Genomic DNA, 115343 nt, shown 5'->3' with positions numbered 1-115343 from the left:
CATTCTCTCCTTCGTCTCTCTCTCTTGAGCAGACAAAACCTCCAGGTTTGTTCAGAGCTATGTAGACCATTCCAAAGGCCTTTATGTGCTCTCCGTCCAGAAGTACTTCATCGTTCGCGCTAACACTTGCAGACGGGGTATCGACGACTCTTCCATTAACGACTACTCTTTGACTTCTTATCATCTTTCTGCTCTGGCTTCTGCTGAAGCCAGAGAACTTAGAAACATAGCCATCCAATCTCATAAACAGATTGTACAATACACCTTCTTGAGGTACCAGTATCACGCACCTCCAAGCTATTGTGCATGATGTTATAATCTTTTAAAAGAAAAAGAGAGGGTGGATCTATATGAGAAAGGAGTGGCTTCTCCTAAAGCCTGATGATGAGGCCGTAAACAGATTGGTCGAATTCATGGGAATCGATGTGTTTTTGGCAAGATTACTGGTAACGCGAGGAATTGATGACGAAGTTGAAGCAATGAGGTTTCTGAATCCAGATAAGACGATTCTTCATGATCCCTTCATTCTTGAAGGTATGCAGCTTGCAGTTCGTACAATAATAGAGACTAGAGAGAGAAACGAGAGCATCGTTGTCTTCGGTGATTATGATGTCGATGGTGTAACCAGTACAGCGCTCCTGTATCTTGCAATGAAAAGAATGGGGTTCAATGTTAGTTATTACATTCCCTTAAGGCTTGAGGAAGGGTACGGTTTGAGCAAGGACGCAATAAAGGATCTAAGAGAACAGGGCCATAAACTACTGATTACCGTTGACTGTGGAGTCACTTCGTTTGAGGAGATCAAGTATGCAAAGGAAATAGGATTCAATGTTGTCGTAACCGATCATCACGAGGTGAAGGATATTCTTCCGCCCGCCGACGCCATAGTCAATCCCAAAAGACCTGACGACAACTATCCCTTTAAGGGACTTGCTGGAGTTGGCGTAGCTTTCAAATTGCTTGTTGCGCTTAATGAGACTCTACACTGTCCTATCGATCCGGAGGAATATCTGGATATCGTGGCGCTAGGTACTATAGCGGATATTGTACCCTTGAGAGATGAAAACCGCTACATAGTCAGGCAAGGTACCGCAAAGATCCAGAGCAGCCCGCTTCTTGGACTAAAGGCACTTTTGTCGTATCTTAGAATCCCGTCTGAAAACCTTACTGCGCAGGATATTGCCTTCAAGATTGCGCCCAAACTTAACGCGGCAGGGAGAATGGATTCAGCTATTGTTGCCCTCGAACTATTAATAAGTGAAGACATGGATTCAGCAATGAACACTGCTAGCCGGCTTCTGAAGCACAATCAGAATAGACAGACAATAGAGGCGAAGATCTTCGACCAGACTGAAAGAGATATCGACAGCACGTCCAGTTTCAAAGATGACTATGCGCTTGTTGTTGACGGCGATAACTGGCACCTTGGAGTTCTGGGGATTGTTGCCTCCAGACTTGTATCAATTCACAACAAGCCGGTTTTCTTGATATCTACCAACGGTTCCGACGGTAAGGGTTCCGCAAGAAGTCCTGCCGGTGTAAGCATAATCAGTCTCCTTAACGAAGTCTCTCACCTTTTGAGGGAGTTTGGCGGGCATGAGATGGCTGCAGGATTCAGCATAGACAAGGAGAACATCACTGAATTCCGAACGGCAATAAACGATGCTTACATAAGACTTTATGGGAAAAAGCAGCCGGTATTCAAGATAGACATCGACGATGTCCTCTCTATAGATTCTATTACATCCGCTATTCTTGATAAACTGGAGCTCTTGAGACCCTTTGGCCACTCAAATCCCGAACCGAGATTCCTTATAAAGGGACTTAACATAGAGAAAGCGAAGATGTTTGGCAGCGGCAGCGATCACGTGAAGTTGATTCTACGTTCTGGAGATAGAAAGACGCTTGCGATAGGTTACAACATGGGTTCAATGTTTGATGACTTCAAATATGTGAAGCCAAATCTCCTAAAGGTGGATGCGGTTGCTTCAATTAAGAGCGAGAACCTTTATGGACTGCAGAGTGTCAAACTCTCTCTTTCGGATGCAAAGCTTTACATTGATCCAGTCTTTGAAGAGGAAGTAAGGGACAAGAATTTCGTTTTTGAGTTTATAAGAGATTGGAAGAATCAGCAGCCCGGTTCGCAGGTAAAAACTGATGTATCCGCTCTGATAAGCGAGCTTGAGAAGAAGCTCTCTCATAAGTGTCCGGAGTTCATGGAAGTAAGCATCAAGAATCCATGGGGAGTGTTTGGCAACATCAGACTGAAGAACCCTTTTCTCGCTCTCAAAATACTTAAAAACTATCAGCAAGGCAAGAAGACTTTCGTTGTGTCTGCAATAAACGGCACGCTTGCACATACCTATTATTCTCTGCAGCACTATCTGGATTCTATAAAACCAGTCTTTGCCAACTCTCTGTACAGAGGAAGGTTGGATGAACCCGTTGTTTTCACCACTCTGCCCTTCTTCGTTGAAAGGTTTAACGAGATTGCTGAAATAGCCGGAGAGATTATTTTCGACGAACCTACTTATATTCTCTCGGGCATTTTCAAGGACCATCCAGATCTTGAAGGTTTTTTCTCAAACATCGATAAGGTCCTAGGAATATCTGGATTTGCAGGAAGTGTCTACTATGATGATTTGAAGGATTTTCTATCGGATAGAAGGATATCTCACGTATATAAGCCAAGTCCAATCAAAAGGGTGGGCATAATCGACAACCGAGGCTCCAGAAAGAAGGTCGAGCAGGTGATGTCGATCGTCGGTCATGGTGAGAATGTCGCTGTGATTGTTGATTCCCCACATAAGACGGTCACTCTTGCCAAATCTATGGGATCAAGATTATCCCATGCTCTTCAGAATGGGGAACTGATTTTCTACAATTATCTGCTGAAGGACTTTCAGAGGTCGGTAATATACTCACTTGTTGAGAGACAGAAGATCAGGGTCCTGATTACTACTCCATCTAGCGACGGACTTGGTGTCACTTTAGGTAACTCGAATATTGTATTCTACAGTGCGCCAAGGAACTTCCTGGAGATTATTGATTCTGTTTCGACCAGACCCGGTGAAGATTCGGAGTTGTTCTTGAATCTATCTTTCAACAAGGCCGACTTGATTTCTAATACCGGTGAAATGGACAGGCTTTTTCCGACAGTTGAAGAGCTTGAAGCCGTTTATCAGGACCTTAAGGATGTTCTGCCAGCGTCTGAGAGGGATATCAGAAAGGCCCTTAGCTTTGAAGACGGAATCTCGAAGGTCTTTCTTTCTATGTTGGAGGAGATGAAGCTTGTAAGTGCTGACGAAGGAATCTGGTACAGCAGTTCGAGCTCGGAACTCGACTCAGTTGAGGTGAAAAAGACATTGCGGTACAGAGAGGGAGTCGCTGAAAAGAGAATGACCAGATGGTTCGCCACCAAGCTTTCGACGATGACGACAAGAGGACTGCTTCGGAGTCTTACAAATGCAGAAGAGGTGCTTAAGGTTGGTTGACACCATGGTGCTGGATTCTCTGATAACAGTCTCGCGGCAAGAAATTATGAAGGCGCTGTCGCTGATTAGGGACGGAGGTTTGAATGCGAAGATCTTCCCTACTCCACCAGATTTATTCTTGGGTTGCTCGCTTTCAATTGCGGTCTCATCTGGAGATCTTTGCGCGAGCGTCAGCCTCCTAAAAGAGGCAGACATCGAGATTCTCCTTACTAACCATTGTGACGAAAACCCGGTAAGGTCCTTCTATGGTAAAACTTGGCATTGACTTTGGCACATCAAGAATCGGCCTTGCTTTACAGATAGAGGGTGTAGAAATCCCTCTAAGAACCATTGATCACTCAGGTTATCGCAAAACACTCTCAAGAATACTAGAGGAGAAGAAAGTCGAGATAGTTGTTATTGGATTACCAATCTCAATGTCTGGCAGATTCAGCGAATCTACTATGAGAGCAGTCTCATTTGCTGAAAAGGTGAAGAACATCTATTCTGGCCCAGTCTTTCTGGTGGATGAATCTCTAACTACAGAGACGGCGATGAGAATGTCTCAAGAAGTTGGACAGGATTTCTCGAAAGTAAAGGATGTTTTCAGTGCAATGCAGATTCTTAGAAATGAGTCTTCTATTACGGCCAGAAGGTGGGAGGTACGTGAGAGAAGAGTCGTCTGCCGTGATCTTCGTGAAATCCCTTCAAATAGCAGGGTATTGCTGTACAAACCAGAATCTGCTCGAATAGAAGGTATTGACTCTCTGGAGACAGACCCAGGAGTTTTTGTCGAAGATCCTCAGATCTTTCTGGCATTCAAGAGAAAAGGAATGAACCCGGTAAACCTTATTGATGACATAGACTTTTCAACTTACGATATAATAGTAATCGCTTGTGGAGAAGAGCTTGATGGGAAGTTAGATCTGAACTCAGAAGGTCCGCAGGTTATTGAGTGCTCGTGGCTCAACGGATAGAGCGCTGGACTCCGGATCCAGAGACTGTGGGTTCAAATCCCACCGAGCACACCATGTTTGCAACGCGGGAGGTTTTGTATGAAAAAGGGTGATCTTGGCATCGATTTGGGAACCGCTTCTCTCTTGGTCTTTCAGAAGGGCAAGGATATAGTGATTGATGAGCCTTCGGTCATCGCTGTTGAAACGAAGACGGGAAAGATAATCTCAATTGGTTCTGAAGCTAAGGAAATGATCGGTAAGACACCAAAGGACATAAAGGCTGTAAGGCCAATTCGAGATGGGGTTATTGCAGACTATCAGATTTTAGAACAGGCTCTCAAGGAACTTGTGAAGCGAACTCGCACGAAATTCTCCCTGTCCAGACCGGCGGTTGTTGTCGGTGTTCCAGCCAAGGTTACAAGTGTTGAGAGAAGAGCAGTTATCGAAGCCACAACGGCTGCAGGAGCAAGCAGAGTTTACCTGGTTCTTGAACCTGTGGTCGCTGCAGTCGGAGCAGGCCTTCACATATTTGATTCAGTGGGTAATATGGTTGTGGATATTGGAGGAGGGACTTCCGACATTGCCGTAATCAGCCTTGGCGGGATAGTAGTCTCGCGTTCTCTGAGAACTGCCGGAGATGCAATGGACGACGCGATAATCAAGTTTGTCAAGCGCAAGTACAAGTTTCTTATTGGCAGCTCGACTGCAGAGGACGTCAAAATTAAGATCGGGAAGGCTTTTCCCACTCTGGAAAGCTACGAGCTTGAGGTAAGAGGAAGAGATGCCCTGAACGGTCTTCCGGGTAATATTAGAATCACCTCTGACGATATTCATGAGGCGATATCTCAGATCTTGCAGGATATTGTTCTTAATCTTAGACAGATTCTGGAAGAGACACCTCCGGAAATCGCTGCCGACATAATGGATACAGGCGTTGTGCTCACAGGAGGTGGTTCTTTGATCCGAGGATTACCGGATTTGATAATTCAGGAGACCGGTATCAAAACCATAGTCTCCGAGGATCCAAGAACTTGCGTTGTCAAGGGAATAGGAGAGCTCCTTGAAAGCGATAAGCATCTTCAGAGAGTAGTGATAAATCACAGCAAATAGCTAGGTTCTTACTCTATTTCTCTTTTCGAGTATTACTATAAGGTATGAGAATGCTAGTCCCGAGAGAATTCCCACCGCTATTTGTATCAGATTGAAGTTGATCCCCGGTCTGGAGAGTAGATCGGGTATTGAGCCTAGCATAAGGCCAAGAAGGAAGGAGAAAGTCGCACAGCGGCACCTCTTCATCAAGAACTTCAGAAGTCTGCTTACGAAGACCACGCCAAGAATAACACCGACTCCGATGGAGGCAATGATTACTAAGTCTAGGTTCTTGAGAGCAGATATTGCCCTAGTGTATTCACCGAGCAGTAGAAGTATGAAGGCACCGCTAAGTCCGGGAAGGACCATAGCCGCCGCTCCAAAAAAACCTGCTACCACATCAAAAACGAGATTAAGAGCACCGCGATCAGAAATACTACCTTCTACCGACCTTGAACCAAGCAGAGATATTATGACAACGAGTACTACCCCGGCAGCGAAAGAGATAATCGAAGTCGCGCCGATTTTTTCAATGCGCCTGAATACAACTGGAATTCCTCCAGCAACGAGTCCGGAGAACATCCCATACATTAGCGAAGGGACGACTGAAAGAGAGAGATCTATTAGAGCTGCGAAAGCGAAGATCCCTATTCCTATGCCCGCGATAAGCTGAATCAGGAATACGAACTCTTTCTTCTTGATCCTCAAAGCTGTCAGCGATGAGACTGAATCCACAAATCGCTCATATATGCCTCCTAGAAGAGCGATTGTACCACCACTTACACCTGGAATGAGATTGGCTAGACCCATTAGTACACCTACAAAGATCACATAGAGCATTAGACACCCCCAGATCGCCATATCTCTAATTATATATCCTGTGACTTGTTTTCCTCACTTTGTGTACTCTTCTTTAATCTCGTCTATAATAGTCGGTATATGTTATAATTCAGATAATAAATAACGGATTTGGAGGGATTGACTTGACTCTTCTGGAAGTGAGGAATCTTCACGCTGTTCTTGCTGAGAATAATGAAGAGATATTGAAGGGAGTGAACCTAACCGTTAGGAGCGGAGAGATTCATGCCATTATGGGGCCTAACGGAAGCGGGAAATCCACCTTTGCAAATGTGCTGATGGGCAACCCAAAATACACAGTGACCGAAGGCACCATGAGGTTCATGAACAAGAACATATCAAGATTGTCTGTTGACGAGAGGGCTAGGCTAGGCATCTTTCTCTCTTTCCAACAGCCGCAGGAAATATCCGGAGTCAAGCTCAGAAGTTTTCTCATGGCTGCCTCTCAGAGCTTTGGGAACAAAACGCCTTTGCTTAAAATGAGTCAGGAAGTTGACAGATTGGCTTATAATATAGGTTTGGAGATGGAACTCATAGATAGGTATCTTAACGTAGGTTTCTCTGGTGGAGAGAAGAAAAAGGCCGAAATAGTTCAAATGTGTTTTTTGAAGCCTAAGTTGGCTATCCTTGACGAAATCGATTCCGGGTTGGATATAGATGCACTCAAGAGCATCGCTCGATCCATCAATGAATTCAGATACTCGGAGAACGCGATTATTCTGATCACACATTACAAAAGGTTGCTTGAACATGTGGAGCCGGATTATGTGCATATCTATGTAAATGGAACGATGGCAATAACTGGAGGTAAGGAGCTTTCAGTAGAAGTTGAAGAGAATGGCTACGAGGGGATCTTTGGGTCAGCAAAGGGGGCCTGAGGATGCGAAAAGAAGGATTAATCGACAGTACAAGGTTCGATTTTAGTTCAGATTCCAGGTACAGGTTTGTTAGCGAAAGAGGATTCAGGGAAGACCTAATAATCGATGTCTCGAAAAGGAAGAGCGAGCCTGAATGGATGCTTCATAAACGCCTTGAATCTCTGAGAATCTTCAACTCTTCGAGAGATCCTGAGTTTGGAGTTGATACAGAAAGTCTAGACCTAAGCAGGATAATCTCTTATCTAAGTCCCGATGCAGACAAGAAGAGATCATGGGATGATGTGCCTGAGGAGATCAGAGAGACATTCGACAGATTAGGTATTCCAGAGGCAGAGCGGGAATCGTTTGCAGGGGTAGGAGCTCAATATGATTCTGAGATAGTGTATCAGAATATCAGAAGGGAGCTTGAGGGTCTAGGCATAGTCTTTTTGGATATGGAGACGGCTGTTAAAGAGCATTCGGAATTGGTTAGGAGATATTTTATGAAGGCGGTTCCACCTGGCGATCACAAATACGCTGCGCTCCACGGGGCCGTCTGGAGTGGAGGTTCTTTCGTATATGTTCCCAAAGGGGTGAAGGTACCGCTCCCGCTTCAGGCATATTTCAGAATGAATGTGGGGGGCAGCGGACAGTTTGAACACACGCTTATCATTGCTGATGAGGGATCTGATCTTCAGTTCATTGAGGGCTGTTCTGCACCGAGATTCAACGATCTGAACCTCCACGTAGGAATGGTAGAGATATTCGTTCTGAACAAAGCCAGGGTCAAGTACTCGACTATTCAGAACTGGTCGAAGAACACATTCAACCTCAACACCAAGAGAGCGATCGTTGAGGAAGATGGAACAATCGAATGGATATCGGGCTCTCTTGGAAGTCTGAAAACAATGTTGTATCCTACATCCGTTTTGAAGGGAAGAGGTGCAAGAGCCGAGCATCTTGGAATAACTTACGCCGGTCCCGGTCAGCATATGGACATTGGATCCAAAGTGATCCATCTTGCTCCTGAAACCAGTTCACTTGTAGATGCTAGAAGCATAAGTGCGGGTGGAGGCTGGGCCTTCTATAGAGGTCTACTAGAAATATCTTCAAGAGCGAAAAACAGCAGGTCTTCAGTTCGATGTACGGCGCTGATGATAGATAACGATTCGAGATCCGACACAGTTCCGATCATTGAGGTAATGAATGACTCAGCAGAAATCGGCCACGAGGCGCGAATAGGAAGATTAGGGGAGGATGAAATATATTATCTCATGAGCCGTGGTCTGAGCGAATCGGAGGCCAAGGCAATGATTGTCAGGGGATTTATGGAACCCGTATCGCGCCAGTTCCCTGTGGAGTATGCGGTGGAACTCAATAGATTGATAGATATGGAGATTGAAAGCAGTATTGGTTGAGGTGACTACGATGGAAGTAACAACTGATTTCGTTCACAATAATTACAAAATGGTTAGACCACCCAGAAGAGAAGAGGTTTCAGTTGGGGATTTTGCCGATAGAGACTTTCTTCTCGCCGCAGATTTGGCTTCGCCTGCGATGTCTGCTTTCATTAGCAACAGGTATTCCGAATACAAGAAACTGTCATTTCCTTTATGGAAGCGGTTTAAGTTAACTGGAATGACCTTGCCTGACATCTCTCTCAGGCATCGCACGAAGTATACAGATCCAAATGCAAAACCCATGATCTCTCTTAGCAGTGACGAAGTAGAACTTCTTGACAGGCTGGATTTTGAAGGTTCTGACAGAAAACTTCTCTTGCTTGGAGACATTTGCTTCTCTGAAGGTACAATGATCTCCGTCCCGCCTCGAAAGAGAGTAAGCAAACCATATGTGATTCCGTTTAGTAGGGACTCAAGAATTATGAACAACCTATTTGTTTCTGGGAAGGGCTCGTCCATAAAGTTAGTCATAGATAGCACGTCTTCAGGTAACTGGCTTCTCCAGAACAACAGGTTTCTTATCAAGGAGGATTCCACTGTGGAGGTCCTTTACATAAATAGAATGACTGAAAGAGGTTATGGATTTTCGAACAACCTGTACTTTCTGGAGAAGAACGCTAAGCTAAGAGTAGTTGAGGCGAGTACGGGAAATGCCTCAATGGCGGTTTTCCATATGGTTCTCCTCGAAGGTGAAGGTGCGCAAGCATCTGTAAAACCTCTATTCGTTGCTCGCGGAGATACTGTTCTCGATATGCATTATGTGGTGAAAGCAATTTCGCGTAACTCGGAAGGCATGATTTCCGGATCAGGTGTTCTCCTTGACAACGGGAGAAGTGTCTTCAGAGGAACATTGGACATGAGGAAAGGCGCAAAGGGATCAAAGGCAAGTGAACACAGCAGCGTCTTGATGCTCTCTCAAAAAGCTAGAGCAGATACGATACCATCGCTGCTTGTGGGAGAAAGTGAAGTAGAAGCTTCTCATGCAGCGACCGTAGGATCTGTAGATGAACAAAGAGTCTTCTATCTAATGTCAAGAGGGTTTTCCAGAGAACGGGCGATCCGATTCATTGTTCAGGGAACTTTTGAGCCAGTACTCAAAGAGATCGACAAGATCTTTCCTACCTTCACGGAGGTGGTAAGAAATGAATTCGCAAAAGAAGTCTGAACCCAGGGTGAAAGACCTTAGAAGAGATTTTCCGATCTTCCGTAACCATCCGTCTCTAGTGTATCTGGACAATGCAGCCACAACCCATAAACCCGCGTCCATAATAGATCTTGTAAAAAGTTTCTACGAAGCCGAGAACGCTAACGTTCACAGGGCGGTATATCCTCTTGCGGAAAGGGCTACCAGTCTTTATGAGTACAGCAGACAAGAAATAGCACATTTTGTCGGGGCTGACCAAGATGAAGTAGTCTTCACAAAAGGTGCCACCGAGAGCCTCAGTCTTCTGGCTGCTTCGCTTGCCTCCTCAGGTGAGTACGGGACCTTCGTAGTTCCAATAATCGAACATCACAGCAATTTCCTCCCATGGCAGTATTACGCCCGGAGAAACGGGTTAGACTTTGTGGCTCTGCCCGCCGTTGGCGCAGAGTTATCGGTTGAAGATTTACGTAGGTCGCTTCGGGATATCGAAGGACCTTTCGTTTTTTCCATCGGTGGCTTGATGAATTCTACAGGTTACAGGACTCCCTTTGAGGAGATTACGGAGATTGTCCATTCTCTCGGTGGGATTATTGTCATCGACGGAGCTCAACTAATTCCTCACGAGAGTTTCGATTTCAGAGAATCGAAAACGGACTTTCTTGTCTTTTCCGGGCACAAGATGCTTGCCGAAACCGGTATCGGTTGCCTTGTTGGTCGATCGAGCCTAATAGAGGAGCTTTCACCTTTAGTTCTTGGAGGAGGAATGGTCAACCGTGTTGATGTTGAAGATTCCTCTTTCTCGGAGGGGGTCTCTAAACTCGAAGGGGGGACTCAGAACATAGCGGGCGCGGTCTCCCTTGCCGGAGCAACAAAGTATCTCAAAGGGATTGGCATGAAGTGGATAAATGATCACGTCTCCTATCTTACGAATATCGCAAGAGAGAGATTGGCGGAAATACCTGACTTAACTATTCATAGCCCATCATCGAGCCATGCCATACTGCTGTTTTCTCACAGGAGAATACACTCTCATGATCTCGCCGAGTTCCTTGGTAGAACCCAGAACGTTGCCGTAAGAAGCGGCCATCACTGTGCACAGTTGCAGATGGGTGCTCTTGGAGTATCTTCGGCATGCAGAGCGTCTCTATATCTGTATAATACCCTTGAAGATATCGATAGGCTTTTTGAGGGAATAACTAAAGCGGAGAGGTGGTTCTCGTGAACTTCGAGCAGCTTTATGCCGACTTCGTAATGCATCACTATAAGAACAGCATGTACAGAGGACTTCTGCCGGCCTCTACATGCAGTGTAGAAGGATCGAATACGTCTTGCGGTGACTCGATCATTATTCATCTCGAAGAAGGCGAATCCACGATTCAGGCAGTGAGATTTGAGGGCGAGGGCTGTGCGATCAGCCAGGCATCAGCTTCAGTCATGGCTGAGATTCTCGAAGGCAAGACTTATGACGAGGCCCGGGAGATAGTAGAGAGTTTTGAAAAGATGTTGCGAGGGGAGAGCTTTAACGAATCGCTGATTGGTGATGCGTTATTCTTTCAGGGACTGAAGGATCACCCGATGAGAGTCAAATGTGTGAATCTGCCCTGGAAGACGGTAGCCAAAGCTCTGGCTTTGAACGAGCAAAAAAAGACCGGTGCATAACACCGGCTATACTCTGCGCTGAAGTAACCCTACAGTTTGATTATACACTTATTGGTCTGTAGAATCAACTTTTTTGTCTCTCTCCGCCAGATACTTGTCCAGTTTCTCTTGCTCGTTGCTGAAAAAGTAATTCTTAGGGTTTTCTGCCATTTTCGTAACTTCGCCAAAGAGAGAATCTAATACGCCCATAAGCGTCTCTCGCTCATTTTCACTGAATTCAGTCTTCAGCGCTTGCTTAACCTTTTCTTCATCTGTTCTATCACTAGTGTCGCTTTCAAGTGCTTCAAAAAGCCTCTCTAATAACTCGTCAATATTATTCACTGTTCTCCTCCTGATCGAGAAAGCCTCATTATGTACTTACCTAGCGAATCATTGTTAGTCTTAATCTCACTGACCGTGCCCTTCTCTAACGCACAGAGAATTGCCAGGGTTACTTCTTCGGGGTTCTCGTTCGCTTCTTCTTCAAGTGTATCAACGTCGGTTCCGCCATACTCAGAAAGCTTCGCGATCCTAAGCGCAAAATCGAAGCTCAAATCCTTTAGCTCTTCAAGGTACTCATCTATAAAGGAGTCGGTTCTGAAGGGCAAGCCCGAGAGTACCCATCTCTGAACGTACAATAACGTCCTGAATATCCCGGTAGTCTTGCCACTTCCAGATATAAGGAAGGCCATAAGGTATGAAAGATATTCTTGCTGAGAAGGATAAGCTTCCAGTTGAGAGATAAGTTCTGTGAAGAAACCCATTTCAGCCAAAGTAATCTCCCTGATTTCCTTTGGGATAGCTCCTTCAGAGAACGCAGAGATCCTTTTGGTTACTTCGGCATTGTCAAGTTCAGAGAGCAACCCATTAAGAGATTCAACGTTAATCTTTCCCGATTCGATCAAGTTACAAGTCGAAAAGTCTTTGCTGAGAAACCGTCCTCTCAAGTACCTGTAATAAGACTCATTCAGTGTGTTTTCGAAGACAAGCTCTCTCTCAATAACTCCCTCTGACAAATACTTATGAAGGAGCAGAAGCGTCTTGAGCTCGAGGTAAGTATCATCGAGCAACTCGAGTGCAACGTCGTACTCGCCCATCATGTCAAGCACACGTGATTCAAACATCAGAGCTTTTTGATCGGCGGTGTTGTTATAGTAACTTCGGCAATGCGAAAGAGAGTCCTCGAGCATTCCCATATTCTTCTCATTGATCGCGAGTTCGTATAGGACATCAGGGTTCCCGCTTATGGCATAGGCTGTCTTTAGGTCTTCGTAGGCTTCATATAGCTTGCCCTGTCTAGCCTTCGAAAAGGAGCGATTGTAGAAGCTCCTCCAGTCTTCATTACTACCGATGCTTTCAGTGAACGTCTCTTCTGCCAAGGCAAACTTTTGAACTTCGTTTAGGATAACACCCTTTCTCAGCAGGATATCCGAATAAAGGGGGAATCCCTTTCCTATCTTTCCGGCTATCTCCAACGCCTCATTGTACTCTCCCTTAGAGATAAAGCAATCAATTACTGCGACAAAAGGAAGGGCAAACTGCCCTCCAGACTCTTCTATTGATTTCAGGTAGGAAACAATTGCATCATCAAATTCCTCTTGAGACTGGAGCAGCCTTCCGAGTTCAAAGTAACCGATGTAGAATTCATCGTTCATCTCAATAGACCTTCTCAGTTCGATTTCGGCAAGTTCAGTTCTTGCCTCTTCCCTAAACATCAATCCTCGATAGAAGTGATATCTGTAATCCTTCTTTATCTTGCCTGCCTTATCTAAATACTCCGTTGATTCCCCGATAGCCCCAGAGTTCAAAGCTCTTTTGAAGGCCTCGAAGTAGTAGTAGAGCAGATAGGACTCGTAGTAGTCATCTCGTTCGATCTTACATTGGGCTTCAAGTCCCCTGATTATTATGTCTAGTTCTATCCTGTCCCTGTCTGCGATTTTCTCCAGATCTTCTGCAAGGACGGGAAGCTTCACCGGAAGATTGTTCGCCTTTGCCATTTCTGGCTTTATTGGAAGATAGATTAAGACAGTTTTGTCCTTCAAAAAAAATCACCAACCGCTTTCTGCTCTCATTTGCTACAAACTCGCACATATTGTATAATACCAGAAGAGCGATAGAAGATACAGGAGGTTTTCTTGATGGTTGTTCTTGCTTATGCACTTATTTCCCTGCACATTGCAATAAGTGTAGGACTTGGAATTGCTGTGATGCTGCAGATGTCTAAGTCTGCAGAGCTCGGTGGAGCTTTCGGAGGTGGTGCTTCCCACACTATGTTTGGAAGAAAGAAAGGTCTGGATACCATGGGAAAGATAACACTTGGCCTTGCCATAGGATTTATGGCAAACAGTATTTTGATTGCATTTGTGGTTTCCAGAGCATTTGGCGCTTAGGTGGTAGAGTTGTTGAACCCTGAAGAACAGTTTAAGGAGCTTTCGAAGAATCATGTTTCACTAATTTCTGAAGAAGAGCTTCTTGGAAAACTTAAGAATAAGCGGTCGTTGAGGGTTAAACTGGGAGTTGATCCATCTAGACCGGACTTACATCTTGGTCATGCGGTGGTCCTGAGGAAGCTTCGTCTCTTTCAGGATTTCGGGCATCAAGTGGTGTTGATCATCGGAGACTTCACTGCGAGGATCGGCGATCCTTCGGGGAGATCAAAGACCAGACCCATGCTTTCAAGGGAAGAAGCGAGACTGAACGCTGAATCCTACAGCAAGCAGGCGTTCAGGATTTTGGACAGAGATCGCACCGAGATTAGGTTCAACTCGGAATGGCTTGACCCAATGAGTTTTGAGGATGTGATTCGTCTTTCTGCAAAGTATACTGTGGCCAGAATGATGGAAAGGCATGATTTCGCCAGGAGATACGCTGATAACGAACCAATTGCTGTCTCGGAATTTCTCTATCCTCTTGCGCAAGCTTACGATTCTGTCGTTGTTAAAGCCGATGTAGAGATCGGCGGCGATGATCAATTTTTCAACCTTGTTGTTGGCAGAAAGATACAGGAAGAGTACGGACTTGAGGCTCAGGCAATTCTCACCGTTCCTTTGATCGAAGGGACAGATGGAAAGCTGAAGATGTCGAAGAGCTACGATAATTACATAGCTTTTGATGATTCTCCGAGGAACATGTTTGGCAAGGTTATGTCAATTCCAGACTCGCTGATGTCAAAGTATTTCAGACTGTTAACCGATAAAAGCGATCAGGAGCTTGAGGAGATAGATAAGAAACTCCAAGATAAAACAGTGAATCCAAGAGATCTGAAACTAGAATTGGCTGTGGAGATCACTTCTCAGTTCTTTGATAGAGAGACTGCCGAAAGCTCAAAAGAGGAGTTTATAAACATTTTCCGAAATAAGGAGCTTCCTGAGGAGATGCCGGAAATAAAACTTGTGGAAGACAGTATTTCAATTGTCGATCTTCTCGTTTCTCGTGCTAAGATTCAATCAAGAAGCGAAGCAAGAAGATTGATAGATCAGGGTGGAGTGAGAATAAATGATCAAGTACTAGAAGATATCCATTCAGTTCTTGAGATTTCCGATGGTGATGTTCTTAGAATCGGAAAGAAGCGTTTCTATCGCCTTGTTAAGTGCTGAATACTCTTGAATATAGACGCATTTTTACTGTATAATTAATACGTAGTTTGCTGTAGAAAATGACAACATTTTGAAAGGGGGTAGGATCCATGAAGAAGCTTTCTATACTGGCACTTGTCGTTGTTGCTTTTGCAGCCCTAACTCTGGGTGTAGAGTACAGCGATTTGTCAGAGAATCACTGGGCCTACGATAGCGTTATTAAGACGACATCCGGTGGATTGTTCATTGGTTTCCCTGATGGCACATTCAGAGGTACTGAATTTGCTACGCGTTACCAGCTTGCCATGACTCTTGCCAGGTTCATGGATTATTCTGATGCCGGGGATGCTAAACTTCAGGAAGTGGTATTTTCCCTCACTAAGAAAGTTGCGGGACTCTCCCTGGAGATCTCTGACAACAAGAAGAATTTGGTTGACTTAACGGCGGAACTGAGGGCTCTTGAAGCAACTGTCGCATCTCTGAAACAGAGTTCAGTAACAGGGGATTTCGTGTCGCTTAAGACTTTTGACGACACAGTTGCATTTCTCTATGATGAGATCGACAGACTCTCTGAGGAAGCAGTAAGCGCAAATGAGGGTATTGAACTCATTAATGAGAAGCTGAAAGCGTTGACAGGCGTTCCCTCGGACATTGAGGCTCTAAAGAATAGGGCCACCGACCTTGAAGTAACGGTTAAACTCCTCGGACAGGCGATTGCCAACATGAAGAAGAATGAAACTGCTCAAGAAGCTGATTTCGCTGCGCTTGCCTCAAGGGTCGATGTTTCCGAAAATGTTATCAATAGCTTGACTTCTGACCTATTTGCACTAAGGAGAGGGATGGCTACGAAGGCTGATCTTGCCGATTTGGAAGCGAGACTGACGGGCGAAATGCCTGATCTCGAGCCTTTCGTGACCAATGAGGAGTTAAATGACAAGCTTTCAGTAATGTACACGCGGATCCTCATGATTCAGGACAGCATTGCCAAGATGCCCGAAGTCAAGTACTACGACTCAGAGATAGTTAAACTGGAGTCGGCTATCTTTGATGCGGAAGAAATGCTAGAAGTTGCTTTCGATCAGGTTGACTTGAACATTGCAAGACTTGACGACTTGGACGGAAAGCTTGCTGAAATTAAAGCTGATCTCTCAACGAAAGCAATGGCGAGCGATGTCGATCCGATTAAGGCAAGAGTAACGGATCTCGAAGTAACAGCTAAGATGCTTAGCAATGCTGTGATGGCTGCGAATAAGCGGATTGCAGAGTTGAACTATGTGACTCCTGATCAGCTGACAGCAAAAATGAATTTCCTTTACAAGAAACTTGGACTCACAGAAGAGAGACTGAAGGCAGAGATCGGAATTCTCGGTAATGAGCTATCCTCGCTGAGAAGTGACGTTTCCGACAACTACGAGATGTTAGAAGTCGCCTTCGATCAGATTGATGCCAACATCGCAGTTCTTGACGAACACGCCGATATGATCGCTTCTATCGAAGGTATAACAACTTCTCTTGAGGGAAAAGTTGGAGTTCTCGAGGAAGAAGTCGACAGTCTGAAGAGCATTACCAACACAATGGCCATTCAAATGTTTAAGCTCGACAGGAGCAAGGCAGACAAGACTGCTCTTGCAGCTGCAGAAACGAGGATCTCTGCGCTCGAAGAGAACGACGTGGCCTTGGAAAGCAAGATATCGGCTCTGGAAGAGATACAGAAGCAGAATGTGATCAATACAAATGCAGCTATTATTCTTTCTTTTGTGGCACTTGCATTTGGAGCGGTAGGTTTAATCCTGAAATGATCTCTCTGTGCAACTTAGCAACACGTGTGTTTGCTTTTGTTACATGAAATGTGGTATATTTACGTTATGCGCATCACCAAAAACCAAAAACACTCTTATAAAGGGGGTAAGTGTGCATGAAGAAGCTTGTTGGAATCTTAGTGGTACTTCTGGCCATCTCGGTCGCTTTCTCGGCTACCATAACTTTGAGCCCTACAATCAAAGGTACGCTCTGGGGCCATGCGGAACTTAACAAGGATGGGCTAAATACCGCACTCGGAATCAAGGACTTATCAGTTAGTTTCGGTGCCAAGGCAGACGTTTCGGACATCACTCTCAGTTTGACCATTACACTTCCATCTGACAAGACCACAGTTGTCCTGAATTCTTTCACTGCGGAGAATGATGCGGCGTCTTTAAGCTGGTACGCTGCGAAGTCTTTTGCTGGTGGAACAAATGCAAATCCAGGTTTGAAGTGGTTCAAGTGGTATGATGACAACGCGGCAAATGTCACAATGGCTTTGGTGCTCAAAGACCTCGGGTTGAGCATTGGTACCCAAGAAGCTGCTACGGACAAGATTGCATTGTTCGGTTCATGGGATATATTCTCTTTTGCCGCTCAGACAGGTCTTGATGCTCTTAAGTGGGGCGGAGATGTAATTGCCGAGGCGACTCTAAAGCCATTGGCAGGACTAGTTATTTCTGGCGGCGTGAAGGCGACGGATCTTCTAGGTGCAGCTACATTCAATTATGTAGTAGATGCAAGTTATGAGTTCAGCATTGGTCTGCTTTCACTCAATCCTTACGCAAGATATTCAGACACACTAGGCCAGTACGCTGGACTCGGAGTCGCGTATGAAATAGGGGTTCTCGAGATCACAGGTGACGTGATGTATGATATCGAGGCAAATGCAGTTGAGACCTGGATTCAGCCCGTTATTTCCAAGGATGGAATCGGTTGGGCAGGCGTGAAGTTTGGTTACGACTATGATTTCGGAGCCACAACCCAGACTATGACTTTAGGATTCTTAGTGAAGTCAAACGGTTGGGCAGCTGGACCTGTCAGTGTTGACCTTTATGTGGGATCCGGCTATTACAATACGTTCTACGCAAATGGAGCAAGGAAATTCGGTGCAGAGATCATTGGCGATGTTCTTGCCGATGTTAAGGACATATCAGTCTATGGAAAGGCAGCTCTCGATCTTGCGATGGGCGATTTTAAACCTTCTATCACAGGAGCTGCTGGATACTATTTCCTCGACGGCTCGAAGGAACTTGTTCTAGGTTTGAGTTTCCCTGTCCTTATTGATGGGTTCAACTTTGAAGCAGGGGTCGATGTGTTTGATCCAGCAGACACCTGGTTCGCCGGTCTCTATTACAATTACAAGTTCTGATCTACGTTTTATACAACCGGCCCAACACGGGCCGGTTTTTTTTAGGTGAGAGCATGAGAGGAATATATATATTTCTGGGAAATCTTTTGATGATAGTTGCGGTAGTCATAGCACTCTTGTTTGGAGGTGGGCAGGTTGTCAATGCTTTGCTGGATGGAAAGAGCATTGATATAGACATTATGGACTTTCTCTTTCCATTTGCTCTGTTTATTACCGGTTTCTTCCTTCAGTATTGTTCTCTTGCTAAGAGAATTGCTCTGCCGATCTTTGAAGAGCTGCTGCTTGCCGCCACTCTGTTTCTATATATCAGAGATAGCCTTGCAGGCGGCTTCACCTGGTGGCTGACTCCTCTGAGAGACTACATCCCCTCTTCTCTTGCCTTTACGATTATTGGCTACCTGTTGCCGGGAGTAATCGTCTTTGTCATGGCGACGCTAATAGTACTTATGATCATAGTCTCTGGAGAAAAGGAAGAGGAGTAGAGAGGCTAACTTTCAAGAAGAGTATCGCTTTGGCCTGTGAACTGGTGGAAAACAGGAAATAATCAGACTTGACTTGTTCGAGGAGTGATTGTGAGAAACATCTATCACTCAATGATCGACTTCATCGGGAAGTCTGAGAAGTCTAGAGTTGATGCTCAATCGATTTTGAACGCTTACTTGTTAGGGCTTATAGAATTAGCAACTTTCAATAATGTGATTACAAGTATTGTCAGACTATGTTGGTGTGTTTTACTTCCGATAAGACTCCCCCGGCTGCTATGATCTCACTTAATATTGAAAAAGGGTCGAAGTAACATTTCAACTAGCTTCAATACTTCTTAGAAGACCGATAGAGCTTTCAGAAAAAGTACTTTCTGAACCAGTATAGGTTTGTGGATAAGGATCAGCCCTTTCTGTCTGTTGAAAGAGAGGTGATTATCTTCATCATTAGGCAGGTCAATAAGATGACTGAGATCGTTTATGTATATGAAGCCAGATCTTATTGGGACAAGTATAAGAAACAGCCAAGGAATTAGCAGGTGTTATTGGAAAGATAGACCCCAAGACAGGTGAATTCATTCTACCTAAATTGGATCCCAAGCAAGCAGCTGTGAGAGATCCGAGCTTGACTGCAACTGCTAGGATACTCGGTCGCTCACTTATACTGGACAGTATAATTGATGATGCTCACTTTATCAAGATTCTTAGCAGCAAGCTATCGACTGGACTGGACTGCAATATGCTTTCTAGATAAAGGTAATCTCTCCGATTATGTCAGGGATTCCCGAAAGAAAGCCGAAAAATACTTCACGGAGGATGGCCTACTCCGTGTCTGTGTCTTTAGACTACCTCTTTTTCATTCGGAATCTGCATAACTAGATTTCGCCCCAAGCTTGAGGTGCATCTCTTATGAGAACAAACATTGTTTTTGACTGCTGGGAAGAGAGAAGGAGCGGCTAGAATTTACAGAGTGGAGTTACTGTTATTGTTTTCGCGAACCTGAAAGACCTGGTTACACAAACCCGTTGCTTCTGACGAGAATGTCTTATCTTCTGAAAACGAGTCCGTGGGGGATAAAATATCGCTTAAAGAAAGCGGGTCATTCGACCCGCTTAAAATCAATCTATTAGCTTCTTATAGGTTTAGTACCCTAGAGATCTGGGATCGAGAGCATCTCTCAGTGCATCTCCGAGGAGGTTGAAGCCCATAACAACTATGAATATGAATATCCCCGGTATTAGTAACCAGGGAGCTTCTGTCATTGCCTTTATACTTTGTGCCTGCGACAACATCAATCCCCAGCTTGCCGAAGGTTCAGTTATTCCCAGCCCAAGGAAACTTAAGCCTGCTTCTCCAAGAATATATCCGGGTATCGACAGAGTTGCTGCAACGATAATGTACGTTGCCGTGTTCGGGATTATGTGCCGTAAAATAACTCGTGATGATGGATAACCCATAGCAACGGCCGCTTGAACGAACTCTGTCTCTTTCAGTCCCAGAACCATGCCTCGGATTACCCTTGACATCCCGGGCCAACCAATAAAACTCAGAATTACAACTATCAAGAGATAAGTCATATGCGAAGGTATGCTTGTAGGTAGAATCGCACGCAGCGAGATCAAGAGATAGAAACTGGGTATCGACATCAGAACCTCGGTGACCCTCATGAGAATTTCATCGGTAATACCACCAAAGTATCCGGCGGCACCTCCAATCGAAAGTCCAAGAGAGAAAGTGATAAGTATGGCAAGAAGTCCAATACTCATAGAGATTCTAGACCCAGCAAGAATCCTCGAGAATACGTCCCTTCCGTATCTGTCTGCCCCAAACAACAAGAGTTTCGATGGCTGGTCTGTTCCAAATAAGTGAATGTTAGTTGGAAATAACCATAAGAGCTTGTAATCCCAGGACTTGGCGAAGAACTTGATCGGGTACTTAACAGTTTCGTACTCTGTAATTTCGGGTTCGACGACTACTCCAAGAAGATTAGGTGAGATTTCAAGCTCGGCTAGAAACTCCTTTGCTAGCTCAACGTCTTCTCCATCAATGTCGATAACTTCATTGTAAATACTTATAGCCTCGAGAACAATGTCCTTGATTTCTGCTTCCTTTTGAGCAAACACTCTGTGAAGAGAACGCTCAGTTACGACTTTTACTGGCGACCCAATCCTTTGAAGTTCTCTGAACCTGCTTGGGCTAAGGGAATCTATGGTGGTTCTATTAGAAGTCTCACTGACCATCATCTTTTCGAAGAGCTCCAGTTCGCTCAGCTTGATGTTCTGGATAACCGAGTAGTCGGGTTGTCCCAAATTAGCCCTATTGCCTTCTGCGTCAAGAGCATATCTGACCGTTTTTATGGTAAGAAATATATCTATTACCCCGTCTTCACCCTTTGTGAAAGTGGTTTCTGTGCCAGTTGACCTATCCAACGCAGTGATCGAACCTATAGAAACACCTTCAACAAATGTTGTTCTGTACGTTTCGGGGTCTCTTTCCATTACCCAGGCGTAAATGTAAGGAGCAGTAAGCTTACCGCTCTCGTCGGTCCAATGAACTCTTGAAGGTGGCGCAAAAGAAAGTCCCTGTGTCTGTTCATAAGGGTTGGTAGGGGACAAGAAGTCGGCCAGCAATGCTATGACGTACATGATTATCAGGATCCATAAAGAAATCATCCCCAACTTGTGTTTTCTCAAAGCTCTCCACACAAGCTGCCATCTACTCATGTACTTTACTTCAAAGAGGTCTTCTTTACTGACTTCAGCACTTTTCAATGTATTGTTATCATTGGTTTTTTTCTTCTTCATTTTACACCCCTCAGCTCAGTCTATAACGAATTCTGGGATCGACCCATGCAAGCAGAAGATCGGCCAGCAGATTGCCGACTACCAGAAGGACAGCAGAAAGGAGCAACGTGGCCATGACAAGGAACAAATCCTGAGCATTCAGGGCTTCAATGACTAGTCTTCCCATTCCTGGCCAACCGAAAACCGTCTCTGTAAGAACTGCACCGCCGAGCAAACCAGAAAGTGCATATCCAAACATTGTGACTATAGGATTGATAGCATTTCGAACTGCGTGCTTGTAGATAACGTTCTTCTCAGGCATTCCCTTTGCCCTAGCAAAAAGAACATAGTCTTGCCTCAGCTGATCGAGCAACTGACCTCTCATTTGCCTCATCAGACCGGCAAGTCCAGAAGTACCCAAGGTGACCATTGGTCCGACCACGTGCCAGAGATAATCACCGATCTTGCCGATAATACTCAGTTCGTTGAAGTTTTGCGAGATCAATCCTCCTATTGGGAACCACCCTGTCTTCGCCGCCATAAAGAGCCATAGCAAAGCAAAGAAGAAGTTTGGAATAGAAATACCAATGAATGCAAGGAAGGCAAAAGCCTGATCACTGGGCGAGTATTGATGAAGGGCTGAATATATGCCAAGAGGAATGCCGATTCCCCAGGTAAAAATCAGTGTGGTGATGCTAAGCAGAAGAGTTGCTCCCAGTCTCCTGAAAACCAGTTCGAAGACAGGAATCCTGTAACTAAATGAATAACCGAAATTCCCTGTAAGAACGTTGCCCAACCACTTGAAATACTGCACGAAGACATTCTGATCAAGGCCAAACTGATTCTCAAGAACCTTTATCTGATCTCTCGAAATAGAAGGGTTTAACCTGTATGCATCCAAGAAATCACCGGGGGCAGCGGATATAATCATGAAGGCCAGTATAGAGACTCCGAGCAGAACCGGAATTGCTAGAATCAGCCTTCTAACTATATATTTCAGCACCTTATTCCCTCCTCAAAACTCACACTAAGTCTCTCGATGATACGAAAAGCGGGAGGGAAACCCTCCCGCAACGAGAATCAAGATATTACTCTTTCCACCAGCCTTCTAACTGGAATAGCAGGCCTGTTGCAGGTGTTAGTTTTTCGACCGGCATCTTAATATTGTTCTTGTAGACATAAAGGAAGTTCTGTGCAATTGTGAACACAATTGGCTGATACTCAGCAAAGAGCATCTGGAATTCAGCAAATAGGTCATATCTGTCTTGTGGATCAACCGCTGACGTCTGGAGTCTGTAGATTTCATCGACTCTCTTCTCCCAGTCGGGGAGAATGTACATGTCCTCAGTTATGTGATCGTCAGGATTGTAGTCCGGAGGATAGTTCCAGAAGTGCAGTCCGCCGTCAAGCCTGTAAACGTTCCAGCCTGTTCCGGGGTCAACACTACCGGTGAGTCCAATGACGACAGCGTCGTAAGTTGCGTCGTTAAGTCTTGAAACAACGGTATTGAAGTCAATAGGTCTGAAATTGACCTTAATTCCAAGTTTTGCAGCCCCATCGACGATGATGTTGCTTATTGCCTCTCTGACTATGTTTCCAGCATTTGTAGTGAGCTCAAACTCAACCGGGTTTCCATTTGCATCAACACAGGTTCCATTTGGAAGCCAGTCGAAGCCGCCTCTTCTGAGTTCGAGTCTGGCTCTTGTTATCGAGTACTTGTAATCGAATTTCTCGATTTCAGGGTAGTAGAAACCGCTTGACGGAGAGACCGGACCGTATAGAGGAGTGCCAAGCCCATTGTATAGAGATTCAATTATAGCGTCTCTATCCATCGCGTAGACGAAAGCTCTTCTGAACCCATCGTTTCTGAACCATTCTCGCTTAACGGGATCTGGGTTGTTGAAGTTGAAGGTAATAAACTGCGAGCCGAGAGCGGGACCACCGACACCGGTTATCCAGCCCTTATCTGCGGCCATTTCTGCTAGCCTTGGGAACTGCTCGGCAGTCGGTCCGTAGAGATCGATCTGTCCTGCTTCAAATCTGAGCAGAGAGGTATTCTGGTCGGCGAGAAGCTCGTAATTCAGCTTATCGAAGTAGGGCAATCTTACACCGTTGCCATCGACTTTCCAGTAATATGGATTTCTCTCGAAAACGATTCTGACGCCTTCGACGTAATCCGTAATCACAAAGGGCCCCATTCCAACAAGCTTGTCAAAGTCAGCGATCGTCCAGAATTCCGGATAGGTACCGTTGGCGACAACTTCCTCGAGCACATGTTTTGGCATGATGGGGCGGAAGCCGATCTGCCTAAGGGCCGTTACCTGGGGAACTGTCCAGGTGAAGGAAATTGTGGTGTCATCTACAATTTCTACAACCGGTAGCTGGTCGTTAGAATCCAGATAGGACCCGTTGCCGTTTGCCGTGTTTTCCGGGACAAAGGAAACATTTACGAATGTCCAGTAAACATCGTCAAGTGTGAATGGTGCTCCATCGGACCACTGAATGCCCTCCCTTATCTGCACGAAGAAAGTCAATCCGTCATCAGAGAACCACCAGTCTTTTGCAAGACCGGGAAGCGACGGCATACCACCCTCATCGGCTTCAATAAGAGTTGCCAGTATGAATCCTAGAGGATCTGTTGAACTAGTTTCCTGTGCCCAGTCATAGTTAAATGTCTTTGGATCTCCCAAGCCCCAGTAATAGAAAGTACCTCCGGGCTTGCCGTTCCATGTCTCTTCTACGTGATACTCGGGAGCTGCGAAAAGGATTCCAACAGCAATGAGTACTACGAGAAGCACTAAGAGTTTCTTCATTTACTTTCCCCTCCTTGTTCATGAGATGTGGAATAAAGATGGCACGCAACATAATGGTTTTCATCCGCCTTGAACATGGGCGGATATTCCTTGGTACAAATATCCATTCTGTACTTGCATCTCGGATTGAAGAAACAGCCAGACGGTCTGTTTATTGGACTGGGAACCTGTCCGCCAACCAGGTCTTTCCGGTTACGTTTCTTCTTTGGATCGGGTATTGGAGCAGCCGCCAGGAGCGCCTTTGTGTAAGGATGCAATGGGCTGCTGAAGATCGACTCACTATTGCCCTGCTCTACGATCCTACCAAGATACATGACAGAGACTTCTTGAGAAATAAACCTTACCAGAGAAAGATTATGAGAGATAAATACATAACCTGCATTGAGCTGCTCCTGCAGTTTCTCAAAGAGATTGACTATCTGAGCTTGAACCGAAACATCCAAGGCAGAAGTCGGCTCATCGAGAACGATGAGATCGGGGTTTACACTGATAGCCCTTGCAACGGCTATTCTCTGCCTCTGACCACCGCTGAACTGGTGCGGATATCTGTCCACGTGATATTGCTTAAGACCGACTTTTACAAGCAGTTCCTTCACCATTTCAACTGCTTCGTCAAGGTCTTTAGCAAGTTTGTGAAAAAGAAGTGGTTCAGTTAACATCTGCCCAACTGTCATCCTTGGATTCAGAGAAGACATTGGGTCCTGAAATACTATCTGTGCCTTTTGCCTGAGAAGCTTCTTCTTGTGATCTGACTTATCAAATAGAATATCGATTGCCTTGGAAGAGTCCTTATTGACACTATTGTAGATCTCGTACATCTTCTTTTCGAAAGGCTCAAAACCAACTCCGTCACCATTATTAAATTTCTCCGTATCGAAATACTTCTCTTTCAGATACTGTTTTGCCCTTCGCTTCTTCATGAAGTAGAAAGTGGTGTCTTCTTCATCAATAAGCATTTCTCCATCAGTCACTTCATGAAGGCGGATAATCGACTTACCGATTGTAGTCTTGCCACAACCTGATTCTCCAACTATACCGATTGTCTTTCCTCTATCTACCGAGAAAGACACATCATCAACTGCCTTGACGAATCCTACGACTCTCTCGATGAGGAAACCTTGCTTGACTGGAAAGTATTTTTTCAGATTTCTAACTTCAAGAAGCTTCATTCTTGAGCCTCCTTGACCAGCAATACTTTGTTAGTAATTGGGTTCCAGCATCTGACGAAATGATTATCCTTCATTTGCTCAAGCTGTGGCATCTCCTTGTAGCATCTATCAACCGCTCTTGAACACCTTGGAAGGAAGGGACAGAGATTCGGAGGATTCAACATTACTGGCGGCTGGCCAGGGATAGGTAATAGCTTATCTTGCTTTATGTCGAGTCTAGGAATGCACTCAAGAAGTGCAAATGTATATGGATTCATTGGGTTTTCGAAAACCTCAAGAGAATCAGCCATTTCCATTTGATAGCTTCCATACATAACGCTGATTCTCGTAGCAATTTCAGCGATTACTGCGAGATCATGGGTAATGAAAATCATGCTGCTGTTGAACTGCTCCTGAAGATCCTTCATCAGTTCTAGAATCTGAGCTTGAACTGTCACGTCTAGAGCTGTTGAAGGCTCATCGGCAACCAGGATTTCAGGATCGCACGACAGCGCTATCGCTATTACTACCCTCTGGCGCTGTCCCCCGGAGAGTTGAAAGGGATAATCATCGATTCGTTCGGAAGGCTTAGGAATTCCTACCTGTTCGAGAAGCTTTATCGATCGTTCTCTTGCTTCCTCTTCGGTAACTTTCTTGTGATGAACAATGGTCTCTATCATCTGGTTACCAACTGTGTACATCGGGTCAAGGGAGGTCATAGGGTCTTGAAAGATCATCCCTATGTGTTTGCCCCTGACTCTGGAGAAACTATCTTTCGGAAGCTTTGCCAAGTCAATATAATCCTTTTCACCGCTCTTACTGAATTCGTCGGTTAAAAAGAGAATCTCGCCACCAGCAATGAAGCCTGGGTTATCAACCATTCCGGCTATTGTTTTGACTGTTACGCTCTTTCCAGAACCGGTCTCTCCAACTATTCCTAAGACATCATCTCTATAAAGATCAAAAGAGACATCTTGAACGGCCTTAACAACTCCTTCTGCCATACTGAAATGAGTAGATAGATTCCTTATCGAAAGGATTGGCCTTTCCTGCAACCAAATCACCCCATATTCATTTTTCACGAATTATACCCACGGAGTTTAAGTAAAAGCTTACTGTATAATTATTACATATATTTGCACTTAATATCAAGTGGCTGGGGGCGATGTATGTTAGAAGTAGTAAGGGAAATATGGTTTGGAGAAGGTACTACCTACGTCAAGATATGTTACGGTAATGTGTATGCTGATGGAGAAGCAGGACAACTTGGAGATCGTGGAAAAGTGGACGAACTGGATATCTTGTCAGTAAATGAGTCGAATAATGAGATTCTTATCAAAGTAGATGGAATAATAGATAAGGATAGAGGTGAATCGGTGGACATCAGGATCGATGAGACGAGGAGACGGGACATCTCGCAGCAGCACACTGCGCAGCACCTGTTATCGGCAGTGTTTCTTCGAGAATTGGATGCCGAAACCGTTGGGTTTCAGATGGGGGAAGAACACACGACAATCGACCTTTCGCTTGGTGTTCTCACAGATGATATGATTTTTCATGTTGAGAGAATCTGCAACGATTTGATCGGTGAGAATCTTCCAGTAAAAAGCTTCAGTGTCAAAAGATCTCAGCTTCAGAAGTTGGGATTGAGGAAAGAGATAGATCAGAGAATCAGCGAAAGTGACAAGGACATCAGAGTGATTGAGATTGAAGGGATAGATGTAAGCGCCTGCTCGGGTCTTCATGTTGAGAGGACGGGGCAAATTAGGCTCGTGAAAATCCTGAAACGCGAGAAAGTCAAGGGTTCTCTCACCAGAGTCTTCTTCGCCGCGGGAAATAGAGCCCTAGATGACTATGTCGCAAAACACAATCTCACAACCAAGTCGGCTTTATTTCTCACCTGCAAATACTCCGATCTGCCGAATCGGATCGAATCCTTAATAGGCGAGCTCAAAGCAAGCAATTCGATAATAAGAAGCCTCTCTGAAAGACTAGGTCATTATATAGCGGAAGATATTGATAGATCGCGATCGAGGATTACTTTTCTTGAAGAAGAGGAGAGTGTTCTAGCTGCAATTACCAAATTCGTCACACTGGAAGAGTATCTTATTATTGGAAAGGCAAATGATAGATTCCTGCTTTTTGGTAAAGGCTTTGACTGTCAGGAGGTCCTTACAAGAGTCAAGGAAGAACTGGAAGTTAGAGGTGGTTCTGGTAAGGATAGAGGGCAGTTTCTTTTCGAAGGAGATTTTTCAGCGGTAAAGGAGCTTATTCTAAAGAACTTCTCATAATTGGAAGAGTTGGTGAATGAATTGAAGACGAGAATTCCTCCGAATAGTATTGAATCTGAAGAGGCTGTTATAGGGAGCATCTTGATTGATCCAGATGTGGTCCCGGATGTGATGGAGCTTCTCACAAGTAGGGATTTCTACTCTCGAAAGAACCAGTTGATCTTCTCCGCAATGGAGAAGTTGTTTGATGAGGGGAGTCCGGTGGATATTGTGTCAGTTACTGAAAGACTAAGAACCGGCGGAGTGCTCGAAGAAATGGGAGGCGAAATCGAGCTTGCCAAACTCGCGGATGTCGTTCCAACTTCTGCCAACTTCTTTTACTACGGCAAGACTGTAAAGGAGAAGGCTCTTCTGCGATCGCTGATAACTGCGGCCAGCTCGATAGTTGAAAACGCATATGAGGGAGAAGAAACAGACGAGATCCTTGACAATGCAGAGAAAGCGATATTCCAGATTACAGAGGCGCAGATTTCGAAGACGTATCAGCATATTGGTAAGATAATGCATGAGCTATTCCAGAATCTTGAAAGGCTGAAAGAGAATGCGGTGACCGGTAGGATCACGGGTATCGCATCTGGTTACAGGAAATTGGATGAAGTTACCACAGGATTTAGACCGTCGGATTTAGTTATTGTTGCTGCACGCCCATCGATGGGAAAGACTGCTTTTGCTCTTAGTCTGGCAACCAATATGTCTCTGAGATTTCAGTTGCCAGTAGCTGTCTTCTGTCTTGAGATGTCGAAGGAACAGCTTGCACAGCGACTTCTGTGTAATGTCACTAATTTTGAACTATCTCGCCTCAGGGCAGGAGATATTGGCACTGAAGATTGGAAACGTTTGACAAATGGTGCCAGTACCCTGCAGACGGCTCCTATAATTATAGACGATGAACCATCCCTTGATCCCAGAACGCTCAGAGCAAAGGCGAGGAGAATCAAGATGGAGCACAACGTTCAGGTCATATTTGTCGATTACCTCCAACTGATGCATACGAAAGGCAGATCCGACAACCGTCAGCAGGAGATCTCGGAGATCTCGAGATCTATGAAGCTCCTGGCAAGGGAATTGAACATCACCGTTGTTGCACTTTCACAGCTTTCCAGAGCGGTGGAGCAAAGAGAAGACAAGATGCCGCGTCTTAGTGATCTCCGTGAGTCTGGAGCTATTGAACAAGATGCTGACACAGTGATGTTCCTTTATCGTGATGATTATTACAAAGATAAGAGCGATGTAAGCAATTTTCCACAGGTTACCAAAGTGATAATCGGAAAGCAAAGAAATGGTCCGGTAGGTACCATAGAACTGATGTTCCATCCAAAAACGGCAACTTTCTACGACAAGGCGTTTGAAGAAGAATGATGATAGAAGCAGTTGATTTGACAAGGCGTTTCGGGGATCTAACAGCCGTTGATAATCTGAATCTGAGAGTATCGTCAGGAGAGATATACGGTTTTCTTGGGCCAAACGGCGCGGGCAAGACAACTACAATAAAGATGCTGACCGGAGTAATTGCTCCTAGCTCGGGAAGTATACGAATTGCGGGGCTCGATATTGAAAGAGACCTCATGGAGATCAAACAGATAATATCTGTTGTTCCAGATGAACCTAAGATGTACGAAAATCTAAAGGGAATAGAATTTGTGAAGTTCATAATCGACATATACAAGCTTCAACCCGAAGAGACCATATCAAGGCTTAGAAACCTGGCAGACGCGTTCAAGATCGATTACCTTGGAAAGTACATAGGAGATTACTCTCATGGGATGAAGCAGAAACTCATGGTTGCCATTGCTCTCATGAGAGAATCATCTGTGATATTCCTCGATGAACCTACCGTTGGTCTTGATGCCTCAAGCGCAGGGAAGCTGAAAGCATGGCTTAGAAACATTGCAAATAGGGGAGCAACTGTATTCATGACAACTCACGTGCTCGAAGTAGCGGAAAAGATGTGCGACAGAATTGGAATTATCGATAGAGGTAGGATGATCGCCGAAGGCACGCTTTCTGATCTGAAAGAAAGCTTCGGCAGTGTGGAGTCAAGTCTTGAGGATCTCTTCCTGGACATTACCGGTGATAACGGTGTGAAGGCCGTGATAGAGAGTCTGGAGGAGGAAGAGTGAGGGTTTTTCTGACATTTCTGCACGAGATTCTTGTTGGATCGATAGCAATCTCTCAGCTCTTCTTCTGGGAAGCCTCACTTTCAGCCGGATTGATGCCTTTATCGATTCTTATGGGAATAGTCGTCTACAGACAGGAGTTTGAAAAGAACATATGTTCAAAAGATATGCTTACTGATAGTGCAAAGGGAGTCTTAAAGAAGCCATCTGTCCTGATACTCTTGATTTCGTTGTTGATCTGCTGGAGCAGGAGTCTCTTTTCGATTCTTGGTTTTGTTTCATCTATGGCCTTAGTGATCTCACTCGCTTCGTTTTCCTTTCTTCCATTTAGAAAGCTGAGGAGAATAGAGGAGAAATCTGTAGCGGTCTTCATTGCAGCTACCACGCTTATAACAGGTTGGGTATTTCCGTCAATTCTGAAATCTTCGCTGTTTACCAGCGGATATCTTCCTTCTTTCTGGCTTCTCCAAATTGCCTCTGGCGACGTTACTGCTTTCATCCTTGTTGTTGTTTTGTCCCTATGGCTTATTAGAATCAGATATCGATTCGACAAGAAAGGCTAAGATTACAAGCAAAACATGAGCTTAACTATAGTCGGCTTTCTAAGTAGTAAAATCGTTATGAGAAACCATTGAAAGGAGCTGAACAATAAATGCAGATTTCACTTGATCAATTCTTGGGTGCGATAATGTCCAGAGTAGATAATCTTGAGGCAACCATAGATGATCTGAGACTCAGAACAAACATCGCTATGCGTTTGGTAAAGTCGGCCGTTCCTCAGCTAACGAAAGATGATGTTGAGAGGGCAGTAAGTGAAGAGCTGGAGGTAACGAAAGAAGCAGGAATGATGGAAGAAAACGACGAAATAGAGGCGATTTCTGAGAAGCTTACAGATAGTATCTATGGGTGGCTTGAAGGGGACGTATCTGAACTCAGAGAGAAAATGGATGCCTACAGAAAGAAGCTTCAGGAAGCTATGGAAGCTGAGAAGAGCAAAGTAATCGATGTCGCTCCTGCCGGTTTTGTTAACCAGCTTGGTCAGGAGATAGGTAACAAGAAGGGCAAGATAATTTTCTAGAACCATGGTTGCGGAGAGCTAGTAATGACTGAGGCGCTTTTGCGCCTCAGTTTTCAATATATCCTTTAAGAAGCTTCAAAGTATTTTCGAGCGCTCTGTAATGAGTCCTTTCGTATCCATGAGAGGCTTCAACTCCGGGACCGACTAGTCCAAACCTGACATCGTATCCGGCTCTCAGAGATGCTTCCACATCAGATCCATAAAAGGGATAGATGTCTACTGAGTATTCGGCTTTCACTTTCTTTGCAGTTTCGATCAATCCCTTAACGATTGAGTGATCGTAAGGTCCACCCGAATCCTTAGCACATATCGAGACCACAAATTCATCGGTCTTCAGAGTATCGCCTATCGCTCCCATATCAACAGAGATTATCTCTTCGCAATCATCTGGCATCGCAGCCGATGCGCCATGTCCTACTTCTTCATAGTTCGAGAAAAACAAGTAAGTTTTTCTTCCGCAGATCGCTTCGCCAGAAGAGACTTTCTTTGCTAACTCTAGAAGGATTGCTGCGCTTGCTTTGTCATCAAGATGTCTTGACTTCACAAAACCACTATCGGTAACCATCACTCTAGGATCAAATGAAACGAAATCCCCTGCTTCAATACCAAGGTTTTTAAGATCTTCTTCGCTTCTTACCAATTCGTCTACCCGGATTTCCATATTTGATATCTTGCGTTCAAGAGTCCTTGCGTTTTCAAAGACATGAACGGAAGGTGATATGGACTGGATTGTTCCCGTGAAGGATTTTCCAGTTTTCGTGTGAATTACGCAGTTCTCGTTTTCAATGCTATTCATTGTGAATCCGCCAACGTTGGTTATCTCTAACCGGCCATTCGGCTTCAGGGATTTAACCATAGCCCCAAGCGTGTCAACGTGTGCAGCCAACACCAGAGGTCTTCCTTTGCCGCCGAGCTCTGCCACCAGAGCTCCCTTTCTTGTTCTTCGCGGACTGAACCCCAATTCCTGCAGTTCAGACTCAAGATAGCCAACAACGGTGTTGGTGAATCCGGATGGACTTGGTATGTTGGCTAGATCGACTAGTTTCTTCACAATGTACATCTCGCTGTATTTCAAGTAACTCCCTCCACTTCTATCTGAGCATACCTTTGACAATCATATCAGTGGCTTCTTCCTCGCTCAACCCTTTTGACATCAAGGTTTCCATCTGCTTGACATTTACTCTGCCAATAGAGGCTTCGTGTGTCAGTTCGGCCTTCTCGTTTTTTACATACAACTCAGGCATAGTACCTACTTCTACAGAATCGCCCTTAATGATTTCGTTGCACTCAATATGGCCTCTCGAATATGGTGCGTTTCCATAGGCTTTGTTGATGATTTTCGCCTTACTTCTGTCTGTGGCAAAAACAGTAGTTTTTGCAATTCCGGATGAGCCTTCGCCATTCAGATGGAGCTCTTCATCAATTTCGAGATAATCGTCTTCACGCTCATATACTTTTGATTCGATATGCGCTGTAGAATTCTTCTCAAGATTGACGTTCATCTTTACAAAGAGCTTTCCTACTCTAGTCTTGGTAAGATAGAACATATTCTGGAATCTGCCACCTTTTCTAACGACTGTATTGTAGGTTGCCCTAACCGTTACTCCGCCGTCCTTGCTGTGCATGTGAGTGTCTTCGTAGAACATCTCAGCGTTTTCTCCAACATCGGTGTCGGCAACCATCGAGTGCGTGAAATTCACTCCGCTCGGGAATACGCAGTGTGATATGAATTTCGCCCGGGCTCGACTTCCAAGACGGTTGTGAATAAGCACTTCCTGTGTTCCTTCAGGTTTCAGATAACCTGTGCATAGGTGAATAGGGTTTTCGATAACAACGTCATCTTCAATATCGAGCCAGATTTCCACTCCGTTATCCAATTCTTTTGCTCTAACACGGACACCTTCGACCGTATTCCTTCCGATCACTTTGTTCCCGCTCACTATAATAGAGACGATGTCTTTACGCAGAAAATCAGAGACGTTGCCACCTGATTTTTCGTACTCTTTTGCGATAGCAGTGAATTCCCTCTCAAAACTTGATTCAATCATTGGCAAGACCGCCTTCTATAATCGGTTCATTTATGTGCTGACAAGTGTCACAGAGTTTCCTGTAGAAGCTGACAATCTCTTCTGGCTCGCCGGAGGCAATTATTCTTCCCCCACAGAGAAGATATGCTTCATCTGCCATTCGCGCAATCTCTTCACGATGAGTGATGATTATTACTACCGAACCCTTATCCCGCAGTCTTTCAAGAACTTGTTCAATCATCTCCATGGACATAATGTCAATGCCTGAGTCTGGTTCGTCAAGAATCGTTACTCTAGGATTTACCAGAATTATCGAGGCGAGTTCCACTCTCTTTCTCTCCCCTCCACTGAGTGACTCATCGACAAGTCTATCTAGATATTCCTTGTTGAGTCCCACAATTGATAGGGTCTCATCAAGTTCTTCTCTCGAGAGTCTTAGTTTTCCGCCGAGCGTCAGATACTCTTTCACTGTAAGTCCTTTGAACCTGGCCGGTTCCTGCCAACTCAGAGAAATTCCCTTCTTTGCCCTGTCAGATACTGATAGAGTGTCGATTTCTTCGCCATCTAGAAGTATCTTTCCTTCGTAGTCGTTGTGAGATTCTAGCCCCATCAGCACATATGATAGAGTTGATTTTCCTACACCGTTGTTTCCAAGAATCGCGTAAACACGTCCTTTTTCAAAGGAAGCAGTGAGACTGTTCAGAATGTTTCGTTCATCTCGGATTAACTTGACCTCTTTAACTTCCAGCATTTATATACCTCCATCTTCTTCAACACTATCATAAGTCCGATCAATAACGTCAGCAATACCCGAAGTATTACCTGTGTAACACCCAGGTGACGTTTAACGGGTTACCAAAGTGAATAAAGCTGAAGGAACTTCTCGATTTCGTTTAGGGCTGATTCGGCCTTCTCAAGTGCTATTCCTGAGAACTGTTCTTCTTCCATCTCTCTCATAATTAGGGATGAAGTTTCCTCGCTCCAGAAATATACTTCTTCGTAAAGATTGTCGAACCATTCTCTTGAAACGTAATCCTTTAGAGGAGTTAGCTGGCCAATGCTGCCTAATGGGACGACTCGATTCGTTGCTTTCATCGTATTCCAGGCAAAGACCTCTCTCTCTGCTATCTCTTGAACCTTATCCAGTCCATCGAGACCGTAGAGAAGAAGTACGTTTCTTGAATACTCGCCGTAGACGTTGTTGCTTCCCTTCAACCATCCACCAGGGTTGTATTCGATGGCGGTTTCGTAGAGTGTCTCGAGATGCCCTCTCTTAGATTTTGGAAGCTTTCTGATCGAATCTACTAGAGAGGTTAGAGAGCCGCTGTCTGCAACAAAACCTTCGAGTTTCTCCAGTTCTTCTGAGACTCTCTCGGCAGCAGCCATCGCGCGGAAAAGCAAGCTTGCCACATTTCTCACTACCTGAAGATCGGGAGATATCTTTGTGGACCTCAGAAGAGCATCTATCGCATCCAGAGTCACTTGATAGTCGATAAGCAGATTGATATCCAAGACCTCTAGCAGAGCAGAAACATCGGTAGCCGTAAGGTCTGCTCGCAACAAACCGGGTAACTCTCTAAGGTATGAGTGATCGATTTCCAACTCGCTGAGCATACCTCCCGGCGATGTGTCTTCGTTAAGCCAGGTCGAGAAGACATCTTCTCTGGCGAATATCTCTGTGAAGGCATCGGCTAATGCATTGCCCGACATATTGAGCTTTAGACGGAAATCTTCCTTTCTCTGAGCAGTCAAATACATGTATCCTATGTAAGCCTCTGACAAATATTGGCCTCTGGAAATCTCTCTAGATGTCGACAGATTACGCATCGCGGAGTAGAAACTGTTTGACGAGTCCTGCCTCGCCCTTAGAAGCGCTGAAGAAGCAGATCGTAGCTTAGAATCCAGCGCGGATAACGTTGACGCAAAGGCATTTTCTCGTTCTTCAGAAGCCATATGTTGAAGCAACTCTGAGGGTGCCTCAGGATAAGTCTTCTGCAATTCAATCAATCTATCGGGAATATAGTCATCATGTTGAAGATAGGAGTACCTTCCCTCATAGTCCTCAAGATTCTCGATTTCCCTCTTGATACTTCCGATCGAGTTTACTAACTCTGGAATCTGCGGGTTTATGCTTTCAATTCTTCTGTAGTCAATGTAGCCTTTTGTGAAAAGGCCTTCCGCGAAAAACGTTCTACTCATCAGAACTGATGTACTCAGCGCGAATACAACCAGCAGTAGCGGAAGTACCTTTGACATAGGAACAGTGACTCCCTTCGCTTCGGAAAACTCAGGGCTCATGATGAATCCAAAAAGGAAGACAGCTAGTAATGCGTTTGGCATTAGATGACCAGGAAAGGAAAGTACTGAATGAACGAATATTACCAGTAACCCGGCTTCGAGAAAGAGATACTTTGTGACCTTCTCGACAGAGGAGGAACTCTTCACCACCCCGACAGTGTAGAAAAGCATTGCAACTATGAAGGTCATAATTAGGACGATTCCGATTATTCCTGTTTCACTCATCTGCTGAAGATACTCGTTGTGGGTTCGGATGCTGTTCAGACCTGCAACATACATGTACTCTGGCTCTTCAGTCAGTACCTTTCCCATGTTCTCCGTAGAAAGATACTTGTATGATCCGAAGCCTGTACCCAGAAAGGCTGAACTCTCCCACTGTTTGATAGCTGCTTTCCACTGAAGAATTCTGACGTCGACGGAAACGTAGTCGTCAGTGGTATACGTTAACCTCTCAGAGAAGCTGAAACGACCGCTTGTCAAAGGGTTGTCTCCAGAGTAGACGATCATAATTACTATCGTGGAGATAATAAGAAGAATGACAAATAGCCTGCTAAATACAGAAATGAAGGATCTGAGTTTGAACCTCAGAATTGAGAAAATCAAGAAGACTACTAGAAAGACTATCGATATTATTACTGAATAATAGACTGCTCTTGTTTGGCCTATCACTATTACTATCAAGAAAAGTGAGAAGAGTGAAAGGTAGAAGTAGTGCCGAATCTTCTCGTGCTTCCAGATCTTCTTCTTGGAAACGGTTAGAAAAGCAGCTGGAAATAGCAACATTGCCATTAGGTCGGTCGTGAAGTTCACGTTTCCTATAACGGATGAGAGATTTCCTCTTGTGAACGGATTGTTCTCAGTCCCCCAAAGCAAGCCATATCCCGTGTAGAATGAAAATACGGCATCAAAGGCTATGATAAGCCCCGCAAACAGGAAAAGTTGGAGAATAGTCAGTAGAGTTTCCTGTTTCTCTGCCGAGATGAGCAATGAAAAGAGGAGAAAGAGAAGCAGATTCATTGCAAAACCGAGTGAAGTAAGAAAGACGTTTGGCAGCGTGTTCAGAAGTTGGAAGGTAGTCAGACACGCATGGAATCCAAACAACAATGAAAGCAGCTGCGGAAGCGTTACTCTGACACTGCAGGGATTTCTCACAGCTTTCAATGAGAAAGAGACTATGAAGATCGCTATTGAGACCGATGCAAAATAGAACTTAGGTATGCCCATGTCCCAGGTGAAGCCCTTGATTGCGAAGAGCGAAGATCCGAAAACTAGAACAGCAAGAAACAAGAATCTTCCTTTGCGCATTGTGTCCCCTCCCCACAGTCTTCTCTCAGAGCCCCAATTACTGTAAGTGACGAAGACTCATGAGAGAAATTGCTACTCCACTATCGTAACGATTACCTCACGGCTCCTAGGACCGTCAAATTCGCAGAAATAAACGCACTGCCATGTTCCCAGCGCGAGTGAATTGTCTCTGAAAGGTATTGTAACTGAAGAACCAACCAAGGAAGCCTTAATATGTGCATCAGAATTCCCTTCGCGGTGTCTGAATCTATCACTTTTTGGAATGCTTTTTCCCATCCATTCTAAGATGTCCTGAACAACATCTGGATCGGAATTCTCGTTGATTGTTACTCCTGCCGTGGTATGCGGAACAAAGACATTAACAATACCGTGTGAGACCCTCGACTCTCTAACTGACTCAACTATGAAATCGGTAATATCTATCAGCTGATTTCTAAGGCTTGTTTTTACAGCATATCTCATAAGAATCAATGGAAGACCACGTTTGTAATAATTACCACGTATCCGTTGTGCTCTTCAAGCTGAACTTTGACGTTTTCTTCCTTAACCTTATACTTATCGGCAACGTAAGTCTTTATCTGGTGTACCATATCTTTACCGCTATTCTGGAGGATATCTTGAGGGATCACTTCTCTCACCGGTACTGAATACCTCCTGCCACCAGTTATGGAATCAAGTCTATCCTTTGCTTCTTTTCTGCTTCCTTCGGTTTTCTTCTTCTTCCTGAAAAGTCCAAAGAACATACACTTCAACTCCCTCTTAGTCTCTTCTGAAGATGCGCTTAAGGAATTCAAGGAATCCTTTCGATCCTTGCTCAAGGATATCCCGTTCAACGGGGATCGGTTCTCCCTTCATCCTCAAAGCAATGTTCTCGAAGACCTTTCCGATTCCTTCTCCATTTCCGTTCAGGATAACCGGTACACCTTTGTTTGTTGCTATGATCACCTCGTCACTATCTGGAATAATCCCGATCAGGTCGATTGCGAGGTTACTTTGAATATCCTCTCTTGTAAGCATATCACCACGTTTGACCATCTGGACTTTGAAACGGTTTATCACGAGTCTGATATTCGCCTCCTGCATCCCGGAGTTCTCCAGAAGTCCGATGACCCTATCAGCGTCAGTAATGGCTGGAAGTTCGGGAGTAGTAACAATCAAAGCTTTTTCAGCTGCAGCTATGGCGTTCCTGAATCCTCTCTCTATTCCTGCAGGTGAGTCCACAATGACATAGTCAAACTTCGGATACAGCTCACTAATCATTTTCTTCATATCTTCGGGGGAAAGCATTTCTTTCGTTGCAATTTGTGAGGCCGCGAGTAGATAAAGTCCCTTGATTTGCTTATGCCTCACTAGCGCTTCAGAAGCAGTTACCTTACCATTTGCAACATCTAGAATTGTATGCACAACTCTATTCTCAAGACCCAATGTGATGTCCAGATTCTTGAGACCTATGTCTGCGTCAATAAGGCAAACCTTCGCCCCTGAATTGGCAAGAGCACAACCAATATTGGCCGTGATTGTTGTCTTGCCGACTCCCCCTTTTCCGGAAGTCACAACGTATACTTTGGCCATTTCTATCTACCTCCAGCCGTTAGACTTTTCTGAATTATAGCATTACATTAATACTTCAGCAGTAACTGCCCGATTTTCAGTAATTTATCAGTTCAAAGATGTGAAATAGACAGAACTTAAGATACTTGGTCTCGAATATCGAAGTAACCTCTGGATGATCCAGTGATTGTCCACCCCTGAAAGCTACTAGACCCAATTTCTTACAATCGTGAAAAGCATCATTGATCGTTCTCATCCAATCTTCTTCCGAAACGATCTGTGTGCAAGAAGAAGAAGCAATCAATGCCCCGTCGTTTAAACTCTTGATTACTCTCAGGTTCAGTTCTTTGTAGCCCCTGAGAGCGTTCTTCTTGGAAGATGGAGATTTCGCCATTGCCGGAGGGTCTATTACTGCAAGACCAAAGTCTGAAAGACTGTTCTCTCTCAAGTAATCAAAAGCATTTGTCTTGATGAACTCACACTTATCAGAGAACCTGTTTATCTCTGCTACTTCCTTTGCGACGGAAAGCGCACGCTCAGAGGAATCGACCAGAATCGCACTTCGTGCTCCTTTGTTTATGCAATGAAAGGAGAAATTACCTGTGTAAGAAAAAACGTCGAGTACTCTTCGACCGGTGGCGTAGTCTGATAAGCGCTTTGCGTTTTCTCTCTGATCGAGAAAAAAACCGGTCTTCTGCCCTTTTGTGTCTGCAAGAAAGCTGATTCCGTTTAAGCTGAATGGCAGAAGCTCCGGCCCGTTGCCGTACAACCATCCTTCTTTAGCTTCCAGGCCCTCCTTTGCAAGGGAGGTTCCTTCGCTCTTTTCGAAAATCCCCTTTGGTTTCAAAACGAGGATCAAGGCTTCGATGATTTCCTTCTTCATTAGCTGGATGCCAAGAGTATTGAATTGAACTACGAGCCAATCGGAGAATCTATCAACTATCAATCCTGGTAGACCATCCGCCTCGCCGAATACGATTCTCAAGGCGTCACTATCTTCTAGAAGTAGAGACTTCAGTTGTATTGCTCTTCGGATTTTTCCTGAAAAAAAGTCTGTATCGAGTTTGCAGTTCCTTCTTGTAATGAATCTTACTCTTATCGTGGAACCGGAATTGTAGTAACCCTTTCCCAAGAATTGCCCAGAATACGTAAACACGTCCACTATGCAACCATCATCGAGCGGGTCGTGTTTTTCGATTTCGTTGTCGTAGACCCACGGATGGCCAAAAGCTACCCTCCTCTTGATTTCTTTCTTGAGGAACACTCTGGGGCTCAATCGCTTATTATCCTCTTGTAAAGATTAACGAAGAATTGCTTGTCGAAGTCACCCGGCGTCTTTTTCAGATGAGATGCTTTAGAGGTCTGATCGGACCATTTCTCAATCTCTTCTTCAGAGAGCTGTAATGAGACTCTTCCTACACCAAACTCCTGTAAGAAGGCGTTAAGCTCATCTAGATCAGTGAAAGGTTCTATTGCACCGCTTATTCTATTCGGGTCGGTTTTGGCTATTCTTTCGAATATCCCAATCAACATGAGTGCATTTGCCATTCCATGCTTTATGCCTTTGAAGGATGAGAGAGGATAACCTGCGGCATGAACTGCGGTCGTTCCCGTGTGGGCAATAACAATCCCGGCAAGTGTCGCGGCGAACTGTATCCGCTCTCGGGAAGAGACATCATTTTCATTCTTCAAGACTTCACGGAGTGATTGCTTTATAATCTTCGTTGCTTCCTTCGAAAGCATCTTCACCAGGGGGTTCTGTCCCTTGTTGACTGCTTCGCCTTCTATAGAATGAGATAAGGCATCAAGTGCAGTTGAAATTGTTACATCCACGGGCATTGTTACAGTGTATCTCGCATCCAAGAAAGAGATTCTAGGAAATGTTGAAGGCATGCCAAAGCCCTTTTTCGAACCTTCCGGATCGGTTAAAATCGAGTACTGTGTAACTTCACTTCCGGTCCCAGACGTGGTGGGGACTGTGACTATTGGAAATGCAGGAAGATCCTTTCCTTCGAATAGATCTCTGCAGCTGCAGTTGCCATTCTTCCCAACTACTGAGATAGCCTTGGCAGCATCTAGCGGACTGCCGCCACCGATTGCCAACACGAAATCGCACGCGCTATTTGAGAGCATTTTTCCGCCCTTCTCAATTGTTGAGAAGGAGGGATTCTCTTCCACTTCATCAAATAATGTGCTTGGAATATCCAACGCGTCAAGCACTTCCTGCACATCGTCAAGTGCCCCGCTCTTTATTGCTGAAGACCTTCCAGTGACTATGAAAGCATTAGTTCCGATCTCTCTGAAAAGCTCATTATTATGACTTATTGTTTTAGTCCCCGAGAAGACCCTAGTTGGCAGGAAATATTTCCACATTCAATCACCTTCTATAGATCAACTTAATCAATACTTCTTTTGATTCGGTTGCCGTTTTCTCAAGTTGAGACCAGTATTCGTCTTTGAGATTAACAGGCTCTTTCAGAGAACTGTTGATGGCTAGACTCAAGCTCTCGCAGCTTCCTTCAAAGGAGAGTTCGCAATCCTTGTTAAGAGATCTCACAAATCTATCGAGTTTCGTGTTCTTCTTCCACACAAATGGAACTCCTAATGAGATAGCAAGAATTGCTCCGTGAAGACGCTCAGTAATTATCAGTTCTGCATTGTTGAAGATTCTTATCATGCCTTCGAGGTCTTCGGGAGGCTTTCTAACTTTGAATCCATTTGATCTGGCCTTAGATTCGAGCTCACTTCTCTTTTCTTCGTCATGATGATTGTGAAAACCCACAGCGCACACTTCAGTCAGATTGTTCAGCCTCAGCGAATTGAGGACGTCATCAACACTTGTTCCATTCTTCAATACAATTACCGCAAGACCACTTTCGGTTGTTCGTTTTTCCGGAATTATTCCCTTTTTCTGCAAATAGTAGGGGCCGTAGTCAGTACCTGAGATAACTCTCTTCGAGATAGAAGAGAAATATTTGTAGCTGACTAAGTCTCTCATTACACCAAAGGTAAGAGGATTATTCAGTAGCTTATTTAGAGCCTTTCTGTTGATCTGTCTGTTCAACGGTCCAAAACCTTGAGAGAGAAGAAGCAGAGGTTTCCCCCTGTTAAGGGTATGCCTGGCAATCTCATAATAGTAAAGGAAGCTCCTCCAACTAGTCTGGTCCTGTAGGAGATTTCCCCCTCCGAAGATGGTGACAATTGAGTGCCTAATTGAGTTTGTGATCTCACCAATACTAAAGCGACTAACCAATCTGATATCGAGTTTCGAAGGGAATCTATGAGTTATTTGCTCTATGTGAGAAGATGCGGGCAAGTATATTGGCCCTTCAAACCCTATCTCATCAATTAGGGATAGTGATGAAAGCAATAGTAGATCGTCGCCAAGGTTATTATATCCATAGTAACCCACCAGCGTCAGCCCGCCAAAAGAAAACTGTCTCACCTCAAAACCTCCAGGAACATTCAACGATAATATTCTATCACATGTGAATCATCGAACACGCTGTTCACAAAGCGTTGCAAGGGATGTACAATCTATTTATGCTAGGTGGACTTCTGAAAAGGAAAACCTCTTTCCCGTTTCTATACTATCTCCTTGCAACGATGCTTGGGGAGCTGTTGGTATTTGCACTTGACTGGACGGCAGGTGCATGGATACCACTTATCCTTATATCGACAGCCGTCATTCTTCTTTCTTCCAGATGGGTCAGCCCTTTCATTTGGCTCATGTTCTTTGTGGTCGGTTGCCTCGGGCAGTCTCTAACGTTGAAGACACTTGATCCTGGAAAAGTAGAATATGTGGGATACATATCCAGAGGCGGAACGGGAAACGTTGAGGCAAGCATGGGAAGAGTGCTTGTTGAGGGAAAGTGGATGAATCTTCCCGTCGCTGTAAACATAAGGCTTTCCGACAGAAAAGCTGCAGCTTTTGCGGGCCAGATAATCTGGACAGCGGGAACTCTTACAAGGCAAGAATCATTTCCTCTTTTCAAGATCGAATCGAATATTGAGGCCTGTGTCGAGAGGCTAGAGGTCTTCTCTTATCCTGGAAAGTATGTTACTGAGTTACTTTCGAGGTACAAACTAAATGATACGATTGCTGCAGCCGTCTTCACCGGCGATAGAAGCCACATTGATTTTGAGACCAGGGAGAGGATTTCTAATCTTGGAGTTGCGCATTTGTTTGCGGTTTCTGGTTTGCACATCGGTCTTATGTATTTGCTGGTCCATTCCGCTCTCTCTTTTCTCATGTTAGGTAGGAAAACGAAGCTGATACTTTCTATTGTCTTGCTCTTCTTCTATACCTTATCTACTGGTCCAGCGATATCTGCTACCAGAACATTCTTGATGTTACTGTGTTATTCACTACTGAAGATCATTGATTATCGACAGCACCCGCTTAATATTCTGGGATTTTCCGGAATTATTATTGTTATGGCACAACCATCTATTGTTGCGTCAATTTCATTCCAGCTGAGTTTCTTTGCAACAGCTGCGCTTCTAATCTTCTTGCCTGCAATCGAGAATAAGAATCTGCTGAGTCAGACATTGCTTGTTGGAGCGATCGCTCAGACGGCTATCATCCCGCTTTCTCTCAGTACATTTGGCACGTTGTCTCTAGCAGGAATACCGTTAACCGTAGTAATGGTTCCAGTCTTCGTTGTGCCTTCGTATCTTGGAATGATTTTCATCTTGGTAGCAGATCTTGTTGGCCTGCAAATAGTAGGCAGTTTTATTGCTGGTAGTCTCAGAGCCATGTCCTCGTTACTTGGTGAAGTCACTAGTGTAATTGGGGGAGTCATCCCGGCGATACGCTTTGAACCTCTTACTGCCTATCTATTATCGTTGCTGTCACTTTTCTTATTCTTCACTTTGCTCTGGCATTCTGGACACAAACCGTAGAATTTAAGCTGATGATCGTCTATACTATATCCTGTTCTTGACTTCACTAGCTCTTCAAGTTCTTCGAGATTGTCAAGGTGAAACTCGACAACGGAACCGCAGTTGCTGCAGATTATGTGGTGATGATGATGCTCTCCCCTTTTCACCGGTTCGTACCTTACAATTCCATCTTCGAAAACAATCTTCCTTAGAAGGCCTATCTCTACGAGCAACTCAATGGTTCTATAAACGGTTGCTTTGCTTATCCCGAATTTCTTGCTCTGAATCTTGTGATAGACTTCGTCGGCGCTTAAGTGATCTGTCTCAGCTTCAAAGAAGAATCTTAGCACGTACTCTCTTTGAGCTGTCATTCTCTGGTTTCTTCTCTTAAGTTCGGCCCTTAGTTGGTCTTTCTTCATAATCAGTCACCGTCCGTTCCAGACTGAGTTACATTATGGGCTTTATGTCGATCTTCCAGCCTGTCAGTTTTGCGGCAAGTCTCGCGTTCTGCCCGCCTTTTCCAATTGCTAGAGATAATTGTGTTGGAGAAACGTAAACCACCGCCTCGTGGGTTTCTACATTCACAATTTTCACTTCTAAAGCGGAGGCTGGTGCAATCGAATTGCCGATTAGTTCGGCCGGAACATTGCTCCATCTTAGGATATCGACCTTTTCGGGTTTTATCTCGCGAAGAACCTCGGCAATTCTTGCACCGCTTTCCCCTATGCAGGCTCCTACGGGATCAACCTTGGTATTATCGCTGAAGACAGCTACCTTAGACCGGACCCCTTCCTCTCGAGCTATTGCTTTGACTGTCACATCTCCGCTTTCGATCTCTGGAACCTGAAGTCTGAGCAGCTCGATGACGAATTCAGGTGTACGTCTCGTCACAAGCAAACGAGGACCTCTTGCAGATCTCGCAACATCCACAACAAAGACCTTCATCAGAGAGTTCAGCCTCGGCTGTTCTCCAGGAATTAGTTCCTTTGTGGGAATCCTGGTCTCTAACTTTCCTATTCGAAGGTCAACCCATTCGGAAGTGACTCTCAATATCTCAGAAGTGGTTGCTGTGCCTTTCATATCTACATACTTATCGAACAGGTTTTCTTTTTCCTTTTCACGGATCTTCTGAATTAGCACCTGCCTAGCTGTCTGTGCAGCGATTCTCTTGAACTTCTTGATATTCAACTTTCTCTCAATTGCGGTGCCTATCTCAGCGGCAGAGTTTACCTTGAGAGCTTCTTCCAGAGTTACTTCCAAAGAAGGATTCTCTACTGTATCAACAACAACAAGTCTTTCGAAAACCTCAATGTCACCTGTGAGTCTGTCTATTCTCACATCGACATCGCTTTCCGAAGCAAAATTCTTCTTGTAGGCACTTTGCAGCGCTTTCTCAAGTATATCAATGACCTCTTCTTTTTCGATACTCTTTTCGTCCTGCAGTTGGTCAAGGGCTTCCAAGAGATTGAGATTCATATGAACACCTCACCATCCAAATCATAGTTTTAGGTTAGCACGCTTAACATTTGAAAAGTGGAATGCTATCTCTTTACCGTTCTCAGAGCTCTCGACAGTAACAACTTCACCTTGGCACGAGACGATCTTTCCAATCACAACTGAAATCCCTTCAACGGGTTCCTTGAGTATAATCTTTGCCTTCTCTCCAGTGAATCTGACATAATCATCAAGATCTCTTAATGCACGTTCAAGCCCCGGGGATTCGACTACCAGATCATAAGAGAAGGGAACGAGGTCCGCTGAATCAAGTGCTCTATCAAACTCGGCCGAAAACGATTCACAGTCGCTTATTGAGATATATCCGTCCAGCTTATCGATCGTGACTTTCACCAGTCTCTTCTTTCCTCTTCTTGAGAGACCTAAGTCATAGATCGAATACCCCAGGTTGTTTGCGACTTCATTTGCCAGTGCGAGCAACTCTTTCTTCAGGTCCTCCACAAACAACACCACCATAATAAAAAATAGAGGGCAAAACAAGCCCTCTCCCTTTGGGAGCATTTCAACTAAAGCAATTATAACTCTTTTGTCAGCAGCAGTCAACGACCTAATCTGCTAGTGATATGTCCTCTCTCCTTACCACAATTCCGCCAAGAAGAACTATTATAACTGCCAGTGAGAAATTCAGAACGGAAGGAACAATCACCTTGGAGAGACTGAAATCTAGCATCGAGATGCCTTGAAGCGCTACGAGAAGAGATGTTACGGGAAGGTTTTTACTGAAGATCTCAAGCCATTCGGGGAACATTGAATGAGGTATCAGGATTCCACTGAGAATTAGCACGGTCGTAACAATAGAAACAGATGTAAGCTGCGCACTCCTAGCAGAATTGAAAATCGTGCCGATCAGAATCCCTATGGATGTGAAAAGGACAATGAATACCTCAATTACCGCTATGTAGAGAAAGAGATTAGAGGCTATCTGGAGCCCAAAAAGGCTTCCAGCAGTTATGAATATCAGAACCTGTATTGTGGAAAAAACCGTGAAACTCAAAACCTTGGCTCCTGTATACTCTATTGCTCCAACGTTTGAAAGCCGTAGAAGGTCAATCACTCCACTTCTGCGATCCTCGAAGATTCCCGTTGCGGCTCCGACTGTTGAAACAAACATTATCGTCGTAACCAGGACTATTGGAAAGAGAAGGGAAGAGAAACTGAGTCTTGATTCGGTTATCCCTTCGACGGAGAGAGAGGGTGCCACATAATTCGGGTCGATATCCACTGTTTTCATGAATTCTGGATCTGCAACAACGGGGAGAGCTTTGAATTCTCTCAATACGTTGCTCATCACTTGATAGATTGCAACCGCAGTCTGCATCGAACCGGGATTGGGAATGAAGATTAGCTCCGACGGTTCCTGAAAAAGGAGATTGTTTGCAAATCCCCTTGGAATAACAAAGACACCATCTAGATCATCGATTACGGAGTCGATTTCACTCCTGCTTGAAAGCTGGACGATATTTTCGCCTTTAAGCATTGATGTAGCGTACTGTACGAAAAAAAGCCCTACAAATGTCTTGTCTTCATTTACAATACCTATCCTCAAGTTTGAGTAACCTCCCGTATCGGAAGTTATGGAAGAGATTGATGCAAGAACTACCGGCAGCAATACCAGCATCAGAAGAAAAGCTCTTGACTTGAAAATGAGAAGAAGATCATTTTGGACAAGCTTCAGAAACCTCAAGCAACGCTCCTCTCTTTCTAGGTCTTGGCACCAAATCACGTTTGACAACAATCATTATACTATATACCAATTAGAATCATTAGCTCAAGACCTTCTTTTGCCAATTACTACACTCATAGTTTGGAAGTCACAACGAGGATGGCAGTCACACCTACACAACTATCTAGTGGTAGAATCACACCAGGAACAGTTCAGGCTGTTCAGTCGTCTAAAATCAGAGTACGATCTTGGAGGTGAATAAATGAAGAAATTGACGGTGCTTGTTTTACTTGTTGTCGGAGCACTATCACTAGCTAGTGTTGATTCCATGGCTGAGAGACTGCCAGTGTCGTCACAGAGCGTCCTGGTAGTAGAGCACTTAAATGATAATTACAAAGTTTCGAAGCAAACAGTTCTATTTGATATGGTGCTCAATCAGCTGGCCATAGAACAGCTGATTGCTCAGTACGTTGAGATGCTGGCATATAATAATGGTCTTGATCCGAAGGATATTTTTAGGGCTTTCGATGGAGATTTTGGGCTGGCCGCATGGGTGGATTCAGAGGGCTTAGATCGCGTGATAGCAATCCTTGGCCCGATATCAAACCCCAGAACTGTGAAGACGGCAATTGAGAAATTGCTTCCACAGTTGCTGCCTTCTGATATCAAACTGAGTATTGCCGTGGATCAAGAGTACCTTTACATTGGCGACATCGAGGCATATTCGATGGTTGGAAAGGGATACAACCTCTCTCTGGTTAAGTCTGATCTCTCGCCGGGTTTCGGCTATTTCTACGTGGATATGGGAGGCACTATTCAGAAGGGCTCTGTTTGGAATGAGGAGGGGATATTGATTGCAGAGGCATTGTCTATTCCTCTTTTTGAAGAAAGCAGAGAGAGGTTTCATGTTGCTCTAGAAGGAGCCTCTGTTGACGATCTTGAAGTTACGCGCCACCTCCCACTTGTTTCTGGATTTGCAAGGATTGACGATCTTTCCTTTCTATCGGAACTTGAATTTGTCGGTCTCGGCTTGGTTCCTCTAGAGTTGGAAGCTCTCAGAATAGGTAATGTGAGCTTCGTAGATTTCTCAAAAGATATGACAGGCGAGATTATGATCGATGCAAATATCTCGGTTGACGATATCTTCTCAAGCCTTATGGGAACGCAGGGGACTGCTTCCGATGACTCTGAATCAGTTGGATATTCTTATGTAGTTAGGGCAGGGTACAAAGGATCAATAGATGATGCTAGATCTATGATTGAAAAGACTGATCCCGATCTGCAAGTATTGGTTTCAGGCGACGTTCTCATTGTTGAGGGCCAGTACATTTGGATTCAGGATGGTTGGTTGTACGTTTCTTCGAAGAATGAAATCAGAACCAACGAAGAGCTTCAAAATGGAGTGGTAGTCTCGGAACTGAAAACATACAACAAACTCCTCGGGTTCGTAGGTTCTGATGGGTTTGCGCGTCTCTTTATTGATTCCGGCTACATATTGACCGGGCTTATGGGATTGGAGATTGAGAGCGGAGTGCTTATAAATAGCGAGTTCATCGAAGATATGAGTGTAATCAGAAGCCTTGTGGTAATCAAGTAAAAAAAAGAGCCCCTGCACTTAGCGGAGTGGCGGGGGCAAGAACATCTCGTTGACATAATTATACCTTTTTGAAGATAGATAGTCAAGCGTATACTTATAGGAGATTTGATTTGCGCCTGGATAAATTTCTTAAGGTTAATGGAATAATAAAGCGAAGAGTAATTGCAAAAGAAGCGATTGATAAGGGCTATGTTGAAAGGAACAATGTTCCGGCGAAACCATCTTCCGAACTAAAACCCGGAGATGTCGTTTCAATAAGCTTTTCGAATAGGACTCTTGTAGTAAGAGTCACAGAAGAATTTCTTTCAGAAGTGATTAGGGAAACTAGAGAATAAGCTCGCCGGACTTGATATCAAGGATCTCCCCGTCTTCTCGTTCGATCTGTAACGATGATGGGTTGATCCTCTTTATTATACCTGTCACTTTCTCCTCTTTGTGTAGGGATACAGTTATTTCGTCTCCCTCGGAAAAAGCAAGGTGTTTCTTCCAACGTCTCGTCAAGTATTTGTTCTTCCCTCTGATGATGTATCGCTTCCTCAGAAGTTCAATCCTTTTGTTGAGCTTGCCAAGAAGCAATTCTAGGGATATGTAGGTTCCTTTCACCGAGTTAAGAGATGTGGCAATCTTCTTCAATTCAGCGGGGATCTCGTTGTTCACGTTTATGCCTATGCCAACCACGATACCATTGAGCGAGTTCCCGGTGAAGACAGCTTCAGTTAATACGCCAGCAACTTTCTTGTTGCTAATGAGGATATCGTTGGGCCATTTTATTCTGACAGACTTGAAGTCCAGCTGCAATAGAGTCTCGACTATAGCAACAGAGACGGTCTTTGTGTATTCATTTGGCTCTTTGATTAGCGTTGGCTTGAATACAACGGAGAACCACAATCCACCTTTACCTGAATACCAGGCTCTTCCATGTCTACCATAACCCTCTGTTTGAGAAAGTGACCATATGACCGAGCCAGAAGGCAGCCTGTCCAGGTTATCAATAGCGAATCGATTTGTCGAATCGATTTCAGAGAAAGAAACTACATTCTCTCCTACCATCATGTCAACACTTCATCTTTTCCGCATCATCAAGCCTGGAACCGCCGCCCTTCAAACCTCTTCAACACCCTCAAATGCGTTTTCCTCATCGGGGAACATTCCCGACTTCACTTCTTCGTCAAACCTTGAAAGAGCAGCAATGATATCTGTTTTCAGGTTAGCGTATCTCTTTATGTACTTAGGTTTCGACTCGTCGTTTATGCCGAGAAGATCATGCAATCTAAGAAACTGTCCATTGCAGTAACGCCCTGAACCCAAGCCGAATGTTGGTACTGACGTGTCCTCAGTCAGCCTCCTGGCAACGTCTTCAACAACCATTTCCAGAAGAATCGCAAAGACGCCTGCTTCTTCGAGATCATTCACAGATTCAATAAGCCTCTTGATGCTTCTTTCATCTCTTCCCTGTATGTGGTACTCCCCATCCAAGCTGGCGTGTTCAGGAGTTATTCCAATATGTCCCATAACAGGTAATCCTCTATCAACTAGATACTTGATCAGGTCTGCAGTTTCGTAACCTCCCTCAATCTTTACAGCGTTGGCGCCGTGCCTTAGAAAGGCAATAACATTTTCAACTGCCTTCTCTCTTGAACATTGATAGGATCCAAAAGGCATATCGGCAACAATAAACCCCTGCTTTGAGCCCCTGCGGGCAGATTTAAGAGACCAGATCATTTCGTCCATTGTTACCGATAATGTATCTCTTTTGCCCATAACCATAGTTCCGAGGGAGTCTCCTACAAGGATTAAATCAACACCGGCCTGTTCTGCGAATTTGGCTTCAAAGTAACTGTATGCGGAAACCATGGATAGCTTTCTTTGATCCTTTGATTCAATGATTTCTCTTACATTCATAATCAACCTCACGTCCTTCAAAAATCGAATTTGCCTGTCTCGGGTTCTAATACTCAATATCTCGCTCTTTTTGAAAAATTGACCCTAACAATGAGATTATACATTTTTGCCTACCTCCAGAGCAAAGCAATCTGAGACGACGTGACCACTGTCGGCGAATCAACATCTAGAATCTCAAGTAGAATAATTAAGATATATAATTGTTTCGGGCGAGAGGAGAGCATAATGAGGAGAAGAGCAGAGTTTTTACTTCCAATATTTATGATTTCTATAATGGTGTTTGGCCTCATCGTGTTGTTTAGCGCAACTTTTGGTGAGAGAGAGGAGTATCTGTTCGGAAGGCAATTAGTTTGGGTGCTGCTTTCTTGTGCTGTCTTCGTTTTCACGGCGTATGTGATTAAGAGAAACTTTTGGAAGAGTATGTCTATTGTCTTGATTTTTGCTTCAGTGGTCACTTTGGTCGCAGTTCTCTATTTGGGTTCTGGAGAAGGTTCAAGAAGATGGATAGACCTGGGCATCGCCAGTTTTCAGCCATCCGAGCTGGCCAAATTCTCTCTGATACTTTTCTTGGGGTTCATCTATTCTAGGGAAGCGAAAAACAAATACGGCCTTTTCTCTCTTGGTGTTCTCTCTGCCGCCATCTTTGCAGGTCTGATTTATCTGGAACCCGATCTCGGTTCGACCATCATAATTGTAGTAATCTGGTACTTTGTTACTCTCATCAGCAAGAGATTTGATAAACTGATGATTGCGATGACTGCTTTGATTGCTTTCGTTGTTCCAGTTGTCTTTATGTTCGGGCTCAAGCCATATCAAAGGGATAGGCTCCTCAGCTTCCTGAATCCAGAAGAATATGCGTCAGGTGCCGCCTATAATACTATTCAGGCAATCAGAGCAATTGGTTCTGGAGGTCTTAAAGGTACCGGAATGCTTCAGGGTACTATGAACAGACTTGGATACGTTCCAGCAGATCACACAGATTTCATTTTCTCGGTTCTGGGGGAGGAATGGGGTTTCATAGGCTCCGTTTCGCTTATAGTGTTGTATTCTTTGCTCTTATGGAGAATCTGGTCGATTACCAGAAAAACCACAAGTGAGTTTGGTAGAATAGTTCTAAGCGGGATATTCGCTGTTTTTGCCTTTCACGTGGTAGAGAATATCGGAATGAATCTGGGGCTTCTGCCAGTCACGGGCATCCCTTTGCCATTTGTAAGTTACGGCGGATCGTCATCGATGATATTTGCGCTACAGTTGGGTATTGTCCAAAGTTACACAGGTAAAGAGGTAGAGTACGATAGAGAACATGAATAGCAGTTTGTTTGAGGAGGTACAGATGAGACTCATTGAATCAGTGCCAAATTTCAGTGAAGGAAGAAGGCTGGATGTGGTCGAGCAGATTGTCGAAGAGTCCAGTAAGGTAAAGAATGTATGGGTTTTAGATTATTCAAGTGATGCTGATCACAATCGTTCTGTCGTTACGATTGCCGGTGAACCCGAAGCAGTTGAAACTGCTCTGTTCAATATGACTCTTAAAGCAAAAGAACTGATCGATCTAAGAAACCATTCTGGTGAACATCCGAGGATGGGGGCAACTGATGTTATTCCTCTCGTTCCTGTTATGAATACGACAAAGGAGGAATGCGTGGCTCTCTCCAAGAAACTGGGAAAGAGAATTGGTGACGAGCTACAGATTCCAGTCTACCTGTATGAAGACTCCGCGACTTGTTCGGAGCGTGTAAGTCTCTCAAACATAAGAAAAGGAGAGTTCGAAAACTTTGCTTCGAAGATCGCTGACGAACAGTGGAAACCTGATTTTGGTCCTTCAGAGATTCATCCTTCTGCCGGTGTTGTGGCGGTAGGTTGTAGAGAGTATCTTATCGCTTTCAACGTGAATTTGGGAACTGACAAAATCGAGATCGCAAATAAGATCGCGAAGTCAATCAGACATATAAGCGGAGGATTTCGGTATGTGAAGGCGCTTGGCTTCAGACTAGAGGACAGGAATATGGTTCAGATCTCGATGAACATGACCAATTACAAAAAGACTCCTCTATTCAGGGTATTCGAAGTGATAAGGTTGGAAGCTGAAAGGTACGGAGTTCCGATTGTAGGATCTGAAATAGTAGGACTTACTCCACTTCAGGCACTTGTTGATGTTGCTGATCATTATCTTAGGCTCGAGAGATTTTCCAGCTCCTCAATTCTTGAGAAGAAGGTGCTGGATTTCATTGCAGACAAGGATAGTTAGAGATGTTGGTTGATTTGGCAATTGTCGACGTCTTGCAGACTGCTTCACCTCCAGAATTGGGGCCGTTAAGGGGCAAGAAAATGTCCTCTCTTGAAATCAAACGCGGTGTGAACATTGCAATCGAGGGAGGCAAGATTACTTATGTCGGTAGCGAATTTGTGAAGGCGAACGAGTATGTTGATGGCAGCCAGCTGGTGGTTATTCCCGGATTTGTCGATTGTCATACCCACATCCCGTTTGTCGGCAGTAGAAGTGATGAGTTCATAATGCGGCTTTCTGGGAAGAGTTATATGGACATAATGAATGCAGGAGGGGGTATCAGGTCAACCGTAAGAGAAGTAAGAAGCGCTCCTGCTTCCAGAATTGTGGCCGAGTCAATGGGATACCTTGACGCGATGCTTTCTCTTGGAGTTACTACTATTGAGGGCAAAAGCGGTTACGGTCTCGACAGGGATAACGAACTCAAGCAGCTGAAGGTTCTTAAGACATTGAATTCCATTCACCCAATGGACATTATTCCCACTTTTCTGGGTGCCCATGCATTGACAGAGGAGTATCGATCTGAAGAGGAATTTCTGGATTCGATGGCAGACATGTTCTCTGAACTTGGAGAATACACCGATACGGTTGACGTTTTCTGCGAGAAGGGTGTGTTCAACGAAATGCAGTCGCGAAAGTATTTGAGTAAGGCGAAAAAAATGGGGTTCAAGACGAAACTCCATGCGGATGAACTTTCATCATCAGGAGGCGGAAGGTTAGCGGTTGAGCTTGGAGCCACCTCCGCCGATCACTTGATCTCCGCAGACAATGAGACATTAGAACTCCTGGCGAAGAGCGATACAGTTTGCACTCTTCTGCCTGGAACATCTTTCTTCCTTAATGAGGATTTTGCACGAGGTCGCGAATTGATAGATAGGGGAGCTATAGTTGCATTAGCCTCAGACTTCAATCCCGGTTCCTGCAACATCTATAACCCTTTCTTAATAATATTCTTGGCGGTTTCGCGTTGTGGTCTTTCCGTAGAAGAAGCGATAAATGCTTACACTGTGAATAGCGCATACGCTTTGCGTCTTGAGAGTAGAAAGGGTAGAGTAGAGGAAGGATACGATGCCGATTTGCTGCTTCTGAAGGTGAAGGATTACAGTGAAATCGTCTACAATTTCTCTAGAGATCTCGTAAAGGGAGTAATCAAGAGCGGAAAGAAAGTAAGATGAATATCAGGATTTTTGCAACGGGGAAGCCAAAGTCGGGTTTTGTTGTTGAGGGTATCGACCAGTATAGAAAATGGCTCAGCAGCTTTGGTAAAGTTGATATTGAGTATCTCCCTCTAGGAGGCAACACCTCCAGGAACAAGGAGATTGTCAAAGAGAGAGAAGGCAAGAGGTATTTGAAAATTGCCGACTCGAGCGACAAGATACTCCTTCTTGACGAACTAGGAGAACATCGCTCATCGGAAGAGTTTGCACGAATGCTTGAAAAATGGCAAAATATAGGAGTAAGCAGCCCGACTTTCTTCATTGGGGGACCCTTGGGTTTTAGTGAAGAGGTTCTATCGAAGGGCTGGCAACAGCTGTCCTTGTCAAGAATGACATTTACGCATGAAATGGCCGTTCTAATTCTTTTGGAGCAGCTTTTCAGGGCACATACTATTCTTGACAACAGACCGTATCATTATTGATTTGGAGGTGCAAATAAGAAGTGGAAGACCCTACTAGTAGCGGGGACCCTGTTTCGCTTATACTGAATCTGGCACTGCTTGGCTTCCTTCTCTATCTTTCGGGCATCTTCTCTGGAACTGAAACGGCTCTCATGTCGATGAGCAAATTGAAGCTACGTGATCTCATGGATGACAAAGAAAAGCGGTTCAGCAAGTCTGTTAGGTATTTCGTAGAGAACCCTAATTCTGTTCTTACGGCTATACTTGTCATGAACAATGTTGTGAACATACTATCTTCATCACTCGCAACCTTGCTTGCACTGCAGCTCCTTCCGAGCAACTCCGCAGGGATTGCCGCAGCGCTTGTTACGGGAGTTATGACATTCTTAATACTTGTGTTTGGAGAGATCACTCCGAAGATCTTTGCAAGAGAAAACTCTGAAAGACTCTTTAGAAAAATGATAACGGTAATTTCCGTAATCACGATGATTCTGAAACCTCTTTTGTGGCTTCTGTTACGCATCTCGAATTTCTTCATAGTCTTCATTGGAGGTAAGAAAGCCGATTTTGCTCCCTTCATAACCGAAGACGAGATCAGGTCGGCCGTCGATGCCGGCCATGAAGAAGGGGTTCTTCAGTCGGAAGAGAGAATGATTATGAAAAGGACGCTCGAATTGAAGGACATCTCGGTGAAGGAGATTATGACTCCAAGGGTGGAAATCGTTGCACTTGAAGAGGAAAAGCCGCTAATTGACCTAATGGAATTAGTAGAATCGGAAGGCTATTCTCGCTATCCTATTTACAGAGAAAACATTGATAGAATTGTCGGAGTTTGCTACGCGAAAGATCTGCTAAATTTCATACTCGATAGGAAGGATAACGATGTCCTGCATAGCATTAGTGTCGAGGAAATTATGAGAGCCCCGTATTTCGTGCCCGAGACGAAGAAAGTCGATGATCTGTTAAGAGAATTCAGAGAGAAGAAGAATCATCTCGCGGTAGTTATCGATGAGTATGGCGGGACAGCAGGGATAATAACAATGGAAGATGTAATTGAAGAGCTTACCGGTGAGATCCTGGATGAGTATGACGAAGAGTCCGAAGAGATTATGATAGAGAGGCTAGGAGAAGGCGAGTTCATTGTTGACGGAATGACACCAATAAATGATATCGAGAGAGAACTTGAGCACCATTTTCCAGATACTGAGTTTGAGACAATAGGAGGCTATCTTCTGGAAGTACTTGAAAGGTTTCCGGAAGTCGGAGAGAAGATAATTGTTAATGGCTTTACTTTTGAGATCCTCGCTGCCGGAAAGAATAAAGTTGAGAAGATCAGGCTCATTGTTGACAGGAGGAAGGTTGATGAAAGACAGATCAGAGGAGATAATGCTAATTCAGAAAGCTATTGAGGCAAAGGATAGATCCTATTCGCCATATTCAGGGTTTCCTGTTGGTGCGGCCTTGCTTACTGAGGAAGGCGAAGTGTTCGTTGGAACCAATGTAGAAAACAGTTCTTATGGACTTTCCATCTGTGCCGAAAGATCTGCGATTGTTTCGGCTGTCTCACAGGGTTACAGGAAGTTCAGGAGTATTGCAATAGTTAGTAACAGAAAGGAACCGACTTCTCCGTGCGGGGCCTGCAGACAGTTCATGGCAGAATTTGGCAATTTCGAAGTGATTCTAGTGGGCGATGGAATAACCAAGAGAACTACTTCCTATGAGCTCCTGCCACTGCATTTTGAGATGGAGAAGTAAGATGGAGCATTCGATAAGAAAGGAGAAAATCTTTTCGGGCAAAATTCTTGATCTTGAAAGACACACCGTCTCGATTCAAGACGGTACTACGGCGTTTAGAGAGGTTGTTCGTCATCCCGGTGCCGTTGCTGTCGTTCCATTCGTAGATGATAAATTGCTGCTCGTGAAGCAATACCGTTTCCCCGTTCAGAAGTTCATGCTCGAGATACCTGCCGGAAAGCTTGATGCCGGTGAGAACCCAGAAGACTGCGCCAGAAGAGAACTGCTGGAAGAGACGGGATATGTTACAAGATACTTACGCAAACTGACTACGATTGAGACTTCGCCGGGATTTTCCGATGAGATAATTCATATCTACCTTGCAGAGGTGGAAAGGGTTCAGGATCCCTGTCCCGATGAAGGAGAGTTTGTGGTACCGATTCTGATCGACTCAAGAGAGGCGATCAGAATGATTGTTGACGGACAAATAACTGATAGCAAGAGTATTTCGGGGATTTTACTTGCTTTTGCTGGAAGGGAAAGTGATGATGATGATTAGAGTAAGGTTTGCGCCCAGCCCTACTGGATACCTTCATGTTGGTGGTGCCAGAACTGCGTTGTTCAATTACCTGTTTGCGAAGCATTACGGCGGCAAGCTCGTCCTTCGTATTGAAGATACCGACGTTTCAAGATCCACAAAGGAATTTGAGGAGCAACTCATGGAGTCACTTTTGTGGTTGGGGATCACCTGGGATGAAGGACCCGATGTGGGTGGGTCCTTTGGGCCCTATAGACAAAGTGAAAGAGGAGAAGTTTACAGGGAGATGGTATTCGATCTCCTTCAAAGGGGGCTAGCCTACAATGTCTATGCTTATCCTGAAGACATTGAAGCGCTTCACGATAAAATGCTTTCGGAAGGAAAGGCACCTCATTATTCTCAAGAGATGCTGGAGGTCTTCAACTCGCCAGAAAGGGTTTCGGAGTTCGAAGCCAAAGGACTTAATCCGGTTGTCTTCTTTAACATGCCACGCAAGGAGTACAGGCTTCCCGATAAAATCAAAGGCGAGGTCGTTTTCAAAGAGGGAGCAATTGGAGACTTTGTGATAATGCGGTCCAACGGTCAACCAATATATAATTTTGCGGTAGTTGCTGATGACGTTTCTATGGAGATTTCTCACGTTTTACGAGGAGATGATCATCTATCTAATACCCTAAGGCAACTTGCTCTTTATGAAGCTTTTGGAGCACCAATACCATCTTTTGCACACTTGTCGATGATTCTTGGGCCTGATGGAAAGAAGTTGAGCAAAAGACATGGAGATACATCTGTAGAGCAATTCAGAGAGAAAGGCTTTTTGCCAGAATCTTTCTTCAATTTTCTTACTTTACTAGGGTGGTCACATCCTGATGGTAAGGAGATCTTACGACACGAGGAGATAATCGAAAGCTTTTCGATTGAGAGAGTGAATACGAGCGCTGCAATCTTCGATGAAACCAAGGCAAGATGGATGAACGGGGTCTACATTCGTGAATGCGATTTGGATAGGATAACCGATCTGACGATTCCGTTTATTGTGAGAGCAGGTCTAATGTCTTCAGAAGAAGTCATCGCCAATAGGAAGTGGTTGAGAAGGGCAATTGACTCCGTTCGAAAGGGAGTGGAAACCCTATTGGAAGTGCCGGAGAAAATGCATCTTTATTTTGAAGAGCCGGAAATCTCTACCTTCAACCCCTCTAGTGATATCGATAGGGGAATCTATAGGGCTCTTGAGGCCTTCAAAGACAGAATAGAGTATCTTGATGCATGGAACAACGATGAAATAGTCGGGACGATCAGAGCAGTTCTCAACGAATTCAAACCCGATAGAAAGGGGTTCTACATGTCCTTGAGACATATTCTAACAGCGGCCGATGAAGGGCCAGAACTTGTTGATGTTATCTTTCTTCTCGGTAGAAACAAGACTTTGAACAGACTTCAACAGGCTCTGAGATTTGTGTAAAACAAGAGGTCCCGAAAGGCCTCTTGTTTTCGTAATCAGGATTCTTTTTCGTAAGGTGTTCCCGAAGCAGCAGGTGATCGCGTCTTGCCAATAAAACCGCCCACTACTATCAGCGTGACAACAAATGGAATCATATTGAATAATGGTTTCACACCTGCCGACACCGACACAATTGAACTACTCTGTAACTGCAGGTTCATCGCTTCCGCCGCTCCAAAAAGTATTGCAGCCCACATGGCCCCAACCGGATTCCAGTTTCCGAGTATCATAGCGGCAAGAGCAATAAATCCCCTTCCATGAATCATATTCTCAACGAATCTTCCCAGTTCACCGACCGAAAGAAAGGCCCCGGCAAGACTTGCGAAAACTCCACTCATTAGAACTCCGAAATATCTGATCTTGTAGACGTTTATTCCTAGAGTATCAGCAGCTTCAGGATTTTCTCCGACCGCTCTCATTTGAAGACCAAGAGGTGTTCTGTACAGTAAGAACCAGCTGGCAACAACCGCAATTACTGAGATATACGTAAAAGGACTCATAGAGCCGAAAATCTCGCCTATGAAAGGGATACCCTTCAACCAACCTGCGTCAAGGTATGGAACTCTTCCAATGAAATCGGTCTGGCCTTCGTTTCCAAAGATCGGAATCATCAGGAATGAAGTTGTTCCCTGAGCGATTATCACAAGAGCGGTAGCACTAACTATCTGATTAGCCGACCACCTAATACTTGCCCATGCGTGGAACCAGGTGAACCCCGTTCCTATGATGACGGCCATTAGTACACCGATCCAGGCGTTACCAGAAAGTAGGGTGAAGACGATCGAGGTAAAAGCTCCCATGAGCATAATACCTTCAAGAGCGATGTTCGTAACGCCGGTGACTTCGCTGTAAGTGCCTCCAAGAGCGGCGAATATTAAAGGAGTCGCAGAGAGCAAAGTGAGTTTATAGAATAGGGGGTTGACAAGTATTGCGAAGATCGCTTCGATCCAGCTCATATAGCAGTCACTCCTTTCTTTCGCTTCCACAGAATAAGAGTGGAGACAATTCTCTCAGCAGCCACAAGGAAGATTACTATCCCCTGAATGATAGATACGATGTCGTTAGGGATTTGGGCTCTAATCTGCATCGCGTTGGAGCCTGTTCTTAAGGCTGCTATCAGAAGAGCCGCAAAAATTATTCCGATTGGGTGGTTTCTCCCAATTAACGCAATGGTGATACCGTCAAATCCTCTTCCTCCTGTGAGTTCGCCGACGAATCTATGAGGAGGTACTCCAATGAGGTCGACGATTCCTGCCATACCAGCAAGAGCACCACTAATTGCCATTGTAAGAATTATGCTCTTTCTAATACTAATACCGCCATACTCAGCCGCATGCTGGTTGAATCCTACGGCCTTTAACTTGTAACCGATGGTGGTCTTCTCTATCAGGATGTACATTATGATCGCTACAGCAATGGCAATGAAAATCCCAACGCTTAGTTCAGTAGCCTGAACTTTTAGTATTACCGGAAGCTTCGATGCTTCTGCAACTTCCGGACTCTTCGGAGTACCGGAGCCGACCGCCAAGGGTCCGGTCACCATATAGGAAGCAAGGTTAGCTGCAATCCAGTTGAGCATGATCGTTGAAATAACTTCATGCGCTCCAGTGAAAGCTTTCAGAAAACCAGCTATTGATGCCCAGAAGGCACCTGCGAGCATTCCGGCTATAATTGAAAGAGGGATGGCAATAACCGAAGGAATTCCCCCGATATTCATGGCTACTATTGCACCTATTAGGGCACCCATCGTCATCTGGCCTTCAGCGCCTATGTTGAAGACTCCTGCTCTGAATCCGAACCCGACTGCAAGACCGGTTAGAATCAGGGGTGTCATCTTCATAATAGTATCTGCAAGTGCTTCCTGACTACCAAACGCGCCGTCAATCATTATGGAATACGCAGTAATTGGGTTCTTGCCGATCATGATAATAATCACGGAAGCTATCAGGAGAGCTATCAAAACGGAGACGATCGGTACTAGTAATGCGTAGATCTTGCTGGTATTCATCCTTCATCACTCCGTTCCCTAACGACTTCGGCCTTTTTATGCCCTGCCATCATAAGTCCTATTTCCTCTCTGTCGACTTCATCTGGAGTAACTTCTCCCATAATCTCTCCTTCATAGAAGACAAGTATCCTGTCAGAGAGAGAAAAAATCTCATCGAGTTCCATTGAGATCAGAAGCATGGCAATGCCCTTGCCGCGCATCGAAATCAAAGTCTTATGAATAAACTCGATTGCTCCGATATCCAGACCTCTGGTGGGCTGAGAGACTACCACAACTTTCGGTTCTATCGGAACAACGCTCAGTTCTCGGCCCACGACAACCTTCTGTTGATTCCCGCCCGAGAGGTTGCCAGCGAGCATGTTTATGTTCTTTGGTCTCACATCGAAAGCATCTACTACGCCTTTTGAGAATTCCTTTACGTTTCTAAGGTTTATGAACCCCTCTTGAGAAAAGGGCTCTTCGTCTTGTTTACCAAGGATGAGGTTGTAATAGACTGGATACTGGGCTATCATTCCCCTTCTCAGTCTATTCTCCGGGATGTGTGTCAAACCAGCTTCTCTTATTTCAAGCGCCGTTTGATTAGTAAGATCAACGCCACTCAAGTATATTTTTCCTTTCTCAACTTTCCTAAGACCGGTGATCGCCTCGATAAGCTCTGTCTGACCGTTACCTGCTACGCCGGCGATTCCCACAATTTCCCCCTGACGAACCGAGAACGAGACACCATTGACCGTATCTAAGTTTCGATTATCCTTCACATGGAGATCTTTGACTTCTAGAACGGTTTCGCCGGCGCGTTTCTCTTCCTTTTCGACTCTTAGGAGAACTTCTCTTCCGACCATCATGTTTGCAAGTTGTCTGGGATTTGTGTCTTTGGTGTTCACCTTACCGGTTACTTTCCCGAGTCTCATCACTGTCACCCTATCGGTAATAGCCATGACTTCATTTAGCTTATGAGTGATGAAAATAAGCGTCTTTCCATTATCTCTTAACACTCTAAGTATTTTGAAAAGCTCTTCGGTCTCCTGAGGGGTTAGAACGGCTGTCGGTTCATCGAAAACGAGAATCTCGGCACCCCTGAATAGGATCTTCAGAATCTCAACTCTTTGCTGCATACCAACTGGAATGTCTTCAATAAAAGCATCCACATCAACGGCTAGTCCGTACTTTTTAGACAAGTCCGTAACGATCTTACGCGACTTGTTAGTGTCCATGAACATTTTTAAGGGACCGTGCTTCGGTTCTGAACCTAGAACTACGTTTTCAGCGACAGTCAGGTTATCCACCAACATGAAATGTTGGTGGACCATCCCGATTCCTATGTCAATAGCATCCTTTGGCCCGTTGATAACTGTTTTCTTACCATTTATGAAGATCTCTCCTTCGTCAGGAGTATAAAGCCCATACAACTGATTCATGAGAGTAGACTTTCCTGCTCCGTTCTCGCCCACAAGCGCATGTATTTCGCCTTTCTTAACAAAGAAATCCACATGATCATTAGCAACAACGGAAGGGAAGGTCTTCACAATTCCTTTCATAGCTACTGCGATACCTGAGAGATCGAGGCTTTCAACGTAGCTTTCTTCCACACGCTCACCTCCATCGTTCATGATACGAAAGATCGGGAGAGGTCGCTCTCCCGATCTTTGATATCACACGATTGTGTGAATTAATTCCATTACGGAAGGGTTATATCTGGAACAACGAACGCATCGAGCTTCTCTTGAGTATCAGGAACAATAAGCGTTCCGGCTTTTAGAAGACCCTTAAGGAACTCAACTTCGCCGAGAATAACCGGTCCAACAACATCCTTAGTGTAGGTCATCGGACTAATTCCAACACCTTCATCCTTTATTCCGAGTGTCTTTGCTCCGGGTTCGAAAGTTCCGAGAGCGATACTCATAACGGCTTGATAGGAAGCCATGTCAACTCTCTTGACAGAACTTGTTAGGACTCTTCCAGGAGCCATGTAATCCTGATCAACATCGACACCAACTGCAAAGAAACCTTCTCCCTTTTCTGCTGCAGCTTCAATGACACCATTTCCACACGCGCCAGCTGCATGGAAGACAATGTCGGCGCCTTCTGCGAACTGAGCGATGGCAAGGTCCTTACCCTTCTTAGGATCGTTGAAATCCATAGTGTATCCCTGAAGCATGCTTATCGTCTTTCCGTGTATCTCTTCGTAGACTCTTATTCCGGCCTCATAGCCGTAGCGGAATCTTTCAACTGGGGGAATTGGAAGACCTCCAACGAAGCCTACCATGTTGGTCTCTGTCATGGCCGCTACCACATAACCTACCAGGAAAGCTCCTTCTTGTTCTTTGAAGAGATACGTTGCTACATTATTCGGCATGTTCTCAACAGGGTCAATGTCTATGCCTACGAAGTAAGTATCCGGGAACTGAGGAGCAACCTTATACAGCGCATCGGCCATCATGAAGCCAACTGCGAAGATAATGTCTGCTTCCTTTGCTGCGTTTGACAGATTAGGGATATAGTCGGACTGTTCCTTTGATTGTACGACTTCTCTGTCAATTCCCAGGAAGTCAGAGGCCTTGACAATTCCTTCCCAAGTTCCATCATTAAATGACTTGTCTCCGAGCCCCCCAACGTCAGTAATCATGATTACCTTCATTGCCATTACTGGGAGAGCAAACATGAGAATAAGTGAGAACACCAACAATAGTCTTAGTTTCATTCAACAACACTCCCTTTCTTATGAGATAGTAAGATCCATAGAACTGATAACACAATTATACCCGCAAAAACTACCAAAAACAAAATGTTTATCGAAGGTTCAATAGGCACACTCAGCATCGGAGAACCACCTTGGACAAAGAGATTTAGATCGCTCAGGCCCGGGAGCTGTATTAACAGGAATACTACAATTACTGCAAGGTGGATATAAGAGATAACAGGTTTCTTTACAACAAATAGCGTAATCGTCAGCAAAAAAAGAGCAACTACTAGCGCCGCAAACTCTGGAACTCTGTAGACTTTGACCGGGATTGGCAAGGGTTTGCTTTCTAGCAGCGGATCGATTCTTTGATGGTAATCGTCCAAAGCGATGGAAAGCTCAGGTCTTGATCCTAGAGTATCTTCAAGTGAAGTGGTGAAATCCTTTCTCATTGTTTGTCCAGCGTATTTGACAATTGTCTCTGAAGTGGCCAGTAATTTTGAAACGGCATTGGCGTAACCTTTGCTATTTCTGTTGCTGTCTCTTATGAAGCTATTGATATCTTTTGTGAGGTCCTGCAACTCGGATGCATATACGGCCTGGTTCTCAATAGACAAATACTCGCTAAAGGTCGGGGCCGTTACCCTCAATCTTCCGTTGGCATCTATACTGTAGGTCAACCCTGCCTCGGATGAAAAAGAGTTCAGTTTGTTGGTGATGATTATCCTCAGGACTCTTTTCAGAGTGTTCAACTCACTCGAAACAAGTGAGTTCAACTCTCTTGTCTGCAGGCTGATCATCGACTCAGGGGCAAGAAACACATCGTTCTTCAGAGTTGAATAGTAAACTGAATCGTAGAATCCATCGAAACTGTCCATTGAAAGCTCTGTTTGCTCGTTAAAAAGATTAAGGAATGGCAGAATGGCTATGAGAACAAGCATTAGCAGTTTCAAGAGCAGAACTCTGTTTCTCTTTCTCCTATTCATTAGCGAAGAAACGGTCAGAATGAACGCGAATGCAAAGGCGGGCAATGCCACTATTGAATGCAGAGAAAGATCGAAGATGCCAACAGTAATGTTACCAATGAAGAATATGTACAAGGTTTCAAGAATGATGATAGTACCTAACAGATACTTCTTGACAGAGTCGAAGAGAGTGAATCCCAGAACAACCATCAATGCGTAGGCAACAATTCTCAACCACCAGAGATCGATTTTCTTTTCAACGCTTGAAACGAGGTTGGCTGAGAGCTCGTTCCTTATCCGACCCATTATGTTTGTTTGAATGGGTATGATCTTTCTCACTTCACTGGTGATGTCGTTCTCGATTAGGCCGACCGGAGTGAATTGCTTAATTGAAAGCAGCTGGGCGCCCATCTGAATCTTTTCAAAGACTTGAGCCTTTACTTCTGGATTCTCCTCAAGGACGTCCATTAGTTCTCGATACTCAGAGTCATCTGGTTCAGTGCCAAGCTCAAACCCTGCCAATTCTTTCGGTTTCACCGGGATCGACTCCGGGAAAAAGGGAGCATAATCAATCAGAGCCATAGATCTCAGAAGCCATAGCCGGAAGAGTTCTCTCCCAGATGCCATCATCTCAGGACCGGAAATCTGAGCTAGATCCATAGCAGTCTGAATTGCTAATCTGTTTACTTCTTCATCAACAAGAGTGTCCACTCGGTACTCTTTCGAACTCAAGGTCGAGATCGTAGAGTTAAGGGCTTCAAGTATCCTGGTATCTGAAAGACTCAGAATTTCTTGTTCCGACTCTGCAGGAGCGTCTACTGCAAGGTTGAAGGAAGAAAAAGAGTTTGTTATAGTCAGTTCCTCGGGAAACGCTTCAGGTTTGCTCTTCACGAGGCCAAGAGCGAATGCTATCCACTCCTTATAGACAGTCTCTGCCATACTCCTGACTCTTGTCGTGTAGGAGTTGAAGACCTCAAGATATGCCGGCATCTCATTTAACGTATAGGTCTCAAAGGGTTTTCCTGACATGTCTGTTAGAACCCACGCAAGAAAGGCGCTATAGGCTATCCTGTCGTCGTTATCGCGAAAGTCAATGTCTGTGAAAGCTCCGAGATGCCTGGTCAGCAACCCGGCGATAGTCGTTGAACTCTCTTTCTTTTCAATGCTCCCAACCATCTGGAGTTTGTACATCCTGTAGATTGACAGATAATCAAGGTCCTGATTGAGCCTGACAACTTTGGGCAGCTGCGGCTCTTGGCTTACATAATCACTAATGTAATTCTCGAAATCCTCAATGATCACTTTCTGGCTAAAGGAAAAGGAAAGAATTGCGATTACCAGAAACACAATGACCGAGAGTATTCTATTTGGCACTCTACACCTCCAGCCCGATCACTTGTTCAACATGTTCTCAATGGCGTTGATTATGACATTAAGACCGGTAGTGTTCGCGGCCCCGTCAGGTAAAACTATATCACAAAAGTATTTCTGGGGTTCAATGAAACTTTCAAAAGACGGAGCGACAAACTTTCTATACTGTTCTATTATGCTGTCTACGGATCTACCTCGCTCTTTAGTATCACGTTCTATCCTTCTAATAAGCCTTTCATCTGCCGGCGCATCTATGTATATTGAGAAGTCGAAGAGATCCCTCATTTCCCTCTTGAACATTACCAGGAGCCCTTCGACGATAATCAGCGGTTTAGGCCGAAACTCTCTACAGATTCCTTCTTCTCGCCTGTACGTGACCATGCTATAGACTGGAACCATAATGCTTTTGTTCTGCTTAACGGATTTGAGGTGCTGTTCAAAGAGTTCAAAGTCAAAGGCTTTCGGAGAATCGAAATTGAACTCTCTCGGATCAGTTCCGGGATCCAGGTTCTTGTAGTAGTCATCCATCGAGAGAACAGCTGCTCTTTCGTTGAAGTGATTGAAGATTACGTTGGTTACGGACGTCTTTCCGGCCCCGCTTCCTCCGATTATTGAAACAAGAACCATTAAGCTCTTCTCCCTTTTCTGGAAGAACCGAATGTCATATTGAAAGCAAGTGATCTGAATGAGACAGAAATGTCAATTTCCTCATTGCTTATGCCAGGAGGCAGAGTAAGGCGGATTGGAGCGAAGTTGACAATCCCCTTGACACCCGCATTTGCCAATAAATCAGCGATGATTTGGGCCGCGTTCGCGGGAACAGTGATTACACCTATCTCTATTTGCCTTTTCTTCACAATTTCCTCTAACACTTCTGTTGATTCTATTACAAGATCGTTAGGCATTGGAATACCGATTTTGTTTGGATTGTTGTCGAAGAGCGCTTTCGAAATGAAACCGGAGTTCTCAAGTCCGGGGTAGTTGGCCAACGCCATACCGAGGTTTCCCATCCCCACTATACAGGTTTTCCACTTCTTCCTTATTCCAAGGATTTCGCTAATACTATCAAGAAGATGCTTTGTACTATAACCGACACCCCTCTTTCCGAACTCTCCAAAATATGAAAGATCCTTTCTCACTTGACTGGCTTTAATCCCGAGTCTTTCTGCCAGATCATTTGAGGATACGCTTGCCACTCCTGAGATAACCATGTTTTCCAGGCACCTGTGGTATACGGCGAGTCTCTTTATAGTAGGTTTTGGGATTTTTGTGTTATCCATTGCTGATCACCTCCCGGCAGGCGTATTTGTGAAAATTATATCACGGTTATTTACATACATCTTTTGATGGCGCCACTCAGAAAATGTGCCATAGCAACGTGCTATAATTATCCGTAGAATATCCATAATTTCGACTGGAGCGCTTTTTATGGGAAAGAGAGCAAGACTTAATAGCCAGGTAGCATCGGTAGTACTGCTGATAATTTCTCTCTTCCTATTTATAGAATCGCTTTACATTTTTAGATACATAAGAGAATCGCAGTCTACCGAATTTGAAGTCGGTTTTTTCGACCTCTCGTCTCGTCTCAGAATTCTTCTCGGTGATGAGGGGTATGTTCTTGAACCTGGTGAGCATTTGGTACTCAAGATAAGACGAAACGATAAATTGGTTGTTGAGCAAGATCTGCCCGGAAGGTATACGGTTAGGGGCGGAGGCGAGATGGTGAATGTGAGTATTCCACTGGCGGAAGTGAGTGTAAAGTGATGGGAAGCTATAGAGAAACGGAAATGGTCAATCTCGTTGTCTTCGCTTTCGGTTCATACATAGATTACAGGCTTCAGGAAATTCAACCTGTTCTTGAGAAGGAGTTTGGACCGGCAGACTATATATCGAAATCGCTGGATTTCGATAAATACACGTCTTATTATAACGATGAGATGGGATTTGGTCTTAAAGGTAAGCTGCTTTCTTTTAAGAGGCTCGTACACCCTCAACAACTTTCCCTTATAAAGAGAATTACAAACGATATTGAAGAGAAATTTGGACTGGAAGGGAAGAGAAAAGTAAATCTAGATCCGGGCTATGTTCATCATGCTCAGTTTGTTCTCGCATCAACTAAGCATTGGGCGAATCGTATTTATATCGGAGACGGCATCTCTGCTGAGATAACTCTCATTTTCGTCAATGGTGCTTTTGCACCACTTCCATACACTTATCCGAACTATCGGGATCGGGAGTATATTGAAGAACTCATGCGAATCAGGGAGCTGTACCTCTTCAAGAGAAAGGAAAGACTATGAAGTTTGGTGTTCTCTCTCTGGGATGCTCAAAGAATATTGCCGATATGGATAATTTCATAGGCATTATGAGAAGCAGGGGCCATGAGATAGTAAAAGATGCTTCGCGTGCGGATTTACTAGTTATAGACACCTGTGGGTTTATCGACGATGCAAAGAAGGAGAGCCTGGAAGAGATCTTCAGGGCCCTTTCCTACAAAGAGCACAATCCGAATCTAAGAGTACTTGCAGTCGGGTGCCTTGTTCAAAGATATTTCGAAGAATTGAAATCTGAGATCCGCGAAGTTGATGGGTTAGTTGGAGTCACAAGCCCGGCAACGCTCGCTGATCTTATCGAGAGAAACGAGGTATTCTTCATTGGTGAACCTGATGGAGTCTACGAGTACTCCACCAGAGTCGCTGAAAAATATAGTGCTTATGTGAAGATTGGAGACGGCTGCAACAGAAATTGTGCTTTCTGTTCAATTCCCAACTTCAAGGGTTTTGCGGCAAGTCGTACTTCAGAAAGCATAGTTAAAGAGACTCTTTCTTTGGTGCGACAAGGTGTGAAAGAGATCGTTCTAGTATCTCAGGACTGTACGCAATATGGTTTAGATCTGGATGAGGGAGTCACTCTTGCCGGACTTCTCGGTAAATTGAATGATCTTGAAGGAGATTTCTGGATACGGGTTCTTTATCTTCACCCAGATCATGTGGAAGATGAACTGATAGATTCGATTCTCTCGCTTTCAAAGGTGGTAGATTATTTCGATATACCTGTTCAGAGTGGTTCCGATGAGATCCTGAAGAGAATGGGCAGGTCAAAGAACTCTAGACAGTTACGCGATTTGCTCCTTGGAATCAGAGAAAAAGCACCTCATGCTGTGTTGAGAACGACAATAATGGTCGGATTCCCAGGTGAGAGTGAAGCTACATTCAACGAGACTGTCAATTTTGCAAGAAGTGTTAGGTTCGATAGACTCGGAGGCTTTGTCTACTCAAGAGAGGAAGGAACGCCAGCATTCGATAAGAAGCTTACTGTAAGCAAGAATGCGGCAAAGGAGATGCTTGAGCTTCTGCTTGACGAACAGGATCGGATTTCGGCGGAGCGCCTTTCGGACTTTAAAGGAAAGGTAGTTACTGTGTTGCTTGAGGAGAGCGGTGAGAGTTACACGCTGGGAAGAGCATATAACAGCGCTCCTGATGTTGATGGAGTGGTTGTTTTGAAGGGCCATAAGCAGGAAGGAGTTTTCTTGAAAGCCAGAATCACAGATACTTACGAGCATGACATGGAAGGTGTTGTTCTTGATGAACTTGCCTAACATTCTTACCTTGTCGAGAATGGTTCTCGCTTTACCTACCCTTCTATTGCTAATGAGTGGGAATGTCGTCGGTTACTACTTTTCATTCCTTGTCTTCGGAATTGCTTCACTTACAGATTTCTTTGACGGGAGAATAGCAAGAAAGCGTGGTCTCGTTACGGATCTGGGGAGGTTTCTAGATCAGATCTCTGACAAGATCCTTGTTACATCAGTCTTCCTGGGCTTCATGGCGATTTCGAGAGTCAGTCTCTGGTTCCTTTTCATACTGATCGTAAGAGACACGCTTGTCTCAGGGATAAGAATGGTTGCCTCGAGCAGGGGAAAAGTGATCGCGGCTGATGCTCTCGGAAAGGTTAAGACGTTCTCTCAAATGATTCTCTTGGTAATTCTCTACATGAATTTGCTATGGGAATTCCCCTCTCAAGCATTGGTGCTGTGGCTTGAGGTCTTCGTCGCAGGTGTCACGGCAGCGAGTGGAGCCAACTACCTGTTTAAGAATCTAGACATTTTCAAAGGGGGGGAGTGACTTGCGCTCTTTTATCGCAGTTGATACAGGCGACAGGGTTTCCGCTATGATAGACAGTATTTCGGAAAGGCTTAGAAGGATGGGGTTCAAGGCATCATGGGTTCCGGGAGTAAACTCTCACGTTACTCTTGCATTTCTTGACAACATAGAGCCGGAAAGACTCTCTTTACTGGCATCGATGTTGTCGCGTAGACTGAGAGGGTTTCCTTCATTCACTCTGGAAACTGGAGGCATAGGTTACTTCAAACATAAGGACTTGCCAAAGGTTATTTGGGTAGGAATTGAAAGAAATCAGAGTCTCATTAATCTACAGAGAGAGACGCGAGTAGTTCTTGAAGCAATGAATCTGCCTGTTGAAGATAATTTTAGACCGCATTTGACTGTAGGCAGGATGAAATTCAGTCCGCCAATGTGGCGGAAATTCTTGAGTACACTTGATAGTGAACGAGTGATATTTCCTGTTGGAGAAGCCACAATATTCGAATCGATTCTCTCCAGGGAAGGAGCTAGGTACAGAAAGGTCTTCACATGCAGCTTTGAAGGAGGACTGATTGAACATGCTGTCGAAGGATAAGAAAAACGCACTTGATAGAGCAATAAAAGATATCGAGAAACAGTTTGGCAAGGGTTCGGTAATGCTTATGGGAGATAAAGAAGATCAGAAGAGTATAGAAGTGATCTCAACCGGCTCACTTGCTGTCGACATTGCCCTTACAGTGGGGGGTTATCCAAGGGGCAGAGTAGTTGAGGTTTACGGTGCTGAATCGAGCGGAAAGACGACAATTGCCTTGCACGCTATTGCAGAAGTTCAGAGGCGGGGTGGGATAGCTGCCTTCATCGATGCAGAGCACGCTCTCGATATCCATTATGCGCAGAATCTTGGGGTGGATGTTGACAATCTCTTGATATCTCAGCCTGATTACGGAGAACAGGCTCTGGACATTGTTGATGGCCTAATCAGGTCTAGTGCGGTCGATCTAATTGTAGTGGACTCTGTTGCAGCTTTAGTGCCTCGCACCGAGATTGAGGGGGCGATGGGCGAACTGCAGGTTGGTCTTCAGGCTCGGCTTATGTCACAGGCACTTAGGAAGATTTCTGGGAACGTAAGTAGATCGAAGTGCATCGTGATTTTCATTAACCAAACAAGAATGAAAATCGGGGTAGTCTACGGTAATCCTGAAACAACAACCGGGGGTGTCGCACTGAAATTCTATGCTTCGGTAAGACTTGAGGTTAGGAGGGGCAGTGCTATAAGAGAAGGGAACACAGTTCTTGGAAACGAGACAACCATTAAAGTTGTGAAGAACAAAGTTGCCCCGCCATTTCGAGAAGCCAAGGTTGACATAATTTACGGGCAAGGGATCGAGCATGCAAACGAGCTATTCAATCTTGCGGTTTCTGAGAACATGATAGATAGAAAGGGAGCATGGTACGCTTACATGACTCCTGATAATAGTGAAGTAAGCCTTGGGCAGGGCAAGGCCAATGGAGTAGAATTCTTGAAGGAAAACCCTGAGCTGATGCTCGAGATTGAAAACAGGCTAAGGACGAAGTTTGGTTTGCCGCTCCTGGAAGTCAAGAAAGAGGAGAAGGAAGACGACAAGTGATGGGTTCAGATCCAATGAAAGATGCTTTGAGATATTTGAAATACAGGTTGAGGTCAAGAAGGGAAATCGAAGTACAGCTCTTCAAGAAGGGGTATTCTGAGAAAGAGATCAAAGAGGTCATTGAAAAGCTGGAAGAGCAGGGCTTAGTTAACGACGGCATTTTCGCCAGACTCTATGTAAGCGACGGACTGAATGTGCATTACAAAGGCCCGTTCAGGCTTCGACAGGAGCTTCTTGGGTTAGGAATCTCAGAAGAGGTAATTGACGATACAATTAAATTAGAACTGGACAGTTGCGACTTGAAAGAGATTGGAAAAAGAGCTGCGGGCAACACAGAATTGACTGATCCTGATAAGATAAGAAGAAAACTCTACAGAAGAGGGTTTTCCTCTTCGATAATCGATGAGATTATTGAGGAGATCAAAGAGAAATCATGAAGGGAGGGAGCTGGTTTCCTCGAAGGCTAGGTGAAAGGACCAGCGATGAGAAACTATGATGCTACTGATTGGTATAATAGCCGGCCTGGCAGCGGGTATTGCGCTGGCTTATTTTATACTCACCCCTTTGGCTGTGAAGAAGGCAAAGGATGAGCTTGAGCTTCAACTGAAATCCGCAAAACAGGATTCAGAGTCGATAATCAAGAGGGCTCAGGAAGAGGCGGATCATCTTAAGAAGAAGGCACTCTTAGAAGGCCGTGAAGAACTCCACAGGCTTCGTGAGGAGCAAGAGAAGGATTTCAAGAGAGATCGAGAAGAACTGAAGCAATGGGAAGAAAGGATTTCCAGAAGAGAAGATAACATCGATAAAAAGGAAGAAGCTATTGAGAGGACTCGACAACAGTTGGATATCGAAAGGGCTCGTGTTGAAGAGATGAAAGAAGAAGCAGAGAAGAAACTGTTCAGCCTTGCCGACCTTTCGATGGAGGATGCCAGAGAGATAGTCCTGAGGAGAGCTGAAGAAATCTACGAACATGATCTTGCTCAGAAGCTTAAGGAGATGAAAGATCACTACGACGAAGAAGGCAATCGATACGCCAAATGGGTAATCGTCAACTCAGTCCAGCGCTATGCGGCAGATTATACGGGCGATATAACTGTAAGCGCGGTAAGCCTTCCTTCCGATGAGATGAAGGGAAGGATCATAGGCAGAGAGGGAAGGAATATCAGAGCATTTGAGAAGTTGACCGGTTCGGATCTCGTGATCGATGATACACCTGAAGTTGTTGTGGTATCCTGTTTCAATCCTCTTAGGAGGGCGATCGCAAAGATGACACTGGATAGGCTCGTTGAAGATGGAAGAATTCATCCTGCTAGGATTGAGGAAATGTACGAAAAGTCAAAAAAGGAGATCTACAGTGAAATAAAAGAAGCGGGTCAGGAAGCTTTGATGAAAGTAGGTATTCCCTCGATGCACCCAGAGCTTGTCAAACTACTAGGAAGGCTTAAGTTCAGGACGAGTTACGGTCAGAACGTATTGCAGCACTCTGTTGAGGTTGCTCATCTTGCGGCTCTAATGGCTTCCGAACTGGGTTTGAACATTGACAAAGCGAAGAGGGGGGCGATCCTTCACGATATTGGAAAGGCAATTGATCACGAAGTTGAGGGATCTCATGCGATTATTGGGGGAGAGATTGCCAAGAGGTACGGGGAAAAGGTTCAGGTTGTCAATATGATACAGTATCACCATGGTGAGACGGAGGCTTTGACCCCTGAAGCGGTTCTTGTGGCCGCCGCAGATGCTGTATCTGCTTCAAGGCCAGGAGCTAGAAGGGAGTCGCTTGATATGTATATTAAACGACTTGAAAACCTGGAGAACATTGCGACCGGATTCAAGCATATAGAAAAGGCCTACGCAATTCAGGCAGGGAGAGAGATTCGGGTAATTGTAGAGCCAGAAAAGGTTGATGATCTGCTGGCCGAGAAAATGGCCGTAGATATTGCCAAGAAAATTGAAGAGGAACTCGAATATCCCGGTGTTATTAAGGTGACTGTTATAAGGGAACGAAGAAGCGTCTCTTATGCGTCATGACAGATTGACATAGGAAAAGCGGTGATATAGAATTGGAACCAGGTGCCAACGTAGCTCAACCGGTAGAGCGGCTCATTCGTAATGAGCAGGTTGGGGGTTCAAGTCCCTTCGTTGGCTCCAGATGCGCCCTTTACGGGCGCATTATTATTGGTGGTGGTGCAAATGAGTGATTTCGAGAAGGAAGTCCTCGAATTCATCAAGAAATGGGACCTAATAGAAAGTGGTCAGAAAATTCTTGTAGCAGTTTCTGGAGGGAAGGACTCAATGTGTCTTCTCAATGTTCTGATAAATCTTAAATCGGAGCTGGGAATAGACCTCTTTGCCGCAAATCTCGACCATGGTCTTCGAAGGAAGGGACCCGTCGAGGAAGCAGGTATGATTGGCGATTTCTGTCGGGCGCGGTCGGTACCCTTCTTTCACGAAAGACGAGATGTTAATGAGCTTTTGAAAAAGAGGCGCGGTTTGTCGATAGAGTCTGCGGCGAGGGAAGTAAGATATGTTTTTCTGAGAGAAGTTAAGTTGTCTATCGGTGCAGATTTAATCGCCGTAGGGCATAATCGAGACGATCTTGTAGAAAATATCCTGCTAAGAATCGTGAAGGGAACTGGCATGAAAGGCGTGATTGGACTGCGCCCGTTAGGTGGCGATTTGATAAGACCTCTGCTATTCAGCGATATGCAACGTATTATAGATTATGTTACAATTAACAGGGTTACATTTATGGAGGATGAAACCAACTCTGAGGATGATTTTGAGCGCAATTACGTTCGTCTGAGAATCATTCCGGAGCTTAGAAAGATAAACTCAGCACTTAATGAGGCCGTGTGGAGGTTCTTTGAAAACATCAATGATGGATATGCACTGATCCATGAAAGGGTTGAAGAGGTTCTGGAGCAGATCGAATTCGCAGACGGTGTTTTTTTTGTGGAGGCCTTGAAGCTTAAAGAAGTTGAAAGGGCCGTTTTGTTGGAGATGGTGAGAGAGATCGTTTCTATTCTTAGTTCTGACAAGTATCCACCCTCCAGAGAGCGAGTTGTTGCCTTTTTCGATCTCCTGATTTCTAGTAGAGGAGGGTGGACTGTTGAGTTTAGAGAAGATATCAAGGCCTCGAAGATTGGCAGATATGTCTTCTTCTACGGGGGAGAACTTAGATTCAAGCGGATCGAAAGGCAAAGTATAGACTCTCTCCCTTTCAGCCGTGAACTAGAAGGATGGAAGATTTCCCTGGAATGCAACGAAGAAATTCCGGAAGCGATGATCGAAAGATTGGACGGTGCCTTTAATAGCATATGTTCGAGCGATAAGCTCTCCTTCCCTTTGAGCTTGCGGCCGATGGATGAAAGAGACAAGATCATCCCGTTTGGAATGTCAAGAAATAAGAAAGTTATCGATGTAGTTACAGAGAAAGGTTTGAAGGGCTTCTCAAGCAGAATTATGGTTCTTGAAAACGCTTTTGGAGATATCCTCTGGATTCCAGGTGTTGTCACGAGCGAGCTTTGCAGAGTTTGCCCCTCCAGTCTCGACAGCGTAGTTTTTTGCCTTGAAAGGAGGTAGTTCTGTGGATCAAAAGCCCAAGATTGGAATGATTCTCTTCTATGTTGTTTTGGGTATATTCCTGCTAATTGCACTCAGGGGCCTATATCCAACTGAGACAAGTGTTGTAGTTCCCTACACTAAGTTTTTGGATGACTTTAATAATATTATTGATATAGTTGTTTACGATAATGGAAAAGTCGTGTACATAACAGGAGACAACCCCAGAAGATCGCTTGAGACGTATGTCCCCTCTCAGACTCTTATGACTCAAACTTTTCAGAATCACATAGACCGATTGGCGGAGAGAGGAGTAAACATCACATTCGAAAGAGGAAGCGATTCTCTCTTCTGGGTGAATCTTCTTGGAACTATGATTCCTCTTGCAGTAATCGTATTCATCTGGTTCTTCTTGATGAGATCTATGTCTGGCCGCAATTCACAGGCCTTCACATTCACTAAGAGTCCGGCAAAGAAATATGTCAACACTGACAAACATGTGACTTTCAAGGATGTTGCGGGAGTTGAGGAGGCCCAGCAGGAGCTAGCCGACATTGTCAGTTATTTGAAGGATCCCTCGGTGTTCACGGAAACAGGGGCAAGAATGCCCAAAGGTATATTATTGGTGGGTCCTCCGGGAACGGGGAAGACGCTCCTTGCAAGAGCTGTGGCCGGAGAAGCAGGGGTTCCCTTCTTCTTCATAAGCGGATCGGACTTCGTCGAACTCTTCGTTGGAGTTGGAGCGGCAAGAGTTAGGGATCTTTTCACTCAGGCTAAGTCTTCAGCGCCTGCGATTCTGTTCATTGATGAAATTGACGCCGTGGGTAGGCACAGAGGAGCAGGACTCGGGGGCGGCCATGACGAGAGAGAGCAGACGTTGAACCAGATTCTTGTCGAAATGGACGGATTTGATGCTAGGACCGGAGTTGTAGTTATTGCGGCCACGAACAGACCAGATATTCTGGACAAAGCTTTGCTGCGCCCAGGTAGATTTGACAAGAAAATCTCAGTTGATCCGCCAGATCTGAAAGGAAGAACAGAGATCCTGAAGATACACATGCGAGGTAAACCTATAGACCCTGAAGTTGATGTCCAGCTGCTTGCCAGGAGAACTCCAGGGTTTGTTGGAGCGGACCTGGAGAATCTGATCAATGAAGCGGCAATTCTCTCTGCTAGAAAGAAGAAGAAGATGATTGGAATGGTTGAACTTGAGGAAGCTATCGATAGAGTTCTTGCGGGACCGGCTAAGAGATCTCGGAGAATAAACGATCGTGAGAAGAAGATACTTGCCTATCACGAACTAGGACATGCCGTAGTCGGTCTGATTCTTCCAAAAGCCTTTCCTGTGCACAAGGTTACAATAATTCCTCGCGGCACTTCGATTCTCGGCTTCACGGAAAGTCTGCCACTAGAGGACAGGTATCTAATAACTAAGTCTGAGCTGATAGACAATATGGCTCAGGCCCTGGGTGGAAGAGCGGCGGAAGATCTGGTGTTTGGCGAGATTACCACTGGTGCTGCAAGCGATTTGGAAAGAGCAAGTGCGATGGCCCGGAGTATGGTCACTCAGTTTGGAATGAGTGAGAGATTGGGACCAATCGCTTGGGGCAAAGAGGAAGAGGAAGTATTTCTCGGAAGAGAGCTCACAAGAATGAAGAACTATTCTGAAGAAATTGCCAGTGAGATAGATTCAGAGGTTAAGACAATAGTTCTGACGTGCTATGAAAGGGCGAAGAGAGTTCTTTCGGATTACAGGAAGAAACTGGATGAAGCGGCCGACTATCTTCTTCAGAAGGAGACGATTTCCGGCAAAGAACTGGCCGAAATCCTGGGACTTGAAACCGGCAACTATTATAGAGATGATATTGAGACTGTAGAGGTTGCTCCTGGGGCGACAGCAGGCGATCCCGAGATCACAAAGGAGTAGAGGTGAAAGCGAAATGTTGGATTTTGAGCGGCTGAAGTCGCTACAAGGTAAGACTTTCACGCTAGCAGTTACTCCGTCGGATGTTTCGCTTAGGTGGTCGGAACGGTATGACTTTGAACTATTGAACCTGCTGTCGACTAGTGGTTTGATGAAGATTATCCATAACTGCGGCCATTCACTGATCTCCGATTTTGAGTCAGAATCGTTGATTTCAGTGGTTTCCGAGACCTTTGTCAGGCATCAGTCTCCGATATTGATGGAAAGAGAGATGGTTGTCAACATAAAGATCGAATCTGTCTCCGACAATGCTGAAGTCTGCTTTTCGGGGTCAGTTACTCAGCTTGGTTCTGAAGCTGGTTCTTTCGAGTTTTCGCGTAAATTCATATCTGCTGATTTTCTCAGGAGAGTTTTTAGTGCGTAAACCGAGAGACAAAAGAAGCTGGAGTGAGTACGAGCAAGTCTCGAGTTTGAAATTCAGAGAGCGGTTTGTTAGGGAAGTAAGTGGATTTGGCGATGTTAGGGTAGCGCTTATTTACCCAAATTCGTACGAAGTAGGAAGTGCAAGTCTGTCTACGCACGTTTTGCTGAGAAAGCTTAACGAATTAGGCAGCGTGAGGGCTGAGAGGTTCTTTTACAATAAGGACTTCCTGAAGTACTATTCTTTTGATTCACTCACGCCGCTTGACGAGTTCAAGATTTGGGCTTTTTCTGTTCACTTTGAGCTTGATTTAATGAACGTCTTTGACATTCTTAATAAGTTTTCTGTTCCACTTAGAAAAGAGGAGAGAAATGAGTTTCACCCGGTGATCATTGCTGGTGGAGCCATGACTTACTTCAATGATAACCTCCTCACAGAAGTTGCCGATGTGGTTCACAGGGGAGACTTAAGTGAGGAGTTCCTTGATGGTCTATCCGCTGTTGACCACTGGATGCACAGAAAGGAGATAATTGCTTCTCTAGAGACGGAACATGTGACTCCTTTCTTTTCTGATGTTCTTGGTGAGAGCGTATTCATCAGTCCCGATTCAGTATTTGGAGACCGGTACCTAATTGAGGTAGGCAGAGGATGCTTTAGAAAGTGCAGGTTTTGTGTGGCTGGTCACAGATACGGAAGACCAAGATTCAGAAAGTCTGATGAGGTATTTGACTTGATGGATTCTGTAGCTGACTTCACGAATAGATTTGGACTTGTGGCAGCAACCGTTACTGACTATCCGGGTATCGATGAAGTAGCCGAACACTGTATTGAGAAAGGGTACGAATTATCAGTTTCTTCTCTTAGGCTCGATTCCGTTTCGGATACTCTAATGAAGTCACTCAGATTGTCCAATCAGAGTATTTTCACTATTGCCCCAGAAGGTGGAAGCCAGAGAATGAGAGATGCCTTTGCTAAAGGAATAAGCAGAGGAGATATCCTCAGCGCTTTGGAGCTAGGCAGAAAGCACGGTTTCCGTAGAGTGAAGATGTACTACATCTATGGAGCCGTCTTTGAAAGGCGTGAGGATAGACAAGAGATAGCCGAGATGGCGTTACAGGCTTCAAGCATGGGTTATACAAGTGTGGTTCTTAGTTTGAACCCTTTGATTCCGAAACCGGGTACTCCATTTGAAGAGATGCCGATGGAGTCTCTAAGCGGACTGAGAAAGTACGAGAAGGAGATCAGATCGGAGTTGTTGGTTGAGGGCGTAAAGCTTGATTTCGAGAGTTTGAAGGAATCTCAAGTTCAGTTTGCGCTTGCGAATATCGATAAGAGTCATTCCCGGGAGCTATTGGCACACGTGGAGCGTGGAGTTGATCCAACACCTATTCTGAAAAAATATGCAGAGGAAGTGAATTCGAAACGGAAGGAGTGGAAGAAGCATGGCAAAGAAGAGTATTCTGGTTGTTGACGATGAGCCTTCGATCGTGGAACTCCTTACTTTTAACTTGAAAAAGGAGGGCTATAACGTCCTGAAAGCATATGATGCTGAAGAAGCGCTTAAGATCGCCGAGGACAATGAAACTGATATGTTCATCGTTGATATTATGCTTCCAGGAATGGATGGGTTCGAACTGGTCAGAAACCTGAGAGCAACCGAAAAGTTCAGACAGACACCTGTTATATTCTTGAGTGCTAAGAGCGAAGAATTCGACAAGGTGTTGGGACTCGAGCTCGGAGCAGACGACTATATTACCAAGCCTTTCAGCGTGCGAGAAGTTCTGGCTAGAATAAGAGCGGTTTTCAGAAGGATTCAGCAGAGCGCACAGGCAAAAGAAGAAAGGCCAAAGAAGATACTTGCGAGAGACCTAGAGATCGATACCGAGAAATACGAAGTAAGGGTAAAAAACCGAATGGTCAGCCTTACTCCTCTGGAATTTGAACTTCTAAGATTCCTGGCAGAAAATGAGGGCAAAGTCTTCAGTAGAGACGTTCTCCTGGACAAGCTGTGGGGATATGATTACTACGGTGACACAAGAACAGTTGACGTCCATATTAGACGCCTAAGAACTAAGATCGAAGAAGATGCCTCTAATCCAAAGTACATAATCACTGTTAGGGGTAAAGGTTACAAGTTCAGAGATCCTGGAAAGGAAGATTGATCCGTTGTTCTATGCTGTCCTCGCTACTGTTGCGGTGATAGCTTTTCTCTTCTTGATTCTGTTCAGGCATGAAAGACAGAAAAACGAGAGATTAGAAGCCGCCAAAAGGCGCTTTGCGGACCTTGTAGAAGTTCCGAGAAGCGCCGAGTTTATTTTCATCTATAAGAAGGTTCAGCAGCTTGTTTCGAGCATTAAAGAGGAAGTAACTTCTTTAAATGCAAGAATCGAAGATCTTGTGACGATTTTTGATAATCTGAGTGATGCCTTCTTGATAGTATCAGAGGATGGAAGGATTGATTACGCTAATAAAGCCGCGCAAGAGCTTTCGAGCAAGAAGCTAATTGGAAGGAAGATAAGTGAAGCGATAGACAATTATTACATTGGCGATTTGTTTGAAGATTCGGTAAGAACTAGAGAGAATCAGGAATCTGAGATAACGATCTACTACCCGAAGAGAACGATAAGAGAGTGTAAGATTATGAGAGTCTCCCTGAAGAACGATGTGAGATATCTCATTCTTCTTAGGGATATTACCAAGGAGAAGGAAGTTGAGGCGATGAGAAGGGATTTCGTTGCCAATGTCTCTCATGAGCTTAGAACACCGCTAACATCTATTCATGGATATGCTGAAACGCTTGCAGAAGATGATCTTGAGGACAAAGACACAGTTTACAGATTTCTTTCAATAATCGAAAACGAATCGGCAAGAATGACAAGATTGATAAACGATTTGCTTGACCTTGAGAAACTCGAATCGGGCGAAGCCTCCTTCAGCAAGGAGGACGTAGAGCTCGGAGAAGTCGTCAAATATGTTATTCGAATTGTCGATCCCCTTGCAGGTGAGAAGGGTGTTACAGTAAATGTTGACGTAGAAGAAGGGATTTTTGTAGAAGGAGATTTCGATAGACTTGTTCAACTTCTTCTGAACCTGATCGATAATGCCGTTAAGTACACCTCCGCTAAGGAGCACGGGCCTAGAGAGATATGGCTAAGATCTTATGCTCAAAACAACCATGCAATGATTGAAGTTGAAGACACGGGTGTTGGAATACCTGAAGACTCTCTGAAGCACATATTTGAAAGGTTTTACAGGGTTGATAAGGCCCGATCAAGAAAGATGGGTGGTACAGGTCTTGGATTGGCTATTACACGCTTTATAGTCGAAAAACACGGCGGAGTAATTTCCCTTGAGAGCGAGTATGGTACAGGAACGATTCTGAAAGTTAAGTTACCACTGAAGAAGGTGTTTAAATGAGAACTTACGACATAATCATCAAGAAGAGAAACGGCTATTCCAACACTAGAGATGAACTACGATCGCTGATACGGGGTTTTGTAGATGGCAATGTTCCAGACTATCAGATGGCGGCGTGGTTAATGGCCGTGTATTTCAATCATCTTGATGCAGAAGAAAGACTTTGTCTGACAGAGATCATGACTGACTCAGGAGAAAAGATCGATCTTTCGTCCATTAGTGGCACAAAAGTCGACAAACACTCTACCGGAGGAGTGGGCGACAAAGTGACTCTGGTAGTTGGACCGATCGTTGCGGCAGCAGGATTGGTTTTCGCAAAGCTGTCGGGAAGAGGTTTGGGTCACACAGGAGGAACGATCGACAAACTGGAATCGATTCCTGGCTTCAAGACTTCACTTGATATTGATGAATTCAAGCAGCAATCAGAACGAATAGGAATTGCTCTTGCTGGTCAAACCGCACAGGTAGCCATCGCTGACAAGAAGCTCTATGCTTTGCGAGACGTTACGGCCACAGTTGATGAGATTTCACTAATCGCCTCAAGCATAATGAGCAAGAAACTAGCTATCGATTCCGATGGAATTCTTCTTGACGTCAAGATCGGTTCGGGCGCCTTCATGAAAGACCTTGAAGAGGCTAAAGAACTTGCGTTGGCGATGATAGACATTGGAAAAAGGAAGGGAAGAACCACGAAGGCTGTGATAAGCGATATGAACCAGCCACTGGGAATCGCGGTAGGAAACTCGCTTGAGGTAGTGGAAGCAATAGAAACTCTTAAAGGGAAAGGTCCAAATGATTTCAGCTCACTTTGCAGAGTGATTGCAAGCCAGATGTTGGTAGTTGGTGGTGTTGCAGACGAAGATGATGCACAAGTAATCGTTGATCGCATGATCGACTCTGGTGAAGCCATCGAAAAGTTCAACGAATTCGTAGATGCTCAAGGAGGGCCAAAGGATTTCTCGGAGAACTATGAGAGTTGTTTTGACAGGGCCGCCCTCATCGAAGAGGTTAGATCTCAGGTGAGCGGATATGTGAAATCGGTTGATGCCGAATCAATTGGATTGATCTGCATGAGGCTTGGCGCAGGGAGAGAACGAAAGGAAGATAGAATAGACCCGGCTGTGGGTTTGAGAGTTCTTAAGAAGATTGGAGACAGAGTTGAGAAGGGGGAAACGATCGCCATAGTCTATGCTAATCAAAGGGATAGGTTTGAAAGGGAAACTGTAGCAATTCGCGATTGTTTTTGTGTTTCAGAGGAGAGAGTGCAGGCTCCTCCGATAGTCTACGAGGTACTGTAGGGAGTGCATTCAATGAGACGTATCCTGTTCATTTGTTTCCTGCTAATTTCATTGGTAACTTCAGCAAAGAATCTGATCTACCTTGACGATAGAGGACAGACAAGGGTCTTCGCCGATGCGGTAGTTGTTGAGCGTTCAATGGATTTCGTAAAACTGGACATAATTGGTGAGTTGATAAGGGGGATAGTTGTTTCTCAGTCTCTTCGCCAAGAAGAGACGATAATGATTCTTCCGTCAGGGATTATCGTCTCACTTTCACATGAGACAAAAAGAGCAACCGTGGAGTTTGGAAGCGAATTTGAGAACTCACTTATTATCAGAGATAGCAAGGTTCTAGTCAACGCAGAGTTGCTTGCAGCTATTACAGACAAATCTTTCTTCAGCGAAGCAGAGGCGCTGATCCTCTATTCTCAGCCGGTAACTGTGAAGGGTATTCAAAACACACAGGAAGCGATCTATGTGACCCTTGATAGAGATGTTCTCCCGGACTTTTTCACAATTTGGTGGACCGGAAGCGGATCACTTGCCCTCACTCTGAAGCCTGCGAAAGTAGATCCATTTCTTTCATACGAAGGGATGTCTGTGACGACCGGGAGGGGATTTGTGAAAATCTCTGCTGAGAAACCGTGGTCGGACGTTGAGTATGAGATCAAAGGAATGACGCTGATTATTAGAGGTAAAAGTGGTATGGGAAGAACAATACAGCAGGAGGCCAGCTTAGATTTCGACCTAAACGTATTCGAGTCTTACTCGGGCGGCCAGAAGTTCACAATGTCTTATCTCGAAATAGACGGCTCGAAGTTCTCTTTTGGAGTTGAACTCGCTAACAATGAAATTGCAGGTCTTGAGAAGGCAACGGATACTCTGAAAAGAAGCGGTGCAGAGATAATGATTAATGGCGGATACTTTGATCAGAATCATAATCTACCAATAGGTCTCCTTGTTCGAGATGGCAAAGTGCTAGGCCTTCCAACTCTCGGAAGACCGGCGATTTACTTCACTGAAGGTGGTGAAGTATATGTTTCAAGAATGGATGTATTCTACACGGCCAAGTTTGGAGACCGTTTTCTTCAAATCACGGGAGTTAACTCTCCGTATAGAGGAGAAGCCGTCTTGTACACAGATGAGTATCGAAACAGTATCCCTGATTTTGATGACTTCACCTATCTTGTAATAAGGGATGGCATGGTTACCAAAAAGGGTTTCGTATCCCGTGTGGAGAAGGGTTCAGATGTGTTGGTTCTTTCGCCATCTTCCGTACAGAAGATAGGGAACAAGGCTTCAGTTGGAGAATTTGTTTCATTTGAGTTGTTGAATTCATATGGGAAGAAGGTAACAGGAGCTGTTGAAGGTGGTCCGATGATAATACATGGAGGCGAGCCTGTAACCAGTTACGAGCGAAACTACTATTCAGCATCTCTACTGGATGTCAGAGCTCCAAGAACGCTTGTTGGAGTCAAAGAAACCGGAGAAGTTGTTTTCATCGTAATTGATGGCTATCAGCAGACTAGCTATGGCTTAACCTTCAAAGAGATGATAGAATTCTTCAAAGACAAGGGATTTGAATCCCTCATGTGTCTTGATGGAGGGAAGTCATCGATACTATCTGTCAATGGTGAAATAATCAATTCGCCGTCCTCGGGAGTGCCTTCTCTTCCAGTAATTATAACTGGATCGCGAAAGTAGACTGAAATAGATTTGGAGGTGGTCAGATATGGACAAGATTCCTGTCGATGCCAAGAGAGACATTACACTAATTGGGCACCACGGGTCTGGAAAAACTCAAATTGTTGATGCGATGCTTTATAACGCTAAGTTGATTGATCGTATAGGCATCCTTGCAACCGATTCTGAAGAAGTTGAAAGAGAGAAGAAAGCAAGTTTCTCAATGGGGGTAACAAGTGTTCCCCACAACGATAGCAGGATATACGTCATCGATACTCCCGGTATGTCGGACTTCTATGCTGAAACTGCAAACGGAATCTTAGTGTCAGAGAACATCGTGGTGGTAATAAATTCTACTGCCGGGATTGAGATACAAACCGAAAGGTTTGGTTCGGTCGCCAAAGAGCATGGAAAAGGGATAATTGCATTCTTCAACATGCTGGACAAAGAGAGGTCCGGTTTCGCAGATACACTCGCCGATCTAGGAGACACCTTTGAGAGAACACCGGTTCTTGTGCAGCTTCCAATAGGCAGTGAAGCTGGTTTCAGAGGTCTGATTGATCTTGTGAAAATGAAGGCGTTCATTTTCGAAGATGGTGGCGTGTTCAAAGAAGAAGATATCCCGGCAGATCTCAAATCGGCTGCCGAAGAGGCTAGAACAAAAATGATCGAGGACATCGTTCAGAACGATGAGGAGCTGATGATGAAGTATCTAGAGGGAGAAACCCTCTCGACAGATGAGCTTACCTCGGCTTTCAAAAAGGCCTATCTTGCAAATGAAGTGATTCCGGTTCTTCTTGGTTCGGCAGCAAAAAATATCGGAATTTCGCAGCTACTCGATTTTGTGATCGAAGTTGGAAAGAAGCCATCAGAGACATCGCCCAAGGCAGCCACACTTCTTTCCGGAGAGAAGATAGAAGTCAACGCTACCGAAGAAGAGCCGCTTGTGGCTTACATTTTCAAGTCAGTCGTTGATCCCTTCGTTGGAAAGCTGACTTTCATGAAGATACTTTCAGGGACACTCAAACAAGGAGACACTTTCATCGTGGTTGATCAAGAATCCTTGGAGAAAGTCGGGCATGTTATGCTTCCCGAGGGTACAAAGGAGATTGAGGTAGATGAGGCTACTGTCGGGGATATCGTCAAGTTAAGTAAGCTCAAGAAGAGCGCTGCAGGTAATACGGTAGCTCACAAGGACAGACAGCTGAAACTCGAATTGCCGGAAATGCCTGAACCAATGATTTCTAAATCGATTCAGCCCAAGTCAAAAGGAGACATCGATAAGATTAGCGGAGGTCTCGCGAGACTTGCAGAGTCCGATCCTACGTTCAAGTGGGAAAACGATCCCGAAACCAATGAAACGGTTATCAGCGGTCTGGGTTCTGTGCATCTAGACATAATGATAGAGAGGCTGAAAAAACTCTTCTCCGTCGATGTCGAAGTAGGAAAGCCGAAAATCGCCTACAGAGAGACAGTGAGAAAGACCGTTGAGGCTGAGTATAAACACAAAAAGCAAACCGGTGGTCACGGTCAATACGGACACGTTCAGATCAAAATTGAGCCTAATGAACGTGGTGCCGGTTTTGAGTTCATTGATAAAATCGTCGGCGGGGTCGTTCCGAAAAACTATATCCCTGCAGTTGAGAAAGGTGTCGTTGAGGCAATGAAAAAGGGCGTGCTGGCTTCTTATCCGGTAGTCGATGCAAAAGTAACGCTTTTCTACGGTTCTTACCACGATGTAGATTCTTCAGATATGTCTTTCCAGATAGCTGCCAGGCAGGCGTTCAAGAATGGTATGGGAGAAGCCAATCCGGTAATTCTTGAACCTTTGATGGATGTCGATGTCTTCGTTCCCGAAGAAGCGACAGGGGATATAATGGGTGAGATAACTTCTAGAAGAGGCAGACCGATGGGCATGGAACCTCAAGGGAAGGGCACTTCGAAAGTCGTCGCTCAGGTCCCACTTGCGGAAATGCTTGATTTTGCTAACAAGCTGAGCTCTATAACTAGCGGAAGGGGCTACTTCACCATGAGATTCAACTCTTATCAGGAGACCCCACCAGATGTCCAGCAGAAAATCATTCTCGAACGACAGAGGGAGCTTGAAGAACAGCAGAAGTAAGGCTTTTCAGATTGATGAAGCGGGGGTTATCCCCCGCTTTCTTTTGAACGGCAGTCAAGCGCCAGATGTCAAAGATTCGAGAGAACTTGGAGGAGACAAGATGCACGTAGGTTATGTGACCTATGTATTGAGACTTTACGGAATAAGCTCATTGAAGGAAAAACGGTCCATCATAAGGCCGATCCTTAGCGACCTTCGAAGAAACTTCAACGCTTCCGTTGTGGAGACGGGAAAGCACGATTCGAAGCTGGAAGCAGAGATTACCGTAAGCATGGTTGCGTGCAAAAGAAGCGAGCTGGACTCTCTATTTCAGTCTGTTTGGCAGCGAATGATCTGGAACGGTGTCGAAGTCTATGGAGAGGAAGGAGAGATCTGGTGATAACTGGAGGTGGGGTATGAAAAGGTTTCTGATTCTAGTTGTTTTCATTATCGGAGCATTTGTCGCATTTTCTGAGCAACTCTATATTTTCAATGGTTTCTCGATTCTTACCGGGGAGGTAGCTTTTGAGAAAGGAAGAGCGGTTATTGAGGTTCCTTATGGTGTCCAGGTTCAACCAGAAACCTTCTCGGTATTTGGGGTGCCTGAGTCTACTACGATCAACTTTGTTCCAGGTGACAGCGTGGAATCGCTATACGAAAGAAATCTGGGAAGACCTGTTAAGTTTGTTTATGAAGACGGTAGAGTTGAGAGACTTGAGGTTGTCTCGCCTCTTCCAGTATTCAGAAATTCATATGGCGAAATCATCGTGAATCCAAAAGGGTATCCTGTTTTCTCCGATGAGTTCAGCCCAAACGCCCGTTTTCTGTTGAACTCCCAGGATAGCTTCAGCGGTCAGTCTTCATTTGCGTATCAAGTTAGGAACAACAGCTGGACCACGAGGTACTCGCTCTCACTTAAGGATTTCTCTCTAACGGGTCTTATGATAGTGCATCTTGAAATGGAAACCGATGAAAACGTGACTCTTGTCTCATCAAATCCAGGTTACGGTTATGCAACCAGGGACATGGCGGCAAAGATGGTAAATGAATCTTACTCAGTATCTCCTGCTACTTCCGATGCTGAGACGAGACTTTACGAGATTTCCGTTCCTCTGAAACGTGGCACCAACTATATCGCGTTTCTCTCCGAACTCTTTTCTGGAGATAAGAGGCTAGTCTTCAGAGCAAGTAGAGGCGGAAGTAGCTTCACCGGAGTTGAAATTGACGTTTATCTGAATGAAGTTCCAGTTGATCTTCCGTCCGGCGTCATGGAGGTCTGGAGCGAATCTGTATACTTAGGTTCCGCAGGAATTGGAAATATTGCAAAGGGAGAGAGTGTTGTTCTTCAAAGCATAGCAAGATCAATAGAAGTTTCGGGTAGAAAGACGACTGTGACAACGCTTGGTGATTCAAAGTATAGATATTACAAGAACACTTATTACGTTAGGAACCTTTCCGAGGAGACTGTTACAGTTGAAATTGAAGACTACCTTGGTCAGAACGCCGAACAATTCCACCTGAATTGTGAAGATTGTGATTTCGAGTACATAAAAGAAACAGGTATGTGGACTTACACGGTATCGGTCGATCCAGGCGAGGTAGCGGAGGTAGAGGTTGAATATAGGGTACGATTTGCTAACTGAAGCTGTTCGTGAGAAGGCAGAAGAGACTTGCTCTCCAGAGAGACTAGAACACATTTCGGGGGTCGAGAGATTGGCAAAGAGACTCAGCGTTGTACATAACTCTGACCCTTTTAAGGCAGCACTCGCAGCCTTGTCGCACGATCTCTTCCGAGATGCGGATGGAGATGAACTTATGCGAAAGGCAGTCTCATACGGGATAGAGCCATCAGATATCGAGAGAAACTTCCCAATTCTTCTTCATGGCAAGGTTGCTGCCTGTTTTCTAAATGAAGAGTTCGGACTGCAAGGTGACGTGTTTGAGGCAGTGTACTGGCATGTCAGCGGGATTCCCGGTATGTGTATGCTTGGAAAGATACTTATGATTGCCGATATTAGCGAGGAAAGTAGATCCTTTCCCGAGGCCCTCCAGATTCGTGTGGCGGCCGAAGCAGATCTGGAAAAATCGTTTGTTGACGTGATAAGATTGAAAATAACATGGGCCGTAAAGTCGGGCAGTCTCTTGCTTCCTGAGACTGTGTGGACGTGGAATGAATTACTTGGAGGTGCCAATCATGTCTCTAATTAAGCCAAAGAAACGACGTGGTCCGAAGTTGTTGTGGCTGATCATTGTTATCTTAGTAATCGTTGCTGCCGGTGCCGGTTATGTGTATTTCACAATCAGCTCAGTCAGCGGAAGCGATGAGATGAAGGCAAGTTATGTGGACTATCTCTTCCACTGGCAGGAGGGCAATGAACACGTGTACTACTATTTGAGAACCACTGTGAGCGCCCGGACTTCTGTGGTAACTTTTCCGGTATTTGCAACGATCGAGAACTCCAAAGAGGTCCTTGATCCTCAACTTGGCGCAGAGGCAATGAGATTGGTGCATAGTTGGTTGAACACCAACAGTGACTTCTCATACTTCGTGAATCTTAGTCCTAAGCTGATAAGTGAACTCGCATCGGGATTAGGTGTGAATGCTTCGAATCCCGTTCAGCTAATTGATGCAATGGCATTAAGAGGGTTCAAGTTGTTCGATTACTGGAAGATAAATGGACTTGCAGAAACAGTAAAGGAAAACGACGGTTCCACTACTCTTACATCTAGGGGGATTGCCGTACTTCTCGACAGACTTGGAAGCTCTTCAAGGATGGCGTATCAGCTGGAAACACTAACTCAGTTTCCTTTGAAGATCTCTGTAGGGGTTGGAGGAGAAACCGTTAGCCGTCTATATCTAAAGCCCGATTCTCTTGACAGTGTGAAGAGAGCACTCTCAAACTGATGAAGTCTGTTCACTTTACCCTTGCAACAATTTCGGTTCTTCAGGTCTTTCTCTTCTTCTTCCTAGTTTTTCTGGTTTTCAGAGATGCATACGGTTCTATGACTGGAAGAGACCTTGCGGGAGAGACAGTGCTGATAGTTGGCATAGATTCTGGAGGTAACTCAAAGGCTGCCGTTGGCGGAAGAACTGACTATATTTCCATAGTCTACTTTGGATCCTCTGGAAAACTTCTCTTGAAAAGTATTCCGAGAGATACAGTTATTTCTTATGGATCTGAGAAAAGGAAGATCAATTCACTATACAACTCATTCGGAATGGAGGCACTTATCAAGGGAGTCGAGGAACTCACAGAAAGAGAAATAACCGGTTGGGTAGTTGTTGATTTCAGCACCGTGACTGAACTCACAAGGTTCACCGGTCCTATAAGAGTTGAAGTGAATTCCTTGATGCATCACGATGACTTTCAGCAGGGACTCCACATTCACTTTGAACCTGGAATACACTTTCTTGAGGGTGAAGATTTGCTCAAGTTTCTGCGTTATAGGCAGGCGGATTCTGGGGATTTGGGCCGGATAGAGAGGCAGAGACAGGTGGTGGAGCAGTTCTTGAAGAACCTTGTTAACGCAGGACCCTCAAAGATAGTCGAGATGATTGACTTCTTGCTTGAAAAGACAGATATCAGCATCGACAAGAAGTCTCTCACGGATTTCGCCGTCGGCTTTTTCACTGGACCGAGGTCTGTCAGCTTTGCCCAGATAGACTACTACATAGATGGAGAAGGTCGGATAATACCTACAGGACCGGGAAGTGATGATCCAGAACCTACAAGGGGTGCAAGCTCTTCACCAAAAATTCTTGTAGTCAATAACATTCCTGATTACAGCACTCGTTTCGGAGATTTTGCCGAGACAATAAAAGCTCAGTGGTCTGCTCAGGCAGGCGTGAAGATAGATGCAACGGGTCTAGTTCCAGAAATAAATGGGATTGAAAAGAGAGGTACATATCTCTTCATTAATACTAGAGCAACGGAAATCAGGGAGCTATTCTCTAAGGCTCATGTATATCATAGACCTATAGTAATGGTTACTTCAAGCTTTGGGGGACTGGACTACTACTACGGCCTGATCGATTCGCTTTCTGAAAACAGATTCTACCCGTCCAATTATGATGCTTATGTATTGCTTGGCGTAGGAGGAAAGTAGCTAGATGAGGAGCATTTTCAGGGATTTCACTTATGACTATTTCAGTATTCTAAGCTATCCGAAGGAAAAGTGGGGAGACTTCTGGGCTGCATACAGAGAAAAGCATCCAAGGGTACTCGAAGAATACATGTTCAAGAACAATCTCGATGACAGAACCCTCTCGGGAGAGATTGAGAAACTGGAAAGAAGGGAGATAGACAGACTTTCTCATTATTGGGAAAGTCATGGTCCTATCGAGAAAGGGAGGGTCCTTAAAAATCTTGGAAAGATATCGTCACAGCTTCACCTGGAAAGGGAAGACTTTGTGATCCACATTCTGGGTGCTCTGGGAAAACAAGAGCATCTTATCGTTCCAACGTCAAAGGGAAATGTAGTAATGATAGATCTTCTTCATTGCTGGAGTGAAGGCAACATAAAAGACTTCCCTGCCGTAGCCATGAGGGCATTGGAAGACTTCATAGAGTATTCCGAAATGAACGTTCGCATTAGTATGTCTCTGGAGGAGAAGGTACAGAGATTTGACCGTTTACTCAAGTACATAGAGATGAGCACTAAGGAATGCGGTTTTGATGAGAAGATGACGATTATCTCGAAACTTCTCGACAAGTATGTAGACTACTATAACTGGACAGGCTTCTATCTTTCCGATGGAGATAACTCCCTCATACTGGGACCGTATGTGGGCGAACCCACCGAACACGTCAGGATAGGCTTTGGTAGCGGAATTTGCGGCCAGGCGGCCGAGACGAAGAGTGTATTTCTCATACCAGATGTTTCACAGGAGACCAACTATCTTTCGTGCAGCGCGCGTACCAAGTCAGAGATCGTACTACCCTTGATTGTCGATGAAACAGTCATAGGTGAACTGGATATTGACAGTCATTTTCAAAACAGTTTCAATGATATTGATCGGGAATTTCTAGAAAAAACTTGCAGACTCCTCATAGAAAGCTGAAAGCGCCTATTATTGGGCAATATGGTTTTGTAACGTTATTAAACTATAAATGACATTTTATCTTTGGCATTCCTTCATAGTATCGATGCTACAATAACTTGATTATTTTATAGGAGGGATGCCGTAGTGCACATTACCCCTGAGGTAAGAAAGGCCGCAAGAGAAGTAAAGACACCATTCTTGATAATGGATATGGATTACGTTAGAAACAACTATTTCGACATTGTAAGCCATGTTAGGAATGTTCAGGTGTTTTACGCGGTTAAAGCGAACTCACACCCCAGGATTATCGAGACTCTTCGGGACCTCGGCAGTAATTTCGACGTAGCATCGCGCGGAGAGATTGAGAAACTCCTCTCGCTTGGAATTGGTCCAGAAAGAATGAGTTTTGGGAATACGATCAAGAAAGTAGAGGATATTGCATACGCTTATTCCGTTGGAATAGACTACTATGCTGTCGACTCGGAAATGGAAGTGGAGAAGATAGCCGCCCACGCTCCCGGAAGCAAAGTGTACGGAAGAATCGCTACCAGCGGCGGCGATTGCGACTGGCCTCTGTCAAGAAAGTTTGGAACCGATGTGAACCATGTCATTTCAATAATGGAATACGCCGATCAGCTTGGACTTGACGCTTACGGAGTAAGCTTCCATGTTGGTTCTCAGAATTACAACGTCAATAGCTGGGACGACGCCATAAGAGATGCCTCGGAAGTATTCAAGACTCTGCGCTCTAAGGGTATAAATCTCAGGATGCTGAACCTTGGTGGAGGGATGCCGGTTAAGCACGTCAGAGAAATCAAGTCTGTCAAGGCATATGGTGATATTATTAACAAAGCACTCGACAAGTACATGTCTTCAGTTTCTAATCTCGAGCTCTTCATAGAACCAGGAAGATCGATGGTTGGGAATTCAGCGATTCTCGTAAGCCAGGTGATCCTCAGAAGCAAGAAAGGTAATGAAAACTGGGTCTACATAGATGCAGGTGTCTTTCACGGCCTCACGGAGACAATCGAAGGGTTCAGATACGAGGTCCTTACCGAAGGAAAGGTTGATGACACAAAGATCTCTTTTCATCTTGCGGGACCCACATGTGATTCCGTGGATACGATCTATCATGAAATCGATCTTCCGAAGAACATTGGTTACGGAGACATATTATACTTCATCAATGCCGGTGCTTACACAACCGAGTATGCTACTAATTTCAACGGTATTGACGCTCCCCGAGTTCTCTTTGTAGAAGACTTTGTGGATGCTGAGATGCATATCGACGGCGACTTCATAGAATGAAAGAGCCCCGAAAGGGGCTCTTATTGTAATGTCAAAGAAATCTTCTCAAGCGTTCGAACTCCTCTTCTGAAAGTAGATCACGTCTGTAGAGCTCCCAGAGAACTTTTGAGGCTACTTCCTGATCCTTTAGACTGCTCAGCTCACTTCTCAACTGAACGATTCTCAACGTTCTCTCTTCTGATTTCACGTTTTTGAGATCGTTCAGAACAGGAATATACCTTACAAGAATATCTCTGGAGAACTCTTCGGGACTCTTCTCCTTCACCTTCGTAAAGACTTTTCTAGTACGGGCGAATCTAGCATAAGCAGGCTTTGCGAACCAACCGATTATCGCACCGGCCACAAGGCCACCAATATGAGCTGCGTTGCTTATCCCTGGAATACTGAAGCCGAGAAACAAGTTGATCAATATGATAGGAAGTAGGGAGTACCCGGTTATCGAGCGTAGCGCGACAGGAGTGTCATCTTTAAGTCCCAAAGTGAAAAGGATACCTACGAGTCCGAAGATAGCGCTGCTCGAGCCAATAGTGAATGCATTAGAAAACGCAGCAGCACTCAGGCTCCCGCTAATTCCCGTAATGAAGTAGAAGATAAGGTACCACTTCATACCATAAACTCCTTCAACTATGTGTCCAAGCTGAAATAGAGCCCACATGTTGAAGAGAATGTGCATCAGATTTCCATGAAGGAAGAGAGCGGTCAGAGGGGTGTAAATGAGGCCATTTGAAAGAGCAAACCTGCTCACCCCGCCATAAACCGTTATCAAGTCGCGATAACTGATACCCTGTGGGCCCCTGAAAAGCCCCATGATCATAACAAAAAGATATACGACGACATTTATTATTATCAAAGTTATGGTTGCACTTCTGAATCGGATCAATTTCCTTCCTCCTGCTAAACTAAAAGTCTTGTGAGCCTGTTGAACTCATTTTCCGTAAGTAACTGCTTCGAAAGTAGATTATTGAGCAGAGATAAAGCCTGGTCGGATTTCAGATCGCCCAGATCTCTGAATAGAGAAGCGATAATCTCTTTTCTTCTTTCGCTTTCGCCGGTCGTGGCAAGACTGGAAGAGTATTTGTCCAGGATTTCTTTGTCTTTCGTTTTTGGACTCTCTATTCTCTCTTGCTGTTGCTCCTGAATCGCCTTTTCCTTAAATGAAATATCTAGCTCGTCAAGCTTACTCTCGATCTGGTTGTGAAATCTTTGTATAGCGGCCAACCTGTATCTCATGAACCAGCTAAACAGGCCGTAGGTTACGAGCGTGAAGACTACCATCACAACTATAGACAGTGGCTTGACAATCAACTCAGGGATGTTCCTGTGTTTGCTCTCAAGTGACTGTATCTTCATCTCGTCGTTGTACAGCATTGTGATCAGCTTTCCGTAAAGAAACAGAGAAGCGATTCCTGTCAAGAAGAACAACCAGCTGGAAAGAACGTAGCCAGTGCCGAGCAGCGTCATCAGTTCTTCCACGCTGGGGACATCGAGGTTGATGTCTATGTTTTCAACAATGGCCTTGACGATATAAAGACCCGTCAAGTTCATTGTCAAATAGCTGGCGGAGTACAGAATTACCCAGACTCTGGAATTACTTGTGATTTTGAGCTCAAGAATTTGCTCCGGCTTAACGAGGCCCTTCGTTTTCATATTCTTTATGTGTCTATCGCGATTCCAGGCAAGAATATACCAGATATAGAGGCTTATTGTCATTCCGATAACCGACATCGTCATCGACACGGCAGCACTCGAAAAGAAGATCGAAGCGTAAGTTAGGAAACCTCCTAAAAAAAAGATATATGGAGGAAGCTTTATCATTTTTTCGGTACCATCTCTTTGGTGAGATCTACCGTAACTGTTTCCGATTTTTTATATAGAACCATCCCTGGCTTAGCTCCTTTGGGCTTTCTTATGTTTTGAACTTCGGTATATACTACTTCCACCTTCCCAGATTGCTTTCCTCTTGAATACATTGCTGCAAGAAAAGAGCCGTAATGGAGAGCATCTGAAGTGATCTCTTTTCCCGCTCTCTTAAGTATAACATGGGCTCCGGGAATGCCTCGGGCATGAAACCACAGATCATTCCTGGAAGCGTTTTTCGTTATGTCGTCATTCTGAAGATTGTTTCTTCCCACGAGGTACTTCATTCCATCTCTTTCGAAGACTCTCGGTCCGTACTTCTGAACCTTCTTTTTCTTCTTTCTTTCGCTCTTGCCTTTGTGAATTATTCCTGCTTCTTCCAATTCCGATGAGAATTCCTGAATATCGTCAATTGTTTCTGCCTGAACGATCATCTCTTTCAGCTGCTCCAAGTAATCGCTTTCAGCACGAAGTATTCTCAGCCGTTTCTTCACTTGAAACTCTTTCCGCTGTGACTTGCTGAAGTACTTGAAAAAGAGTTGTGCGTTTTCCGATGGCGTCAGTCTCTTATCGAGCGATATTCTCACCTTGCTAGAGCTTTCCCAGTCATCAAGCTCCACTTCTGACTGTCTTTCCTTCAACCGGTAAAGATTTGCGACGAGTAGCTCTCCGTATCTTCTGAATTCTTCATAGTTTTCCACTTCTGCAAGCTCTTTCTCAAGCTTCTCGGCTAATAGGAAGAGTCGCTTTGAAGCTCTCTCGATTTTTCTGAGAATCGTTGACTTTCTCCTGTCAATCTCGGTTTCAACCCCTATCGATTCAAGAGTCTTGCTGATCGCCAGGGATGCCGGAATCTTCTCACAATGACCCTTGAAATCAAGAGGGATTGGAGAAAGCTCATTTCCGTTCTTGGCTTCAAGAGTGAAAAGAAAGTCGTCACTGGAGTTGTCTACCAGACTCTTCAAGAATTCGGCAGTCTCGCGGAGCCTTTCCTTTCCAAGTGCAAGAGGAGGAACGTCTTCAAGTTGAAGATATCCGACTATGTTTTCAGTTGTTGCTCGTGAGAGGCCAGTAAAGGATACGCTGATTGCCTTCGAAAGAATCTGATTAGACTCTTGAAGGGTGGAGACAATTTCTTCAGCTGACAGTTCTCTCAAACACCTTCCGGGGCTTTCGGGAGAATAATACTTAAGTCCTCTAACCAGAGACCTCTTAGAAGTAATCATCTCTTTGAATGTCTGCTCTATCAAGCCTTCTTCATTAAGCACTATCATATTCGAGCCCGGGCCAATGAATTCAGTTACAATAGAGTACTTCGTCCTTTCGCCAAAGGCATCCCTTCCTTCAAAGTCTAGCCTCAGTATTCTGTCCATTTCCTTCTGTTCTATTCCTGTGACAAAGAAACCGTTCAAATGTCTTCTCAAGAAGATGCTGAAAGGGGTTTCTAGCGACGGGGAGTTCCGATCTCTTTCAGATGCAATTACATATGGAGAAGAGGGGTTTACGGAAATCTCGATTCCCATCTTTGACAGCTTAAGAAAGAATTCCGTCTTTCCAATCTGATATACCTGCCGAAGCTGCGTTCCAAGACCAGTTGAGATCTCTGCTAAGACTCTCTGAAGAGTCAACCCGTCGAATACCATATTCTATTCAGCTCCTCTGAACTAATGAACCTGTACTTTCCAATTCTGCCTTGAAAAAGCGAGAAGATGGTTGATCCTGATCCTGTCATCATTGTAACGACTGCATTAGGCTTCTCCAACGAGGATTTCGAATAATGCTCTTTGATCTCCGCAAAGCGACTGAAGATAGGATTCTGAAATGAATTTAGAGAAAGATTCTTTATCCCAAGGCTATCATGAGCCTTCAGAGCTTTATAGTATTGCTCGGCCCCTCTCTCATCAATTCCAGGAAAGAAATCCCCTTCATCTATTAATCTGTATGCCAGTACTGTCAAGACCTCAACCTCCGGAAAGCTCAAATCAACGGAATATCCCGTTACATCGCCAGGATAACTAAGAATCTCGCCTCTTCCCGAAACTATTGCTGTTCCACCTCTAAGAAAGAAAGGGACATCGCTACCGACCATCGATGCCATTTCAATCACTCTTTCAGGTTCGATTTCGAATATCTGAGCAAAGAATCTCAGTAAAGAAGCGGCATCTGAACTACCTCCACCCAAACCTCCTCCTGGAGGAATCCTCTTCTTCAGTTCCATTCCAATTTCGATCTTTCTCCCAGTCTGCCTTTCAACTTCAGTAAGCGCTTTGTGAAGAGTGTTCTCTTGATTCCAGCTTATGTTGGTATTGCATTTGAAGTAAGTCTCACTAACTCCTGGAGTAAGGATCAGCTCATCAAATAAATCTATTGTCTGGAAGACGGAGCTTATGTTATGAAATCCGTCACTTCTCCTCTTATCTACCGCAAGATACAGGTTTATCTTTGCCGGACATTTCAACGAGACAGAAGATATCCCAAAACGATTTGAGACCATGTTTCCATCTTCTCCCTATATTTGTAAAGCATTGCCAGGTGGACCATCTCACCCGTGAACTTTTCTGCTTCGTTAAATCCGTTGAAATCCACCTCTGCCAAGTATACAATACCCATGTGGACCCTGCTTACAGCCGTCTGAAGGTCATTCAAGATTCCCAAGTATTCAATTGAGTGAATTTCCACCGAGACTTCTTCTCGGATCTCCCGTTCGAAGCCATTCTCAAATGCCTCCCAGGGATACGCTCCGTCTTGTGGATTGATGTGACCCCCGACACCTATCGAATACATGTCGTGAAGACGCGCTTCTCCTTGCTTCTTAGTTCTCTTCATGAGGAGGTGTTCATTTCCATTCTTGAAGACCGCATAAGGTATTATTTGCCTCATTGATTCATCGTGCTCTGCATCGGAACGCGGTACGAACCTTCCGAATCTCCTGACGCGTTCTCTAATTTCATCCAAAGGAAGAGCCAGCAACCCGTTACGGGTTGCCAGCTCTCCTAGACAATCAACATCGACTACGAGAACTCTCTCTTCCAAGCCTTTCTCCTTTGCTACCAGATCATCTCAGCAGCTTTGATTACATATGGATCATTTATTACCTGGGGTTCTACACTGTCAAAATTCATAACTACAACTGCAAAATAACTATCCTCACTCCAAAGTGTTCCATATTTCGATTCATGAAGGTACGCTACTGCGGGAACAATTGCCTCTTCTCGAAAATCGCCGCTTGCTTCAGAAAGAGAGAATTCATTTTTAATATTATATATATGAGTTGCTCTGTAACTTGAACGATCGATTTTCACAAGATATATTAGTGTGTCTGGACTATCCAGAACAGCCTGAGAAACGTTCAGTGATACTATCCAGTCTTTGGCTCTCCATCCTGAATCTAGTCCTACAAGACTCTGCGGCTCGATTCGCATCTTGAATCGGTTGTGATCAATATCCACAAGCTTAAACCAGTTCTCCATGGTTGTAGAAACAGATGTCGAGGTGCTGTTTACAACGTAGTCAGCATCGCCATGAAACACCACTTGTGCAGCCGGAAGAATGCTTTCATTTTTAGGGTATACTCCCCAACCGATTCTGTTGTAGTAAGCAGTTGAGTGCAGAGCCTTGCTGAGTTTAAAAAACACAGGAGTCCTTGCCGAACTTGATCTACCACCATCCAAATAATCCTCAAACCACAAGTCTGGTGTATTGAACCCAAGACTCTTCTCGAAGACCTCAACCAATACATCGGGTATTTCGCTTACGTGTTTCGTAATCTCTGAGCTGTAGTTCGCATGATCTCCACTTGCACTGGTTCCAGAGATTTTTGCGGTAATCTTGATTTCGAAGTTTTCGTAAACAGGAAGGTAAACGACAACTTTCGAGTTTCTGTCGCTCGGGATTATTTTAACCAGGTCATTTCTCGGTATCCAATTAAAACTCCCTTGAGGTTTGGCATCTACTGACCACTGGTAGTTCGACGATTGATCTGGCATGAATAATAGTGCGTTGGCTTCAATGACGACCGGTTTTCCGGGTTCCCATCCGATTCTCTGCGCTAGAAGCAGGATGGTTCCTTTAATTGGGAAACAAGAAGAAACTGTGAACGCAACTACTACTAATACACCCAATACCAAGAACAACTTCGCTCTTTTCATTTCGATCCCCTCCCTTTCAGGTATTTCCTGACAAATTCATCTTCCTCTTCTTCAGCAAGACCGTCCAGTCTCGCACAGAACAGTCTGTCAAGCGCTTCCCTGATCTCCGGTCCTTCTTTCATGCCGTATTTCTCTATTAGCGCGTTTCCGTCGATTGTCAATCTTGTTTCGCTCAATCTCTTCAGATAAGAGAAAAACAGGAGGTCATAATCATTATCGAGATGGCTGTCAATGAAGTTCAGGGTTTCCGGTTTCCTTGTTCTAAGCAAAACATGAAACTGAGAAGGCGTTTTGGGCTTCTCATTTACTATTCTACCAGCAGTGTCTATTGCATCAGTAAGCCTGTCGAGAAAGTTTCTCGTAAGTCCGTAGCGTTCGATACACCATTCAACAGCCTCATTATCGCTATTTCTAAGCATAATCATCAAGAGAGTGTAGAATATTTTGTCTTCTCCTATAATCGAAGCGTTTCTGTCTCTTCTGCAGAAGTACCTGTAAAGCATTATATCGGTTTCTCTATCAAATTTCGACTGTGGGAAGAGCTTCTCAGTTACGCCAAACCCCGAAAGCCTTCTCAAAGCCTTCAAAGGAAGAGGTTCATAGAGAGTCTTAATCAACTCATCCCTAAGCCGTTGCCCTGTCACTCTATCAAGATAGCCTTCGGCAGCGCACTGCTTCAGTAGTTCGGCAGTCCTCACTTCAATTTCGAATCCAAAGCGTTGTTCGAACCTAACTGCTCTGAGAATTCTGGTTGGGTCCTCAATAAAACTAAGTGGATGCAGCGCCCTTATCACTCCTTTTGAAAGATCCCTTCTTGAACCAAAAAAATCGATCAGTATCCCAAACTCTTCCTGGTTAAGTTTCACTGCCATTGCGTTTATTGAGAAGTCCCTTCTATATAGATCTTTCTTGATCGTGCTCATTTCCACTTCCGGAAGCATTGCAGGCTTCTTATAATACTCAGTTCTAGCGGTAGCTACGTCGATTCTCAGCCCGTCGTTGAAGAACATCGAGCTTGCAAGGAACTCTCTGTGCTCTACGATCTTGATGTTGAAATATTTCTTGAAAGTCTCGGCAAAAGCGTTTGCGTTTCCCTCAACTACAACATCCAGGTCAAGATTCTGTTTGTTAAGAAGTAAATCTCTGACAAAACCCCCAACGATATATGTCGGCATATTCAATTCGCTCCCGACCGCTCCAAGAAATCTCAACATAGTTACTATTCGCTTTTCCACACGTTCCTCAATGAGATCTTCGATAGGAAACTTCGAATAACTCTGATCACTGTCATTGCCTCCAGGGTCGATTATCCTCTTTCTTCCAAAAGCGCTTTTCAGCAAATCAGTTCTAGTAACGATTCCAATTAGTATGCCGTTGTCGATAATCAGTATTGCGGTTGTATCGTTCTCTACCATCTTGTCAGTCGCCGATTGAACTGAATCATCAGCAGAGGCTGTAACGAAAAAGCGGTCCATGACTTCGATTATTCTTCTTGTTGCAAGTCCGTGGCGAACGGCTTTTTCAACGTTTCTGTACTTCGAGACACCCACTATCTTTTCGTGGTCTACCACTGGAAGTGTGTGATGACCGGTTCTGTGCATTATCTTGAAGACGTCCTCCACTTTCATCTCGGCTAGTACTGTTCTTACAGGAGAAGACATTATCTCCCGGACCTTTATAAGACGATCAATGTTGTCTTCGAAGTTCCTGATTATCTTTTCTTCGGCATCTTCAACAGAGCAAGCTTCAAAGTAGCCGAGAGTGTAAGACCCGCCGCCGTTCCTTAGAACTCCCTCGAGTTTTGCCGTGTCTAGACTCATGTATCGTGATCTCATTGTGAAATAGACTCTGCTTTTGGTCTCGAGCAAGACCACTAGATTCTCGACCCCCAGAAACGACCAGAGCTTCTCCACAACGAGACTGAAGCCGCCGGGTAGAGAGTCTCTCTTTGCAGTTGCGATATTGACTTCCACGCCTCTGACAAGTTTGCTCTTCAAACCCAGGATCAATGATTCAACAAGTCTCTGCTGGGCTGAACTTAACCTGTAACCAGAGTAAACTCCCAGGTCGTCCGGCTGGGCACCGATATCTATAAGCCACGCTGCCGTTCTGAGGTCCTGTGCTTTGGTCGAGGCATGGGTGAAGTTTCCCGTTCCCCTGTAGATGGCCGTTGCAAATAGAGTTGCCTCATTTCGGGAAATCTCCTTCTTCTTCTTCCGCAATTGGTTGCACAGTAGAGTAGTGCAGGACCCCAGTTCTCTGAAAACTCCGATCTGATTGCCCGAAAGACTTGTCCTGTGATGATCGAAAAACCTTAATTCTGTGTTCTTTCCGATTACTCTTTGCAAAGAAGAGGGAATCCTCTTTATATCTGATGTGTCAACAATAACCACAGAGGAGAGATCGGAGATCTTCAGCTCGTTGATGTAGTAGAAAGACAGCAGAAGACTTTTCGAAGAAAGGAAGCTCTTCAACGCAGGAACAAGCTGTCCTCCAAAGACGATAATGTGATCTGGATAGAGCTTCTGAGCTGCAACCGCAGATGCGAACGCATCGAAATCCGGATTACGGTGAGTTGTTATTACTTTCAAAGATGTTCCACCTCTTAAGTTTTTCGTAAAGCGTGCTCTTGCTTATCCCGAGAATCTTCGCAACTCTTGTTTTGTTTCCTTCGTTTCTCTCAATTAGCCAGTATATGTAGCGCCTCTCCAGCTCGTCGAGAGATACTTCTTCGAATCTAAAATCGTCTTCGAGAACTTGCTTACGTTCGGGAGTTGTCGAACGGGAGAGGCTTTTCAAGGTACCGTTCACCGCAAGGATTGACAACAGCCTGTTACGTAGTTCACGCACATTCCCTGGCCAATCGTAGTCCTTCATGCTTTCGGTAAACTCTTCGGGTACTTTTGAGATCCTCTTCATGCCAAGCTCGTCACAAAGCGTAGGCAAAAAGTGACTAATCAGAAGTGGGATATCTTCTCTCCTCTCCCTTAAGGGGTCAATCTTCAATCTCACGACGTTCAGTCTGTAGAAGAGGTCACTTCTGAAGACACCTTCAGCCACGGCGATCTCCAGGTCTCTGTTCGTTGCCGCTATTACTCTCAAATCAAGCTTGCGAGAATTGGTACCTCCCAGTCTCTGGCTGCTAGATGTCTCAAGCACTCTCAAGAGCTTCACTTGCATAGGAAGCGGCATCTCCGATATCTCGTCCAGAAAGAGTGTTCCGCGATGAGACTCCTCGATCAAGCCGGGTTTTGAGTTCATTGCTCCGGTGAAGGCTCCTTTCTCATAACCGAAGAGTTCGCTTTCGAATAGATTCTCAGGAATAGCACCGCAGTTTATCGGAACGAACTTCTTTCTTCCGCTTTTTTGATGAATGGTTCTTGCAACGACTTCCTTTCCGGTACCGCTTTCGCCTTCAAGGAGGACTGTCACCTTCTTCGGAGCAATCATTTCAATCGTTTCCTTCATGCGAATAACGCTTTTGCTATTTCCAAGTATCTCTACGGGTGGTTCCGCAACTACCATTTCTGCAAGGTTATCTCTCTCCCGAGAAACCTCCGAGAACTCTATTGCTCGCTTCACTTCAAGGAGTGCGTGAGTCAAGTCGAAGGGTTTCTCAAGGAAATTGAAGGCGCCATTTCTTACGGCTTCAATTGCAGTGTTGATGTCTCCGTGTGCTGATACTACTATTACAGGTGCATTCGCCGAGGCCTCAGGAAGAATTTCAAGTCCCGAACCGTCGGGCAGTCTCACGTCAAGAATCAGACAGTCGAAGATTTCTTCGGATATCTGCTTTTTTGCCTGCGCCAGGTTATATACCTGTACAACTTCGTATCCCTCTTCTTCCAATGCTGCACCCAGCAGTCCGTTGAAAGCGAGATCATCGTCAACCAATAGAATTCTGCTCTTCATTTACTTGCCTCCTGAAGGTCAAAGCAAATACTGTTCCCCTTCCGGGTGCGCTCCTCATTTTCAATCTTACATCGTTCTCTTCGCAGAAACTGTGGACGAGGTACAGTCCGAGCCCCGATCCCTCTGACTTAGTTGAGAAGAAAGGTTTGAATATCTTTTGCTGAGCCTCTAAGTCTATTCCCTTTCCGTTGTCGGCTAGAATCAGCGTCAGAAGTTCTCTTGATGCCCTTACTTTTACGAGGATCAGACCTTTTCCATGAGTAGTTGCTTCAACAGCATTCATGAAGAGGTTTTTTATCACATTCTCGAGTCTACCCTTTTGTATCAACACAGTTCCCTTATCAAGAGAGACTAAACTAAGCTGAATCTTTTTTTCGGAGAAGATTGATGACATAAAGCTGGCGATTTTGCTCACCTGCTCTGACAGATCGACTCTTTCAAACTCTTCTCCATATCTGAAGATCTGTAGAATACCCCCAACCCTGCTTTGAAAAGAATTTAGCTCTCTCGACAGAGTCTCAATATATTCAGCTTTATTTGTTCTCTTGAACAGATCAAGTGCCAGTCTAACATTTGCGAGAGGTTGCTTGAGTCCATGTGCAAGGTCGGCGACTGTCTGAGCGTCTACTGCGTATCTTCTTGTCTTTTCAAGAAGCTGTTTTGTCTTCCACTGACTGGTCTTGTCGGTAAGAGTAAGCAAGAAACCGCTCTTTTTCTTATGTGCTACTGAAACTTGGTAGCGTTTTCCGAGTTTCTTACTGTAAACTTCGTACTGCCCTTCTTGAAGAGGAAAGATTAGGCCTGTTCTTCTTGTGAATCTGTCGATTCGCAGATACCTGGCACCCTGGCTTCCATAGGAAAAACTCTTGATGAATGCCTCGTTTACTAGGTCGAAATTCCCTTTCTCGTCAACCGAAACAACGGCAATATCGAGAGTATTAAGGAGTTCCGAGTAATCCATGTATAGTTTCTCATAGTAGTTTCTCTCTTCTTCCACCTGGAGAGAGAGATTCCTGTAGAAACCATATATCTCGTTGAACTGACCATCAAGCTCTCCAATAGTCTTTTTCTCACCTGTACGGACAAGTCTTATTAGCCTCTCGAGTTGCCTAACTAGTGTGAAATAAACGGTAACGGTCGATGTGGCCGCCAAAACAACTACTAGAAAAACTCTCTCGAGACTGAAACCGTATAAGAGGGAGAACAGGAATCCTGCGCTCAGCACTACTCCGCCTACGATGTAGTGATAGCCTGGTTTGAACAGACCTCTATCAGACTTTGACAAGCGTTATGGGTTCTCCTTCTTCAATAGAAAGGAAATGCTGTGCGCTTCCCTTGTTCACAGTTATCTCCAAAAAACCGGCTGAATCGAAGTGAGCCATCAGGTTTCCCGGGTTGACATCGTAGTAAGTGTTTCCAAAGGTCAGCTTGAAGGGTCTTCTCCCTTTAACTATCTCAAGAGTATCGCCTTCTTCCAGATCCTTTCCAAGAGATGCTGGAATATTGGTCTCGAGATTCCCAAAGTGATCATAGAAGGCGGTCTCTCCCATAATCGTATTTCCATCTCTGACAGGCTTCTTGTATTTCAAGTACTCGAAGTTCATAAGTCTTGAACCAAGCTTTTCTGGCTCGACTCCCGCATCCACATAGGCTGCCACTGGAGCGAAGATATCTCTACCGTGGAAGCTTCTAGAACTGCCTCTGTGGTATTCTCTGTTTTCCAATTCACGAATCTCGTGAATACCATACTCTTCCCCAACAAATGTGAACAAACCGTTGTCGGGGCCAACAAGCCGCCTTCCATCCTTAAGAATCATCATTATTGGCTTTCTCGAAGTTCCCACGCCGGGATCGACAACTGCGAGGAAGACTGCATCCTTGGGAAGATCCCGTATTACTCTTTGCACGACGTATGCTCCGTGTTTAATGCTGAAAGGTTTGATATCATGGCATATATCTATTATCTCGGCCTTTCTATTTACTTCTTTAATCGCGGCTTTAGCTACACCAACATAATAGCTGCTTAGTCCCCAGTCACTCAAAAATGCTATCACAGTTATCCCTCCATATTAGGACGATAGAAGAGAATACTCTTTCTACGCCTTCTGATTCCAGCTTATAAAGATTTGAATCGATCTTACAGTCTGTGGCTCCGAAGCCGGGAACTTGTTTGCCGTAATTCGAGACGAACCGGGAAAGCTGTTCTTCTCTACGGTGCTCAGATGGAAGTAGCAACACTGCAACAACTTCTGCCTTTTCTCTCAGGAAATCGATGTGCCAGTGCCGTTTCTTTCGCTCAACGAGGTGCCTCTTAACTCGTTCTGAAAGAGATTTCATTGCCGATCCAACGTAAAGATAGTATCCCATTTCCAGAGACCAGGCCTTTCCACGAGAAGAAATCTCTTCCGGCTCCTTCAAAAAAAGTAGAATCAAATAGTTTCCCTTATTTTGATACATGATGTAGATATTATACGACAACAAGTTAGTTAGATAAGGAGATGGCAGCGAACGGAAGAGGAGCATAATATATAATTTACTAGAGGTGATTTGAATGGCTTTTGTTGAAGTGAAGAGGGACAGTATCGCAGAGAATGTAAGAAGGATTAGGGAACTGGCTAAGAACAATGGGGTAGAAATTGCCGGAGTGACTAAGGTCGTGTGCGGCGATCCCAGCATAGTAGATGTACTGTTGAAGAACGGCATTTCTGAAATTGGCGAGTCAAGGCTGGAGAACATATCGAGGATTAAAGGCTCTGGAATGAAGGCCGATTACCTCCTGCTCAGACTTCCTGAACAGGCTAGATTCAGGGAAGTAGTGGAGCTAGTAGACACGGTTCTGATAGGGAATTTGGAGACTTTGGTCAGACTCAATGAAGTATCGACTGAAAGCGGCAAAGATTTGAAATTCATATATATGATCGATACCGGAGACCTCAGAGAGGGAGTCATGTATTACGAGGCTGAGGCAATTCTTATGAAGGCATTCGAGATTGTCGGAACGAATCTCGATGGAATTGGGACAAACCTCGGGTGTTTCGGCGGAGTGATAGCCTCTCCCGCCAAATTCGAGATACTTTTAGACCTGGGAGAGTCGCTTAGAAAGGCAACCGGATACTCCATGAGGAGATACTCAGCAGGAAACACCGCTTCGCTTCCTCTTCTCGAAGATGGAACGCTTCCCAGAGGCATAAATCACTTCAGATTGGGTGAATCTATCATGTGTGGAACAGATGTCACTAACAACCGAAGAGTTCCGGGAACCCTACAGAACACATTCACTCTCGTAGGAGAGATTATTGAACTTGCAGAGAAGCCCTCCATACCAATTGGCGATATCGGTCATGATGCCTTTGGTCGGATTCCAAGGTTCGTAGATAAAGGGAAGAGAATGAAGGCAATACTTGATCTTGGTGAACAAGATGTGGTTCCCTCCGGATTGACACCTTTGGTAAGTGGATGTGAAATAATTCATGCTTCGAGCGACCATCTGATAGTGGATGTAACCGATTCCGAGAAGTCCTTTGCTGTTGGTGACTCGATTCCCTTCAGAATGTCTTACGGAGCTCTGTTAAGAGTTATGACATCTTCCTATGTGAGAAAGGTGTACTTATGATAAAGCTTCTGGAAAAGAGCGATCGGAGCAGAGTGGAGGAGATCGTAAAGACGATCTGGGAAGGAGATGACTATATCCCCTTGGTTTTTGACAAGTGGGTAGACGACCCCTCTTGCTATTTCATGGGTTTTTGGAGTGAAGGAGGATTAATTGGAATAGATAATCTAAGGCTATTCTCCGACAAAGTGGGCTGGATGGAAGGAATGAGAATAGACCCCGCCTTTCAGGGAAGGGGATACGGGAAAGAGTTGGGCAAAGAGATGTTGCAGTTGACCAGAGATCTGGGGCTTGAAAGGCTGTATTTTGCAACTTACTTTGACAACACGGCTTCGATCAAGATGAACGAAGCTTTTGGCTTCGAACGAATAGCTGTCTTCACAAATCTGGAGAAGGAGATTGACGAATTGACTCCCTTTTCCATCAATCTTCTGGAAAGCGACGAGATTCCGGAAATCGATGATCACATCAGCGAAGACTGGTCATTTATTCCAAAAGAAGTTCCAAAAAAGACCAGTTTCCTGATACATCCTGTGCAACTTTCAGATGGCGCTAACTGGGCGGTTTTGTCGATAAACTCCAAGTTCAGTGATTGTCTTGACATCAATTTCATTGAAATGGAGGACAGGGAGAGTATTGAGGTTTTCGTGAAGGAGCTTGTTTGTTACGCTAGGGCGAGAGGTTTCGGCCGTATGCATACCATGGCCAGCGAGGATTTTGATCTAGAACCCTTTCTACTGAATGGATTCAAACCTTTCGAGAGAACAAAGGATGTATTTCTCTATTACGCCGATGGTTCAACTCTTCAAATCTGATCTCCATAAGTCATTTTGGACTGTATCTGGTGATCGTGTACTCGGCGATCTTGGATAGTTTTTTTCAATTCGAGAAGAGATGGTGTTGAGCTGAGTGTAGAGCTGAATGGCTGTTACAAACTCTGATTGCGTCAGTTTCGGATCTAGAGCCCGGGGTATCCTACAATTACCAGGACGGTTTCTGATGGCTTCAATTGTCGGGACTCAATGCAATAATGAAATCTACGCAAAGAGTCAGTTCTGCTTTGATTGCAATCTTTGGTATGATTCGATGATTGGAGTCTGTATCAAGATTCTTCCTCTTTCATAAAGACACACTCTGAAGATGAGATGGAAGATGAAGGTCGAAAGTGACAAGCGGATCCAAGTGATGGCAATAGCCCTTATGACATCAGAGCTGAATCAAAGTGCAAATCAGAAGCCCCACAGACACCACCCTCTCTGTTTGGATACAGAGAGCTTCATTCTAGGCAATAAGGTCCGCTTTCATGAGCTTTAAAGTTTATTGAGAGATGGAACACCGTCCTATTTCTTCTTCACTTACATTCTTAGCCATTCATGGCCTGGTCTCGAGCCAATTGAATTTCCGCCATTTCTCGAAAGATGCGAACCGGGTTTGCATAGGAGCGGTTTGAACAGGGAGATTAGGGGGGTTCTCGAGTCCGGAACTCTGGAGAAACTCCAGGAAAGCCAGAAGCCGCTATGGAATGAAGTTGAGAAAGACGCTATCGAAGCTTTGGTCGGTAATAGTATTGAGAGAGTTAGTGGCGGTTTTTTGGAATAGTTACAAAGAACTTGTTTTGCTCCAAATCCGCTTTTCCCTGAACTTGTTTCTCTTGGTGCATCTGGATCTGACGGGCTCTACAGTATTGCAAGATATCCAGGCAGAGCGACCGAGAAGTGGCCCTATGAGCCAGGGGTCACGGCGCCCGATGAAGAATTCTTCAGTTATCTTGAGAACTTCGTCTGGTCTAGAATCGTTGCTTTTTACGAGTTCTGTCACCCGCGTGCAGATCTCTTTCTCTCGCGGAACGCCGAACTCGTCAAAAGACTCGAGCACTCACCTTTCGCGCTTGGAATTCTCGAGTCTTACGGAGAGAAGTATCCTTCCCGGGAGGATATGTTCGCCGAGTTTCTTATCTTCGGGATGACATATGCCTATCTGCTGGACGAATTTGGAGAGGAAGTTGCAGAAAGCTTCCGTAAGACCATGGAAGACAAAGCAGGCTTCACGATGAGCAATGTTGTTGGAAGACAGCTTCACCTTTACCTGAAAGCTTCAAAAGAAGGGAGAGCTATGAAGTTTGAAGATGAGCTTGCCGAGATTTCGGCACAGAATAGACAGCATCTTCTCGACAGAGCTCTGAGTGTTAACTGAGAAGGATCGCCTAGAGTTCTCTAGCCTTTGACAGAGCCCGCAAGAAGTCCTCTCAGGAAGTATTTACCAAGCAGTACATAGACAACCAGCGTTGGTAGAGCAGCCAGCAGTGCTCCAGCCATCTGAACATTCCATTCAACAACCTGACTCCCGGCAAGATTGACCAAAGCGACTGTAATTGGCTGCTTTGTGGGATCACTCGTTACAGTTACCGCGAAGAGAAACTCGTTCCAGATATTAGTGAACTGCCAGATCACAACTACTACGAAGCCGGGTAGAGAAATTGGAAAGAGAACTTTCAGGTAGGTCCTGAATATACCGGCGCCATCTATTCCAGCCGCTTCAATTAGCTCCGTAGGTACTTCACTGTAGTAATTGCGGAAGATCAAAGTTGTTATCGGCAATCCATAAACTACATGGACCAAAATCAATCCCCAAAGTGAGCCGTAAAGACCTATGTCTTGCAGGAAACGAATAAGAGGGAAAAGGACACTCTGATAAGGAATGAACATCCCGAAGAGAACTAGAGCGAAAAGCAAATCGGAACCTCTGAATTTCAGTTTCGATAAAACGTAACCGTTAATAGAGCCAATTATGGCTGATAAGAGCGTTGCAGGAATCACCAAAATGAATGAATTCCTCAGGTTAGGAGCGAGACGGTTGAAAGCCTTTGCGAAGCCATCAAGAGAGGGTTCCTTAGGCAGGAACCACATTTTCTCCAGGCCGACTTCTCTGAGAGGTTTGAGACTTGTCGCCAGAAGGACATAGATTGGCATCAGAAAGAACAATGCAAATACAACCAGAAGAATGTAAGTGACGATTTTCTTGATCATACCCTCTTCTCCTTTCTGAAAGCCGAGGCAAGATATGGGATAATTACAACGGCGACCAACAAGAGCATAATGATAGCTATTGCCGATCCAGTTGCGTATTTGTTTGCTCTGAAAGTCGTTTCAAACATATACAGCGCAGGCATATCGGTAACGTTGTTTGGCCCGCTTCCGGTCATCGCATAGACCAGATCAAATATCTTCAACGATATGTGACCGAGAATGATCATCGCACTCAAAGTGATCGGCCTGAGAATAGGAAATTTGATTCTCCAGAAGATCTGCCAGCCCGTCGCTCCATCCACTTCAGCTGCCTCGATCAGATCTTGCGATATTCCGCGCAACCCTGCAAGGTACATTGCCATAGTATATCCTGACATTTGCCAGACAGCGGCAACTATTACAGGAATAAGCGCAACATTGAAGTTCAGGAAGCTCTCCGTACTTGTGAACCACTTCCACTGCAAGAGATCGAGCCCAACAATATCGAGAAGAAGGTTCATGCCCTGAGGGCTATTTGGAAGTATTCCAGGAGCGAATATCCATCTCCAGACGGCACCGGTTACTACAAACGATAGCGCCATCGGGAAGAGATATATGTTTCTGAATATACTGGATGCCTTGAGGTTTCGATCGATGAGTGCAGCAAGAATTATCCCTAGAATCAAGCATCCCAGTATGAAGAATAGAGTGAAATACAGGGTGTTCCATAGATCCGTCTGGAATCTCGGATCTTCGAAGAGTCTCAAGTAATTTCTTAATCCGACAAATTCAAATTCGCCTTTAAGGAGTCTCGCGAAACTATTCCAGTTGGAAACAGATGTTCTGATCGTCTGACCGATGAAAAAATAGACGAAGATTCCTATTGCTGCGAATGTTGGTGAAAGAATCAGGAAGGAGATAATTCCACGTCTTGTCTTCCTCTTGATTTAGAACACCCCCAAATAAGGGGCCTGCTACTTGCAGGCCCCTACTAACAAGGATTAATCAATATAGTCTTCAGCGGCACTTTTCATTGCTCTCATCAAGGCCGCTCTGTCCTTTGTGGTTATGAAGATGTTCACTGCATCGTTCAACTCCGTTACGAACCCTTCCGGAGCGGCTGATCCATGGGCAATAGAGGGACATAGAGCGTTGGTCGAGAAATCCTCCATCGACCAGATGAGATAGGGATCATAGAGAGACTTGTCTGCATCGAGTCTTGCCGGAATCGAACCCTTTATCGGGTTGAAGGCATCCTGCCCTTCTACCGAAGCGACAATTTCCAACCACTTGAGAGCATTCTCTCTGTTTGGTGCGTTCATAGGCAGTCCAAAAGTATCCGTAACAACCATGAAGGAGCCCTCTGTTCCTGGAACTGCCATCCAGCTGAACTCTACTCCCGGTGTCCAGCCAAGCGTCTTCAGGTAACCTTCTGCCCAGTCTCCCATTACATTGAACGCTGCCTTTCCTTCAAAGACCATTCTTGTTGCGTCCTGCCAGGTGAGAGCGGCATGATCTTCATTCACATACTTGATCAATTCTTCAAACACGACTATTGCTCTTTCAACCCCCGGGTCACTGAAGCTTGTCGCGCCGTTCCACAAACCATTATAACCATCAGGTCCGAGAGTTGAAAGCAAGATCGTCTCAAAGAGATGCCCAGCTTCCCACTTGTCCTTGTCTCCTAGCGATAGGGGTATATACCCTGCTTCCTTAATCTTTGCACATACTTCAAGGAAGCCGGGTACATCGGTAGGCACTTCGTCGATTCCCACCTTGCGGAGGATTTCATTGTTTATGAAGACCACGTTTCCTCTGTGCACGTTAACAGGAATCGAGTAAACCTCGCCTTCGTAGCTACAGATGGTCATAATGTCCTCAGGGAACTTGTCAAGAATTCCCCAGCTTTCTAGAATAGCGGTAAGAGGTTCCATCATTCCCGTAACAACGTACGTGTCGATCAACTCCATGCCCCCATGGACCTGGAATGAATCGGGAGGATTACCACCGAGCATTCTGGTCTTCAAGACTGCCTTAGCATTCGTTCCTGCTCCGCCGGCAACCGTTGCGTTGATTATCTCTACGTCTGGATACTTCGCTTTGAAGACATCGTAGATTGCAGCTAGTCCTTCCTCTTCCCCTCCTCCGGTCCACCAGCTGAAGATCTCAACACTTCCCGAAGAAAAAAGCAGACTTACGGACAAAAGAAGAACTGCCAACAAACACTTTTTCATCTAAACACCCCCTGTTATTCGGCATAAAGCCGATTGATAGTCTTCTTCGTCCCTCAAACCGAGTACAGCTCACTAGATATTATACTACGGTTAATATTGCAATAAGCATTTGCTTTGAAAAAGGTTCCAAAAGGTCCTGAATGAGACACGTCTTTCTGGAACATGTACAGCAATTTGACTGAGCGACGCATTTGTTTGTTTAACTGTCCATAAGTTGTCTACATGGTCTCGAGTTTCTGAGCAGCAGTAAATTAGTGGTATCATTTACTAAACGACGACTGGGAGGGATTGGTTTGTCTGCAGTGAATATCTGCATAATAGGTGCAGGAAGCGCAGTGTTTTCGCTTAGGCTAGTGAGCGATATTTGCAAGACAAAGGGACTTCACAAAAGCAAGGTAACTCTAATGGACATTGATGAGGGAAGACTTGAAGCGGTGCATGTTCTAGCCTCGAAATTAGCTGAAGAGATGAAAACTGATCTCAAGTTTTCGAAGACAACGGAGCTAGAAGAAGCGGTCGCGGGAAGCGACTTCGTGATTAATACGGCTCTAGTAGGTGGACACGGATTCCTGGACAGAATCAGGGCCATCGGAGAGAAGCATGGTTACTATAGAGGGATAGACACACAGGAATTCAACATGGTTTCAGACTACTACACACTGACAAATTGGAATCAGCTTTCGTTCTTTTTGAAGATTGCCGAGACAATGGAAAGACTGGCGCCGGAAGCATGGATGCTTCAGGCGGCTAACCCGGTATTCGAAGGGACCACGCTCATAAGAAGAAAATCAAAGATCAGAATGATCGGATTCTGTCACGGTCATTACGATGTTATGGAAGTTGCAGAGACCCTTGGTGTTCACAAAGATGAATTAGACTGGCAGGTTGCCGGTGTCAACCACGGAATATGGCTCAATAGGTTTAGAAGAAGAGGAGAGGACTTGTATCCATTATTCGAGAAATACGCTTCGAAATTCGATGCGAGTGAGTTCAGGCCGTCTAATCCTTTCAATATTCAGATGTCTCCCGCGACGATTGACATGTATTCATTCTATGGTCTGGTTCCTATTGGAGATACGGTTCGAAACAGCGGCTGGAAGTACCATTATGATCAAGATACTCTGGAGAAGTGGTATGGAAGTCCGTGGGGAAGTCCCGACTCAGAACTGGGATGGAAGTGGTACAAGGAGCAGCTGGGTGAAGTCACGAACGCAACCCTAGCTCTTTCGAAAGCTATCGAACAGTTCCCCGGAGCGAGTCTGGAGAAGCTAATAATCGAGGGATCGAAAGGTCTTTCGGGGGATTTCGCAAGAGAAGCTGCCCAACTATATGATAGAAACTCAATGAGCGGTGAGCAGCATATACCTTTTATCGATGCGATTGTCAACGGAAACTCTGCGAGATTCATTGTCAACACTCTTAATCAGGGTGCGATTAAAGGGATTGATGACGATGTTGCCGTTGAAGTTCCGGCAATCGTCGATAGTGATGGAATCCATATAGAAGAGATTGAACCTGCCTTGCCTGAGAGAGTTGTTCAATGGTATCTGAAACCAAGAATACTGAGAATGGAGTGGGCACTTGAGGCATTCAACGAAAGAAATCCCGAACTCATAATCGAAATACTGTTGAGAGATCCTAGAACGAAATCCTACGAACAGGCCAAAGCGGTTGTCGGGGAGATATTCGATTCAGAAGGTGAATATGTATAGATAGATGAACCTGTTCTTTCAAAAACTAGATGATCACATGAAAATGATCTCTTCTCTTCTTGGCGTGAATCTTCAACAGATGCCCCAGCCGAGTCATTTGGAAAAAGTATTTGGGTGACGGAGTGATTACTATTTCGGAAATTGAACGCTGTCCATGGTCGGAAGTAGACGAATTGTATATTGAATATCATGATAGAGAATGGGGAGTTCCAGTTCATGACGACAAGAAGTGGTTTGAGTTCTTAATTCTTGAAGGGGCCCAGGCTGGCCTTAATTGGCACACTGTGCTCAAAAAGCGAGAGAGCTATAGAGAAGCCTTTGCTGGATTCGTTCCTCGGGTGGTGGCTGATTTTGGAAGTGGCGAAGTCGAAGAGTTGTTCAAGAACGCGGGTATAATCAGGAACAGGAGAAAGATTGAATCGGCAATAAACAACGCAAAGAGATTTTTAGAGATTGAAGCTGAATTTGGCGCTTTCGATACTTACATCTGGGGTTTTGTCGGAAATAGACCTATAGTCAACAAATGGGAAAGTCTTTCTGAGATTCCGCCTCTCACCGAAAAGTCCGCTGAGATATCTCGCTCACTCAAACAGCGCGGATTTACTTTCGTTGGGCCGACAATCGTCTATGCTCTTATGCAGGCAACCGGGTTGGTGAACGATCACTTAGTGCATTGTTTCAGGTATACAGAGGTGTGGGACTGACCCGTCAGCTTCTATGCCTCGCCAAGATTGATGGTATAGTATCTCTTGCCTATTGACGACTTCACGAGGGATTCAAGTGAGCTGGCTTCATGCAGAGGAGATCTTCGCTCTTATTGATCTGGTAGATTCCGGTAGAGGTTCTTGCGAGGAGAAAGCGAGTAAGGTTCTCGATTCACCTCTTTCGAAGATGTTTACACAGTTTCGTGTGCACGCTTCGGAGGCAAAGGAATGCTTGCTTGCTGCCATTTCCCGGAGGGAGGATCTTTCGGGTCTTTCGAAGGATTGCACAGAGCTCATAGTTGGACAAGATCAGGGAGAGAAGGCCCGAGTTGAGGGTCTTTCTGGATCTAATTGTGAAAAACGAATCAAAGATAAGATCTTCAGCCATCTCAAAGGCGAAGATGTACCTTCCGGATCAAGCGTCCTTTGAGGGTTTTAACGTCTATCTCATTCCGATGCCTTACAATGCGAATGCCGATCATAGGGGAGTCTAGTTCGATCCTGTTTTTGCCCTGGATATAGGTTTCGATGCGATTGAGTAAGTTCTGGCTCACGAAACACATCGGAAGAAACTCTATCACTGACGAAAGGATTGTGTTTGACGAGACTCCTCTTGATCAGCTCGTGTAGAGATATGTGAGTGTGGAGTGCGAAGGAATAGCGAACTTTGTTAGTGATTCATCTAAGATACCTGCGATGAGACGTGTTGCACTGTCGAGATCGAAAGTCATGGAAGGTTTTGAGAAACATCTCGAGTTGCTTCAGGAAGTCTTCCTTAGTCTTGTGCAGAAGAGTATTTCCGACGATGAAGCTAGAATGATTATGGAGAGAAGTTGGTTCGGTATCGGTAGTTTGGTTCCGGTGGGGATGAAAATGGCCATGGAAACAAAGAAAGAGGTAGGCAAGAAAAGACTTGTGGAGACAGTTGGCGGCACAGTCGCATTTCTAGAAGCATACCAGGAGGCGGCACTGAAAAAATCTTACTACCTCCTGGAAGACGAAACATTTCACAAATTGAGAACACTACTCAAAGCTTAGGGGCATATCAGAGCATAGAAGCAAATTCAGAACCGAACTCTCTGCAGTCGGTCAAGTTTGCGTCGTCGGGGGACCACATTTTCTTCAGGCCAGCCTGGACTACTTCAAATCCGGCTTCTTCAACCATCTTTCCCAGGACTTCTACTGATTCTCCACTCCATCCATAAGTGCCGAACACCGCTGCCTTCTTGTTCTTAAAAGCCAGCCCCTTCACTTCATGAAGCATGCCGGAAAGAGGTGCGAGGATTCCCTTATTGACTGTCGGAGAGCCAAAGAGAACAGCCTTCGACTTGAATATCTCTGTTACAATGTCGTTTTTGTCTGTTTTTCCAGCGTTGTAGAGTTTCAAAGCCGTGTTTTTGCTTACTCTGCCTATACCATCGGCAATGGCTTCAGCCATCATCTTCGTGCCTTCCCACATAGTATCGTAAACGATAGTCACCTGATCTTCCTGGTAGTCGTTTGCCCACTGCAGATACTTTTTGACTATCTGTGTCGGATCTTCTCTCCAGATAATCCCATGGCTAGGGCATATCATGTTCACCGGTAAATTGAAGGAAAGAACTTCTTCTATCTTTCTTATTACGAGCTTGCTGAAAGGAGTTAAAATGTTGGCATAATACTTCACTGCCTCTTGATACAGCTCGGCTTGATCCACAAGATCGTTGTACAGAAGCTCTGTGGCGTAGTGCTGTCCAAATGCGTCGTTGCTGAAAAGAATCGCGTCACCATCCAGGTACTCAAACATTGAATCTGGCCAGTGAAGCATAGGCGCTTCCACAAAGGTTAAGGTCTTCTTGCCGAGAGTGAGAGTGTCGCCCGTCTTCACTGTCACGAAATTCCAGTCCTTATGGAACTGCCCTTTAAGAGACTTCACCGCATTAGCCGTGCAGTAGATTGGCGTGTCTGGAATCTCTCTCATTAGTGCAACGAGACCGCCGCTGTGATCAATCTCCCCATGGTTCGCAATGACATAGTCAATCTCGGACAGATCAATCTCCTTCTTCAGGTTCTCCACAAATTCCTCTGCAAAGGGTGCCCATACTGTATCTATCAGGGCTGTCTTCTCGTCCCTTATTAGGTAAGAGTTGTAACTTGACCCTCTGTGAGTCGAATAATCTTCTCCGTGAAACTTCTTAAGTTCCCAATCGATCTTGCCGACCCAAGTTACACCATCTGTAATCTTCCTTCCCATATCGACACCTCCCGTTTGTTCATTAATACTCTACCAAAAGTGACAGCTTTACTCGGTAACATTTGTTACGTGTACTTGAGTCTTATGTTGAAGGGACTCTTCTCCTATATTGCTCAGAAAGAGTGATGATGCCATTATCTGAGAGCATGAAGTTACCCGTCTCTTGACTGTGTCACTCACTTCTGCTTGCTCAGCGAAGAGCTCTGTTCATTATCCTCTATTCTTGCTGGTCTTGCCGGGTCAATGTCTGAACTGAAAGTGAAGAGATCTTCACTGTCAAGGTGGAAGGTCTGGCAGTATATGTCCGATCATGATAATCTTGAAATGTGAAATGTTTCTATAGGGACTGCCGGAAATTGTGATTTCTTACAGGCATTTGCGAAAAAGGGACTTGCGATAGGAGTGGAGATTTGAAAAGGTTAACAACATATCTGTTTGATCTTGATGGGACGCTAAGTTCTGTTTCTGACGAGGATTTTGCCAGACGTTATTTTCAGCTAATAGCAGACTTTGCTGAGGGTAGAGTCGATTTCGAAAGATTTATGGCATCCCTGCACACATCGCTGAAGAGTCTTTTCGGTGAAAGAGACGGACTCATAAATAACTACGATCATTTCATGGAGAATTTTACCGATTCTATGGGGCAGTGTGACAGGAAATGGTATGAACTGTTCTTCAACGGCTTCTATGACAGTGAGTACAACAGGCTTCGGGAACTGATTGTACCGCGCGAAAGGGTTGTTAAGTCACTTAAAAACCTGAAAAGGGCAGGAAGCGAGATTATTATCGCCACAAATCCGATATTCCCCGAGAAGGCTATTAACAAAAGATTACAGTGGGTAGGATTAGAAAGCGGATTCATCGATTATGTAACTACAATGGAAAACTCTCATTATGTGAAACCCGATGTTAGATACTATCGTGAGATTCTTGAGATAAATAACCTCGAGGCAAAGAACTGCGTGATGATTGGGAACGATATTACCATGGACGGTGTTTGCACGGCTGCAGGAATAGAATACATAGATGTATCTTCAATAGAAGCTATCTGGAAAACAACCTAGACTGCACTCCTGCCAC

At 44.8% G+C, this 115343-nt stretch carries 110 protein-coding genes and 2 tRNA genes (1 of these 112 running past the window's edge); 65 read left to right on the top strand and 47 right to left on the bottom strand.

Annotated elements, in window-relative coordinates; translation table 11 throughout:
• A protein-coding gene (locus B3K91_RS07620; protein ID WP_292592153.1) for a pseudouridine synthase crosses the window boundary here: on the bottom strand, nt 1–286 show its start. 452 nt of this gene lie to the left of the window's left edge; only the first 286 of its 738 coding nucleotides appear in the window; its start codon is at nt 284–286; the stop codon falls past the left edge of the window.
• Nucleotides 287–350: 64 nt separating this feature from the next.
• Here B3K91_RS07620 and recJ point away from each other — a divergent pair, with 64 nt between their 5' ends.
• From recJ to B3K91_RS07600, 5 genes are all read left to right on the top strand, one after another.
• The gene (gene recJ / locus B3K91_RS07615; protein WP_292588374.1) at nt 351–3494 is read left to right on the top strand and encodes a single-stranded-DNA-specific exonuclease RecJ; all 3144 of its coding nucleotides are present in this window, start codon (nt 351–353) and stop codon (nt 3492–3494) included.
• The gene (locus B3K91_RS13685; RefSeq protein WP_414674172.1) at nt 3466–3759 is read left to right on the top strand and encodes a DUF3343 domain-containing protein; all 294 of its coding nucleotides are present in this window, start codon (nt 3466–3468) and stop codon (nt 3757–3759) included. The genes recJ and B3K91_RS13685 overlap by 29 nt, the downstream gene beginning before the upstream one ends.
• Nucleotides 3740–4450 carry a Holliday junction resolvase RuvX gene (gene ruvX / locus B3K91_RS07610; protein ID WP_103133871.1) on the top strand — a complete coding sequence of 237 codons (711 nt, stop codon included), beginning with the start codon at nt 3740–3742 and terminating at the stop codon, nt 4448–4450. The genes B3K91_RS13685 and ruvX overlap by 20 nt, the downstream gene beginning before the upstream one ends.
• Nucleotides 4429–4504, top strand: a tRNA-Arg gene (locus B3K91_RS07605). Before ruvX ends, B3K91_RS07605 begins: the two co-directional genes overlap by 22 nt.
• A 24-nt stretch (nt 4505–4528) precedes the next feature.
• Nucleotides 4529–5539 carry a rod shape-determining protein gene (locus tag B3K91_RS07600; RefSeq protein WP_214060755.1) on the top strand — a complete coding sequence of 337 codons (1011 nt, stop codon included), beginning with the start codon at nt 4529–4531 and terminating at the stop codon, nt 5537–5539.
• On the opposite strand, the gene B3K91_RS07595 is transcribed toward B3K91_RS07600, so the two are convergent.
• The gene (locus tag B3K91_RS07595; protein ID WP_214078742.1) at nt 5540–6358 is read right to left on the bottom strand and encodes a DUF368 domain-containing protein; all 819 of its coding nucleotides are present in this window, start codon (nt 6356–6358) and stop codon (nt 5540–5542) included.
• A 143-nt stretch (nt 6359–6501) separates the two neighbouring features.
• Between B3K91_RS07595 and sufC the strand changes: the two genes are divergently transcribed.
• From sufC to sufU, 5 genes are read left to right on the top strand one after another with little or no spacing between them, the layout of a single operon-like run.
• Nucleotides 6502–7254, top strand: coding sequence for a Fe-S cluster assembly ATPase SufC (sufC, locus tag B3K91_RS07590; RefSeq protein ID WP_099829119.1), 753 nt, complete (start codon nt 6502–6504; stop codon nt 7252–7254).
• 2 nt (nt 7255–7256) lie between these two features.
• A complete protein-coding gene (gene sufB / locus B3K91_RS07585) occupies nt 7257–8651 on the top strand; it encodes a Fe-S cluster assembly protein SufB (RefSeq protein ID WP_099829120.1) in 1395 nt (464 codons plus the stop codon).
• Nucleotides 8652–8661: 10 nt separating this feature from the next.
• Nucleotides 8662–9858, top strand: coding sequence for a SufD family Fe-S cluster assembly protein (locus B3K91_RS07580; protein WP_214078743.1), 1197 nt, complete (start codon nt 8662–8664; stop codon nt 9856–9858).
• Nucleotides 9836–11059, top strand: coding sequence for an aminotransferase class V-fold PLP-dependent enzyme (locus B3K91_RS07575; RefSeq protein ID WP_292592150.1), 1224 nt, complete (start codon nt 9836–9838; stop codon nt 11057–11059). Before B3K91_RS07580 ends, B3K91_RS07575 begins: the two co-directional genes overlap by 23 nt.
• On the top strand, nt 11056–11496 hold the full coding sequence (gene sufU, locus B3K91_RS07570; protein ID WP_214060751.1) for a Fe-S cluster assembly sulfur transfer protein SufU: 441 nt from the start codon (nt 11056–11058) through the stop codon (nt 11494–11496). Before B3K91_RS07575 ends, sufU begins: the two co-directional genes overlap by 4 nt.
• Nucleotides 11497–11544: 48 nt before the next feature.
• Here sufU and B3K91_RS07565 read toward each other — a convergent pair whose 3' ends face one another.
• Together B3K91_RS07565 and B3K91_RS07560 are read right to left on the bottom strand one after the other, a co-directional pair.
• Nucleotides 11545–11817 carry a chromosome segregation protein SMC gene (locus tag B3K91_RS07565; RefSeq protein WP_214060750.1) on the bottom strand — a complete coding sequence of 91 codons (273 nt, stop codon included), beginning with the start codon at nt 11815–11817 and terminating at the stop codon, nt 11545–11547.
• Entirely contained in the window at nt 11814–13517 is a 1704-nt protein-coding gene (locus B3K91_RS07560) for a tetratricopeptide repeat protein (RefSeq protein ID WP_214078746.1), read from the bottom strand. The genes B3K91_RS07565 and B3K91_RS07560 overlap by 4 nt, the downstream gene beginning before the upstream one ends.
• A gap of 96 nt (nt 13518–13613) precedes the next feature.
• On the opposite strand from B3K91_RS07560, the gene secG reads away from it, so the two are divergent.
• The 5 genes from secG to B3K91_RS07535 all read left to right on the top strand — a co-directional run bounded on the left by secG (nt 13614) and on the right by B3K91_RS07535 (nt 18704).
• The gene (secG, locus tag B3K91_RS07555) at nt 13614–13865 is read left to right on the top strand and encodes a preprotein translocase subunit SecG (RefSeq protein WP_099829126.1); all 252 of its coding nucleotides are present in this window, start codon (nt 13614–13616) and stop codon (nt 13863–13865) included.
• Between the two features lie 12 nt (nt 13866–13877).
• On the top strand, nt 13878–15071 hold the full coding sequence (tyrS, locus tag B3K91_RS07550) for a tyrosine--tRNA ligase (RefSeq protein WP_292592148.1): 1194 nt from the start codon (nt 13878–13880) through the stop codon (nt 15069–15071).
• A gap of 89 nt (nt 15072–15160) precedes the next feature.
• A complete protein-coding gene (locus tag B3K91_RS07545; RefSeq protein ID WP_292592146.1) occupies nt 15161–16849 on the top strand; it encodes an S-layer homology domain-containing protein in 1689 nt (562 codons plus the stop codon).
• 116 nt (nt 16850–16965) lie between these two features.
• Nucleotides 16966–18222 (top strand): hypothetical protein, encoded by a 1257-nt coding sequence (locus B3K91_RS07540; RefSeq protein WP_292592145.1) that lies wholly within the window; start codon nt 16966–16968, stop codon nt 18220–18222.
• A gap of 53 nt (nt 18223–18275) precedes the next feature.
• Nucleotides 18276–18704: a hypothetical protein gene (locus B3K91_RS07535; protein ID WP_214060660.1), complete on the top strand. Its 429-nt coding sequence runs from the start codon at nt 18276–18278 to the stop codon at nt 18702–18704.
• Nucleotides 18705–19846: 1142 nt separating this feature from the next.
• Here the strand turns inward: B3K91_RS07535 and B3K91_RS07530 are convergent.
• The 5 genes from B3K91_RS07530 to B3K91_RS07510 form a co-directional block, all read right to left on the bottom strand.
• Nucleotides 19847–21508 (bottom strand): ABC transporter permease, encoded by a 1662-nt coding sequence (locus B3K91_RS07530; protein WP_214079299.1) that lies wholly within the window; start codon nt 21506–21508, stop codon nt 19847–19849.
• Nucleotides 21509–21518: 10 nt separating this feature from the next.
• The gene (locus B3K91_RS07525; protein ID WP_214060443.1) at nt 21519–22490 is read right to left on the bottom strand and encodes an ABC transporter permease; all 972 of its coding nucleotides are present in this window, start codon (nt 22488–22490) and stop codon (nt 21519–21521) included.
• A gap of 85 nt (nt 22491–22575) precedes the next feature.
• Nucleotides 22576–24300: an ABC transporter substrate-binding protein gene (locus B3K91_RS07520; RefSeq protein WP_292588403.1), complete on the bottom strand. Its 1725-nt coding sequence runs from the start codon at nt 24298–24300 to the stop codon at nt 22576–22578.
• Nucleotides 24297–25469, bottom strand: a complete 1173-nt coding sequence (locus B3K91_RS07515; RefSeq protein ID WP_099830624.1) for an ABC transporter ATP-binding protein — start codon at nt 25467–25469, stop codon at nt 24297–24299. The genes B3K91_RS07520 and B3K91_RS07515 overlap by 4 nt, the downstream gene beginning before the upstream one ends.
• Nucleotides 25466–26452 carry an ABC transporter ATP-binding protein gene (locus B3K91_RS07510; RefSeq protein WP_414674584.1) on the bottom strand — a complete coding sequence of 329 codons (987 nt, stop codon included), beginning with the start codon at nt 26450–26452 and terminating at the stop codon, nt 25466–25468. The genes B3K91_RS07515 and B3K91_RS07510 overlap by 4 nt, the downstream gene beginning before the upstream one ends.
• A 165-nt stretch (nt 26453–26617) precedes the next feature.
• Here B3K91_RS07510 and B3K91_RS07505 point away from each other — a divergent pair, with 165 nt between their 5' ends.
• The 5 genes from B3K91_RS07505 to B3K91_RS07485 all read left to right on the top strand — a co-directional run bounded on the left by B3K91_RS07505 (nt 26618) and on the right by B3K91_RS07485 (nt 30934).
• Nucleotides 26618–27739: an alanyl-tRNA editing protein gene (locus B3K91_RS07505; protein ID WP_214060445.1), complete on the top strand. Its 1122-nt coding sequence runs from the start codon at nt 26618–26620 to the stop codon at nt 27737–27739.
• Nucleotides 27740–27751: 12 nt separating this feature from the next.
• Nucleotides 27752–29098 (top strand): replicative DNA helicase, encoded by a 1347-nt coding sequence (gene dnaB / locus B3K91_RS07500; protein ID WP_180979883.1) that lies wholly within the window; start codon nt 27752–27754, stop codon nt 29096–29098.
• Complete coding sequence (locus tag B3K91_RS07495; protein WP_214060446.1) at nt 29098–29859, top strand: ABC transporter ATP-binding protein; 762 nt, start codon at nt 29098–29100, stop codon at nt 29857–29859. Before dnaB ends, B3K91_RS07495 begins: the two co-directional genes overlap by 1 nt.
• A complete protein-coding gene (locus tag B3K91_RS07490; protein ID WP_214060447.1) occupies nt 29856–30419 on the top strand; it encodes a multidrug transporter in 564 nt (187 codons plus the stop codon). Before B3K91_RS07495 ends, B3K91_RS07490 begins: the two co-directional genes overlap by 4 nt.
• 89 nt (nt 30420–30508) lie before the next feature.
• Complete coding sequence (locus tag B3K91_RS07485) at nt 30509–30934, top strand: hypothetical protein (RefSeq protein WP_214060448.1); 426 nt, start codon at nt 30509–30511, stop codon at nt 30932–30934.
• Nucleotides 30935–30980: 46 nt separating this feature from the next.
• On the opposite strand, the gene B3K91_RS07480 is transcribed toward B3K91_RS07485, so the two are convergent.
• From B3K91_RS07480 to B3K91_RS07435, 10 genes are all read right to left on the bottom strand, one after another.
• Nucleotides 30981–32009 carry a M42 family metallopeptidase gene (locus tag B3K91_RS07480; protein ID WP_292588418.1) on the bottom strand — a complete coding sequence of 343 codons (1029 nt, stop codon included), beginning with the start codon at nt 32007–32009 and terminating at the stop codon, nt 30981–30983.
• A gap of 16 nt (nt 32010–32025) precedes the next feature.
• A complete protein-coding gene (locus tag B3K91_RS07475; protein WP_292592140.1) occupies nt 32026–32982 on the bottom strand; it encodes a SufB/SufD family protein in 957 nt (318 codons plus the stop codon).
• Nucleotides 32975–33712, bottom strand: coding sequence for an ATP-binding cassette domain-containing protein (locus B3K91_RS07470; RefSeq protein ID WP_292588422.1), 738 nt, complete (start codon nt 33710–33712; stop codon nt 32975–32977). The genes B3K91_RS07475 and B3K91_RS07470 overlap by 8 nt, the downstream gene beginning before the upstream one ends.
• A 101-nt stretch (nt 33713–33813) precedes the next feature.
• Complete coding sequence (locus B3K91_RS07465) at nt 33814–36564, bottom strand: O-antigen ligase family protein (RefSeq protein WP_292594505.1); 2751 nt, start codon at nt 36562–36564, stop codon at nt 33814–33816.
• A gap of 72 nt (nt 36565–36636) precedes the next feature.
• Entirely contained in the window at nt 36637–37026 is a 390-nt protein-coding gene (locus B3K91_RS07460) for a secondary thiamine-phosphate synthase enzyme YjbQ (protein WP_214061199.1), read from the bottom strand.
• A 5-nt stretch (nt 37027–37031) separates the two neighbouring features.
• Entirely contained in the window at nt 37032–37307 is a 276-nt protein-coding gene (locus B3K91_RS07455) for a cell division topological specificity factor MinE (RefSeq protein WP_006491911.1), read from the bottom strand.
• 16 nt (nt 37308–37323) lie between these two features.
• The gene (minD, locus tag B3K91_RS07450; RefSeq protein WP_099830633.1) at nt 37324–38136 is read right to left on the bottom strand and encodes a septum site-determining protein MinD; all 813 of its coding nucleotides are present in this window, start codon (nt 38134–38136) and stop codon (nt 37324–37326) included.
• Between the two features lie 76 nt (nt 38137–38212).
• A complete protein-coding gene (locus B3K91_RS07445; RefSeq protein ID WP_292592135.1) occupies nt 38213–39391 on the bottom strand; it encodes a class I SAM-dependent rRNA methyltransferase in 1179 nt (392 codons plus the stop codon).
• Nucleotides 39388–40488: an iron-containing alcohol dehydrogenase family protein gene (locus B3K91_RS07440; protein WP_292592133.1), complete on the bottom strand. Its 1101-nt coding sequence runs from the start codon at nt 40486–40488 to the stop codon at nt 39388–39390. The genes B3K91_RS07445 and B3K91_RS07440 overlap by 4 nt, the downstream gene beginning before the upstream one ends.
• A 4-nt stretch (nt 40489–40492) precedes the next feature.
• Nucleotides 40493–41560, bottom strand: coding sequence for a polysaccharide pyruvyl transferase family protein (locus B3K91_RS07435; RefSeq protein ID WP_214061185.1), 1068 nt, complete (start codon nt 41558–41560; stop codon nt 40493–40495).
• Between the two features lie 98 nt (nt 41561–41658).
• On the opposite strand from B3K91_RS07435, the gene B3K91_RS07430 reads away from it, so the two are divergent.
• On the top strand, nt 41659–43020 hold the full coding sequence (locus B3K91_RS07430) for a ComEC/Rec2 family competence protein (protein ID WP_292592131.1): 1362 nt from the start codon (nt 41659–41661) through the stop codon (nt 43018–43020).
• Here the strand turns inward: B3K91_RS07430 and B3K91_RS07425 are convergent.
• From B3K91_RS07425 to B3K91_RS07410, 4 genes are all read right to left on the bottom strand, one after another.
• A complete protein-coding gene (locus B3K91_RS07425; RefSeq protein ID WP_292588440.1) occupies nt 42951–43418 on the bottom strand; it encodes a Fur family transcriptional regulator in 468 nt (155 codons plus the stop codon). The two genes, B3K91_RS07430 and B3K91_RS07425, sit on opposite strands and share 70 nt — an antisense overlap.
• A 28-nt stretch (nt 43419–43446) precedes the next feature.
• Nucleotides 43447–44475: a transcription termination factor NusA gene (gene nusA, locus B3K91_RS07420; RefSeq protein WP_214079309.1), complete on the bottom strand. Its 1029-nt coding sequence runs from the start codon at nt 44473–44475 to the stop codon at nt 43447–43449.
• A gap of 21 nt (nt 44476–44496) precedes the next feature.
• The gene (rimP, locus tag B3K91_RS07415; RefSeq protein ID WP_292592129.1) at nt 44497–44955 is read right to left on the bottom strand and encodes a ribosome maturation factor RimP; all 459 of its coding nucleotides are present in this window, start codon (nt 44953–44955) and stop codon (nt 44497–44499) included.
• A 106-nt stretch (nt 44956–45061) separates the two neighbouring features.
• Nucleotides 45062–46198: an ABC transporter permease gene (locus B3K91_RS07410; RefSeq protein WP_292588444.1), complete on the bottom strand. Its 1137-nt coding sequence runs from the start codon at nt 46196–46198 to the stop codon at nt 45062–45064.
• A 241-nt stretch (nt 46199–46439) separates the two neighbouring features.
• Here B3K91_RS07410 and B3K91_RS07405 point away from each other — a divergent pair, with 241 nt between their 5' ends.
• Nucleotides 46440–47774, top strand: a complete 1335-nt coding sequence (locus tag B3K91_RS07405; RefSeq protein WP_214061189.1) for a hypothetical protein — start codon at nt 46440–46442, stop codon at nt 47772–47774.
• A 110-nt stretch (nt 47775–47884) separates the two neighbouring features.
• A complete protein-coding gene (locus tag B3K91_RS07400) occupies nt 47885–48109 on the top strand; it encodes a S4 domain-containing protein (RefSeq protein WP_103133904.1) in 225 nt (74 codons plus the stop codon).
• Here the strand turns inward: B3K91_RS07400 and B3K91_RS07395 are convergent.
• Nucleotides 48099–48827: a biotin--[acetyl-CoA-carboxylase] ligase gene (locus B3K91_RS07395; RefSeq protein WP_292588448.1), complete on the bottom strand. Its 729-nt coding sequence runs from the start codon at nt 48825–48827 to the stop codon at nt 48099–48101. The two genes, B3K91_RS07400 and B3K91_RS07395, sit on opposite strands and share 11 nt — an antisense overlap.
• Nucleotides 48828–48875: 48 nt before the next feature.
• Entirely contained in the window at nt 48876–49676 is an 801-nt protein-coding gene (panB, locus tag B3K91_RS07390; RefSeq protein ID WP_214061190.1) for a 3-methyl-2-oxobutanoate hydroxymethyltransferase, read from the bottom strand.
• Nucleotides 49677–49901: 225 nt separating this feature from the next.
• Here panB and B3K91_RS07385 point away from each other — a divergent pair, with 225 nt between their 5' ends.
• Genes B3K91_RS07385 through gltX form a run of 8 tightly spaced genes read left to right on the top strand, consistent with a single transcriptional unit; the run spans nt 49902 to nt 57315 of the window.
• Complete coding sequence (locus B3K91_RS07385; protein ID WP_214061191.1) at nt 49902–50987, top strand: FtsW/RodA/SpoVE family cell cycle protein; 1086 nt, start codon at nt 49902–49904, stop codon at nt 50985–50987.
• A 22-nt stretch (nt 50988–51009) separates the two neighbouring features.
• Nucleotides 51010–51924, top strand: coding sequence for a glutamate formimidoyltransferase (ftcD, locus tag B3K91_RS07380; protein WP_214061192.1), 915 nt, complete (start codon nt 51010–51012; stop codon nt 51922–51924).
• Between the two features lie 2 nt (nt 51925–51926).
• Complete coding sequence (gene hutI, locus B3K91_RS07375; protein ID WP_214061193.1) at nt 51927–53138, top strand: imidazolonepropionase; 1212 nt, start codon at nt 51927–51929, stop codon at nt 53136–53138.
• Nucleotides 53135–53602, top strand: coding sequence for a 23S rRNA (pseudouridine(1915)-N(3))-methyltransferase RlmH (locus B3K91_RS07370; RefSeq protein WP_214061194.1), 468 nt, complete (start codon nt 53135–53137; stop codon nt 53600–53602). The genes hutI and B3K91_RS07370 overlap by 4 nt, the downstream gene beginning before the upstream one ends.
• Nucleotides 53603–53622: 20 nt before the next feature.
• Entirely contained in the window at nt 53623–54990 is a 1368-nt protein-coding gene (locus tag B3K91_RS07365) for a hemolysin family protein (protein WP_214061195.1), read from the top strand.
• Nucleotides 54944–55336 carry a cytidine deaminase gene (locus tag B3K91_RS07360; protein WP_214061196.1) on the top strand — a complete coding sequence of 131 codons (393 nt, stop codon included), beginning with the start codon at nt 54944–54946 and terminating at the stop codon, nt 55334–55336. The genes B3K91_RS07365 and B3K91_RS07360 overlap by 47 nt, the downstream gene beginning before the upstream one ends.
• A gap of 1 nt (nt 55337) precedes the next feature.
• On the top strand, nt 55338–55874 hold the full coding sequence (locus tag B3K91_RS07355; protein ID WP_214061197.1) for an NUDIX hydrolase: 537 nt from the start codon (nt 55338–55340) through the stop codon (nt 55872–55874).
• Complete coding sequence (gene gltX / locus B3K91_RS07350; RefSeq protein ID WP_214061201.1) at nt 55867–57315, top strand: glutamate--tRNA ligase; 1449 nt, start codon at nt 55867–55869, stop codon at nt 57313–57315. The genes B3K91_RS07355 and gltX overlap by 8 nt, the downstream gene beginning before the upstream one ends.
• Nucleotides 57316–57350: 35 nt before the next feature.
• Here the strand turns inward: gltX and B3K91_RS07345 are convergent, their stop codons facing one another.
• The 7 genes from B3K91_RS07345 to B3K91_RS07315 form a co-directional block, all read right to left on the bottom strand.
• On the bottom strand, nt 57351–58310 hold the full coding sequence (locus B3K91_RS07345) for an ABC transporter permease (protein WP_214061198.1): 960 nt from the start codon (nt 58308–58310) through the stop codon (nt 57351–57353).
• On the bottom strand, nt 58307–59362 hold the full coding sequence (locus B3K91_RS07340; protein ID WP_214079315.1) for an ABC transporter permease: 1056 nt from the start codon (nt 59360–59362) through the stop codon (nt 58307–58309). The genes B3K91_RS07345 and B3K91_RS07340 overlap by 4 nt, the downstream gene beginning before the upstream one ends.
• Nucleotides 59359–60900, bottom strand: a complete 1542-nt coding sequence (locus B3K91_RS07335) for an ABC transporter ATP-binding protein (protein ID WP_214079368.1) — start codon at nt 60898–60900, stop codon at nt 59359–59361. The genes B3K91_RS07340 and B3K91_RS07335 overlap by 4 nt, the downstream gene beginning before the upstream one ends.
• A gap of 140 nt (nt 60901–61040) precedes the next feature.
• Complete coding sequence (locus tag B3K91_RS07330; RefSeq protein WP_099830655.1) at nt 61041–62063, bottom strand: BMP family lipoprotein; 1023 nt, start codon at nt 62061–62063, stop codon at nt 61041–61043.
• Nucleotides 62060–64381 (bottom strand): hypothetical protein, encoded by a 2322-nt coding sequence (locus tag B3K91_RS07325; protein ID WP_214079316.1) that lies wholly within the window; start codon nt 64379–64381, stop codon nt 62060–62062. Before B3K91_RS07325 ends, B3K91_RS07330 begins: the two co-directional genes overlap by 4 nt.
• A gap of 18 nt (nt 64382–64399) precedes the next feature.
• On the bottom strand, nt 64400–65005 hold the full coding sequence (gene udk / locus B3K91_RS07320) for a uridine kinase (RefSeq protein WP_099830657.1): 606 nt from the start codon (nt 65003–65005) through the stop codon (nt 64400–64402).
• Entirely contained in the window at nt 65005–65658 is a 654-nt protein-coding gene (locus B3K91_RS07315; RefSeq protein WP_214079317.1) for a redox-sensing transcriptional repressor Rex, read from the bottom strand. The genes udk and B3K91_RS07315 overlap by 1 nt, the downstream gene beginning before the upstream one ends.
• Nucleotides 65659–65806: 148 nt before the next feature.
• On the opposite strand from B3K91_RS07315, the gene B3K91_RS07310 reads away from it, so the two are divergent.
• The 25 genes from B3K91_RS07310 (at nt 65807) to B3K91_RS07190 (ending at nt 90848) form a co-directional block, all read left to right on the top strand.
• On the top strand, nt 65807–66142 hold the full coding sequence (locus B3K91_RS07310; RefSeq protein ID WP_214059767.1) for a hypothetical protein: 336 nt from the start codon (nt 65807–65809) through the stop codon (nt 66140–66142).
• On the top strand, nt 66142–66678 hold the full coding sequence (locus tag B3K91_RS07305) for a DUF4416 family protein (protein ID WP_214079318.1): 537 nt from the start codon (nt 66142–66144) through the stop codon (nt 66676–66678). The genes B3K91_RS07310 and B3K91_RS07305 overlap by 1 nt, the downstream gene beginning before the upstream one ends.
• The gene (gene rimO, locus B3K91_RS07300; RefSeq protein ID WP_214079319.1) at nt 66675–67976 is read left to right on the top strand and encodes a 30S ribosomal protein S12 methylthiotransferase RimO; all 1302 of its coding nucleotides are present in this window, start codon (nt 66675–66677) and stop codon (nt 67974–67976) included. The genes B3K91_RS07305 and rimO overlap by 4 nt, the downstream gene beginning before the upstream one ends.
• Nucleotides 67963–68502 (top strand): CDP-diacylglycerol--glycerol-3-phosphate 3-phosphatidyltransferase, encoded by a 540-nt coding sequence (gene pgsA, locus B3K91_RS07295; RefSeq protein WP_214059770.1) that lies wholly within the window; start codon nt 67963–67965, stop codon nt 68500–68502. Before rimO ends, pgsA begins: the two co-directional genes overlap by 14 nt.
• 1 nt (nt 68503) lies before the next feature.
• Nucleotides 68504–69076 carry an RNA 2',3'-cyclic phosphodiesterase gene (thpR, locus tag B3K91_RS07290; protein WP_099830662.1) on the top strand — a complete coding sequence of 191 codons (573 nt, stop codon included), beginning with the start codon at nt 68504–68506 and terminating at the stop codon, nt 69074–69076.
• Entirely contained in the window at nt 69060–70109 is a 1050-nt protein-coding gene (recA, locus tag B3K91_RS07285; protein WP_099830663.1) for a recombinase RecA, read from the top strand. The genes thpR and recA overlap by 17 nt, the downstream gene beginning before the upstream one ends.
• Nucleotides 70109–70546, top strand: a complete 438-nt coding sequence (locus B3K91_RS07280; RefSeq protein WP_099830698.1) for a regulatory protein RecX — start codon at nt 70109–70111, stop codon at nt 70544–70546. Before recA ends, B3K91_RS07280 begins: the two co-directional genes overlap by 1 nt.
• A gap of 55 nt (nt 70547–70601) precedes the next feature.
• Nucleotides 70602–72137 (top strand): ribonuclease Y, encoded by a 1536-nt coding sequence (gene rny / locus B3K91_RS07275; RefSeq protein ID WP_099830664.1) that lies wholly within the window; start codon nt 70602–70604, stop codon nt 72135–72137.
• A 44-nt stretch (nt 72138–72181) separates the two neighbouring features.
• A tRNA-Thr gene (locus tag B3K91_RS07270) sits at nt 72182–72257 on the top strand.
• A gap of 42 nt (nt 72258–72299) precedes the next feature.
• The gene (gene tilS / locus B3K91_RS07265) at nt 72300–73691 is read left to right on the top strand and encodes a tRNA lysidine(34) synthetase TilS (protein WP_214079320.1); all 1392 of its coding nucleotides are present in this window, start codon (nt 72300–72302) and stop codon (nt 73689–73691) included.
• A gap of 4 nt (nt 73692–73695) precedes the next feature.
• Complete coding sequence (ftsH, locus tag B3K91_RS07260; protein WP_214079321.1) at nt 73696–75597, top strand: ATP-dependent zinc metalloprotease FtsH; 1902 nt, start codon at nt 73696–73698, stop codon at nt 75595–75597.
• A gap of 13 nt (nt 75598–75610) precedes the next feature.
• Complete coding sequence (locus B3K91_RS07255; RefSeq protein WP_214079322.1) at nt 75611–76018, top strand: thioesterase, FlK family; 408 nt, start codon at nt 75611–75613, stop codon at nt 76016–76018.
• Nucleotides 76011–77486, top strand: a complete 1476-nt coding sequence (locus B3K91_RS07250; RefSeq protein WP_214079323.1) for a B12-binding domain-containing radical SAM protein — start codon at nt 76011–76013, stop codon at nt 77484–77486. The genes B3K91_RS07255 and B3K91_RS07250 overlap by 8 nt, the downstream gene beginning before the upstream one ends.
• Complete coding sequence (locus tag B3K91_RS07245; RefSeq protein WP_214059776.1) at nt 77458–78177, top strand: response regulator transcription factor; 720 nt, start codon at nt 77458–77460, stop codon at nt 78175–78177. The genes B3K91_RS07250 and B3K91_RS07245 overlap by 29 nt, the downstream gene beginning before the upstream one ends.
• Before the next feature lie 4 nt (nt 78178–78181).
• The gene (locus tag B3K91_RS07240; protein ID WP_214059777.1) at nt 78182–79432 is read left to right on the top strand and encodes a sensor histidine kinase; all 1251 of its coding nucleotides are present in this window, start codon (nt 78182–78184) and stop codon (nt 79430–79432) included.
• Nucleotides 79429–80730: a thymidine phosphorylase gene (locus B3K91_RS07235; RefSeq protein ID WP_214059778.1), complete on the top strand. Its 1302-nt coding sequence runs from the start codon at nt 79429–79431 to the stop codon at nt 80728–80730. The genes B3K91_RS07240 and B3K91_RS07235 overlap by 4 nt, the downstream gene beginning before the upstream one ends.
• A gap of 12 nt (nt 80731–80742) precedes the next feature.
• Nucleotides 80743–82416: a phosphodiester glycosidase family protein gene (locus B3K91_RS07230; protein ID WP_214079324.1), complete on the top strand. Its 1674-nt coding sequence runs from the start codon at nt 80743–80745 to the stop codon at nt 82414–82416.
• Between the two features lie 28 nt (nt 82417–82444).
• Nucleotides 82445–84517 (top strand): elongation factor G, encoded by a 2073-nt coding sequence (gene fusA, locus B3K91_RS07225; protein ID WP_292592125.1) that lies wholly within the window; start codon nt 82445–82447, stop codon nt 84515–84517.
• Nucleotides 84498–84896 (top strand): DUF503 domain-containing protein, encoded by a 399-nt coding sequence (locus B3K91_RS07220; RefSeq protein WP_292592124.1) that lies wholly within the window; start codon nt 84498–84500, stop codon nt 84894–84896. The genes fusA and B3K91_RS07220 overlap by 20 nt, the downstream gene beginning before the upstream one ends.
• Before the next feature lie 16 nt (nt 84897–84912).
• Entirely contained in the window at nt 84913–86139 is a 1227-nt protein-coding gene (locus B3K91_RS07215; protein ID WP_214079326.1) for a hypothetical protein, read from the top strand.
• Nucleotides 86111–86704 carry a bis(5'-nucleosyl)-tetraphosphatase (symmetrical) YqeK gene (gene yqeK / locus B3K91_RS07210; protein WP_214079327.1) on the top strand — a complete coding sequence of 198 codons (594 nt, stop codon included), beginning with the start codon at nt 86111–86113 and terminating at the stop codon, nt 86702–86704. Before B3K91_RS07215 ends, yqeK begins: the two co-directional genes overlap by 29 nt.
• Nucleotides 86691–87401 carry a hypothetical protein gene (locus B3K91_RS07205; protein WP_292588485.1) on the top strand — a complete coding sequence of 237 codons (711 nt, stop codon included), beginning with the start codon at nt 86691–86693 and terminating at the stop codon, nt 87399–87401. The genes yqeK and B3K91_RS07205 overlap by 14 nt, the downstream gene beginning before the upstream one ends.
• Nucleotides 87401–88603, top strand: a complete 1203-nt coding sequence (locus tag B3K91_RS07200; RefSeq protein ID WP_214079328.1) for an LCP family protein — start codon at nt 87401–87403, stop codon at nt 88601–88603. Before B3K91_RS07205 ends, B3K91_RS07200 begins: the two co-directional genes overlap by 1 nt.
• Nucleotides 88604–88607: 4 nt before the next feature.
• Complete coding sequence (locus B3K91_RS07195; protein WP_214079329.1) at nt 88608–89558, top strand: GAF domain-containing protein; 951 nt, start codon at nt 88608–88610, stop codon at nt 89556–89558.
• A gap of 126 nt (nt 89559–89684) precedes the next feature.
• On the top strand, nt 89685–90848 hold the full coding sequence (locus tag B3K91_RS07190) for a type III PLP-dependent enzyme (protein ID WP_214060420.1): 1164 nt from the start codon (nt 89685–89687) through the stop codon (nt 90846–90848).
• A 31-nt stretch (nt 90849–90879) separates the two neighbouring features.
• Here the strand turns inward: B3K91_RS07190 and B3K91_RS07185 are convergent, their stop codons facing one another.
• Genes B3K91_RS07185 through B3K91_RS07135 form a run of 11 tightly spaced genes read right to left on the bottom strand, consistent with a single transcriptional unit; the run spans nt 90880 to nt 103198 of the window.
• Complete coding sequence (locus B3K91_RS07185) at nt 90880–91728, bottom strand: rhomboid family intramembrane serine protease (RefSeq protein ID WP_214079330.1); 849 nt, start codon at nt 91726–91728, stop codon at nt 90880–90882.
• A 14-nt stretch (nt 91729–91742) separates the two neighbouring features.
• The gene (locus tag B3K91_RS07180) at nt 91743–92663 is read right to left on the bottom strand and encodes a hypothetical protein (RefSeq protein WP_214079331.1); all 921 of its coding nucleotides are present in this window, start codon (nt 92661–92663) and stop codon (nt 91743–91745) included.
• On the bottom strand, nt 92660–94348 hold the full coding sequence (locus B3K91_RS07175) for an Rqc2 family fibronectin-binding protein (RefSeq protein ID WP_292592118.1): 1689 nt from the start codon (nt 94346–94348) through the stop codon (nt 92660–92662). The genes B3K91_RS07180 and B3K91_RS07175 overlap by 4 nt, the downstream gene beginning before the upstream one ends.
• Nucleotides 94330–95199 (bottom strand): 4-(cytidine 5'-diphospho)-2-C-methyl-D-erythritol kinase, encoded by an 870-nt coding sequence (gene ispE / locus B3K91_RS07170; protein WP_214079333.1) that lies wholly within the window; start codon nt 95197–95199, stop codon nt 94330–94332. Before ispE ends, B3K91_RS07175 begins: the two co-directional genes overlap by 19 nt.
• Complete coding sequence (locus B3K91_RS07165; RefSeq protein WP_214079334.1) at nt 95160–95738, bottom strand: NUDIX domain-containing protein; 579 nt, start codon at nt 95736–95738, stop codon at nt 95160–95162. The genes ispE and B3K91_RS07165 overlap by 40 nt, the downstream gene beginning before the upstream one ends.
• Before the next feature lie 14 nt (nt 95739–95752).
• Nucleotides 95753–96853: a hypothetical protein gene (locus B3K91_RS07160; protein WP_292592116.1), complete on the bottom strand. Its 1101-nt coding sequence runs from the start codon at nt 96851–96853 to the stop codon at nt 95753–95755.
• Nucleotides 96850–99444, bottom strand: coding sequence for a CBS domain-containing protein (locus B3K91_RS07155; protein WP_292594500.1), 2595 nt, complete (start codon nt 99442–99444; stop codon nt 96850–96852). The genes B3K91_RS07160 and B3K91_RS07155 overlap by 4 nt, the downstream gene beginning before the upstream one ends.
• A complete protein-coding gene (locus B3K91_RS07150) occupies nt 99419–100765 on the bottom strand; it encodes a sigma-54-dependent transcriptional regulator (RefSeq protein WP_214079337.1) in 1347 nt (448 codons plus the stop codon). Before B3K91_RS07150 ends, B3K91_RS07155 begins: the two co-directional genes overlap by 26 nt.
• Nucleotides 100740–102050, bottom strand: a complete 1311-nt coding sequence (locus B3K91_RS07145; protein WP_292594497.1) for a sensor histidine kinase — start codon at nt 102048–102050, stop codon at nt 100740–100742. The genes B3K91_RS07150 and B3K91_RS07145 overlap by 26 nt, the downstream gene beginning before the upstream one ends.
• On the bottom strand, nt 102037–102819 hold the full coding sequence (locus tag B3K91_RS07140; protein ID WP_099830689.1) for an SAM hydrolase/SAM-dependent halogenase family protein: 783 nt from the start codon (nt 102817–102819) through the stop codon (nt 102037–102039). The genes B3K91_RS07145 and B3K91_RS07140 overlap by 14 nt, the downstream gene beginning before the upstream one ends.
• A complete protein-coding gene (locus B3K91_RS07135) occupies nt 102800–103198 on the bottom strand; it encodes a GIY-YIG nuclease family protein (protein ID WP_292592113.1) in 399 nt (132 codons plus the stop codon). The genes B3K91_RS07140 and B3K91_RS07135 overlap by 20 nt, the downstream gene beginning before the upstream one ends.
• A 118-nt stretch (nt 103199–103316) precedes the next feature.
• Between B3K91_RS07135 and B3K91_RS07130 the strand changes: the two genes are divergently transcribed.
• From B3K91_RS07130 to B3K91_RS07115, 4 genes are all read left to right on the top strand, one after another.
• Nucleotides 103317–104378, top strand: a complete 1062-nt coding sequence (locus tag B3K91_RS07130; protein WP_292594495.1) for an alanine/ornithine racemase family PLP-dependent enzyme — start codon at nt 103317–103319, stop codon at nt 104376–104378.
• Nucleotides 104375–105190 carry a GNAT family N-acetyltransferase gene (locus B3K91_RS07125; RefSeq protein WP_292592111.1) on the top strand — a complete coding sequence of 272 codons (816 nt, stop codon included), beginning with the start codon at nt 104375–104377 and terminating at the stop codon, nt 105188–105190. The genes B3K91_RS07130 and B3K91_RS07125 overlap by 4 nt, the downstream gene beginning before the upstream one ends.
• A gap of 505 nt (nt 105191–105695) precedes the next feature.
• Nucleotides 105696–105974: a hypothetical protein gene (locus B3K91_RS07120; RefSeq protein WP_292588514.1), complete on the top strand. Its 279-nt coding sequence runs from the start codon at nt 105696–105698 to the stop codon at nt 105972–105974.
• A 336-nt stretch (nt 105975–106310) separates the two neighbouring features.
• The gene (locus tag B3K91_RS07115) at nt 106311–106568 is read left to right on the top strand and encodes a hypothetical protein (protein ID WP_292588516.1); all 258 of its coding nucleotides are present in this window, start codon (nt 106311–106313) and stop codon (nt 106566–106568) included.
• A gap of 20 nt (nt 106569–106588) precedes the next feature.
• Here B3K91_RS07115 and B3K91_RS07110 read toward each other — a convergent pair whose 3' ends face one another.
• Genes B3K91_RS07110 through B3K91_RS07100 form a run of 3 tightly spaced genes read right to left on the bottom strand, consistent with a single transcriptional unit; the run spans nt 106589 to nt 109614 of the window.
• Entirely contained in the window at nt 106589–107401 is an 813-nt protein-coding gene (locus B3K91_RS07110) for a carbohydrate ABC transporter permease (RefSeq protein WP_099830523.1), read from the bottom strand.
• Nucleotides 107398–108327, bottom strand: a complete 930-nt coding sequence (locus tag B3K91_RS07105) for a sugar ABC transporter permease (RefSeq protein WP_349680353.1) — start codon at nt 108325–108327, stop codon at nt 107398–107400. The genes B3K91_RS07110 and B3K91_RS07105 overlap by 4 nt, the downstream gene beginning before the upstream one ends.
• Nucleotides 108328–108381: 54 nt before the next feature.
• A complete protein-coding gene (locus B3K91_RS07100; RefSeq protein WP_292588522.1) occupies nt 108382–109614 on the bottom strand; it encodes an ABC transporter substrate-binding protein in 1233 nt (410 codons plus the stop codon).
• Nucleotides 109615–109907: 293 nt separating this feature from the next.
• Between B3K91_RS07100 and aglA the strand changes: the two genes are divergently transcribed.
• The 4 genes from aglA to B3K91_RS07080 all read left to right on the top strand — a co-directional run bounded on the left by aglA (nt 109908) and on the right by B3K91_RS07080 (nt 113068).
• A complete protein-coding gene (gene aglA / locus B3K91_RS07095; RefSeq protein WP_214079343.1) occupies nt 109908–111326 on the top strand; it encodes an alpha-glucosidase AglA in 1419 nt (472 codons plus the stop codon).
• 140 nt (nt 111327–111466) lie between these two features.
• Nucleotides 111467–112030 (top strand): DNA-3-methyladenine glycosylase I, encoded by a 564-nt coding sequence (locus tag B3K91_RS07090; protein WP_180977929.1) that lies wholly within the window; start codon nt 111467–111469, stop codon nt 112028–112030.
• A gap of 299 nt (nt 112031–112329) precedes the next feature.
• The gene (locus tag B3K91_RS07085) at nt 112330–112524 is read left to right on the top strand and encodes a DUF5700 domain-containing putative Zn-dependent protease (protein ID WP_292594492.1); all 195 of its coding nucleotides are present in this window, start codon (nt 112330–112332) and stop codon (nt 112522–112524) included.
• Between the two features lie 148 nt (nt 112525–112672).
• Nucleotides 112673–113068 (top strand): DUF5700 domain-containing putative Zn-dependent protease, encoded by a 396-nt coding sequence (locus B3K91_RS07080; RefSeq protein WP_292588524.1) that lies wholly within the window; start codon nt 112673–112675, stop codon nt 113066–113068.
• A gap of 7 nt (nt 113069–113075) precedes the next feature.
• On the opposite strand, the gene B3K91_RS07075 is transcribed toward B3K91_RS07080, so the two are convergent.
• Entirely contained in the window at nt 113076–114263 is a 1188-nt protein-coding gene (locus B3K91_RS07075) for an anaerobic nitric oxide reductase flavorubredoxin (protein ID WP_292588525.1), read from the bottom strand.
• 410 nt (nt 114264–114673) lie between these two features.
• Here B3K91_RS07075 and B3K91_RS07070 point away from each other — a divergent pair, with 410 nt between their 5' ends.
• Entirely contained in the window at nt 114674–115327 is a 654-nt protein-coding gene (locus tag B3K91_RS07070; RefSeq protein ID WP_292592108.1) for an HAD family hydrolase, read from the top strand.
• Nucleotides 115328–115343: the final 16 nt, after the last annotated feature.

The organism is Mesotoga sp. UBA5847 (genome assembly GCF_002432735.1).
In the GTDB taxonomy this organism is placed as follows: domain Bacteria; phylum Thermotogota; class Thermotogae; order Petrotogales; family Kosmotogaceae; genus Mesotoga.
Note: the sequence above shows the minus strand (reverse complement) of the source record. Positions and strands in the feature narration are given on the sequence as shown.

Excerpts from the sequence above, each read along its gene's own strand:
- recJ (WP_292588374.1), top strand. The coding sequence starts at position 351 with ATGAGAAAGGAGTGGCTTCTCCTAAAGCCTGATGATGAGGCCGTAAAC.
- B3K91_RS13685 (WP_414674172.1), top strand. The coding sequence starts at position 3,466 with ATGCAGAAGAGGTGCTTAAGGTTGGTTGACACCATGGTGCTGGATTCT.
- ruvX (WP_103133871.1), top strand. The coding sequence starts at position 3,740 with ATGGTAAAACTTGGCATTGACTTTGGCACATCAAGAATCGGCCTTGCT.
- B3K91_RS07600 (WP_214060755.1), top strand. The coding sequence starts at position 4,529 with ATGAAAAAGGGTGATCTTGGCATCGATTTGGGAACCGCTTCTCTCTTG.
- B3K91_RS07595 (WP_214078742.1), bottom strand. The coding sequence starts at position 6,358 with ATGCTCTATGTGATCTTTGTAGGTGTACTAATGGGTCTAGCCAATCTC.
- sufB (WP_099829120.1), top strand. The coding sequence starts at position 7,257 with ATGCGAAAAGAAGGATTAATCGACAGTACAAGGTTCGATTTTAGTTCA.
- B3K91_RS07580 (WP_214078743.1), top strand. The coding sequence starts at position 8,662 with ATGGAAGTAACAACTGATTTCGTTCACAATAATTACAAAATGGTTAGA.
- B3K91_RS07575 (WP_292592150.1), top strand. The coding sequence starts at position 9,836 with ATGAATTCGCAAAAGAAGTCTGAACCCAGGGTGAAAGACCTTAGAAGA.
- secG (WP_099829126.1), top strand. The coding sequence starts at position 13,614 with ATGGTTGTTCTTGCTTATGCACTTATTTCCCTGCACATTGCAATAAGT.
- B3K91_RS07545 (WP_292592146.1), top strand. The coding sequence starts at position 15,161 with ATGAAGAAGCTTTCTATACTGGCACTTGTCGTTGTTGCTTTTGCAGCC.
- B3K91_RS07540 (WP_292592145.1), top strand. The coding sequence starts at position 16,966 with ATGAAGAAGCTTGTTGGAATCTTAGTGGTACTTCTGGCCATCTCGGTC.
- B3K91_RS07535 (WP_214060660.1), top strand. The coding sequence starts at position 18,276 with ATGAGAGGAATATATATATTTCTGGGAAATCTTTTGATGATAGTTGCG.
- B3K91_RS07530 (WP_214079299.1), bottom strand. The coding sequence starts at position 21,508 with ATGAAGAAGAAAAAAACCAATGATAACAATACATTGAAAAGTGCTGAA.
- B3K91_RS07520 (WP_292588403.1), bottom strand. The coding sequence starts at position 24,300 with ATGAAGAAACTCTTAGTGCTTCTCGTAGTACTCATTGCTGTTGGAATC.
- B3K91_RS07515 (WP_099830624.1), bottom strand. The coding sequence starts at position 25,469 with ATGAAGCTTCTTGAAGTTAGAAATCTGAAAAAATACTTTCCAGTCAAG.
- B3K91_RS07510 (WP_414674584.1), bottom strand. The coding sequence starts at position 26,452 with ATGGCAGAAGGAGTTGTTAAGGCCGTTCAAGATGTCTCTTTTGATCTT.
- B3K91_RS07505 (WP_214060445.1), top strand. The coding sequence starts at position 26,618 with ATGTTAGAAGTAGTAAGGGAAATATGGTTTGGAGAAGGTACTACCTAC.
- B3K91_RS07495 (WP_214060446.1), top strand. The coding sequence starts at position 29,098 with ATGATAGAAGCAGTTGATTTGACAAGGCGTTTCGGGGATCTAACAGCC.
- B3K91_RS07485 (WP_214060448.1), top strand. The coding sequence starts at position 30,509 with ATGCAGATTTCACTTGATCAATTCTTGGGTGCGATAATGTCCAGAGTA.
- B3K91_RS07475 (WP_292592140.1), bottom strand. The coding sequence starts at position 32,982 with ATGATTGAATCAAGTTTTGAGAGGGAATTCACTGCTATCGCAAAAGAG.
- B3K91_RS07470 (WP_292588422.1), bottom strand. The coding sequence starts at position 33,712 with ATGCTGGAAGTTAAAGAGGTCAAGTTAATCCGAGATGAACGAAACATT.
- B3K91_RS07465 (WP_292594505.1), bottom strand. The coding sequence starts at position 36,564 with ATGCGCAAAGGAAGATTCTTGTTTCTTGCTGTTCTAGTTTTCGGATCT.
- B3K91_RS07460 (WP_214061199.1), bottom strand. The coding sequence starts at position 37,026 with ATGAGATATGCTGTAAAAACAAGCCTTAGAAATCAGCTGATAGATATT.
- B3K91_RS07455 (WP_006491911.1), bottom strand. The coding sequence starts at position 37,307 with ATGTTCTTTGGACTTTTCAGGAAGAAGAAGAAAACCGAAGGAAGCAGA.
- minD (WP_099830633.1), bottom strand. The coding sequence starts at position 38,136 with ATGGCCAAAGTATACGTTGTGACTTCCGGAAAAGGGGGAGTCGGCAAG.
- B3K91_RS07440 (WP_292592133.1), bottom strand. The coding sequence starts at position 40,488 with ATGTGGAAATATTTCCTGCCAACTAGGGTCTTCTCGGGGACTAAAACA.
- B3K91_RS07430 (WP_292592131.1), top strand. The coding sequence starts at position 41,659 with ATGCTAGGTGGACTTCTGAAAAGGAAAACCTCTTTCCCGTTTCTATAC.
- B3K91_RS07425 (WP_292588440.1), bottom strand. The coding sequence starts at position 43,418 with ATGAAGAAAGACCAACTAAGGGCCGAACTTAAGAGAAGAAACCAGAGA.
- nusA (WP_214079309.1), bottom strand. The coding sequence starts at position 44,475 with ATGAATCTCAATCTCTTGGAAGCCCTTGACCAACTGCAGGACGAAAAG.
- B3K91_RS07405 (WP_214061189.1), top strand. The coding sequence starts at position 46,440 with ATGAAGAAATTGACGGTGCTTGTTTTACTTGTTGTCGGAGCACTATCA.
- B3K91_RS07395 (WP_292588448.1), bottom strand. The coding sequence starts at position 48,827 with ATGATGGTAGGAGAGAATGTAGTTTCTTTCTCTGAAATCGATTCGACA.
- panB (WP_214061190.1), bottom strand. The coding sequence starts at position 49,676 with ATGAATGTAAGAGAAATCATTGAATCAAAGGATCAAAGAAAGCTATCC.
- B3K91_RS07385 (WP_214061191.1), top strand. The coding sequence starts at position 49,902 with ATGAGGAGAAGAGCAGAGTTTTTACTTCCAATATTTATGATTTCTATA.
- ftcD (WP_214061192.1), top strand. The coding sequence starts at position 51,010 with ATGAGACTCATTGAATCAGTGCCAAATTTCAGTGAAGGAAGAAGGCTG.
- hutI (WP_214061193.1), top strand. The coding sequence starts at position 51,927 with ATGTTGGTTGATTTGGCAATTGTCGACGTCTTGCAGACTGCTTCACCT.
- B3K91_RS07370 (WP_214061194.1), top strand. The coding sequence starts at position 53,135 with ATGAATATCAGGATTTTTGCAACGGGGAAGCCAAAGTCGGGTTTTGTT.
- B3K91_RS07360 (WP_214061196.1), top strand. The coding sequence starts at position 54,944 with ATGAAAGACAGATCAGAGGAGATAATGCTAATTCAGAAAGCTATTGAG.
- B3K91_RS07355 (WP_214061197.1), top strand. The coding sequence starts at position 55,338 with ATGGAGCATTCGATAAGAAAGGAGAAAATCTTTTCGGGCAAAATTCTT.
- gltX (WP_214061201.1), top strand. The coding sequence starts at position 55,867 with ATGATTAGAGTAAGGTTTGCGCCCAGCCCTACTGGATACCTTCATGTT.
- B3K91_RS07345 (WP_214061198.1), bottom strand. The coding sequence starts at position 58,310 with ATGAGCTGGATCGAAGCGATCTTCGCAATACTTGTCAACCCCCTATTC.
- B3K91_RS07340 (WP_214079315.1), bottom strand. The coding sequence starts at position 59,362 with ATGAATACCAGCAAGATCTACGCATTACTAGTACCGATCGTCTCCGTT.
- B3K91_RS07335 (WP_214079368.1), bottom strand. The coding sequence starts at position 60,900 with ATGAAAGGAATTGTGAAGACCTTCCCTTCCGTTGTTGCTAATGATCAT.
- B3K91_RS07330 (WP_099830655.1), bottom strand. The coding sequence starts at position 62,063 with ATGAAACTAAGACTATTGTTGGTGTTCTCACTTATTCTCATGTTTGCT.
- udk (WP_099830657.1), bottom strand. The coding sequence starts at position 65,005 with ATGGTTCTTGTTTCAATAATCGGAGGAAGCGGGGCCGGAAAGACGTCC.
- B3K91_RS07315 (WP_214079317.1), bottom strand. The coding sequence starts at position 65,658 with ATGGATAACACAAAAATCCCAAAACCTACTATAAAGAGACTCGCCGTA.
- B3K91_RS07310 (WP_214059767.1), top strand. The coding sequence starts at position 65,807 with ATGGGAAAGAGAGCAAGACTTAATAGCCAGGTAGCATCGGTAGTACTG.
- B3K91_RS07305 (WP_214079318.1), top strand. The coding sequence starts at position 66,142 with ATGGGAAGCTATAGAGAAACGGAAATGGTCAATCTCGTTGTCTTCGCT.
- rimO (WP_214079319.1), top strand. The coding sequence starts at position 66,675 with ATGAAGTTTGGTGTTCTCTCTCTGGGATGCTCAAAGAATATTGCCGAT.
- pgsA (WP_214059770.1), top strand. The coding sequence starts at position 67,963 with ATGAACTTGCCTAACATTCTTACCTTGTCGAGAATGGTTCTCGCTTTA.
- recA (WP_099830663.1), top strand. The coding sequence starts at position 69,060 with ATGCTGTCGAAGGATAAGAAAAACGCACTTGATAGAGCAATAAAAGAT.
- B3K91_RS07280 (WP_099830698.1), top strand. The coding sequence starts at position 70,109 with ATGGGTTCAGATCCAATGAAAGATGCTTTGAGATATTTGAAATACAGG.
- rny (WP_099830664.1), top strand. The coding sequence starts at position 70,602 with ATGATGCTACTGATTGGTATAATAGCCGGCCTGGCAGCGGGTATTGCG.
- tilS (WP_214079320.1), top strand. The coding sequence starts at position 72,300 with ATGAGTGATTTCGAGAAGGAAGTCCTCGAATTCATCAAGAAATGGGAC.
- B3K91_RS07255 (WP_214079322.1), top strand. The coding sequence starts at position 75,611 with ATGTTGGATTTTGAGCGGCTGAAGTCGCTACAAGGTAAGACTTTCACG.
- B3K91_RS07245 (WP_214059776.1), top strand. The coding sequence starts at position 77,458 with ATGGCAAAGAAGAGTATTCTGGTTGTTGACGATGAGCCTTCGATCGTG.
- B3K91_RS07235 (WP_214059778.1), top strand. The coding sequence starts at position 79,429 with ATGAGAACTTACGACATAATCATCAAGAAGAGAAACGGCTATTCCAAC.
- B3K91_RS07230 (WP_214079324.1), top strand. The coding sequence starts at position 80,743 with ATGAGACGTATCCTGTTCATTTGTTTCCTGCTAATTTCATTGGTAACT.
- fusA (WP_292592125.1), top strand. The coding sequence starts at position 82,445 with ATGGACAAGATTCCTGTCGATGCCAAGAGAGACATTACACTAATTGGG.
- B3K91_RS07215 (WP_214079326.1), top strand. The coding sequence starts at position 84,913 with ATGAAAAGGTTTCTGATTCTAGTTGTTTTCATTATCGGAGCATTTGTC.
- B3K91_RS07205 (WP_292588485.1), top strand. The coding sequence starts at position 86,691 with ATGTCTCTAATTAAGCCAAAGAAACGACGTGGTCCGAAGTTGTTGTGG.
- B3K91_RS07200 (WP_214079328.1), top strand. The coding sequence starts at position 87,401 with ATGAAGTCTGTTCACTTTACCCTTGCAACAATTTCGGTTCTTCAGGTC.
- B3K91_RS07195 (WP_214079329.1), top strand. The coding sequence starts at position 88,608 with ATGAGGAGCATTTTCAGGGATTTCACTTATGACTATTTCAGTATTCTA.
- B3K91_RS07180 (WP_214079331.1), bottom strand. The coding sequence starts at position 92,663 with ATGATAAAGCTTCCTCCATATATCTTTTTTTTAGGAGGTTTCCTAACT.
- B3K91_RS07175 (WP_292592118.1), bottom strand. The coding sequence starts at position 94,348 with ATGGTATTCGACGGGTTGACTCTTCAGAGAGTCTTAGCAGAGATCTCA.
- ispE (WP_214079333.1), bottom strand. The coding sequence starts at position 95,199 with ATGGTCTCAAATCGTTTTGGGATATCTTCTGTCTCGTTGAAATGTCCG.
- B3K91_RS07160 (WP_292592116.1), bottom strand. The coding sequence starts at position 96,853 with ATGAAAAGAGCGAAGTTGTTCTTGGTATTGGGTGTATTAGTAGTAGTT.
- B3K91_RS07150 (WP_214079337.1), bottom strand. The coding sequence starts at position 100,765 with ATGAAGAGCAGAATTCTATTGGTTGACGATGATCTCGCTTTCAACGGA.
- B3K91_RS07130 (WP_292594495.1), top strand. The coding sequence starts at position 103,317 with ATGGCTTTTGTTGAAGTGAAGAGGGACAGTATCGCAGAGAATGTAAGA.
- B3K91_RS07125 (WP_292592111.1), top strand. The coding sequence starts at position 104,375 with ATGATAAAGCTTCTGGAAAAGAGCGATCGGAGCAGAGTGGAGGAGATC.
- B3K91_RS07115 (WP_292588516.1), top strand. The coding sequence starts at position 106,311 with ATGTTCGCCGAGTTTCTTATCTTCGGGATGACATATGCCTATCTGCTG.
- B3K91_RS07110 (WP_099830523.1), bottom strand. The coding sequence starts at position 107,401 with ATGATCAAGAAAATCGTCACTTACATTCTTCTGGTTGTATTTGCATTG.
- B3K91_RS07100 (WP_292588522.1), bottom strand. The coding sequence starts at position 109,614 with ATGAAAAAGTGTTTGTTGGCAGTTCTTCTTTTGTCCGTAAGTCTGCTT.
- B3K91_RS07075 (WP_292588525.1), bottom strand. The coding sequence starts at position 114,263 with ATGGGAAGGAAGATTACAGATGGTGTAACTTGGGTCGGCAAGATCGAT.